This window comes from Haloterrigena alkaliphila, from assembly GCF_017352155.2.
Lineage (GTDB): Archaea > Halobacteriota > Halobacteria > Halobacteriales > Natrialbaceae > Haloterrigena > Haloterrigena alkaliphila.
In genome coordinates, this window is sequence record NZ_CP084320.1 from 1 (window position 1) to 110,773 (window position 110,773).

Here is a 110,773-nt window from a genome sequence, read left to right on the forward strand (position 1 = left end):
TATTCGGTGAAAATCTCGAAGACTGTTCACACGGTGTACCATCTCGTTCCCGGTGCACTGTCTGAACGGTGTGAAAAGTGTAGACGGTTTCCGCTACTGTTAAGTCATTTTGGCTGGATGATAGCTGTGTCTCGCCGCGTCCGACACCACGGCGGACATTGCACAATGTCTCCACTGCTCACACCGTGTCGACGGTCGAAACCTCGAGAACGGTGTTCACCGTCGATCGCGTGCCTCACGTTTCGACCGTTGAAACGGTTCACACGGCACCAACCGTCTGCACATTGTAGGATGTCCGGAACGTGCAGACGTCCTCGAGTGGGCGATCGAGCCACCAACGGCCGCCATCAGGCCACAGCGCCGTCGATCGAGCCAGTTTTCACACAGTGTAAGAAGCCCAGACGTTTTACACCGTGTAGAAGGTGTACACATTCTATACCGTGTAAGCAGTGCACACGTCTTCGACCTCGGAGACGGTCGACGAGGTCCGCACTGTCTCCACGGTCCCGGGCGCGGCGGAGGTGTTCCCACGAATGACGACAACCCCACGTGCCGTCAGCGTCGCCCTCCAGAAGGGCGGCGTCGGCAAGACTACGATCGCGATCAACCTCGCGGAACGACTCGCGAACCGCTCGAACGACGTCCTGCTCGTCGATCTGGACCAGCAGGGAAACGCCACCGAAGGCGTCGGACTGCACGACGCCTACACGAGCGACGTCCACATCGGGGACGTCCTCGAGGACGGCTCCGAGACGACCCTCGCGGACGTGATCCGCACGGTGGACGCGTTCGACGTGCTGCCCGCCCACGAGGACCTGGACAGCGTCGAGAACAGCATCCGGAGCGCGACCTTCGGCGAACTCTGGATCAGAAACGAGATCGTCGATCCCGTGCTGGGCGATACCTACGACTACGTGGTCGTCGACTCGCCGCCGAACCTCGGCCCGCTGGCCGACGCGTCGCTGATCTCGACGCAGAACGTCATCGTCCCCCTGCGGATGAGCGAACCCAGCGTCAGCGGCTTCGAGCGCATGTACACCCAGCAGATCGATCCGATCCGCAAGGAGATCGACCTGGACATCCTCGCGATCGTCCCGAACTCGCTGGCCGGCGACAACGAGGAAAAGCGCATCATCAGCGATCTCGAGGAGTCCCAGTTCGGCGAGTATCTCCCGCAGTTCGCCCGCTCGACGCACTTCGACGATCCCGACTCGCCCGGTCCGGGCCTGCGCGAACGCATCGCGTTCCGCCGCGCGTGGCGCGAGGGCGTCCCGCTCGCCGAGTACGATCCGGAGAGCGACATGCTCGATCGACTGGACGAACTTGCCGCAGTCGTCGAGCGCGGAGGTGTCGCCGATGCCTGAGGACAACCGCTTCGCCGGGCTGAGCGAGGCGGTCGACGAGGACGAACCCGACGAGTCCGCCGACGGAACCGGAACGGCCGCTACGGCCGATGAGAACTCGAGCAGGGGAGCGGCTTCGGGGGATAGCGAACCTCTGGCTTCCGATTCCGCCGGATACACTACCGCATCCGGTTCCGAATCGGGACCAGCCGGTTCGAGCGATTCGGACGAGTCAGACGATCCGGCCGCGTTCCCGTTCGACGCGACGGAGAAGAAAACCGTCTACGTTCGCCCCGAGACGCTCGACGAACTGGAGGACGCGCGGGCGCTGGTCGACGCGCAGTTGCGAACGGACCACGACGTCCGCGATCTGACCGGGCGGGAGTTCTACGACGCCGTCTTCCGGTTCGCGGCGTCGGACACGGCGGGCCTGATCGACGAGATCCTCGAGGCCCGAGAAGAGTAGCGGCGGGCCGACTCGAGGCGACTATTCGGCGTTCTCGACCGAATCAGCGTTGTTGTTTCCCTCTCCGTTAGCGTCACCCTCCTCGCCGTCTTCGCTATCGCTATCAGCACCGGCTCGCTCGATGGTCTGCTCGCGGATCGTCATCCCCTTTCGGCCAAGGTGCTGGAGCTGTTTCCGGGCGAAGTCTTCCTCGCGCGTGCCCCGCGTCGCGAGCACGTACACCAGCGCGCCGCCAGCGGGGCGCATCGTCCGACCCGCTCGCTGGGTTCCCTGTCGCCGCGAGCCGCCGAGTCCGGACGCGACGATCGCCAGATCGGCCGTCGGGAGGTCGATACCCTCGTCGCCGACCCGCGAGACGATCAACAGGTCGCGTTCGTTCCGCCGGAACTCGTCGAGCAGCCGCCGGCGCTCGTGGTGGGGCGTCTCGCCGCTGAGGAAGGGAGTGTCGAGGGCGGCCGAGAGGTCCCGCCCCTGCTCGAGGTAGTCGACGAAGACCAGCGCTCTCGAGTCGGGGTGGGCCGACAGCAGGTAGCGGACCTCGTCGACCTTTCCGCGATTCTTCGCGGCGATCCGGTACTTCTCCTGGCCCTCGGCGGACGCGTAGGCGTTCGGCTGCTCGTCGTCGCCCCACGGGACGTACCGGATCTCGAGTTCCGGCTCGGCGACGAAGCCGGCCTCGAACAGCGCCTCCCAGTCGGTGCCGATCGGCGGGCCGACGAGGGTGAAGATCTCCGTCTGGCGGTCGTCCTCCCGGATGGGGCTGGCCGACAGTCCCAGTCGGTGGCGCGATTGCAGGTGCGTACTCCGGCGGTAGACGTCCGAGGGAACGTGCTGGCACTCGTCGAAGACCACCAGTCCCCACTCGCGGTCGTCGAACAGCGAGCGGTGGCGGTCCATTCCCGCGATCTGGTAGGTCGCGATCGTCACCGGGCGGACTTCCTTGCGGCCGCCGTGGTACTGCCCGATCTGGTCGGCCTCGAGCGAGGTGTACTCGAGGATGGCGTCGGCCCACTGGCGAGCCAGATCGCGACTCGGAACCAGTATCAGGGTCTCGCCGCCGACGTGGGCCATCGCCCCCATCGCGGCGACGGTCTTTCCGCTGCCCGGCGGGCCGACGAAGACGCCCTCCCCGGCCTCCGCGAAGCGATCGACCCACGTTCGCTGGTAGTCGCGCAGGCGAACCGCGAGGTCGATGGGCAGGTCCTCGCCGGACTCGAGGTCGCGGTGGTCCTGGACCGGGTACCCCGCCTCGTAGAGGATGCGCTTGATCGCCGCCTCTGACCCCTCGCGAACCCAGTCTTCGGTGTCCGATATCGGCGCGTGGACGTGTTCCTCGTCGAGTTTCTGGCGCGCGACGTTGCCCATGACTTCCGGACTCTTCGCCTCGAGGACGGTGTACCCCTCCTCGTGGGTGGTCAGCCGGAACTGGTGAGCACGGTCCCACTGGCTGTGGACCCACTCCTCGAGCCCCTCGGAGCGCTGCCCGAGCGCCTGTCGCATCGTCCGGGCGAGTTTCTCGAAGGAGTCGTGGGGGGCCTGCCAGACGTCCTCGGGTCTGACGACGTACCGGTATCCCTGCTCGCCGTTGGCGTCCGCGAGGTGAGCGAACTGGGCGAGTTGGGCGCGCGTGAACTGATCCGGTCGGTCGACGACGATTTCGCGGCGCTTCGGGAAGACGACGACTCGCTCGCGGTCGGTGAGGTCCTCGAGTTCGCTGGGATACCAGACGACGGGATCCGTTTCGACGGCGAGTCGCTCGACGTCACCCCGTTCTGCGAGGCCCTCGAGTGCCTCGCGGGCCGTCTCGTGCGCGGTCTCGAGGGCGCGGGCGACGGCCGCCGCGGTGAGCACGGGTCGGCCGGCCTCCTGGCACGCGTCGTGGAACTCCGAGAGCGTCATCCGGTCGCCCCGGTGCTCGTCGTCGGGTCCGCCGGCCGATTCGTCGGTCGACCGCTCGCGCTGATCGGAATCGGACGAGGAACGTTCGTCGGTCACTGACCCCTCGTAGCGGCGGTGGGGGTAAACCGATTTCGCTCGTCACGATCCGGAATCGATGGGCAGCGTGCCGTCGGCTCCGGGTCACTGTAATACGTCGCCACTGGCGACCCGTGAGTCACCGGAGCGGTCGACTCCAGCGGCGACGTTCAGCGTCGGCCGCCCTCGATCGGGGTCGGCGACGCGGTCGGCGTTCCCGTTGGGCGAGTGCCTCGGTGAGACCGATCGCGGTTATCGTCTTCCTACGGGGGCTTTCGCACCGGTGATAGCGATCATCGCGACACTGACGACTTCCGTGTACCCACAGTATAACTCGAGAATTCGATCGAGGAGAGTCCACTCGGGGTGGCGAACTCAGCGAGACGAGCACGACGGCCTCGTGCAGCGTGGTACCGTCCGATTCGACACCGAAACACCACTCGGCTGATCGGCGTCGAACGGCGGATCCGTTCTTCGTGGGCCGAAGCGGAAATGGGGGCGGGCGCTGCTTCGACGGCCGCAAACTGGGGGTCACAGTCGTCCGTCGGAGCAGGGGGACGTTCAGGGGGAGAGGGTGGGAGATGACCGGATCAGTGGGAGCCCCGTCGTCGTCCAGGGGTATTGTCCCCGATCGCTCCTTTCGGCCGTCACCTAATAGTGATACGACCGTGTTTTCTGGGTCGGAAAATCCCACCCTACACCGCTCGAACCGGTCCGGCCGAACGACGGATGGCTACGACCGTTCGCGGTCGCTCCCACAGGTTCTTTGTCGCTTCGCTCGAGGTGCCGATATGCAGTATCTCGCCGGGACCCGATCCGTCCACACGACGGCATCGATCTGTGACTATCTCGACGAGCGGACGACGCCCGACGACACCGTCACTGTCGTCGCAACCGCGTCGGCCGACGATCCCACGGCGCGACGGGATGCCAGGGAAGCGCTCAACGTCGCTTCCGTTCGGTTGACGACCGTCGGCGAGGTCACCACGACGCTCCGCGAGGACACCGAGTTGGCCGCGGCGCTCCTCGAGGCGGCGCCGGCGGTCGAGGCCGACGAGATCGTGATCACGACCTCGAGCGGTGACGCGGAGCCGTCGTCGACGTCCGAATCGGCCGTACACGCCCTTCTCGAGTCGACCTCGATCCCGGTCGTCGTCGTTCCGGTCGCGGAATCGTGAGCGGTCTCCCCTCGCGGGTCCGTTCTCCCCCACCGGGACGAAACTACCGCATTCCGCGGGGTAGATGACGGCTACTTAATTCGTTGTCACGTGAAATTCCCCTCGATGAGTGACGAGATTCCGTTGTTCGAAATCCCGTGGGACGAAACCGACGTCTCGAACGCCGTCGAATCGATCACGCGGGGATCCTATTGGGCAAACGGGCCGTACGTCGAGGAGTTCGAGCGCGGACTCGAGGCGTACCTCGGCGTCGAGCACGCCGTTACCGTCAATTCGGGAACGTCGGCGCTGGTAGCCGCGCTGACGGCCCACGGTATCGGCGAGGGGGACGAGGTAATCGTTCCCTCGTTTACGTTCATCGCGACGGCCAACGCCGTCCGGCTCGTCGGTGCGCGCCCGGTGTTCGCGGACATCGAACGCGAGACGTACGGATTGGATCCCGAGAGCGTCAGCGAAACGGTCAGCGACGAGACGGGGGCCATTCTGCCCATTCACCCGTACGGGGCGCCGTGCGAGATCGACGCACTGGCCGAGATCGCCGACGACGCGGACGTCCCGCTGATCGAAGACGCCGCGGAAGCGTTCGGTGCCGATTACCGCGGTCAAACGCTCGGAACGATCGGTGATTCGGCGGCCCTGAGCTTCTGTCAGAACAAGATCCTGCCGACCGGCGAGGGCGGCGCCGTCGTCACCGACGACGACGAGGTCGCACGACGCCTCGAGGAGTTCCGCTCGCACGGCCGCTCCTCGTCGGCGTACTTCGATTCGACGGGCAGCGGAGAGTACGCCAGCGTCGGGACGAACGTCCGGATGTCGGATCTCGTTGCGGCCGTCGGCTGTGCCCAACTGGAGAAGGTCGAAGATCACATCGAGAATCGACGCCGCGTGGCGGCGCGGCTGTCCGAGGGACTCGGCGACGTCTCCGGCGTCGAACCGCACACTGCCGCCGGTCGCGGTCGCCACGTCTACCAGTTGTATACGGTTACCTTCGACGCAACTATCGACCGAAGCGCCGTTATCGACACCCTAGCCGAGCGGAATATCGCGTCGAAAGTCTACTGGGAGCCGGGAGCGCATCTGACGCAGAGCTACCGCGACGAATACGGTTACGAGCCGGGACTGCTTCCCGTTACGGAGGAGATTACGGGGCGTGTGCTCTCCCTACCGATTCATCCGGATCTTCGAAGCGACGAAATCGACCGTATTACGGCCGGAGTCGAGGCAGGCATCGAACGGGGACGATCGATGGAACCCTCGGCGTCGACCGAACCGACGGACTGATTCTACGTCGATTGCCGACCGGGCGGGATCGGTACGGCCGTCTCAGGAAGGCACTGACTGTCATACAAACCGACCCATAACAAAGGGAGGCCATCCAGACTGAGCGAACAGGCCGCACTACCATCGGTGCGACGCCGGCGGTGCTGCGGCAGTTGGGGTCAAGACTTACCTATGAGATGGCCAGTCACAGCCGACGCGAGGATGTCGATCCGCGACGCGATCATGCGGATCGAACGATCTGAATCCGGAGGCATCGTTGTCGTCGACGACGAGCGTCGACTCGTCGGAACCGCGACGACCGGACGACTCAGGCGCAAGCTCCGCGACGGAGTCACGCCGGACACTCCGGTATCGACCGTCGTCGACGAGGATCCGATCGTCGTCGACGCGAGCGGTTCCGTCCGAACGATCGACGGAACTCCGGACGACCAGAGGGATGCGGGACGCGACGCAGTCGTCGCACCCGTCGTCGACGAGGACGAAACCGTCGTCGACGTCACGACCGTCGAGTTGACCGACGGGGTCCCACGCGAAATCGATTCGGAATCCAACGGTGTCGAGACGGAATCAAACGGCGTCGAAACGGTACTCGTCGTCGGCGGGGCGGGCTATCTCGGCTCGGTACTGTGCCGGCAACTCCTCTCGGAGGGCTTCGCCGTCCGCGTTCTCGATCCGCTGATGTACGGTAACGCCGGAGTATCAGATCTCACTGACGACGACCGGTTTACCCTGCTTCGAGGCGACGCGCGATCCGTCGAGAACGTCGTCGAAGCCATCGACGGCGTCGACGCCGTCGTCCACCTCGGTGGGATCGTCGGTGATCCCGCCTCCGAGATCGATCCCGAGAAGACGCTCGAGTACAACCTTCACTCGACGCAGCTGCTGGCGACGATCTGTAAGTACCACGGGATCAATCGATTCGTCTTCGCCTCGACCTGTAGCGTCTACGGGCGATCCGAGGACGGTAGCGGACGGCTTTCGGAAGAGGATGCGCGCAATCCCGTCTCGCTGTACGCTCGCCTGAAGATCCAGTCCGAACGGGTTCTTCGCGACCTCGCCGACGACTGTTTCGCGCCGACGATCCTCCGAATGGCGACGGTCTACGGGCAGTCGCCGCGGATGCGGTTCGATCTCGTCGGGAACATTCTCCCGGCCAAGGCCCACGTGGAGGGCGTCGTTCCCGTCTTCGGCGGCGACCAGTACCGGCCGAACGTCCACGTCGCTGACGCCGCTCGCGCTTACGTCGAGTGTCTGACCGCGCCCATCGAGGACGTCGGAGACACCGTCTTCAACGTCGGTTCGAACCGGCAGAACTACCGGATCGACGAACTCGCGACCATCGTCGAGGACTGTTTCCCCGACGCCTCGATCGAGTATCACGAAGAGAAGACGGACGAGCGGAGCTACCGCGTCGAGTTCGAGAAGATCCAGTCCGTGCTTGGCTTCGAACCCCAGCGAACGGTTCGAGACCACTGTCTCGAGCTGAAGGAGGCGTTCGAAGCGGGACGGTACAGCGACTACACCGCGACTCGCTACAACAACTACAAGACGCTCGATCGCGCCCCGAGCTACGAAGACACGACCGCCGTCCTCGAACCTCGCGATCAGGCGGTCGCCGTCCAGCCCCGCGAGAAACTCACCTCCAAAGAGGTCTAGCCGGAACGTTCGTGTGCGCTCGTCGATCCGACGGAGACCGTCGTATTCGTGACAGTACGTTCACCGTCGGCGCGTGATCTCCGATTCTTCGTCGCGACGTAGAGCAGCGTCGCTCGCGCAACTCGTAGTCGCGGTAATCGACACCGATCACTTTCTCAGTTACTTGCTCTGGTGGAACCGTCCTCCAGCGACGAGCCCCGTTTTGGGGTAGCGGACGCCGTATCTCCAGGTATCGTGGAAATAGCATTCAACTGTATCGAGACACAAGCGGTAGTCGAATGCCTGGTACCCTGATGCAGGCGCTTTCCTACACGATGTTGGCGGTCGTCGCCGCGCTCGTCGGGGGGCTCGTGGCCGTCTACCGTACGCCGGGACCGCAAATGGAGAGTAACGTCCAGCACTTCGCGGCTGGCGTCGTGTTCGCCGCCGTCGCCGCCGAACTTCTCCCGGACGTCCACACGCGGGCTCCGGCCGTGGTCGTCGTCGGATTCGCGATCGGCGTCGTCACCATGCTCGGTATCCACCGACTCAGCAAGTACGTCGAAAAGCGGGGTATCGGCGGAAAGATGGCGGGTGCTGCTGGCCTGCTTATCACCGTGAGTATCGACATGGTGATCGACGGCATCCTGATCGGCGTGGCGTTCCTGGCGGAGGCGGCCACGGGAGTTCTCATCGCAGTAGCGCTCGCGATCGAGGTCCTCTTTCTCGGCGTGACCGGCGTCATCGCGCTCCCCACGGAGACGAGCACGCCCAAAAAGCTGGCAGTCCCCGCTGGATTCGGGATTCTACTGCTGATCGGAGTGATCACTGGTGTCCTCGTGTTCGACGGCGTTACGGGCCCTCCGATCGCGCTCGTGCTCGCGTTCGGCTCTGCCGCCCTCCTCTATCTGGTGACCGAGGAACTCCTCGTCAAAGCGCAGAGCGTCCCGGAAACGCCGACGTCGACGACGCTGTTCTTCGTCGGATTTCTCCTCATCTTCCTCCTGGACATGCTCCACTGATGACTGCTGAGAGCTGAAAGACATGATCCCCGGTATCTAGGGCGCGAATCCCCGGTCTTCACCGAGACTCTCGCTGTTCGACCTTGTCACCGCTACAACTCACGTTACGCCGTTCTGTGTACGTCGTCGCTTTTTCGGTCCGCTGTTCATCGTCCGCGATGAACGCAGCGTGAGCGATATTATTTTTACGTGTGCATGTAGTACTGTGTACTACGATGGCGACGAAAACGATTTCACTCGACGAAGAAGCCTATGAGCGGCTAAAGGCCCGAAAAAAAGAGGGAGAAAGCTTCAGTGAAACCGTCAAGCGCCTTGCTGGAGAACGCTCGTGGAACGAGGTTGTAGGACTCCTCTCCGAGGACGAGGCGGCAGACCTCGAGGCCGCTATCGAGGAGGGACGAACGACGTCCAGAGAGCGGAGTGATCGACTCACAGCGGCGTTAGACGAAGCCGTAGACGACGAGACGTCGGAATGATTCAGGACACGTCGTTCATTATCGACTTATTACGTGGCGATGAAAATGCAAAGCGACTTCTCGATATCGTCGAAAAAGAAGCACGACCACAAAAAGTGTCCTCCGTGACGGTTTTGGAACTTTACGAGGGCGTTGCTCGGTCTCAAACACCGGAGACGAAGCGAGAGCGAATTCTCGAGATACTAGAAACGAAGCACGTCGTGAGTGCCGACCACACCGTAATGCGAAAAGCCGGAAAGCTCTCCGGTGAGCTACTCAATGGCAGCGAACGGATTGAGCGAGAAGATTGTATTATCGCCGCAACTGCGCTTCTCAACGACGAACCGGTTATCACGAGAAATACCAAGCACTTCGGGCGTATCGACGGCCTCGAAGTACGGTCTTACTAAGGCTTGATTGCGTGAGAGACTACCTACTTTCACGCTGCTCGACCTTGTTCAGATAGATAATATCCAATATGCGAACTACTGAAACACTGATGGTAGTACCATCAGTCTCCTGCTGGTGGTAAGATTCTTTGCCTATGGCACTATAGTCATATCTATGTCAGCAGAAACGGACGGACAGGGGAGGCTGTACATCCCCAAAGACGTACGAGAAAAGTACGGCGAAAAGTACCACATCGTCACGTACGAGGACAGAATTGAACTCGTTCCGGTTGCAGACGACCCGCTCGCTGCAGTCCGCGAAGCGGCAGGCGAGTTACGTGACGCGTCCGTCGATGATATTCGCGCGGACATCGAAGCAGAAGCGAAAACTGAGGCCCGCGAGAACGGGGACGATAGATGACGGTCTACGTCGAAACCGACTTTCTACTCGCACTCGCCAAAGACTCGGACTGGTTGCAGCAATCAGCAGAGGAGGCACTCGACGAGTACGACGTAGAAACGTCGGCCTTCTCCTATCTCGAACTCCTTCTCGCCCGAGAACGGTACGAGTTCGATTACGTCCCACTCGTGGCAAACTTGCTCGAACTCGTCCCTGTCCGAGACGAGGAAGAACGACAAATCGTTCTGAAGGCCGTCAACTACTACGACGAGGGAATGACGGCGTTCGATGCGTTCCACGCAGCGACTGCGGAAACACGTACGCTGAACGTGCTCTCATCGGAGAAAGACTATGAGAACATCGAGGTGGAACGAGTCCCGCTAGAACCGGCTGATGAATGACGTAGCAATATCTCCGTCGCGTGCTACCGATTCTCGCGCTGCTCGACCTTGTTCAAATAGATGAAATCCACCATACACACTATTGAAACGTTTTGTTGGGTACCATCAGCCACACGCTAGTGGTAAGACTCTTTGTCCATGGTAACCTAGTCGAATCTATGTCAGCAGAGACGGATGGACAGGGACGGCTGTACATCCCAAAGGAGGTGCGCGAGAAGTACGGCCAGAAGTATCACATCGTCATGTACGAGGACAGAATCGAGTTGATTCCGGTCGCCGACGACCCACTCGCCGCTGTCCGCGAAGCGGCAGGCGAACTTCACGATGCATCAGTCGAGGAAATTCGAGAGGACATCGAGGCGGAGGCGAAAGACGAGGCTGAGGAAGCCGGCGGCGATAGATGACGGTGTACGTCGAGACGGATTTCCTGCTCGCACTCGCCAAAGACACTGATTGGTTGCAGGGCTCCGCTGAGGACGCCCTCGGCGAGTACGACGTCGAAACGTCACCGTTCTCGTATCTCGAACTCCTCCTCGCCCGAGAACGCTACGAGTTCGACTACGTTCCGCTGGTGGCGAACCTGCTCGAACTCGTCCCTGTGCGGAACGAGGAAGAGAAACAAGTAGTTCTGAAAGCCGTCAACTACTACGACGAGGGAATGACGCCGTTCGACGCCTTCCACGCGGCGACTGCGGAAACGCGGGGAATGGACGTACTCTCCTCTGAGAAGGACTACGAAAATATCGAGGTAGAACGAGTCCCACTCGAACCGACCGACGAGGAATGACTCCGGACGGAGGATATAGTCCCAGCAGAACGAAGCGTGGTACTCGTAGTGGTTGTCGTGGCGCGTGTGCAACAGACTTGCGTCGAATCTTCCGGCTGCTCATCAAGTCTGAGATCTCGTATGGTGGCGTCGAGAATCGACCTCGCCTCACTAATACGTAGTTAGAAGATCTGTAACAGCCGTCCGTACGCCTACCGACTCTCCCGCTGCTCGACCTTGTTCAGTTCGATGAAATCCACCATGGATTCTCGCGAAAACAACGTCTGATCACAAAATCATCCTGTCGAATATAGGGTTTAGCGTCCTTCACTAGGCGACATATATAAACGAAACTGCCGAGGCCTATAATTGTTAGTATCGGTCGGTTAGCGCGTGTCGAACGAGTCGATCACGTCGGTCGTCGAATGGGTCTCGACGATATCTTGCTCATCGAAGTCGGTGTCGTCGCTCCAGATGTCCGCGTCACTGGCGAGGGCACACGCGACGTACAGCACATCGTCGGGATCAGTCTCACCGATCGCCGCGTTGGCCTCCTTGATATAGGGATAGAACTTGCTGGCGGGGACGACCTCAATATACTGAAACAGGAGGTCAATGAACTGCGCGACTCGATCCGGGTGCATCCCAGATTTATCGACGATCAACTCCGTGTAGTTCTCGATTTCGTCGTGGACGAACTCGGGTGTCACGAGATCTGGTTCGAGCGTAACGATGAGTTCGCGGGTTTTCGAGTCGGCGATGAGCGCTGAGATGACGACATTGGCGTCGATAACCAACTTCATTCGTCGGGACTACTCCAAATCCTCTTCGACGCGGTCGCGTGCGCTCTCGTTGACCTTGTTGGCTATTTCTGCGACGTCGCTCTCGGTGAGTTCGCTTCCGGATGTGAGCTCGTCCATCACTTCGAGTGTCTCGATTTTCTCTTGGATCGCCTGGCGGGTGACCTCGCTCCAGTTGATTTCCGGATGTCTCTCCATCCGATCTTTGAGATCGTCGTCGACATTGACGGTGATACTGGGCATACAGAAAACTATGTAGACACAGAATCTTGTGTCTTTGGATGGAGACACAGCAGCAAGAACTGACCGCTAGCTTCACGGTATTCCTCTCATCGAGACTGAGCAGGGTACCCGAGCGGTGTTGTTGGAACGTGTTCGACCGGACGAGTATCCAGTCTTCCGGGTGCTCATCGACTCCGAGTAAACGCGAAGAATCCCGCAGAACCGAATTTTATATTCCTATTTGGAGGATAGAACGCCGATAACGTATGTTTTGAACCTTACCGGTTCTCTCGCTGCTCGACCTTGTTCAGTTCGATCAACAGCCTGAAAATCGCCTTCACGAGGTTCGCGTCGACGTCGAACTGCTCCGCGTTGGCGCCGGCCCGATCCATCACCTGCTGTTCCTGCTTCTCGTCGGTCGTCGGGAGCCCCCGCTCTGCTTTGACCTGCGCGATCGTGTCGGCGACGTAGGTCCGCTGGGCGATCAGTTCGACGATCTCCTGGTCGATCGTCTCGATCTCCTCGCGCAGTTCGTCGAGGCTCATGTCGTCCGGCGTGCGGTCCCCTCCGTCCGTGGCTGTGTCGGATGTGCGAGTCATGTCACTTGTGTCCCGTCCGTTCGCGTCTGCAGTAATCGTGTCGTTCCGTCGCGTTCGTCCCAGCGCTCGCGGACCGCCTCGAGCGTCGATCGCTCGCCGACCGCGACGTAGCTCGGCCCCGTTCCCGACAGCGAGACGCCGGTGACGTCGGGCAGGACGTCGATCATCGGCCCCGTCGGAAACTCGAGGGCGCCGCAGAAGGCGAAGCCGTTGACGGTCATGGCTTCGCCGTAGCGGCCGTCGAGAGCCAGTTCCGCGACGAGATCCGCCATCGGCGCGATCCGCTCGCAGGCCGAGACGTCGGCGTCGGCGCTGAAGGACTGGTCGGGCGGCGTATAAACCAGCGCGTCCCAGTCGATCTCCTCGCGGGCGAGCAGGTCGTCGGTCGCGTTGTCGGTGACCGTCACGCCGCCGAGCATGCTCGCGCTCGCGTCGTCGAAGGCGCCGGTGACGGTGACGCCGGCGTCACGAGCCGCGCGAACCCCCAGCCGACAGGCGTCGATCCGGTCGACCGCGTCGGCGATCTCGAGCGCGTCGAGCGTCGCGAGCACGGTCGCGTTCGCCGCGGCGCTGGAACTCTTCAGGCCCGAGGCCATCGGGACCTCGCTGTCGGTCCGGACGCGGGCGCCCACGGCCGACCGGTCCAGTCCGGCGTCCGCGGCGTGTTCGGCGATCGTCAGCGCGGTACAGCGCTCGACCAGCGTCGTATCGGCGTCGGGCCGGTCGGCGATCTCGGCTCCGATTTCGCCGTCGCTGGTGAGTTCGACGGTGGCTGTCGTCTCGAGGTCGATCGCGAACGCCGATCCGGTTCCGGTCGCGAGCGCGTTGAGAACCGTTCCGGCGGCGGGTGCGACGGCGCGGCCGTCCATGGTCACACTCTCTCAGACCGCGTACTTACGGCTGACGATCCGCGCAACGTGAGGGGGATAGCGGCGGGTTCAGACGCCGAGAACGCACTCTTTTTCCACGATCCGCACGAACCGACGCCCAATGAGCGCGCGCAACAACGTCGCACCCAGCACGATCGGCGTCGACTTCGTCGAGGGCGGCGTCGTCGTCGAGTACCTCGACGGACGGGACGTCTTCTACCACGGCCCGCCGAAACCCGTCGAGGGGAGGATCACGACCCCACCGGGCAAGGAGGTCCACGTCCTCGTCACCGACCCCGACGGCGTCGAGGGCGTCATGACCTACGTCAACGACCGCAACACCCACGACGACATCCTCGAGTCGACCGGCGTCGGTCGCGTGATGCTCGAGCGCGACGACGAGGAGGAACTCTTTCCGGGCGTGACGGTGTCGACGGAGGCCTACTCGATCCGCGTCGAGGCCGACCTCGCGCTGGTCGACGGCCGCGTGTTCGTCTTCGCCGAAGACGAGATGAGCGAACACGCCTACGAACTCGTCGAGCGCGTCGACTCGAGCGACGGATCCGACCCCGCTACCGACGACGAGACGGCCGACACGGACGACGATAGCGGAACGGACTGGGGATAACGCGATGCCGCTACAGAAACCCTGGCGGGACCTCGACCGAGAGGCGGTCGCGAGCGCGCCCGATCGGCCCGGCGTCTACGAGTTCGGCGACGGTTCGGGGTCGGTCCGGGCGGTCGACCACGGCGTTCTCCGCGACGAACTCAAGACCGCGCTGGCCTACGGCGACGCCGACCGCGTGCGGTGGACGGAGACCCACACGCTCGAGCAGGCCCGCGAACTCGCCGCAGAGCACCGCGAGCGACTCGAGTGAGATAGTACGCGACTTGCGGCCTCGACGCCGACCGTCGACGGAGCCGATTTCGATCGGCGACGCGGTTTCTATCACTGAATGTAGGACGGGTCGGAGTCGTCGCAGTGCTTCTCGTGCTCGCTCGCGTCCGACTTCTCGTCGAACAGGAGCCCGCACGTCTCGCACTCCCACCAGGTCGCGTCGTCGCGCTCGGTCTGGAGTACCATACGGAATAATTCTCCGCGAACGGCAAAATGCGTTTCTCCGGTTTCCACCGTTTGATCCGCACTGCGTCCCTGATCGACGGAACGTCGGAGTCAGTCCTCGAGGTCGATGTTCGTGCGAGTCCGCGACCGTGTATCTGCGGAGTCATGTGCGTCCGCAGTGTCGTCGTCCAGAAGCCGCTGCATCTCGCGTTCGAACTCCGCCTCGCTGATGTCGCCCGCGACGTACTGCTCCTTGAGTCGCTGTTTGCGGTCTTCGGCCGTCGGCTCGACTTTCTCCGAGGCGTCGAACTGCCGCAGGATCGGGTACTCGCGCTCGAGGCGCTCGACGATCGAGGCGAGTCGATCGCTACGGGGGAGCGATTTGGTCCGGAGGACGGAGACGACCGTCGCGAGCAAAAACACCACTGCGAGCACGCCGAGGGCGATACCGGCCACGATCCACTCGGCGGCCGCGCCGAGCATCGCCAGCAGGACGAACTCCTCCCCGTAGTAGACGCCACCGGAGAGCACGGAGAGGGCGTCCAGTACCCCCAGTAGTCCGACGCCGACCAGCAGAATTCCGGTGACAACGAAGCCGCCGAAGTACCACCAGTGACGCGACGCCATAGGTGATAGTTAGCGCTGAACCGAATTAAGCGTAGGGATCGACCCCGTCGAAACGGCCCACGGGACGGCCGCCACTCCCGACAGTCCTACGCGTCGAGTTCGGTCAGTTCCTCGACGTCCGGGATCTTCTCGCTGGCGGTCGTGATCTGTTGCATGCGCTGTTCGTGCTTGGTGTAGGCGTACTCCGCGAGATCCGACGGGCTCGGGCCGGGCCCGTCTTCGGTGCTGGCCCCGCCGTCGCCGGCCAGACTGTTCTGGACGAGCGGCACCAGTTCGTCGACGGTGTCCCGGAGGACGTCGGGATCGACCTCGCCGTCGATCACGAGCGACTTGAGCTGGGCCATCCCGAAGCCGACGTGGCGCCCTTCGTCGCTGCGGACCAGCTTGAGCCCCTCGACCAGCCCCGGCAGGTCGGGAAGGTCGGGCTCCTGTTCGCCGTACGCGAGGGTCAGCCCGTAGTAGCCCGTCTGGGCCAGAATCCCCTCGATCGTCAGGTGGTAGTGACAGTGGGCCCGCGCTCGGTTCTCGGGCGTGTCGTCCTCGAGCAGTCGCGCCATCGCTTCCTCGTTGCGCTCGAACAGTTCGTCGTAGGCGTCGTTGAACCACTTCTCGTCGGTCGGCGAGGAGAGTTCCTGCCCGCGGCGTTCCTCCTCAGCGTGGATCACTTCCCGCCAGTAGCGGTCGAAGAAGTCGGTGTGCTTGGACTCCTCGTAGAGCTGGGTCGTGATGAACATCTGATCGCCGATATCCTCGAGAACGACCGCCAGCGGCGCGAGGTCTTCCGTCACCGACTCCTCGCCGGCGCCGAACAGCGCCAGCGACTGCTTGAGCCCCTCGAACGCCGGATCGGAGAGTTCGGCGGCGCCCTCGCGGTCGGCCTCGAGGTCGATCTCGTGGGGGTCCCAGTGTTTCTCGACGGCGTTTCGGTAGTAGTTGTGCGAGCGAGTCGTCGTCTCGAGTTGCATCTCGGGCTGTGGTTGACTGTCAGTTGCCATCGTTGGACGAACGTACCGGAAGAATCCCCCTGAACTTGTATCTCATACAGTAGGGTGTTTAAGTAGTAGAATCGAAATGCTCCGGTATGGGACTCATCGCGGAGTTTCGCCTCGGCTCCCTCGACCTCCCGCTGACGGACGCGGTCGCGGCGGTCCCCGCAGTCACGGTCTACATCGAGCGGATCCTCGTCGTCGATCCCGATCGGCCCGTCGTACTCTGTCGGGTCGTCGACGATCCCGACGACGAGTTTCGCGACGCGCTGACGGACGATCCTACGGTCGCGGGCGCCGTAGCGCTGGACGACGCCGGCGGGAGCGTGCTGTACCGGATCAAACTGCGCGACCCGCCGGTGCCGATCTATCGGAAGTACGTCGAACTGGGAACCACGCCGCTGGGCGGCATCGTGACCGTCGACGGCTGGTGGGCCCGCGCCCGATTTCCCGACCGCGAGGCGCTCGCGGAGTACCGGGCGTTCTGCACGGACCGCGACGCGACCTTCCACCTCGAGCGGCTCACCCGGGAATCGACGGCCGACGATCCGCCGTTCGGACTCACGCGGGAGCAGTACGAGGCGCTCGTCGCGGCCCGCGAGGCGGGCTACTTCGCGGTCCCGCGGGAAGCGTCGACGGAGGAAGTCGGCGACCGCCTGGGGATTTCGGGCCCGTCGGCCTCCGAACGCATTCGCCGAGGGATCGACCGATTGCTCGAGAACGCCCTCTGAACCGTCGAGTTCGACGTCAGCTGACAGGAAAATTCTCAAGGCGACGCGGCCGAAAGGTCGGGGCATGAGCGAGTCGGATTCCGACGGGGTTTCGCTGACGGTCCGGGCCGCCGAAAAGCGCGACGCCGGACGCGGCGTCGCACGCATTCCGGAACTGGCGCGGCGCCAGCTCGGCGTCCTGAGCGGCGACACCGTCGTCATCGAGGGTGAGACGGCGACCGTCGCGAAGATGTGGCCGGCCGATCCGTCGGTTCCGGAGAACGCTATCCAGATCGACGCGGACACGCGCGCCAACGCGGGCGCACACGTCGGCGATATGGTCGCCGTCCGGACGAAGGACACGTCGACGATCGCCGAGGCCGAGCGCGTGACGCTGTCGCCGCCGCCGACGCTCACCGACGACCAGTTGGCGGCCGCCGAACGCGAGGCGACCAAGACGCTCCGCAACCGACCCGTGCGAGCCGGCGAACAGATCCGGCTCGAAGGGGTCGATCAGGAGCCGTTCCGGGTCACCGACACCGACCCCGCCGGCGACGTCCGCATCACGAGCACCACGACGGTCCGGATCGTCGGCAACGGGGCGGGAACGGCGGGGAGCAGCGGCAGTACTCCCTCGAGCGCGGGCCGATCCGGCGGGCAGAGCGCGGACGACGGAGGTGGCGGGTCGGCCGAGGGCGGAGGAGCCGCCACCGCGCCCGCGGAACCCACCTCCGGCGTCACCTACGAGGACATCGGCGGCCTCGACGAGGAACTCGAGCTCGTCCGGGAGATGATCGAACTCCCGCTCTCCGAACCCGAACTGTTCCGGCGACTCGGCGTCGATCCGCCCTCGGGCGTCCTGCTGTACGGCCCGCCGGGCACCGGGAAGACGCTGATCGCCCGCGCGGTCGCCAACGAGGTCGACGCCAACTTCGAGACGGTCTCCGGGCCGGAGATCATGTCGAAGTACAAGGGGGAAAGCGAGGAACGGCTCCGCGAGGTGTTCGAGCGCGCCGAAGAGAACGCACCGACCATCATCTTCTTCGACGAGATCGACTCCATCGCCGGCCAGCGCGACGACGAGGGCGACGCCGAGAACCGGATCGTCGGCCAGCTGCTGACCCTGATGGACGGCCTCGACGCCCGAGGCGAAGTGATCGTCATCGGCGCCACGAATCGAGTCGATACGATCGACCCCGCGCTCCGCCGGGGCGGCCGCTTCGACCGCGAGATCCAGATCGGCGTCCCCGACGCGGAGGGCCGAAAGGAGATCCTCGAGGTCCACACCCGCGGGATGCCCCTGGCCGACGACGTTAGCGTCGACGCCATCGCGCGTCGAACCCACGGCTTCGTCGGCGCCGACCTCGACTCCGTGGTGAGCGAGGCCGCGATGGCCGCGATCCGCGGCCGGCCGACCGAACGCGACGAGCGCGAGGCGTGGAACCGCGAGCCCACCGTCACGAAGGCCCACTTCGACAGCGCGCTCGCCGCGGTCGAACCCTCCGCGATGCGCGAGTACGTCGCCGAATCGCCCAACACGGACTTCTCGGATGTCGGCGGTCTCGAGGAGGCCAAACAGCTGCTCCGGGAATCCGTCGAGTGGCCGCTGACCTACGATCGGCTCTTCGAGGCGACCAACACCCAGCCGCCCTCGGGCGTTCTGCTGTACGGCCCGCCGGGCACCGGGAAGACCCTGCTCGCCCGCGCGCTCGCGGGCGAAACCGACGTCAACTTCGTCCGCGTCGACGGCCCCGAGATCGTCGACCGCTACGTCGGCGAGAGCGAGAAGGCGATCCGCGAGGTGTTCGAACGCGCCCGTCAGTCGGCCCCGTCGATCGTCTTCTTCGACGAGATCGACGCGATCACGACCGCTCGCGGCGACGGGAACGAGGTCACCGAACGCGTCGTCTCGCAGCTACTGACCGAACTCGACGGGATGCGGGAGAACCCCAATCTCGTCGTGCTGGCTGCGACGAACCGGAAGGACCAGATCGATCCCGCGCTGCTCCGCCCCGGACGACTCGACACCCACGTCCTCGTCGGCGAACCCGATCGCGAGGCCCGCGAGAAGATCCTCGAGGTCCACACCCGGGGCAAGCCGCTGGCCGACGACGTCGATATTTCGGCACTCGCCGCCGAACTCGAGGGCCACACCGGCGCGGACCTCGAAGCGCACGTCCGGACCGCCTCGATGCAGGCGATCAGGGAAGTCGCCGACGAATACGGTCCCGACGGGGCGAACGACCGGGCCGACGAGGTACTCATCGAGCGTCGGCACTTCGAGGCGGCTCGAGCGAACGGGACGCCGGCACAGTGAGCGTCCCGGCGAGTCGTTGCTGGGGACACTGCTATCGGCGGATCGGAATCAGAAGTCCGAGGCGACCCGGATCTCGGGATTCGGCTGTTCGTCGATGTAGTTGCTGTCCGACGGCGGGATCACCTCGAGTTCGAGCGTTCCGATGTCCTGATCGGCGCGGAGGCTCTGGTCACCGTCGAACTCGAGGAGCGCCTCGTGGTCTTCGAGACCCGATCCGTCGCCGGTCTTCGCTTCGACGACGCCGTCGAGTTGCGCCGAGCCAGCCGTCGCGATGACCCGCGCGTTCTCGACGTTGTTGCCGTTTTCGTCGATAACCGAGACTTTGACCTCGCCGTCGGACCCGGTCGCGTCCGCCTCGACGAGTTCGTCCTCGATCTCGACGGAGACCTCCGTATCACCGACGTCGCCGATACCGCCGAGCATGTTCAACATCAGCGCGAGCGCCGCGACGCCGACGACCAGCGCGATCACCAGTCGAATCGGTAATCCTTCGATCGCCCGGTCGTCGCGACCGAGCGAGCGTCGTGAGTGAAACGTCCTGTCCGCGGGGTTCGGCGTCGAGGGTTTCGAAGGCATGCTCCTTCTGGGCCGGGCTTCCGACTTAAACTCCAGACCGACAATTCATATGCGAAGCCGCTGCCGGCCGGCTGGGACCGCGTCGACCCACGCTCGTAATCGGGAGCGTCAACGTACTCGAGAGCGTCAGTGTCGTCCGTACAGCGAGTACATAATCGCGACCAGTCCGGCTAACCGACTGACATTCTCGAGAAATACCGTGAGGATCTGTCTCGCGCCGAACGCCGTCGTCACCGTCACGTTGATCAGGAACGGACAGAGCGTGAGCAAGAGCAATCCGGCGGCGAGATAGAGCATCGACGGGGCGTCGTTGCGGCGATAGCCGCGATACGCCTGGTAGGCGATGACGGTCCCGAACAGCGCGACCAGAAAGAGACTCGCGACCGTCAGCAGTTCGAACAGCGGCGCCTCGTCGAGACGGACGGGGCTCTGACTCATCGCATCCCCTCCCAGAGGCGGGTGAACTTGTCGGCGACGTCTTCGTCCTGATACGTGAGTTCGAGTTCGAGCGATCCGTCCTCGAGGGAGAGCTCGAGTCGATCGAGGTTCGCGCTGTAGATGCTGTAGTGGTTACCGTCCGGCGCGAGTTCGGTTTCCTCGGTGACGAGCCGACACTCCTCGAGACGATCGAGACGTCGATAGATCGTGGGCAAGGACGCATCACAGCGGTCACTCAGGGTGCTAGCAGACATGGGTTCGACGCTCGTATGGGTGAGGATTTCACGCGCGTACTCGTCGTCGAGTACCGCGAGCACTGTCGAGAGGTCGGTATCCTCACTCACTGGTACCTGATCGTTCAGCTATCGATATGAAAAACCATCCGTTTTTTCTAACAGAGAAAATCCGCTCCCGATGATATATCGTAATGAGGTTTACGACTGGGGCCGCCCCAGCCAGTGAAACGTCCGCTCGAGCAGTCGCTCCTCGGCGGCCGACGAAAACCGGTGTCCTTCCCCGGCGAACCGCTCGAGGAGAACGTCCGTCTCGAGCGCGGCCGCGGCCTCGAAACTGTCCGCGAGCGGGACGGACTCGTCGTCGGCGCCGTGGAAGATGGCGGCCGGAACCGAGAGCGACGACGCGACCGCGTCGAAGTCGTACGCGTCGAAATCGTCGAAGAACCGGTCGTCGATCCGAACGCCGGTGTCGAACTGACACGCGCCCTCGCGCTCGACGATCGAGCGATACGCCTCGAACGCGCGGTTGTACGTCACGGGCGCCCGCGTGACGACCCGCTCGACGCGGTCGTCCGTCGCGGCGGCATGGAACGCCACCTTGCCGCCGAAACTCGAGCCGAAGAGAGCGACCGACTGCGGATCGAAGTACTCGAGGACGGCCCGCAGATCCGTGAGTTTCGCGCTGAGCGTCCCCTCGACGAACCGTCCGTCGGAGTCGCCACAGCCCCGAAAGTCGAACCGGACGGCGTCGTAGCCGCGCTCGACCGCGCGCCGGCAACGGTGTTCGTAGCTGCCGGTCTTGTCGCTCAGAAAGCCGTGACAGAACACGAGCCACTCGTCGCCGGTCGCCTCGTGGTGAACGGCGGCGACCCGTTCCCCGTCGGCGACCGGGATTCGGTGTTTCGTTTCGGTCATAGCGGGACCGACGGCGTTCGGACCCGTAGGCGTTGCCGTCCGGCAACGATCCGCGCTCGTCGGCCCGGTATCAGCGCCGGCGTATCGTTTAACCGCCTCCGCTTCGACCTGTCGGGTATGACCCGCACGACCTACACGTGCACCTGTGGCGCCCGCCTCGAGTACAGACAGGACCTCGAGAAGGAGTCGGGGCTCGCGGCGCCGACCTGGAAGTGCACGGACTGCGGGACGCCGGTGCCGGGCCAGATCGCCGAGAAGGTCAGCCACCAGCATCCGTCCTGACTCGCCCCGGCGGCCGAAATTGCAAGCCGGACCGATATTCCGCCGAACGAATAACTGAGCGCACACCGATGGAACGCACCCGAAGACGGACGCTCGAACTGACCGGACTCGCAGCAGTCGGCTCGATGACTCTTCTCGCCGGCTGTGGCGACAGCGGCCCCGGTGGCGGAGACGGCGACAACGAGAGCGAGAACGAGAGCGGCGACGAGCAGGCCGAGCACCCCGACGACGTCGAGAGCGACGGGCCCGGCGGCGCCGAGGACGAGCAGGATCCGACGGCGAGCACGGCCGACGACGAGAACGAGAGCGAGAACGAAAGCGACAACGAGAGCGAGGACGGCGCGGGAAGCGACGATGCAGCGACCGACGGCTGACTCGGACGTCGAACGGGTCGCTCGGCGCTCACTGGGTCCGACCGCGTTCGAACGTTCGCTCGAGCGCCCGGCGACGGCGGCGCGCATATCGCCACTGCGTGTACCCATAGTAAGCGAGCGAGAGCATGGCGATCAGCCAGAGCACGATCGTCGACCCGGCCAGCGCGACCAGCGGTTCGATACCCGTCTCGGGGGCTCGGGCGAACCGTTCGGCTACGAGGCGGTGGTCTGACGAGGCCCCCACGACGAACGCGTAATAGGAGAAATACATGACGCTGACGCCCCAGAGCGCGAAACACGAGATCGAGACGAGCCGGGAGCGCCGAACCGTCGCGTCGGTCATCGCGCCACCTCGTCAGTCGAATCGGCGCACTCGCCGAGACGGCGGACTCCGTTCGCCGGGAGTAACGAGTTCGGAGCGGTCGTAGGTATCGTCACGAGCGTACTATCCACCGAATGCGACCCGAATCGGTTAGTTCCGGACCTGCATCTGGCCGTCGGTTATCAGGGGCCGACGCCGTCAGAACTTCTGTCGGGCTGCCTCAAGAGCTGGCGTTATTGAATGGGAGTACGCCGTCTAACCTCATGCTCGAGGCACCCTAGAGTAGCATCTCGAAGGGTTCACTCCGAGATACAATCTTCGATTCGTACTTAAAATAGGCGTGCTAATCAGTGTCACTTATCCCGTTCTGGTGTCCAGGGGTTGTATGATCGCTATCGAAATCACCGTTTCAAGTGCCCTCAAGGAGGTTCTTGAAGCGGTCCCGAAGACACTGTTTTCAGAAGGACTGGCAGATGTGTTAAGCTACGACGTCTATGAATTCTCCGGGTTCGGTATCTGTGCAATCAGTCTCTTGTGTTACCTTTGGAACAGGGATTGGGATCGAGTTTCCGTTACCGAGTACCGACGATTCGGATCACCTCGAGAAACGAGTGTTGTTGTAAACGGTGATGGGCTCCCAGTTGGCGGCGGGGTTGATACTCGTGGAGTCGGGGTTCGGATACAGCGGAGGTAGAGCCAGCTTTGACTGTCCTCGATTGGGTCTAATCCAACCGGAAACGTAGCGTGTGAAGTTTAGGCCAGATATAGCAACCTATACCAGCTAGAGGGTCGAAAATATTCTTCAAGGTATAGACTCCGCGATGAGAGATCTCTCGGTTTCAGGCGGTGGTGACAGTGATAAGGAGGAGATCGATCAAGAAACACTCTACAATGATCAAGAGCCTCCACTGTCCTAACTGGAACTCTTACTGTTCGAAAGCGTCAGCCAGCCGCTCGCGCATGAACTCGCGTCGGTACTTCCGTCGTTCGGCTTCCGAGAGATAGTTTTTCAGTACCACAGACGGGTCAGAACTCCCCTGGTCGCCGGCTATCACGTCGAGATTATCCAGTAGGTCGTTCATCGCCTGATTGTACGTCGTATACCAGAACCGTCGACCCATTTTCGAGGTCGGCTGCTTGTCCCGCACACGGATGTCCGCCCGGTCGGCCAGCCGCTTGAACCAGCGCTGGATAGTCTCGCCGGTGACGTGGCCGCTCTCGGACTGGCGCGACGGGAAGAGGTAGCCATTCCACTGGCGATCGCGACCGCCGAGGGCATCAATCCGATCGGCGAGTTCGGGAACACCGTAGATCAGCGCGACCGTTCCCGGGCCGTTCTTTCGTTCTTCGAAGGCGATGTGTGGGTCATCGTCCTCGAGTACGAACTGGGAAACGTGCAACGACGCGACCTCATTCCGCCGGAGACCCCACGCGCACAACGCGAGGACGAGAATCTGTTCGTCGGGGCTCCCGACGGCGTCGTACAGCGTGCTGACCTGCTCGCTCGAGAGCGCAGGATTGTCCTTTTCCGTGTCGCGGTGGTTTCGCCAAATTTCGCGGTGATCGACGTTCTCGGCCGGGTTGAACGCCGCTCCATGCCGGTTCTTGAGGTGGCGGTAGAACTCCCGAATGTCGCTCAGATACCGGAGTTTCGAGGCTGGACTCTCGAGTTCGTCGTCGAGTTCGTCGAGGACAGTTTCGACGCGCCGGAGTTCATCGTACTCGTTGGTCGCCTCGAGTACGCGGTCGACCAGCGCCGCCGTTCCGTGGACGGAGTCGTACAGCCGGACGTAGGTTGCGAGTCGATATCGCTTCGAGTCGACGGTGGTCGGGGCACGTTTGCGTTCGGCGCGTCGGAGGAGTGACTCGAGAGCCTCGATCGTGGTCTCGTCGTCGATCCCCCACTGGTAGGACTCCTCGGAACTGGGTTCTACGTAGCCGACCGTCTCGAGAAACTCGGTCAGCGTCATGCCGTGATGCTCGCGTAACGCGTAGGCAATTCCCGAGTAGCCCGCCTCGGCGACCTCGTCGTAGGTCGGTCGGTCGTCGAGATCGAGACCGTCCCGTCGGAGGTCAGGTTCGATCCGTGTGTTCCAGAACGTCTGGAGTTCCTCGAGTGACTTGCGCGACCAGTTGATCGTTTCCTGTTGGGTCATCGTCTCACCCGCTCGAGAAACCCGTTTCCTTCGGGTTGCGGTGATTCTAAGACCGTCATTTTCGTACGTCTCGCCACAACTGACAATCACATAAAACTACCGCTAACGAGTGTGTCGTAGGGAGGACACACGAATTTAGCAATATAGCTGCGAGCAGATCCGAAAACTCGATAAATTGCATATTGCTATATAAAATTTTGACAATATCTCAACACTCGATTCGGGAGTACAGGTAACCGATCGGTCGTCGCGCCGACGTTGGTTGTACGAGCGACCACTTCACCGAACGACGGGCCCATACGACATCGTTCCCAGGCGTCCACTGAGAGCTATTCGCACGGATATCTCCGCAGTCGAATACAAAGTGAAATTATAACGAGCTTTCCCTGACCGTCCAGTTCGCCGACGTACAGATGTCCGAGACGAACGACGAGACGAGACGTACCGGCCACCCAGACACGTCAGGCTCCGCGCTCCGCCGACGGGCGTTCATCGGCACGGCGGGCACGGTGGCGACCGGTGTGGTCGGCGCTGCGAGCGCCGATACCGGTCGCGGAACAGGCGGCGGTTCGGGCGACGAGTCCGAACGAGATCCCGCTCAGTCGGCCGAACGCGGATCGGCCGATCGTAACGGCGATCCGGAACTGATCGCGCACCGGGGGTTCGCCGGACTGTACCCCGAAAACACCGTCGGCGCCGTCGAAGCGTCGGCCCGCGGCGGCCGGTCGTCGTATGCGCCGTCACGGGGCGCCGACATGATCGAAATCGACGTCGTCCCCACGGCCGAGGGCGACGTCGTCGTCTTCCACGACGACCGACTTGCCGAGCGCGACGACGGCGAGCGCGGACTCACCGACACCGAGGGCGTCGTCTGGGAGACGGACACCGCGACCGTCACGAGCGCCGAGGTCCTCGAGAGCGGCGAGACCGTTCCCCGATTGCGGGAGACGCTCGAGGCGATTCCCCCGAGCGTCGGCGTCAACGTCGAACTGAAGAACCCGGGTTCGTTCGACGTCCGGTTCGCCGAATCGCTGCCCAGCGATGAGCTCGAGGGACAGAAAGAGCTCTGGCGACCGTTCGTCACGGCGGTGCTCGACGTCGTCGACGACTTCGGCCACGAGTTCCTCTTCTCGTCGTTCTACGAGGCGGCGCTGGCGACGACCCGCGAAGCCGCCGAGTATCCGATCGCACCGTTGCTGTGGAACGCCGTGGCGGACGGCGTCGAAATCGCCCGCCGCTACGAAGCCGAGGCGGTCCACCCGCCCTACCACATGATCCGCGGGACGCCGTTCTACGCCGACCAGCACTACGAGGCGGACGCCGGCTGGGAGGAGCTCGATCTCCTCGCGGTCGCCCACGAGGAAGGCCGGGACGTGAACGTCTTCACCCTCGAGACGTGGTACCAGGCCGAACGGCTCGCGGCCGCCGGCGTGGACGGACTCATCAGCGATCACGCCGACGTGCTCCGGTTCGGCGCGATGCGCTGACCGCGCCGCGTCGACCCGATCCCTCGAGCCGACCGAGCGAATCGGAGCGATTTTTTCGCAACTGTGGGACCGAAACACAGATTTAGGATGGGAGAGCAGTATTGGACGAGTAGATGATCCGCGGCGTCGATTCCACTGCGCGTTCTCGTCTCGGCAGCCGCGACCGACCAGCAGGTGACGATAGCCGGCCCGCCGGGCCCGCTCGTGACGCCGGTTCCGGGGTCGACGGCCACGGCCGGGTGATCGAGCCGTGAGCGACGCCGACGTCGCCGTCGTCGACGCGGTCGACGCCTACCTCCACCGGAAAGCCGTCGGCGACCCCGACGGGCCGGGCGCGGGCACGTACGCCTCGAACGCCGAATCGATCCTGCGACGGTGGGCCGACTGGCTCGAGGCCGAACACGGCATCCGATCGCTGTTCGCACTCGAGGTCGCCCACATGCGAGCCTACGCCGACGAGTTGCGCGCCCGGGCCGACCGCGGCGAGTACACCGCCTCGACCGCGGGGACCTACTACGCGGTCGTACGGGCCTTTCTCTCGTGGTGCGTCCACGGCGGCATCCTGGAGTCGAACCCGGCCGCGACCGACGAGGCCGAGGGCGCGCTTCCGAGCGCGGAGGACCGTCCGGACAGCGAGTACTGGACGGCCGACCAGCGGTGCCGTCTCGAGACGTACGTCCGCGAGAACGCCGTCGACGCCGCGACGGGGACGGCTAGCCGCGACGAGCGACGCAACCGGTTGCGCGAGTACGCGATGGTCGCGCTGCTGGCCCACTCCGGCGTCCGGGGGGCCGAACTGTTCAGCGTGCCCGACGACGAGCGCCGGACGGGCGCGACGTGGGAGGACGTCGACTTCTACACGGGGACGATCCGGGTGCTGGGGAAGTCCCAGCGCCTGGAGGACGTGCCGCTGCCGGCGCCGGCCCGGACGCCGCTGCGCCGCTACCGGGTCGCCCTCGATCCCCCCTCGAACGACTGGCCGCTGTTCCCGACCCGCCACGCCCCCTCGATCGCTCGCCGGGTCAGGGAGGTGCTGGCCGAACGCGGCCACGACGAGGCCCGAATCGAGTCGCTCCTCGAGGACCACACGGCGAGCGAACTCGCCCGCGAGCGGGCGATCGCCCCGCCGGCGATCACGACCGAAGGCGCTCGTTCGGTGCTCAAACGGCTCTGCAGGGAGGCCGACGTCGACGTCGACGGCGACTACCTGACGCCCAGAGGCGTCCGCGGCGACGGCGACGAGAGAGACGGCTACCGCCGCGAGGCGACGGACGCCAAGCCCGCGCTGCGCGCGTCCGTGCTCGAGCAGGCCATCGCCGTGCCGGAAGACCGGCCGGTCGTGATCGACGTCGACTCGAGCGGCCCCGACGAGCGGTCGGAGGACGACTGACGAGCGGGCCCCGGCGTCAGCCGAGGAGTAACCAGAGGATCACCGTGAGCACGATCGTGAGCAACAGGACGGTGGTGCCGATGCCCGTCCGGAGGTGGATCGTCGACGGGCGACCGCCGTCCGCGGGGCGTCGGTCCTCGACGTCGACCATGGGAAGCCGGCGAGCGGCCGCGTCGACGGCCAGCACGGGATTGTTGCCGATCCAGTAGCAGCGCGTGACCAGACCGACCGCGGCCGCGTCGACGAGCCGGTAGAGTTCGGTCGTCGCGAGCATCGACCACCGACCCAGGTAGTAGCCCGCCGGGAAGACGACCCGCGCCGGATCGCCCAGATCGAGCTTCGAGAGCGGTTTGCGGACGACGGCGAAGGTGACGACGCCGACCGCCGTCAGGATCCCCGCCGTCTCGAGGTGGCTCCGGCTGTAGGGGTGGAGTTCGCTCTCCCCGCCGCCGGGGTAGGCGAACTCGAAGTGGCCGCCGTTGTTGGCGACCGTCGGCGCGAGGTCGGCCAGCCCCTGCCACCAGACCCCGAAGAGGAGACAGGCTCCGCCCAGTCCGAGCATCGCGACCGTCTGACCGGGTCTGGCGTCAGGGACCGAAATGTCGCTCTCGCCGTGGAGGAAGACGTAGTAGCCGAGTTTGATAAAGGAGAGCAGGGTGCCGATCGCACCGAGCCAGAGCAGGTAGTACAGCGCCTGGTACTCCGGCTGGCCGTAGTAGTGGGGGTTAGCCGCGTCGAAGACCATCCCCTTGCTGATGTAGCCGTTGAAGGGCGGGATCGCGGTGATCGAGAGCGCGCCGAGCGCGAATCCGATCGCCGTCAGGGGCATCTCGCGCCAGAGCCCGCCCAGCTTGTAGAGGTCCTCCTCGCCCGTCCGGAAGATGACGACGCCGACGGCCATGAACAGCAGGCTCTTGAACAGGATGTTGTTGAACAGGTGCCCCATCGCGCCGGCGGTCGCGATCTCGGAGGTCGCCGCGCTCGCGCCGATTCCGATTCCGGCGACGATGTACCCCAGCTGGGCCTGGATGTGGTAGGAGAGCAGCGCCCGCATGTCGTGTTGCAACAGGGCGAACGTCGCGCCGTAGACGGCCATCACGCCGCCCATGTAGGCGATGTAGATCGCGAGGTCGCTCTGCGCGTCGATGGGGAACGCCCGGTAGAGGACGAACGCGCTCGTCTTCGTCGTGTAGACCGAGAGGAACACCGACGCCGCGAAGTGCGGGCGGGGGTAGGTGTCGGGCAGCCACGTGTGGAGTCCGACGAAACCGACGTTGACACCCATCCCCAGCACCGCGAGCATCGCGGGGAGTCCGGCGGCGATCCCGCTCCCGTCGTAGACGAACGTCCCGGCCTCGACGTAGTGGGCGGCGACGGCCAGCAGCACGATCACGCCGCCGGTGCCGTGGAAGAGCGCGTAGCGGAAGCCGGCCCGGACGGCGTCGCCGCCGTAGTGCCAGACGACCAGGGTGCTCGTGATCGCCATCAGCTCCCACATGAAGACGAGGACGAGCCAGTCGCCCGCGAAGGCCGCCCCCAGCGAGGAGGCGACGTAGGTCAGCGCGATGGCGACCAGTTCGCGGCTCGCCCCGCTCGAGTAGGCGTAAATCACGGAACAGATCCCGAGGAAGCCGAGGCCGACGCCGATCATCTGCGAGAAGCCGTCGACGTAGAAGGGGACGACCTCGAACCCGAGGAAGGTGCCGGCGAGGTACTGCCCCTCCGGCGCGACCAGCGAGAGCGCCAGCACGGCCGCTAGGCTCAGCGCGCCGACAGTGAAGCCGACGATCCGCGGGAGCACGAGCACGAGCAGCCCCGCCGCGAAGACCAGAAGCGGCGGGTAGGCCCCCGTCAAGAGGTCGGACGAGATCATTCGCCGACCACCTCCAGGGCCTCCTCGAGGGAGAGTCCCCGCAGTTGCTCGAACGACTCGACGCCGAAGACGCCCTCGACGATGCGGGTCGCGAGCTCGAGGAAGACGGCGTAGTCGGGGCCGACGCCGAGGACGACGGCGCCGGTCGCGATGACGGCGATCGGCGCCAGCATGAGCCACGTGCTCTCGCCGAACGGCGAGTGACGCTCCCAGCCGTCGGCCGGCGGCCCGCCGGTGAGGTGGTCGTCGTGGTCGCCGTGGTGGTCGACGGCGCTGACGTGGTCGTCCTGCGGGACATCGGCGTCGCTCGGGTACTGGTCGACGGCGTACTCGTAGTCCTCGTTGGCTTCGTCGCCGCCGTCCGCGTCCACGTCACTCGTCTCCGCCGGAGCCGAGTTCGATTCCGCGGGGTCCGATTCCGACTCGGATTCCGATCCAGAGCGATCGGCCGAAGAGGAGCCGCCGTCCGTGGCCGCGCGTTCCCGCTGGCTCTGGGCGGTCGTGCCGTAGGACTCGAAGATCCCGCCGCGGGGGAACTCGAGGACCGGTTTCGCGCCGTGACGGTTCTCGCTCTCGAAGAAGGCGGTGTAGACGACCGGCCAGAAGTAGGCGATGTTGAGCACGCCCGAAAGGAGCAGCGCCCCGGCGAAGATCCAGTACTCGCCGCCCATGTAGCCGGAGCCGATCAGCATGTAGAACTTGCTGACGAAGCCGGCGATCGGCGGCAGCCCGGCCATCCCGGCCGCGCCGATCGTGAACGCGGACAGCGTCAGCGGCATCCGCTTCCCGATGCCGGCCATGTCGCTGATGTAGTCGGTGTGGGTCTCGACGTGGATCGCCCCCGCGCAGAAGAACAGGGTGAGCTTCGCGAACGCGTGGGCGGGGATGTGAAAGAGCGCGCCGAGCATCGCGTAGGGGTGGAGCATCGAGAGCCCGAGCACGATGTACGACAGCTGTGCCGTCGTCGAGTACGCGAGGCGGCGCTTGAGGTGGTCCTTGCGCATCGCGATGATGCTCGCCGCGGTCAGCGTGAACGCCGCGACGATGGCGACGGGAATGTTGAGGCCGACCTCGCCGATTCCGGGCACCTCGAGAGGGAGGTCGCGGATCAGGCCGGGGCCGTAGACGTCGAGGATGACCCGCGCGACGCCGAACGCGCCGGACTTGACGACCGCGACGGCGTGGAGCAGTCCGGAGACGGGCGTCGGCGCGACCATCGCGTCCGCGAGCCACGAGTGCAGGGGCATCAGCGCGGCCTTGACGCCGAAGCCGGCGATCAGCAGGAAGAAGGCCGCCTGCGCGAAGCCGGGTTCGGCCTGCGCGGCCGTCGCGAGCGCCTCCATCCCGCCCGTCTCGAAGGCCACCGTCGCGCCGCCCTCGACGGACGCGGTGAGCCAGTAGACCATGACGGTGCCCGCGAGCAGGAAGACCCCGCCGCCGAAGAACGTGTAGGTGAGGTACTTCCGGCCCGCGATACGCGCCTCGCTGTCCTCGTTGTGCGCGACCAGCGGGTAGGTGACCAGCGACAGCAACTCGTAGAAGATGAAGATCGTCACCAGGTTCGCGGCGAAGGCGATTCCCACGGCGGCCGAGAGGCTCGCCGCGAACGAGGCGAAGAATCGCGTCTGGGCGTGCTCGTCGAGGCCGCGCATGTAGCCGGCCGCGTAGAAGGACGTGAAGATCCAGAGGAAACTCGCCAGCAGCGCGAAGAAGATCCCCAGCGGATCGGCCCGCAGGGCGAAGTCGACGCCCGGGAGGAACTGAACGCCGAGGGCTTCCTCTAAGCTCCACGTGTAGACGGTGCCCGACAGCACCGCGGGGAGCATGCTGGCGACGATGCCGAACTTCCCGAGGGCGGCCAGCACGGACCATCCCTCGCGGACGTTCGGCCGGCGATGCGACGCGATAATCAGGACGATCGCGACCGCCGAGACCAACACGGCGGCGAGCGGTCGTACGTCTGCAACCATCAGTTGAACACCTCCGTGAGGAACGGCTCGAGAACGTCGGCGAACGCGCCGCCCGCGAAGCCGAGCGCGACGGCGATCACGGCCGCGAGAACGACCGTCGCGACCATGCCGAACGAGACCGGATCGGACGACCGCCCCCCGGTGCCGTCGCGACCGGGACCGCCGGAGGGGTCGTACGAGACGCCGGCTGCGAGCGGGGTCTCGATCGCGCCGTCGTCGGGTTCGTCGTCGGCCGCCGCGTCGACGGAATCGTCCCCGTCTGCGTCTGCGTCACCGTTACCGTCACCGCCGTCGGTCGCGACCGCTCCCGGCCCGTGTCCGTGACCCGTCTCGAGTTCCGGGGCGGGCGTGAAGTACATCTTCTCGAGCAGGCGGGCGGTGTAGGCGAGGGTGAGCATCGTACTGAGGAAGATCACTGCTGCGACGGGCCACAGTTGCGCTTCGACGGCGCCGAGGGCGATGTACCACTTGCCGACGAAGCCGACGCCCGGCGGGACGCCGACCAGCACGAGGAGCAGGACGGCCATCGACGCGGCGAGGACAGGGCGGCGCTTCGCGAGGCCGGCGTACTCGTCGACCGTGCGAGCCCCGTAGCCGACGGCGATGGCGCCGACCGCGAGGAAGAGTCCGGCCTTGAGCAGGCCGTGGCCGACGAGGTGGACGGCGGCGCCGACCAGCGCCGTCTCCGTGGCGTCGTGAATGACGACGCCGTAGGCGGCGACGATCAGCCCGAACTGGGAGACCGACGAGTACGCGAGCATCCGCTTGACGTCGCGCTGGACGACCGCGAGCGTGGTTCCGGCGAGCACGCTCACGCAGCCGACGGCGACGACGATTTCCGAGGCGTAGGGCATCGAGACGAGGTAGTCGACGCCGAAGACGGTGACCAGGATCCGGCCGAACGCGTAGGCCGAGGCGGACGAGACCAGCGCCGCGATCAGCGGCGTGGCGCCGTCGGGCGCCTGCTGGTAGGCGTCGGGCTGCCAGGTGTGGAGGGGCCACTGGGCAACCTTGAGCGCGAAGCCGACGAAGACGAAGGCGAACGCAGCCCGGATCAGGGGCTGGGCCTCGGCCTCCGGAATCGCCGCGGCGAGTTCGATCATGTTGAGCGTCCCCGTCGCCATGAAGAGGAAGCCGACGCCGATCAGGTACATCGAGGCGGCGACGGTCCCAAGAATGAGGTACTTCAGGCCGGCGACCGCCGACTCGGGGCCGTCGCCGCTCGAGACCAGCGCGTAGGTGGCGAGACTCGAGATCTCGAGGAAGACGAACAGGTTGAAGACGTCGCCGGTCAGCGAGATGCCGATCAGGCCGCCGGTCAGCAGCAGGTAGGCGCTGTAGAACGTGTTCCCGCGCGGGCCCGCGAGGCGCGTGTACGCGAGGACGCCCGCGGCGACGGCGGTCACGAGGACGACGATCGGCACCGAGAACCCGTCGGCGACGAGTTCGATCCCGTACTCGCGGGGGTAGTTCCCGAGCCGGTGAATTACCGGTCCGCCCTCGGTGAAGACGGCGCTCGCGAGGGAGACGGCCCCGGCGAAGATGCCGGTGGTCGTGATCGCGGCGACGGGCCAGCCCGCGCGCTCGTAGCGCAGGCCGAGCGCGACCGGGAGCACCGAGGCGAGGATGGGCGCGACGATCAACAGGGGGAGGAGCAGGTCGACGCTACTCATCGGCACGCACCTCCCGCAGGGTGTCCTCGCGGAGCGTCCCGTACTCCGAGTAGATGCGAATGATCAGCGAGAGGCCGACCGCCGTCATGGCGATCCCGACGACGATGGCGGTCAGCACGATGACCTGGGGCAGCGGACTCGCGACCTCGCTCCCCTCGTTGGGGACGATCGGCGCGGCCCCGCCCTCGACGTAGGCCATCGCGATGAAGAACAGGAAGATCGCGGTCTGAAAGAGGTTGACGCCGATCAGCTTCTTCACGAGGTTCTCGTTGGCGATGATCATGTAGATCCCGATCCCCAGCAGCACGAACAGCAGCAGGTAGGCGTAGCGGTTCGCGAGGAGTTCAATCATCGTCGCTCACCTCCGCGTCGGTACCGTCGAGCGCGCCCGCTCGCGTCCGCGTCGCCTCGAGCGACTCGCCGCCGCTCCGGCGCTCGGGCGTGAAGCCGGCGGCCATCGCGAAGAAGAGGGTGATGACGACCCCCGAGACGATCAGCGCGATGCCGCCGATCTCGATGGCCTCCATCCCCCACTTGCCCTTGATCCCGAGCACGTCGTAGAACCGGTCGTACTCGAGGAAGTTGCCGCCCATCAGCATCGTCGCCAGCCCGATGCTCGCGAAGATGGCGACCCCGCCGGTGACGAGACCGACGAGGAACGAGTTGCGGAGCCACTCGCGGGTCGGATCGATCCCGAACGCGAAGGCGAGCATGAGGACGGTGACGCCGACGATGGCGCCGCCCTGGAAGCTCCCGCCGGGGGTATCGGCTCCGTGGAGCACCATGAACATGCCGTAGGTGAGCGTGAACGGGGCGATGACCTTCACGGTCGTCATGATGACCTGACTCTCGGTGTAGGTGTCGTCGAAGGAGTCGGACATTCAGGCGAACACCTCGCGTTTCAGGACGAGCAGCGTGGAGACGCCGGCGGCGAAGACGACGACCGCCTCGCCGAAGGTGTCGAAGCCGCGGTAGGCGGCGAGGACGGCGGTGACGGCGTTGTGGACGCCGGTCTGTTCGTACGCCTCCTCGATGTAGTGCTGGGTGACCGCCTCGTTCGACCAGACGGGCGCCGTCGGGTCGCCGACGGCGTACATCTCCGGCAACACGAGCGTCGCGAGAACGATCACGAACGCGCCCACGACGGCGACCGCCGGGACGTCGATTTGCTCGACCAGACGGTCGGTCGTCGGCCGACTCGTCCGCGCGATCGTGAGCAACAGCAGGATCGTCGTCACGCCGGCGCCGATGGCGGCCTCGGTCATGGCCACGTCGGGCGCCAGCAGGAACGTGTAGAGGATGGCCATCCCGAGGCTGTAGGCCCCGAAAACGATGATCGCCGACAGCACGTCCCGGAACAGCGCCGTCGTCACCGCCGTCGCGAGAATGAAGACGGCCAGCACGTAGGCGAAGGCGCTCATCGGCGCTCACCCCCGTCGGCCGCCGCGTCCGCGTCTCCGTCGGGCATCGTGTCCGCGTCCCCGTCGGCCACCGTGTCCGCGGCGGCCGTTTCGTCGCCGGGTTCCTCCCCGAGGATCGGCTCGACGCCCGTCTCGGCGGCCGAGCGGGCGATCGCGTGGGCCGCGGTCGGGTTCGTGACGAACACGAAGAACAGCAAGAGGACGGTGTAGACCGTCGCGTGCTGCCAGCCCAGCGCGAGCGCGACGCCCGCGAGGGCGAACCCGGCCCCGAGCGTGTCGGTCTGGGAGGCCGTGTGAGCCCGCGCGTAGATGTCCGGCAGGCGGACGATCCCCACGGCGGAGACCAACGTGAAGAGCACGCCGAGTCCGAGGAGGACGACGACCCCCCAGAAGCGGGCCGTCTCGAGCGTCGACTGGAGCGCGACCGGTTCGATCACAGCACACCACCCCGATCGACGGTGAACTTCGAGATGGCGATCGACATCAGGAAGTTCAGCAGGGCGTAGATCAGCGCCACGTCGAGGAACCACGGCTCGTCGAGCGCCGCCGCCAGCAGGGCCAGAACGACGACCGTGTTCGTCCCGAGGACGTTGACCGCCAGCAGGCGGTCCTGGGTCGTCGGCCCGACGACCGCGCGGTAGAACATCACGATCGCGAGGACGACGAACAGCGCCGCCGTCGCGAGGAAGACGTCCTCGAGGCCGAACCCGAGCGACTCGGGCGTCACAGCTCGTCACCCCCGACGATCTCGGCGTCGTCGCGCTCGCGCGGCGAGGGGATCGCGGCCGACTCGCGGCCGTAGAAGACGAACCGAATGGCGCGCTCCAAGCCGCCGTCGAAGAGGTCCTCGCGCGCGGCGGGAATCAGCGTGTGGACGAGCAACTGCTGGTCGTTGGCCCGGACCGTCAGCGTCCCCGGCGTGAGCGTGATGCTGTTGGCCAGCGCGAGCAGCGGAATACCGCTGCGGACCCGCGTGTTGACTCTGGTCAACGACGGCTCGATCGGCATCGACGGCCGGAGGATCACGGCCGAGACGGCGAGGTTCGCCTTGATGATCTCCCAGATGAGATACGGGATGTAGAAAACGAATCTGATCGCTCGCAGCGGAGACTGGACGCGATCCAGCGGCACCGAGAACGTGACGTGGGCGAGCGAGACGGCGACGATGCCGGCGACGGCCGCCCCGGTGACGAGATCGAACCAGTAGGTCGGATCCCCGAGCAGGAGGAAGAAGCCGTACGAGATGCAGAACGTCGCGAACAGCCGGTCGAAGCTCTCGGTCCGGGAGCGCAGGCGGCCGTGTCTGGCCGCCCGTTCGACCGGCGCCTCGTCGTAGGCGACGCCGACCGACTCGAGTTCGCGCTCGAGGGGCTGGAGCATCGGCGCGGTGACGCCGGGGCTGTACTCCGGATCGAGCACGAGGCGATCGATCCCGTGGTCGTCGACGTACGTCCGAAAGATCTCGGCGTAATCCCGAGGGCCGAAGAGGTACTCGTCGGTCCCGAGGACGGCCGTCTCGACCGTCACGTCGGCCCCGCTGGCGTCCTCCTCGACCCAGTTTTCCGCCCGCGCGAGCAGATCCTCGGCCTCGTCGTTCAGCCGCTGCCCTTCGGGCAGGTCGACGTCGTAGGGGAGTGCGATCACCAGATGACACTCGAGGGAGTCGGCGCGCTCGAGCCCCGACCGGACCGCGTAGCTCACCGTCTGCCGGACGGTCACCGTGTCCGACAGCGGTACGAGCACTCGTTCACCCGCCACGGCGAACCCCTCCGGGTGACCGTCGGTAGATACTCATGACACTCGTCGTTAGTCGAGTCAAGCGGAACCCGGAGGAAAACGATTTCGTTATCCGGCGGAAGCGGCGCCCGAATCGGCAACCGGTTCCGCGATATCCGTGACGATCCGAGTCGTTTTCCGCCGCGCCGGGAACGCGAGTCAACCGCCGGCGCGGACGGCGGATCGATACTTTTACAACCGCATTTGGTCTATCACAAATAGAGTTTCATGACGGCACCGAACGAGACCGTTCACGATCGCATCGCCACAGTGGGGACCGAACTGACGCCGACCCAGCTCGCGGCCGGCGTCCTGTTCCTCGCGGCCGTCGGCTTCACGCTGCTGTTCCTGCAGGATCCGATCGCGCACGATTCGATGCACAACTTCCGGCACGCGGCCGGTATCACCTGTCACTGATGCTTCGAGCCTACCTCGAGCGAGGGATCCTCGCCGGTGCGATCGCCGGGATCGCCTACGGGCTCTACGTGGCGCTGGTCGCGAACCCGCTGGTCGCGTACGTAGAGGGGGTCGGCCACGACGGCGGTGGACACGGCCACGAAGCCGGACACGCGCACGAACACGCCCACGAGGCCGGCGAACACGCACACGCCGTCACCGAGACGACGACCGCCCTCGTCAGCGTCGGGAGCGGCGTCCTCTGGGGGATCCTCCTCGGAGGACTGTTCGCCGTCGCCTTCTACCTGCTCGAACCGGCGCTGCCCGGCCCTCGAGCGATACAGGCAGCCGTCCTCGCCGGTGCGGGCTACCTCACGGTCTCGGTCGCGCCGTGGCTCGTCCTCCCGCCGGCGGCGCCGGGCGCCGAGCAGAGCCTCGATCCCGAACCCCGCCTCGCGATCTACGCGGGGATGATGGTCGTCGGCGCGCTCGTCGCCGCCGCGTCCGTCTTCGGGTACGACAGGACGGCGACCCGGAACCGACTCGTCGCCGTCGCCGTCGGAGCCGCACCGATCGTCGCGCTCGTAATCGTCGTCCCGGCCGCGGCGCCGACGATCACCAGCCACGCCGGCCTGCCCGCCGACCTCGTGCTGGCGTACCAGGGACTGGCCGTCCTGAGTCAGGCCGCGCTCTGGCTGCTCGTGGCGGGCAGTTTCAGCTGGCTGCTCGGCTACGTCGAGGCGGGCACCGACGCCACGCGCCTCGAGGACGAACTGGTCGCCGACTCATGAAGCGCCGTACCGACGAACAGCGCGACCGCCTCGCCGCGCAGGTGTTCGTCTGCACGAACGAGCGCGATTCCGACTACGCCTGCTGTGCCGACGTCGGCGGACGGGAAACGCTCGAGGCGGTCAAATCGTGGCTGCGCGAGCGCAACGCCTTCTGGCAGCCCATTTCGGTGACGGAGACGAACTGTCTCGGCCTCTGCAGCGAGGACGGCACCGCGATCGCGATTCAGCCGCGCGACGAGTGGTACTCCGACGTGCGACCCGCGGACGTCCCCGAACTGCTCGAGTCGGAGTTCGGCCCCGACGCCGAACGGGTCGGCGACGCGTACGACGGGCGGCCCGTCGAGGGCGACCCTCCTGCCGACGATTGAGGGACGGGCATCGTCGTGGGGGTGAGAGACGGTCACGCGTCACAACGATTTTATCGACGGCTTCCGACTGAGAGCGTACGATCGATGCTCACGTGGCCCGACGAGACCATCTACGAGGGAGTCGCGACGGTAGCGGCGGCACAGCCGGATCGGCCGGCCGTCGTCTTCGAGGACCGAACGTGGCGCTACGAGGAACTGCTCGCCGAGAGCCGGGCGCTCGCCCGCGGACTGGCCGATCTCGGCGTCGCCGAGGGCGACGTCGTCGCCGTCTGGCTCGGCAACCGCCCCGAGTGGATCGCCTGCCAGCTCGCGACGTCGTTCCTCGGCGCCGCGGCGGTCGCCGTCAACACCCGCTACCGGCGCCACGAACTCGAGTACATGCTCCGCGATTCCGGCGCGAGCGTCCTCGTCACCGAGGCGGCGCTGCTCGGCCGGGACTACCACGGGATGCTCGCCGAGACCGTTCCCGAGGTCGAGATGCAGTCGGCGGCCGATTTCGATCCCGACTCGATCCCGTCGCTCGAGGCGGTCGTGAGCCTCGAGCCCGGTGACGGCGACGACCTGCCGGCGCTGCGAGGGTACGACGCGGTGCTCGAGACGGGACGGCGGTTGCGAGGTCGCGACGATGGCGACGGGGACCGCCTCGAGCCCGCGAGCGACCCCGCGGCGCCGGCGGCGATCTTCTACACGAGCGGGACGACGAGCGATCCGAAGGGCTGTCTCCAGTCGAGTCGGTCGCTGCTGAACCACTCGGCCCACGTCGCGGACCACCTCGGCGTCACCGAGGCGGACGTCGGCGTCGCGACGCTGCCCTTCTGTGGCATCTGGGGCTATAACACGCTGTTCAGCCACCTCGCGACGGGGGCGACGCTCGTGACCCAGACCCACTTCGATCCCGCCGAGACGATTCGACTCGTCGACGAGCACGACGCGACGTACCTGACGGGGCTGGGCGTGATGTTCGAACGGATGCTCGAGCGCGACACCTCCGCGCGCCCGCGCGTAGAAACTATCGAACGTGGCGTCGTCGGCTTCATCAGCAAGGGGTTCGACGAGGGCCTGTTCGAGCGCGTCGAGGAGACGTTCGGTTTTCCGGTGGTCCAGCCCTACGGCCTCTCGGAGGCCAACAGCCAGATCTTCGTCGGCGATCCCGACGATCCGATGACCCGGCGCAAACGCGTCGGCGGCCCGCCGATCCACCCCGAAATCGACGCGAAGATCGTCGATCCCGACAGCCGCGAGGAACTGCCGACCGGCGAGGAGGGCGAACTCGCGCTGCGGGGATACCTGCTGGCCGACGGCTACCTCGGCAAGCCCGAGGCGACTGCGGACGCCTTCGATGAAGAGGTCCCCGAGAGCGAAGCGATCGGGGAGTCGGAAGACTCGTCTTCCGAAAGATGGTTCTACACCGGCGACCTCTGCGTGAAAGACGGGGACGGCTACGTCTACTACCGCTCGAGGCTCGACGACGCCCTGCGGACGCGGGGCTTTCTCGTCGCGCCCCGCGAGATCGGAGCGACCGTCGAGGACCACCCCGATGTGGCGGCCTGCGAGGTCGTCGGCGCCCCGCACCCGCGTCACGGCGAGGTGCCGGTCGCGTTCGTCGTCCCGAACGAGGCTGGCGACGCCGGCGAACCGGCCGCCGTCGAACCGTCCGTCGGGGACCTCGAGGCGTTCCTCGAGGATCGCGTGGCCGACTACAAGGTGCCCGCGGCGTTCGAGTTCGTCGACGCGTTCCCGATGACCGAGGGACCGAACGGCGAGAAGGTCCAGAAGACGGCGTTGCGCGATCGGGTGCGAGACCGGTTTCGCGAGTGACTCGTCCCGACCAGGCGTGCCGAACTACCGGCGACGGGGCCGCCGGGCCGATGCTCACCCGTCCTCGGAGAAGGCGAGCGCTTCGTCGGTCCGATCGCCGTCGCTCTCGTCGCGGCCGCGGGCCGGACCGCCTGCCGACCGCCGGCTGAGCTGTCGTTGCGGGTACGGGATCACGATCCCCTCGCGGTCGTACGCGGTCTTGATCGCGTGGATGACCGCCCGCTTGGCCTGCCACTTCGCGCGGACGTTCGGCGGCTTGATCCAGAACCGACACTCGAGGGTGACCGCCGAGTCGCCGAACGCCGTCGGGACGACCTCCGGTTTCGGCGCCGGCGCCACGTGCTCGACGGCCTCGATCGCCTCGAGCGCGATCGACTCCGCTCGCTCGAGGTCGGTCTCGTAGTCGACGCCGACCTCCTGGCGGAGCCGCAGCCGGTTGCGCTTCGTGCGGTTGATCACCGTGTGACTCGAGACGCGGTCGTTGGGCAGCACCACGGTCTCGCCGTCGAAGCTCCGCAGCCGCGTGTTGATGACCGTGATGTCGACGACGATTCCGTCGTGGCCGTCGATGTGGACCCAGTCGCCGATCTCGAACGGCTGCGAGAACATCAACACGAAGCCGGCGATCAGCGATCCCAGCGTCTGGCGCGCCGCCAGACCGATGACGATACCCAGAAAGCCCGCCCCCACGAGCAGCCCGCCGAGATCGACGTTCCACAGCGAGAGCGCGGCCAGCCCGGCGGCGATGAAGAGACAGAGCTGCAGGATCCGGAAGACTACCCCCTCCTGATGAGCCGTGACGTAGTTGGCGTCGGCGAGCCACGAGTCGAGTCGCTGCTCGAGATATCTGGTTCCGGCGACGGCACCGAGGAGGAGCCCCACGGTGACGAGGAGACGGACGAACGTGGGGATCGCGGCGACGAGCACCGAAACCGCCGTCGACGAGAGCCACGCGTACCCCCAGACGACGAGCAGGATCAGCGCCGTCCCTCCGAAGACCAGCAGTTGAAGCGTTCGGATGACCGCGTGGGCCGGGAACGGCACGTCGACCAGTTCGTCGACCGCCTTGAGTTTGCCCTCGACGTCGCGCTCGCGAAGCGCTCGGCGGACGACCCCGGCGCTCCGGCGAACGACGGTCGGTGCGAGCACGAAGCCGAACGCGAACGCGAGAAGCAGAACGCCGACGCTGACCGCCATACGCCCTTCCGTAGTCGCGATCGCCTCGAGGGAAGATCGCAGCGCTTCGGTACGCCGGAACACGGTTCGTACTCGACTCTCCCGGTCTCGACAAAGAAGCTGCCGGCCGATCGGGGCCGACTCCGCCGTTCATCCGGGGTCGCGATGTAAGGGGACTGATGTCAGCTGCTGAATCGAGCGGCGACGTCGTCCTCATCGGCGGCGGTGGCGCGATCATAGGGCTACTCGAGGCGTACTGATCGGGCCGCCCTCGCACTCGAGCCAGTCCCTGCACCCGTCTTCGAGACGTTTACTTACCGTCCGTTCGGACTAGCAGCAAATGACGCTGTACTCGCGGGTCCGGCCCCTCGCGTTCAAGTTGCCGGCCGAGACGGCCCACGATCTCGGCAAGCGAACGCTCCGGGCGGCCCAGTCGACGCGGCCGACGCGGGCGGCCCTCGCCGCCGCCTACCGGTACGACCACCCCGCCCTCGAGGTCGACCTGTTCGGCTCGACGTTCCCGAACCCGGTCGGGATCGCGGCCGGCTTCGACAAGAACGCCGAGGTGACCCACGCCCTCGAGGCGCTGGGCTTCGGCTTCGTCGAGATCGGCACCGTCACGCCCTACCCGCAAGCGGGTAACGACCGCCCCCGGCTGTTCCGCCTGCGGGAGGACGAGGGGATGATCAACCGGATGGGCTTCAACGGGCAGGGAATGGAGCGCGTGAAGTCGCGACTCGAGGCCGACGGCACGCCAGAGTTCCCGCTGGGCGTCAACGTCGGGAAGATGAACTCCTCGACCGAGGAAGAAGCGATCGAAGACTACCGCCGCGTCTTCGATCGGCTCTCGCCGTTCGCCGACTACGTCGTCGTCAACGTCTCCTGCCCCAACACGCCCGACGAGTTCGACGAGGCCTCGCCCGACCACCTCCGGGCGATCTTCGAGACCCTCGAGGCCGAAAACGAGGGGGACGTCCCCCTGCTCGTGAAGATCGGTCCCGACGAACCCGAGGAGTCGGTCCTCGAGCTGGTCGATATCGTCCGGGAGTTCGACCTCGACGGCATCGTGGCGACGAACACGTCGACGACCCGCGAGAGACTCGAGTCGCCGAACCGCGAGGAGTGGGGCGGCCTCAGCGGGACGCCCATCGAAGACCGATCGACCGACGTGATCCGAACGATCGCCGACTACACCGACTGCGACCTCCCGATCGTCGGCGTCGGCGGCGTCGACTCGGCCGAAAGCGCCTACGAGAAGATCCGCGCCGGCGCCTCGCTCGTGCAACTCTACACCGGGTTCGTCTACGAGGGGCCGTCGACGGCAAAGCGAATCAACGAGGGGCTGGTCGCGTTGCTCGAGCGCGACGGCTTCGCGTCGGTCGAAGACGCTGTCGGGGCGGACCTCGCGTAGGACGCGCCGCCCTCGAGTAGCGGGGACCGGGACCGACGTTCAGTCGGCGGGCTCGGCGTCGTCGATCGCGTCGTCGAGCCCGTGCAGTTCCGCGGGGCCGACGGCCTCGTCGGCGCGTTCCGCCCGGATCTCCCGGCTCGTCGAGTCCTCCTCTTGAGACTCGACGACGGGGTCGGTGTCACCGTCGGTCACGGAGAGGTACACCGACCGAAGCTCCGCGGTCTTGTCCGCTCGGTCCGTCTCGCGATCCTCGTCCGCATCGGATTCGGATTCCGTCATGGATGGCGACCGTCATCGAATCCGATCGAACGGACGAGGAATATAAACCGACTGCCGCTTTCACGGAGTGAGAATTACCAAGTGTAACGACACCCGTTTTCGCGGGGACGTTACGACCCGTCGACGTCGACTCGAGTCCCGTACCCCGACTCGCCGACGACCGCGCCGTCTTCGTAAACGACCTCGCCGCGGACGACGGTCGCCACTGCCTTCCCGGTGAACGACTCCCCGACGAACGGCGTCACGCAGTTCTTCGAGTGGAGTTCGTCGCTCTCCTCGAGCGTCCACTCGCGGTCCGGGTCGACGATCGTGAAGTCGGCGTCGGTGCCGACCTGCAGCGATCCCTTCCGGGGATACATCCCCCAGACCTGGGCTGGACGGGCCGAATGGCGGCGGACCCACTCCTCGAGCGTGAGTCGACCCTCGTTCACGAACGTCAGCATGACCGGAATCTCGGTCTCGAGGCCGACGAAGCCCGAGATGGCGTCCCACGTGTTGCCGAAGGGATCGTCCACCTTCTTCTCCTCGGGGGTGTGGGGCGCGTGATCGGTCGCGATGCAGTCGATCGCGCCGTCGTCGATGCCGACGCGCCAGAGTCGCTCTCGCTCCTCGGCGTTCCGAATCGGCGGCTGGATGCGGGCCGGGTTCCCTTTCTCACGCATGACCTCCTCGGTGAACCAGAGGTAGTGGGGCGTCGTCTCGGCGGTGACGTCGACTCCCCGCTCTTTACCGCGGGTGACGGCCTCGGCGGCCGATCCCGAGGAGACGTGAAACATGTGAACCTTGGCGCCGGTCTCCTCGGCGAAGGTGACCATTCGCTCGACCGCTTCCCGCTCGGCGATCACGGGCCGGGAGTGGGAGTGATCGATGGGCTCGTTCCGCCCTTCGGCCCTGAACTTCTCCGTGTAGTGGTCGATGATTTCGCCGTTCTCCTCGTGGAATCCCAGCCGTTTGCCCGTCTCGCGGATTTGCTCCATCGCCTCGAGGATCTCGCCGTCGTTCGGCGGGAGAACGTCACCCACCGTCGAGCCGAGGAAGATCTTGAATCCGAGCGCGCCCGCCTCGTCGATGTCGGGGATCAGGTCGAGATTTTCGGAGGTGACGACGGCGTAGCTCTGGAAATCGACGTGGGCCGACGCCTCGCCGCGCTCGAATTTGAGTTCGAGGTGGTCGGGCCGGTCGATAACCGGGTCCGTGTTGGGCATCCCGACGACGGTCGTCACGCCGCCGGCCGCGGCGGCCCGCGTCGCGGACTCCCAGTCTTCCTTGTACTCGAGGCCGGGCTCTCGGTTGTGAATGTGGCAGTCGACGATACCCGGCACCAGCACGTTCCCCTCGCCGTCGACGACGCGGACCGCGTCGGGAAGCCGGTCGCTGCGGCCGACGGCGACGATCTCACCGTCCTCGACGGCGACGCCCGAATCGGGCGAGCGGCCGGCGGGCGTGACGACGGTGCAGTTTCGCACGACCAGATCGACGGTCATTGCCGTGAGGTTGCCGAGGGCGGCGCATATAGCTTCCCCAACCGAGTCACGTCGCTTCGCCCGGACGGTCGTCCCAGTTCTGGGTGGAGAACGCCGATCCGGTGCCGTAATCAGTGGTTTACGGGATTCGTCCCGCGGAAACGCGGGGGTACGAATCGGATACTAAACAGCGGGCGACTGGTGGGAGGACACAATGGATTCAGCCGCGATTCGCGACAGGACGGTGCTCGTCACCGGTGGGGCGGGCTTTATCGGGAGTCATCTCGTCGAGGCACTGACGCCGCACAACGACGTGCGGGTCCTCGACAACTTCTCGTCGGGCGACCGAGCGTACCTGCCCGAGGACGTGACGGTCGTCGAGGGGGATATCGGCGATCCGATCGCCCTCCAGCAGGCGGCCCGCGGCGTCGATATCATCTTCCACCACGCCGCGATGGTCAGCGTCTCTCGCAGCGTCGACGCCCCCCGGCAGAGCAACGAGACGAACCTCGACGCGAGCCTGCTCGTCCTCGAGCAGGCACGCCAGGAGGACGCCCGGGTCGTCGCCGCCTCGAGCGCCGCGGTCTACGGCCACCCCGACGAGCTGCCGGTCTCCGAGTCGGCGGCGACCGAACCGACGTCGCCGTACGGCATCCAGAAACTCGCGCTCGACCAGTACGCCCGGCGCTACGCGGAGCTGTACGATCTGGAGACGGTCGCGCTGCGGTACTTCAACGCCTACGGCCCGCGTCAGCAGGGCCCCTACAGCGGCGTCATCTCGACGTTTCTCGAGCAGGCGCGCGCGGGCGAGCCGATCACCATCGAGGGCGACGGCCAGCAGACCCGGGACTTCGTCCACGTCAGCGACATCGTCCAGGCGAACCTCCAGGCGGCGACGACGGACGCGGTCGGCGAGGCGTACAACATCGGCACGGGCACCCGGACGTCGATCGAAGAACTGGCGGAGACGATCAAGGCCGCCACCGACTCCTCGTCGCCGATCGTCCACCACGATCCCCGACCCGGCGACATCAGACATAGCGGTGCGGACATCTCCAAGGCGAAACGGACGCTCGGATTCGAGCCGCGCGTTGGCCTCGAAAACGGGATTCAATCGCTCGTCGAGGGGACGCGGCTGCCGCCGGCTGATACCGACGCCACCGTCGAATCGATCGGAGAGGGGAGTACGTTCAGCTGATTCGGCGGTCCCGGCAGCGTCGTCGCCGAACCCGGACGGAGAGCAACTGTTCGAGTGAGTGTAGGTGAGAGATAACTAACGGTATCCGTAGCTTCACGACGGGTATGATCGACACACCGATCGTCGCCGCCGTGAGCCCCGGCCAGAGCCTCATCGTATTCGTCGTGAGCCTGCTGATCGGCGCCGTCGGCATCTACCTCGGCGCGAAGGTCATCGTCGACACCGAGGACTACACGTACGCGATCATCACTGCCTTGCTCGGGGCGATCGTCTGGGGCCTCGTCGGGTTCTTCCTCGGCTGGATTCCGCTGCTCGGGCCGCTACTGGTGTTCGTCGCCTATCTGGCCGTGGTCAACGCGCGGTATCCCGGCGGCTGGGTCGACGCCGCTGCGATCACGATCATCGCCTGGCTGTCGGTCCTGGTGGTCCTCTACGTCCTCGCGCTCATCGGCGTCACCGGGTTCGATGCCGTCGGCGTCCCGGGCGTCTAACGGCACCGAGCAGTTTCTCACGCGGCAGTTGGGTCTCTCACTCACACACCAATCACCTGCTGACGACCCACGCGATCCGACTGGTGAGTACTGCTCCCTAGTCGAGCTCGACGGCGCGCTCCGAGCGACGGGAGGTGTGGTCGTCGCTCGAGAGGTTACCTCGTTTCGTCCCCGCTGTCAGTCGCCAGTCGAGCGGGATTGCCGGCCGTGGTGTCCCCGCCACGCGGACTCTCGAGCGCCGCTCGTCGCGCCGCCACCGAGCCGACCATACGACCGGGCACCCACGGACTGGAACGCCGCGACAGCCGATCGCCAGTTCGGTGGACTGTCGACGAATCGTCCGCGCCCGAGAAGGTCCGTATCGACTCGATACCACGGCGGAGCACCGCCCAACGTCGGCGTCCGAGATGGTATCAGGCCCGCGACTATCGGGAGACGGACTGTTTCGACTTCCGGGACACTCACCGAAGTGATTAATTACCGACTGAATCTGGGGGAATCCGCGCTAGTCGTTGCGAACGTCCGACCGAGTTTATTCGAGCACTCGGTCTACGGTTCTCCGAAGCGGTACCGTGCGCTCGCTCGGTGGCGATCGGTCAGTGAGAAGGGCGAACGTACCACCCCCCGAGACCGTTCGCAAGGCCAAGAGTATCGGTCGGCGGGAGTGAGACGATACTGTAGGGATCGGCTGATCGTCACGAAAACCCGTCTCCGAACGACCGAACGAACGGAACGAAGTGTCACAAATGGTGAAATAAGATTCGGCAACAATAAATGATCGATAAAAAACATTTTGAGAAGCGGTCACGACGGTACAGCACAACGTGAGCGAACCCACTCCCAGCCAGTCCACATGAGCATCCACTTTCGAGCCTGCACAACGATGGTCGTTGCTCCCGATTCGATCGGCGTCATCCCGCGGCTTCCGACCGAGCGCATCGAGCCATTCATCGCGGTCATTTCGCCTCGCCACGTCCGACCGATCCAGATGGAATGGAGTCCGCATCTCGCAGCCCTGGTCGGTATTTTGGCACTCGTGCTCCTCGGTAGCGTCCTCGTCGCTCGCAACCGACTCGACGAACAGAACGCGTTCGTCGCCGATCCGGAACCGCGACACCAGGAGTTTCTGACCGATCGGGAGCGAGTCGAACAGCTCATCCGCGAGAACGGCGGGCGGATGAAACAGTCGGAGATCGTCGACGCGGTCGATTGGTCGAAAGCGAAGGTCAGCCGACTGCTCGCCGAACTCGAGGACGACGACCAGGTGACGAAACTCCGACTCGGTCGAGAGAACCTGGTCTGTCTACCGGGCAACGAACCGACGGCGTCACAATCGCCCGAACACCCGCGAAACGAGTGAGCCGTCGGACGCGAAGCTATCAACAATCGTTGTTTTCCAGCACCGAACGGTCACGGGCGTAGCGGCGCACTCGACGTAGTATCCAGTTTCGGGATGTAATGGTTGTGGCCGTTTATGCGGCGAACCCGCGATTAGCCGGTGCCTTCACGGCACAGACATGAATGCACGCAATCAGCTATTCGTAGTACTCATGGCGTTGATGATGGTGTGCTCGAGCGGGGCGATGGTCGCCAGCGCAGCGGTCGCTGGGTCCGTCGACGAGCACGACCAGACCGACGGTGAGTACGCTATTCAGGACAACGAGACAGCTCCAGCGGAGGAGCCTGTAGACACGGGTGAGAACGTATCGGATAACGAGACGGGAGCCGAAGAACCCGTCGACGAACCGAACGACACGATCGAGGAAGACGGCGGGGCTGCCAGTCAGGGCGCCTACGTGAACTTCTCCGCTCAGACGACCGCGGGCGAGACGGTCGTCGTCAACAACGTCACGACGGCGAGCGGCGGCTTCGTCACGATCCACGACAGTAGCCTGCTCGTCGGAAACGTCTTCGAGAGCGTCATCGGCACCTCCGAGTATCTCGAGCCGGGCACCCACGACAACGTCACGGTGACCCTCGACGAACCGCTCGAGGAAGACGAGACGCTCATCGCGATGCCACATCGCGACACGAACGACAACGAGACGTACGACTTCGTCGATAGCGAGGGTGCGGACGATCCGCCGTACCTGACGGCTGACGACGAACCGGTGACTGACGACGCCGTCGTCAGTATCAGTGGGGCCGACGAAGCGCCGGTCGAGGAAGAACCGGTCAACGAGACGCCGACTGAAGAGGAGCCGGTCGAGGAAGAACCGGTCAACGAGACGCCGACTGAGGAAGAACCGGTCGAGGAAGAGCCGGTCAACGAGACGCCGACTGAAGAAGAGCCGGTCGAGGAAGAACCGGTCGAGGAAGAGCCGGCTGAGGAAGAACCAGTCAACGAGACGCCGACCGAAGAAGAGCCAGTCGAGGAAGAGCCGGCTGAGGAAGAACCGGCTGAAGAAGAGCCAGTCGAGGAAGAACCGCCAGCTGATGAAGAGCCACCGGCTGAGGAAGCACCGACCGAGGATGGAGACGGAGAAATCAACGTCGTCATCGAACAGGCGACGATCTTCGTGTTCATCAGCGAACTTCCTGACAACGTCTCGGCCAGCGAGAACATGTCCGGCGTCGAAATGGACGGTATTACGGTCGATGCCGGCAACCATACCGCAGTCGACTCGAACGACACCGCTGCCCACGCTAACGTGACCAGCGACCTCGAGATCACGCTCGACGAGGTGTCAGTCGCTTCGTCCAACGGGGATCACACTGCGATGGGCCAAGCAAGCGATCAGACTGACCAACGGTCAGCAGCGAGTTTCCAAGGGTCAGTCGAGGTAGTCATTGAACAGGCGACGATCTACGTGTTCGTCGGAGATATCGGAGCCGAACAGCCTGTCAATGAAACGCCGACCGAAGAACCGCCGGCTGCGGAAGAGCCGCCGGTTGAGGAACCACCGGCTGAAGAAGAACCGGTCAATGAGACGCCGGTCGATGAAGAGCCTGCCGAGGAAGAACCGGTCAACGAGACGCCAACTGAAGAAGAGCCGGTTAACGAGACGCCGGTCAATGAAGAGCCTGCCGAGGAAGAACCGACCAACGAGACACCGACTGAAGAAGAACCGGTTAACGAGACGCCGGTCGACGAAGAACCGGCCAACGAGACACCGACTGAAGAAGAACCGGTCAATGACACGCCAGTCGAAGAGGAACCGGTCAACGAGACACCGACTGAAGAAGAACCGGTCAATGACACGCCAGTCGAAGAGGAACCGGTCAACGACACACCGGCTGAAGAAGAGCCGGTCAACGACACACCGGCTGAAGAAGAGCCGGTCAACGACACGCCGGTCGAAGAACCGCCGGCTGAAGAAGAACCCGCAGATTCGTTCACGGTCGAGAACTTGGACGCACCTGCAACCGCCGAAGCGGGTGAGACGTTCACCGTCTCGGCGACGATTTCGAACCCGACCGAGGAGGAACGAACCGAATCCGTTCAGTTCCGTCTCGACGGCGACCTGATCACCACCGAAGAGGTCACGCTCGCACCGGGTGAAACGGCCCAGGTCGAGTTCGAAGTCAACACCGCCGACCTCGGTCTCGAGGCCGGCCAGTACGTCCACATGGTCCTCTCGGACTTCTCCGGTGAGGTCGCGACTCTCGAGCTGACCACCGCGACGGACGACGGCGGTCTCGAGGGCGATCTCGAGAACGACACCGAGACCAACGCAACCAACGGAACCGGCGCGGACAACGCGACTGCCGCCAGCTAAGCGTCGGCGCCGTCGCGGTCGACTCGCGTTCGCACGACCCGCTGGCGCATCTTTTTCTGGCCGCGGTCGATCACGTCCGGAGTGGAGTGAGCAGCCGTCAGGCGAGCAACCGGTAAAGGCTGCTCGCGGCGACGAGCAGTAGCACGACGACGCTCGTGAGAACGAGATTGAAACTCGAGAGCAACGGAATGCCGAGGCCCGCGAGGGCGATGATTCCGAGACCGACGACGCACAGCCCCAGGTGAAGTTGCAGGATCCACGATCGGGCGCCGCCGTGGCCGTCGATGTACTGTAACACCTCGTCGAAGTGTGCCCCCGGCTGGATCGTTTTCGCCTCGGAATCGTACTCGATCACGGCGTCTTCCTGCAACTGCGGCAGATGCGTCTGCTGTAACGAGACGTAGACGCTCTTGTAGAGGTTGTTCGGAACGGGCGTCGTATCGGTCTCGGTGGCCGCGATCTCGGAGGCGATATCCGAGACGTCGACCTGCCCGGATTCCTCGGCGAGCAACTGCACGATCGCTCGCCGACGATCGTTACCGAGGATGTGAAACACCTCGCTTTCCTCGAGCGACTCGGTGCGGTTTGTCTGGACAGACATCGATCAAGAAGAAACGGGATTATCGACGAGCAGTCCACCACCAGCTACCATGCACGAGGGCCTTCGCAGACCACTGACTTTAACTTTTGCAGGCTAGATCGTCGCTCTGGAACGTCGAACGCGAGCAGCAAACGGCGGTCTTGAGTAGGGCTCGGATAAAGCTGACGGCGAGGGACGGCACTCAGGGCGACCGCGCGTCCCAGGACCGCTCACGGGGAAGATCCGCAGTCCTCGGAGAACACCGGCCCGTGACTGGAGCGATGGCGTCGTCGCTGGCCGCTGGTCTCGACGCTGGCTGCCGGTCTCGATAGCGCGGCCGCTCTTACCGTTCGACCGCCGGACGAGCCACAGCGTCGCTCGAGACGTGTGATAGCCGGAAAACGAAGCGATCAGTGCCGATCGGCGACTCGAAACGGTCCGCGAACGTGTCGGTTATTCACCGGGCAGATGACCGCCGGACTGCATTTCACGGTAGGTCGTACAGGCCGGACAGCCGTGGACGATGTCACCGTTGTCGCCGAAAACGCGCGCAAACTGTTGGGTTACGTGCGTGCCGCAGTTTCGACAGCGGGCGCCTGCTGTCGACGATTCCATGGGCTTCCAGTCTTGTTGCGTGGATTTCATGGTTGTGTTGGGGGTGAAACACGAACGAGCGATGGGAGTCGAGCGATCGACCGCGACCGGCTCGGCCAGCACGTCTCGGCGCCACCCCCGCGATCGGGCAGCGACGCCGAATCCGGCTGTAACACCTCCACACTCGTCCGGGCGTCATCGTATCGAGGGGAGTAGATGCGAATAAAGGACGGAGACCGTTCACCGAGGAACACGATACGAGAACCGCGAAATACGCAGTTTCCGGCCTGTAGTGTCCGATATGCCCAGTGAGACGAGGGGAACGGCGAACCGCGACCTGTGAACACGGCGACGAATTCAGGTGGCTTTGCTTGCATTCGACTGCCAAACGTGTCATTGACCGGCTCGAACGCGAATCTAAACTGCGTATTTCCGGGCCGAAACACGCCGTTTCTCCGCCGAATTGTCGTGTTTCCGATCCGTAAGGTACATCGTTATAAAATACCACTATCGCTTACCGATCGTCGTGCTGGAATGTACTGGTGGTGTTCGTGATACGGGTGGTCCGGCCGCCCGGTCGATCCGTATCGGCCCCTCTCTCGAGAGAGCGAACGGAGACAACCTGCCCAAATTCGGGTGACTACGACGATGTCAATGCAAGCGAGTAACAAACGATCGGAATCGACGACTGACCCGGCCGCCCAGCTCGACGTCCTCGGCGACGAATGCGCTCGAATGATCCTGGTCGCGACGAGCGACGGACCGAAGACGGCGAAAGAATTGACGAAGCGAACGGACAGTTCGTCGGCGACGGTGTATCGCCGAATCAACAACCTCCTCGAAAGCGGCCTCCTCTCGGAGTGCGTCCGGTTCGACGACGACGGCTCGCACACGACGGCCTACGAGGCGACGATCGAGACGCTCCAGGTGCAGATTCAGTCCGACGGGATCGACGTCTCGATGTCGACGGCCGACGACTGAGACCGGCCAGCAGCGCGTTCGCCGAGGAAGCACCGGGGTCGCTCCACCGTCACGCCGCCGCGTAATCTCCGGCTGACGTTACGACCGTCGATCTTCTGCTAGCAGAGAGAATCGGCTGAATGTGCACTTTAGTTCCGCGAACATGTGTTGAAAGGAGTTCTAACGCCGCTGTATGATACGGATAACAAATATCTACTCAGGGGAATGGTCACTGTGATTGAGCAATGCACGATCTGACCGGCTTTCAACGAGACCTGCTGTACGTGATCGCAGGTGCCGATCAACCGTCGGGGCAGACCGTCAAGGACGAAGTCGAGAAGTACTATAGCTCCGAGATCAATCACGGTCGTCTGTATCCGAATCTCGACACCCTCGTCAACAAGGAGCTGGTCGAGAAAGGACAGCTTGATAGACGGACGAACTACTACGCGATCACCGAGACCGGTCGGGAACGAATCGACGAGCGTCGCAGGTGGGAAGAGCAGTACGTCGATTTCTGATCCGGTGTATACGACGTCGACGCACCGATCAACCGGGTAGTCCGGCGACAGGGGTGGGATAGCGACGTCGCCGGACGCGTAGCCTACGGGACGGTAACCCGGGCATAACAAAGCGATAGAGGGTACACCCAGCCAACGAGTCGAGAATGTCATATGTGTCGTCTTCAGCCATGTCGGGCCCTGACTACCAACGTCCGGTGTCAAAGCGATGAGTCACGGAACGAGTACCCAGACGAGACTCGGCGTCGTTCGGCAGTATCCGTTCGACCTCGCCGTCGTCTCGGCCGCCGCAATACTGGCCTACGCGATCACGACGTCCTTGCAGGCGGGGAGCGTTCTGCGGCTCCTCGCGACCTTCCCGGTGGTGCTGTTCCTTCCGGGGTACGCGCTCGTCTCCGTCCTGTTTCCGGCGAGCGAACGGACGCCGCAGAAACCGGCCGCGTGGATCGATGCACACTCCCGCGGAATCGACGTCGTCGAACGGCTCGGACTCTCCGTCGCGCTCTCGCTGACGCTCGTCCCGATAGTCGGGATCGCGCTGCCGTTTACGCAGTGGGGGTTGACGACCGGGTCGATTGCAGCGACGCTCTGCGTCGTCACCGTCGTACTCGCGCAGTTCGGCGCCGTTAGACGCCTCCGGACGCCGATATCCGAGCGATTCATCGTCTCGCCGCTCGAGTCGGTGACGCAACTGCGGCAGGGGACCGACGACGTTGCGACGGCCTCCTCGATCGTCCTCGTCCTCGCGATCGGACTGGCTGCCAGCGCGCTCCTCCTCGGATTTCTCGTCCCGCCCTCGACCGGCGGCTACTCCGAGCTGGCGCTGTACAGCGAGACCGACGGCGGCGAACTCGTCACCGGCAACATCACTGACGAAGTCGCACCGGGCGAGTCCGTCCCGGTCACCGTCTCGATCAAAAACGAAGAGGGGACGGAAACCGACTACACGGTCGTCGTCCAGGAGCAAGTCGTCGAGGACGGAACCATCGTCGAGCGGACCCGACTCGACACGCTCGAGACGACCCTCGCCGACGACACGACCGGAACCGGCGAACTCGAGATAACCCCGACGGCCGGGGACGACGAGACCGTCCGGATCGCCGTGCTCCTGTTCAAGGGCGACGTGCCGGACGAACCGACGACCGAGGCCGCCGAAGAAGACACGTACTTCTGGGTGACCATCGAGGACTGACGGTCGTCCGCAGCGTCGGTCGGGGCCGTCGACGCTTCGTCTCGACACCAGTTTCGATCGTCGCCTCGAATTCCCGGTGACGACGACGACTCCCGTTTTCCAGGCGGTCGACCAGCGGGTTCGGTGCCGACCGATCACGGGCGAGTGATCGAGCGCCGTCTCGCTGAATCCGATCGGCCCCGCGGACCGCGTCTCTCGGCGCGACCGCCGGCTCGAGAACCGACAGCGACGGCGTCGCGTCGATCGCGACGGTGGGAGTAGGAGACCGAACAACCGGAAGAAGACCGCTGGCCGACCGCTCGGCGGGCTACGCGGCGGTCGGGACGACGAACGGATCGGGAACGGGAGGACTCGTTCGAGTTGTGAGGACCCGGGACGGCGGATTACCCCGTAATACCGAAGGGAAGCTCGAGATCGGGGCGCCGCGAGACGTGCTGGACGACCGAGACGGCCAGGACGAGGAGACAGAGGACCAGGGCGACGACCGGGGCGACGGTCGTCGTCAGGGGACCGACCGACAGCCACGAGACGCCGAGTGCGAGGACCCCCAGCGCCGTCACCGCCATGTAGAGGTGGTGCCACGAGCGCTGATTCTCGAGTCGGTGATCGAGGTACGGCTCGAAGACCTCCTCGTGGGGGATGAGTTCGATGGTGTGGTCGTCCGGGTCCCAGTCGACGATCTCGTGCTCTTCGAGCATCGGCAGGTGGGTCTGGTACAGGGAGATGTACACCCGCCGGCGCTGCGTGCGCGTTACCTCGTCGGGGTCGATGTCGTTCTCCCAGGCGGCGACCTGCTCGACGAGGGGTGCGAGATCGCAGGCGCCGCCCTGGTGGGTGAGATACTGGACGGTTCGTCTTCTACGGGCGTTACTGAAAACGTCGAACAGTTTGGCCTGGGTCAGATTGTGTTCAGACATGGGCGTCCTCGGGGTCCCGAATCAACTCCCGTGTGGTCGGTGTGTTCGGATACCTCACGGCAATGAATGCCAGAGATCGGAACTTTACTATCACTCGGCTACCCGATCGAAAGGGATTTATACCAGTTTGGCCCGATGACTGACTTCTAATCCGATATTTCTCCCCGAATGACTGACGAAAACCCCGGAGCACGGGAGCGAGCGGCTGTGACGCGACAATTCTCCGTGGAGCACGACTGTCCATCCTCTAGTTCCCCACTACAGGGCCGACAGGCCGGGGATAACAAAGCCGTGTTACCGGCTGTATCAGCACGATTGCCCACGCGGGTATCGAGTTACCTATGATGTATCAACGATCACGACGCTCTCGGTTCCAGGATACGGACGCGAGTAGCTACGGAGGTGGGACGCGGTGAGCGAGTTCGTCTCCGGCGCCGACTGCACGGTCGACGAGGGAGCCACCGTCGGCTACGGCGAGTTCGACGAGCCGACACGAGTCGGCGACGGCGCGACGATCAGAGCCGGATCGATCGTCTACGGCGACGTGACGATCGGCGACGAGCTGACGACGGGCCACGACGTCCTGATCCGGGAAGGGACGACGATGGGTGACGACGTCCTCGTCGGAACCAAGACCGTCATCGACGGCCAGACGACGATCGGTTCGCACGTCAGTCTCCAGACGAACGTCTACATTCCGACCGAGACGACGATCGGGGATAACGTCTTCATCGGGCCGAGCGCGGCGTTGACCAACGACGAGTACCCGATCAGGACGGACACCGGCCTCGAGGGGCCGACGATCGAGGACGGCGCCTCCGTCGGCGCGAACGCGACGCTGCTGCCCGGCGTCACCGTCGGCGAGAACGCCTTCGTCGCGGCCGGTGCGGTCGTGACGGAGGACGTCCCGCCGGACACGCTCGCCGTCGGCACGCCGGCGACGGTCCAGACGCTTCCGAAACCGCTCGAGGGTGCAAATCAGATCGCATGACGGACCCGAATCCCGATACCGAGCGGAGTAGCGACGCCGAACCGGTCGCCGAACCCGACGGCGGGGTCGCCGAGGCCGATCAGTCGGGCGACGGGGCCACCGACGAACCGGCGAGTGGCGGCGTCTCGATCGCCGATCCCGAACTCAGCGACGACGCGACGGATCGCGTTCAGTCGGTCCTCGAGAGCGGGATGCTCGCCGACGGTCCCGAGGTACGGGAATTCGAGGCGGCGTTCGCCGCCTACTGCGGGACCGAGCGGGCCGTCGCGACGTCCAACGGGACGACCGCCCTCCACGCCGCACTCGAGGCGCTGGGTCTCGAGGAGGGCGACGCGGTCGTGACGTCGCCGTTCTCGTTCGTCGCGAGCGCCAACGCCATCAGGCTCGCCGGCGGCAAACCCGTCTTCGCCGACGTCGATCCGGAGACGTACACGATCGATCCGGACGCGGTCGAACGCGTCCTCGAGGAACGCGACGACGTCGTCGGCCTGCTCCCGGTCCACCTCTACGGACTGCCGGCGGAGATGGACCGCCTCTCGACGATCGCCGACGAGCACGACCTGTTCGTCCTCGAGGACGCCTGTCAGGCCCACGGCGCGGCGATCGACGGCGATCGGGTCGGCGGCTTCGGCGACGCCGCCTGCTTCTCGTTCTACCCGACGAAGAACATGACGACCGGCGAGGGCGGGATCGTCACCACCGACCGCGACGACGTCGCCGATCGGGTTGCGAGTTTCATCAACCACGGTCGGGACGTCGGCGAGGGCGGCACGTACGAGCACGTCGCGCTCGGGCACAACTACCGGATGACGAGCATGGCCGCCGCCATCGGCCGGGCCCAACTCGAGCGCCTGCCCGATTTCAACCGGGCGCGCCGGGAGAACGCGGCCTACTACGACGAGGAACTCGCGGACCTGCCGGTGGAGACGCCGACGGAACCCGAGGGCTACCGCCACGTCTACCACCAGTACACGATCCGGACCGACGACCGGGAGGCGCTGGCGGCGACGCTCGAGGACCGCGGCGTCGACACCGGCGTCTACTACGAGACGCCGATTCACCGCCAGCCGGCATACGAGACGGTGAGTACGGCGGCGGCGTCGCTGCCGAACGCGGAACGGGCGGCCGAGACGGTCCTCTCGCTGCCCGTCCACCCGAACCTCACGGAGCGGGACCGACGAACCGTCGTCGAAGCAGTGCAGGACCACTTCAACTCCACATGACCCAGACACAACGGATCCGGGCCGGCGTCATCGGCGTCGGTTCCATGGGCGAGAACCACGCGCGCGTGTACAGTGAATTACGAGATGTCGAACTCGCGGGCATCAGCGACCGCGACGAGACGGTCGCACGGCGAGTCGCCGACGAGTACGAAACCGAACCCGTCGAGTTCGATCGGCTCCTCGATCGGTGCGACGTCGTCACCGTCGCCGTGCCGACGCCGGTACACGAGGACGTGGTAACGGACTGCCTCGATGCGGGCGTCCACGTCCTCGTCGAGAAGCCGATCGCCGAGACGGTCGAGCAGGGACGGGCGATGGCCGAGCGAGCGCGGGCGAACGATCTCGTCTTGCAGGTCGGCCACATCGAGCGGTTCAACCCGGCCGTGCGAACGGTCACCGACCTGATCGACGACCTGGACGTCATCAGCGTCGAGGCCGAACGGCTGGGCCCGCCGATCGACCGATCGACTGGCGACGTCGTCTCGGACCTGATGGTCCACGACATCGACATCGTCGGCTCGATGCTCGACGCCCAGCCCGACACCGTGACCGCGATGGGCACCGAGAACGGCCAGTACGCGACGGCGACGATGAAGTACGGCGACGTCGTCGCGTCGTTGACCGCGAGCCGGGTCACCCAGAAGAAGGTCCGGAAGCTGACCGTCACGGCCCGGGAGTGTCTCGTCGAGGTCGACTACCTCGAGCAGTCCGTGCTGATCCACCGCGACTCCTACCCGGAGTACCTCACGGACGACGGCCAGAACCGGTACCGCCACGAGAGCGTCGTCGAACGGCCCCGCGTCGACAACGGGGAGCCGCTGCGCCACGAACTCGAGGCGTTCGTCGAGGCCGCCCGTACCGGGTCGGAGCCGGTCGTCACCGCCGAGGACGGCATCGAGGCCCTCGAGACGGTGCAGACGATCGGTGCGCTGATCGACGACGAAAATCGAAAACGGGAGGTGGAGGCCCGATGAGCGGCGATTCTACATCTAGCGGCGGCCTCTACGGCTCGAGCGAGTCGCCGGCGCGCCAGCGCGAACGGCTCACCGGCGGCGAGATTCCGGTCGCCGTCTACGGCCTCGGGAAGATGGGGCTGCCGCTGGCGAGCGTCTACGCGGAGACGACCGGCAACGTCACCGGCGTCGACATCGATCCCGACGTGGTCGACGGGATCAACGCCGGCGAGAACCACGTCGTCGGCGAACCGGGACTCGACGACCTCGTCGCCGAGCAGGTCGATCAGGGTCGCCTCGAGGCGACGACCGACGGCGCCGAGGCGGCCGGGAACGCCCGCGTCCACGTCGTCATCGTACCGACGCTGCTGGACGAGGAGAACCAGCCGGATCTGACGACGGTCGAGTCGGTGATCGACGATATCGCGGCCGGGCTCGAGCCCGGCGATCTGGTCATCGCCGAGTCGACGCTCCCGCCGACGAGCTGTCGGGACGTCATCCAGCCCCATCTGGAGCAGGAGAGCGGACTCGAGGCCGACGAGTTCGGCCTCGCCTTCTGTCCGGAACGGACGTCCAGCGGCCGCGCGCTGCAGGACATCCGCGGCGCGTATCCGAAGGTCGTCGGCGGCGTCGACGACGAGAGCACGCGGGCCGCGTCGATCGTCTACGACGAGATTTCCGACAACGATGTCCACCCGGTCTCGGACGCCACGACCGCAGAGGCGGTCAAGGTGTTCGAGGGCGTCTACCGGGACGTCAACATCGGGCTGGCGAACGAACTGGGGCGACTCGCGGACGAACTCGACATCTCGGTCCGCGAGGCGATGGACACGGCCAACGACCTGCCGATGTGTCAGCTCCACGACCCCGGTCCGGGCGTCGGCGGCCACTGCATCCCCTACTACCCGCACTTCCTGCTCTCGCAGAACGAGGAGCCGATGGACCTGACCCGGACCGCCCGGCGGGTCAACGACGAGATGCCGACGGTCGTCGTCGAGCGCCTCGAGCGGGAGCTGGCGGCGACCGAGGACGACCCCACGATCGACGCCGCCACCGACCTCGCCGACGCCTCGGTGGTCGTCCTCGGGATCACCTACCGGCCCGGCGTCGAGGAGACGCGGGCCTCGCCCGCGCTCGGCGTCATCGACGAGTTGAACGACCGCGGTGCCGACGTCGCGGGCGTCGACCCGCTCGTCGACCCGGCCGAGTACGGCGCTCGAGCGGTCGAGATGGGCGAGCTCACCGACGAGTCGTTCGACGCCGCGGTGATCGTCACGCCCCACGAGCAGTTCGACGAGATTCCGTGGACCGACCTCGAGCCGATGGTCGTCGTCGACGGCCGGGACGCGGTCGATCTCTCGGCGACCGCCCACCGGCAGTACACGCTCGCGGGGTCGGCGAGCGGTCGACCGCCGACCGGCGAGAGCGCAGGTGACGCGGTCACGGCGGACGAACAGTCGCTGACCGCAGATGGCGGGGTCGACGACGGCCCGCCGACGGCCGGAGCCGACCCCACGACCGGCGGGGGTGACGATGTATAAGGGCCACCGGATCGGCGTCGTCGTCACCGCCTACGACGAGGCGGACTTCGTCGGCACCGTCATCGAGACCGTACCGGACTTCGTCGACCGGATCTACGCCGTCGACGACAGGTCGCCCGACGATAGCTGGGCGGTCATCCAGGACGTCGCCGCCCGGATCAACGCGGACGCCGACTCCGAACCCGCACTCGCGCTGGCCGACGGCGGCGATAGCCGTCGCGTCGTCCCGATCCGCCACGAGGAAAACCGCGGGTACGGTGCGGCGGTCAAGACGGGCTACAGACGCGCCGCGGCCGACGGGATGGACGTCGTCGCCGTGATGAACGGCGACGGACAGATGGATCCCGACATCCTCGATCGGATCATCGATCCGGTCGTCGAGGGCGAGGCCGACTACGCGAAGGGGAACCGACTCCTCCACCCCGAGGACCGGGAGGGGATGTCGACGTTCCGGTTCGTCGGGAACGCCATGCTGACCGGCCTCTCGAAGTTCGCCTCGGGGTACTGGACGATCGGCGACCCCCAGAACGGTTACACCGCGATCTCGCGGGAGACGATCGAGCAACTCGAACTCGACGAGATCACCGACCGGTACGGCTTCCTCAACCACATCCTCACCCACCTCAACGTCTACGAGCGCCGCGTCGCGGACGTCTCGATGCCGGCCGTCTACGGCGACGAGGAGAGCAGCATTCGCTACGTCCCGTTCGTGCGGTTCGTGTCGCTGCTGTTGCTCCGGAGTTTTCTCTGGCGGGTGAAGACGCGGTACGTGGTCCAGCGGTTCCACCCCGCGACCGTCTTCTACGGCGCCGGTACCGCCGGACTGGCCGGCGGGACCGCCGGTTTCGGCGGCTCGCTGGTCCGCTCGCTGCGCGGAAAAGACGGGTTCACCGGCGTGATCGCGTCGTTCGTGGCCATCGTTCTCGGGCTGATCGCGCTCGGGACGGCGATCTGGCTCGACGCCGACGAGAACGAAGACCTCGAGGTGACCAGATACGACTACCGCAGACGCGAGGGCGACGTCGACGAGGCGCCGACGCCGGATCAGTCGATGGAGTAACGAACGATATCCTCGCCGTCACACGCCGGACAGCGGGTCGTATCGGCCGAGACGTTCGTCCCACAGTTTCGACACTCGTGGATGACCGTCGGGGAGCGAGCGCTCTCGCCGCAGTCCTGTGTCGTCGCTGGTGACTCGGTATCCGGCTCCGATCCCGGAAGGAGATCGGAAAGTAGACTAGAGAGTGTCATAGAATCCAGTTACTGGGCCTTCTTGAGAGGGAGCTATAAGTGTTTCGTGATCGGGGATTCGCGATTCGGATCCGGCCGACTCCCCGCTCGTATCCCCGATTCTCCGTCTTCAGAGACGGATCCAAATCGTTCGAGAAACAGGCGATAACGGCATCGGAAGGATATATTTCATCAAATCTTACTGTTGGTTCAGTAGCAACGTTTATATTTGTATACTTAGCACAGGTCAGTATATGGAACGCAAGCGCGTGACTACTAGGTCCGAATCGACTGGTCCCGACGAGCAATCGGCCACGGTCGAGTCGACCAAACGGACGGAGCTGGACGCGACCACGACGCCGCCGCCGGTGACGATCGCGGCGACGCGGAACGACGTCGACGATCCGGCCGCGAACACCCTGACGATCATCGGCCGGGGTACGCCCTCGAGTTTCGAGATCACCGTCGACGGCGACGTCGAACTGCTCGAGGAAGAGCGGGCCACCGAGACGTCGATCGTCTCGGGATCGACCGTCGAAGGGACGATCGAAACCGGAACGCTCCGATACCGGTTCACCGGCGACCTCGCCGACGTCACGTTCGTCGACCGCCGCATCACGGGCGTATCGCCGGGGGCCGCACCCAACGTCCACGTGGACTACGCCGCCCCCGAACAGTAGCGGTCGACCGCCCGACGGATTCCGGCAGCGCGGCGGCGACTGGCGATGCAACAGTATCATGTAGCCTGACGGCCACCGTCCGGACGAGCGACCGTCCGAACGGAGGAGACAGTATGGAAGACCCAAATCCGACCGACGGCACCGACGAACCCGACGGCGACGGCTGGATGGCCCCCCCGGACGACGACATTCTCGAGGCGATGTGCGACGACGACGTGTTCGCGCCCGACGACATCGACGAGCGCGGCATCTGCCGCGGGCCGCACGCGGCTACCCGCTGTCGGGAACTCGCCGCGTACGGACTCCTCGAGAGACGGATGCCCGGCGTCTACGACATCACGGACCTCGGCGAGCGGTACCTCGCGGGGGAGGTCGACCCGAGCGACCTCGAGCCAGCGGAGTAGCCTCAGTCGGCGTCCACGGCGCCCGGAACGTGGTTCTCGAGGAAGTCGACGACCTCGTCGGCACCGACGAACCCCTCGGCGCGCCGCGCGATTTCTTCGCCGTCCTCGAAGACGATCAGCGTCGGCACCGACGAGATGTCGAAGCGCTCGACGAGTCCGATGTCGTCGCCGGGGTTGATCGTACCGACGGGGACGCCGGTCGCCCGAGCGACGTTCCCCAGCACCGGTTCCATCGCCTGACACATCGAGCAGCCGGCGGTGTAGAACTCCACGAGCGCGACGTCGTGGCGCTCGAGGAAGTCGTCGAGCGCCCGACCGTCCGCGAGTTGCGTCGGTCTGGCTGTCCGTTCCATACCGCGGCTAGTGGATCCAGGCTGAAACAGGTAGTGCACGCTCGAGCGACCGGCGGCAAGGGAACGAGACGGCACCGTTGACGGCAACGGAGCGAGACGGCACCGTCGGCGACGAGCGGTCCCCCGCGTCGGCACCGAACGGGATCGATCCCCGTCGATAAACGGAATCACCGCAGAACCACTCGCGTGAACTCACCTGAATCGTGCCGGCGATCGATCCCAGTTACCGGTCGTCGGTCGGATCCATCGAACCCGACAGCGACCCCTCACGCCGGCCGATTCCGATCCGAAGGGGAGCGCCGTTTCGATCGAAATCGTTCGTATACTCGAGCGGACGAGCGACAACCGTAGCCGGTGGCTTTGTACCCGTGCGCCGTAGTCGGGAGCGATGACTCGTCCCGCAACCGCCACCGACGAACGGACGCCAGCGCGCCGAAAGTCGACCCTGTTCTGCTGGGAGTGCGATCACACCAGCCCCATCGACGGCGACTGGGTGCGTCAACTGCGGGATCGACACGTCGAATACACCTGTCCGGACTGCGAGACGACGCTCGCGAAACGGCCACTGCCCGACGCCCCGACGGGTGACCGGGCGGCGGATCGCGTTTCGGTCTCGTGGCAGCGAACGCTCCGGACGACCGTTCAGATCTGGCGCGTGAGCGTCGACGTCGGCCTCGCCGGACTGGCGGCGATGACCCGCTCGCGACCGACCGCCGGCCGACGTCGATAACCGTCCACGCGACGCCGTACGCGGTCGCGGATCCGAGCGATCGAACCGGTTACTCCCGACTGGTCACACGCGTATTCAATTTCGCTCGCGATTTTTTGGCTCTTGTTCTCCGTACTCCCTCATACGACCTATGTTAATTTACATTCGTCCATCTTTTTCTCGATCTAGAGATATTCGCACACAACAGCAGAATTTTAGTAGTAGAATCCAATGGCCTAAGCGAGCAATAAATGACAAGTAGAAATCTCACGTCCGCAGAAGAGGACGTATTGGACGAAATCGAAGACGGAGAGATCGACTTCCTCCGGCTCCAGTTTACGGACATTCTGGGAACGGTGAAGAACGTCTCCGTTCCGGCCCGGCAGGCCGAGAAGGCGTTCACCGAGGGAATCTATTTCGACGGGTCTTCGATCGAGGGGTTCGTCCGCATTCAGGAATCGGACATGCGTCTGGTTCCCGATCCGGACACGTTCGCCGTCCTCCCCTGGAGACAGCGCGAGGACGGGGCGTCCGCCCGGATGATCTGTGACGTCTACAACACCTCGACGGGCGAACCCTTCGAGGGCGACCCGCGCAACGTCCTCAAAGGGGCCATCGAGCGCGCCAACGAGATGGGCTACGAGGTCAACTTCGCGCCCGAACCGGAGTTCTTCATGTTCGAGGAGGACGAGGAGGGTCGCGCGACGACCGACACCGCCGACCACGGCGGCTACTTCGACCTCGCGCCGAAAGACCTCGCGAGCGACGTCCGACGGGACATCATCTACGGCCTCGAGGACATGGGCTTCGAGATCGAGGCCAGCCATCACGAGGTCGCCCGCGGCCAGTACGAGATCAACTTCGAGTACGACGACGCGCTGTCGACGGCCGACAACGTCGCGACCTTCCGGACCGTCGTCCGCGCCATCGCCGCCGAACACGACCTCCACGCGACGTTCATGCCCAAACCGATCCCGAAGATCAACGGCTCGGGTATGCACACGCACATGTCGCTGCTGACCGAGGACGGCGAGAACGCGTTCCACGACGAGGACGACGAGTTCAACCTCTCCGAGACGGCCCACTCCTACCTCGCGGGGATCCTCGAGCACGCGCCGGCGATCACGGCGGTCGCCAACCCCACCGTGAACAGCTACAAGCGGCTGGTGCCCGGCTACGAGGCGCCGGTCTACGTCGCCTGGTCGGACCGCAACCGCTCGGCGCTGGTGCGCAAGCCGGCCGCTCGCGTCCCGGCGGCCTCGCGCATCGAACTGCGCTCGCCGGACCCCTCGTGTAACCCCTACCTCGCGTTCGCCGTCATGATCCACGCCGGTCTCGACGGGATCGAACGGGACCTCGAGTGTCCCGACCCGGTTCGGGAAAACATCTACGAGTTCGACGAGCAGAAACGCGACGAGTACGGTATCGAGACGCTCCCGTCGAACCTCGGCGAGGCCGTCGACGCCCTCGAGGAAGACGAGGTCATCTACGAGGCGCTGGGCGAACACGTCGCGCCGAAGTTCGTCGAAGCGAAGAGCCAGGAGTTCGAGGAGTACCTCGTCGACGTCTCCGAGTGGGAGATCGACCGCTACCTCGAGCACTACTGACGACCGAGTCCACCTGACTACCCGCGGTGTTCGTTCCGCTTGTTTTTCGCACACGTCCTCCAGACGAGCCGGAGTCGGAGAACAAAGAGACAAACGAGTACAGTACGAGCGGACGGGCGTCGCAACTGCTGGATAGCCACCGGTCGCTCGAAAAATAGTCACAGCCCCACCCCCGCAATCGGACCGATCAGTTCGCGACGGCGTACTCTTCGCCGCGCTGCTCGACCATATCGTCACTCGAGAGCGTGTTCAGGAGACTCAGAACCGAGAGTTGCTTCATCGCCAGCAGGTCGCCCAGTTCGTCGGCCGTCGCACCACCCGTCGCCTCGAGGCAGAGGTAGACGAGTTTCGCCTGTGTGGAGTCGAGTTGGTTGGGAACCGGTTCGATCCGGGGGTCGGACCGGTATTTCTGTGAACTCATTGTCACCAGAACCGTCCCGATTCGTATATATAAATCCACACGTGTATTGTATATATATCCCGTAAAGGGCTCTAGTACAGTATTCGTCGGAATTTCGTCGTCGAGAGAGCGTGTCGGCTGTCAGAACAATACGGGCGACCGCCCTCGAGTCAGATCGCTCGTCGTCGAACCCGGGACGGGATCGACGGGAGTTTTACGACCGTCGGACAAGTCGAGAGACGACCCGATGACGAACGATCGCGACCGACCCGAGCCGCCGGCCGACCTCGACGACGACGCCCGCGAGGCGCTGGCAACGCTCGAGGACCTGAACGCCGATCAGCTCCGGGCGATCGGCCGCTACCTCGAGACCCTCGCCGCGTGGTCGGACTCGAGTACAGACGGTGACGCCGGTGACGATTCGGACACCGGTGACGGTCCCGACGCCGACCCCGACTTCCCTGAAGGCGTCCCGGAAGCGGCGGACGTCACGGTCAAGGAAATCGCCGGGACGACGTACTACTACTACCAGTGGCGCGAGGGGGATCGCATCGAGTCGAAGACGGTCCAGCGAGAGTGACGACGTCGAGCGGGCATCGCAAAACGGCGTCTGATATCGACGAACCCACGTGTTCGTCGAGAAACAATTATATGGACTCGAAGAAAACTGTCAGCTATGCTCAGCGTATTCTTCGGCTTCCTCTCGCTCGTCCTCGTCGTGGGCAGCGTCTTCTGTATTCAGGAGGCGCGGTCGTACACCGACGAGCAACGGGCTCGAGCGCCGCGGCTCTGGCGAGCGTACGCCGCCAGCGGCGTCGTCCTCGGTCTCGTCGCCGTGGGAAACGTCGCGTGGCTCCTGAACGGAGGCACGGTCTGGGCGATGAGCGGGCTCGCGAGCGTCGCCGCCGCGCTCCCGTGTCTCGTCCAGGCGCTGCTCCACCGGAAACTGGACGTCGACCGCAGTCCGCTGGGCGATCGGCTCGCCGAAACCGTCGCGCGGAAGCTCAATTTTCCCGAGCCGAACCGACAGGCCTGATCGACTGCTACACCGACTCGTACGGTCCGAGCCGCGTCCCGTCCAGCAGGTAGGCCTCGCCGCCAGCCAGTCCCGCCGGCAGAAATGGTGAAAGAAACGACTGGTTCGCCAGGTTGACCCACGTCCCGCCGACGAGGTCGTTGAACGCCGGCACGACGACGACTCGAGGAGCCGCCTCGTCGTCGCGCTCGAGCCACGGAATCCCCTCGTACTCGGGACGCTCGCGAAACGGATCGGGAGCGAGGCGGCCGCGCAGCCACGCCCGTTCGACGCGGCTGCCGCCGACCTCGTCCTCGAGGCGGACGCAGGGGTGTTCGTGGCCCAGACAGACGACGTCGCACTCGAGGACCGCCGGCGCGGGCCAGGTGTGGCCGTGGCAGACGCCCACGGCGCCGTCCCCGAGCGCGACGCCGGCGCCGGGCGTGACCGTCACGGCCGACGGATCGAAGTCGAGCGCGGCGACCTCGCGGTCGTTCTCGGGGGTGAGCCACTCCTCGATGCCGCCGTCGTGGTTCCCCTTCACAACCGTCACCGACAGCGCGGGCGAAAACGACTCGAAGAGCACCTCGAGTTCTCCCCGCTCGGCGCCGCCCGGATCGCCGATCGAGTGCATCAGGTCGCCGAGCACGACGAGGCGGTCGGGGTTCGTGCGCTCGAGCAGCGAGCGCAGCCGCTCTCGGCGCTCGGGGGCTTGGCTCGGGACGTCGACGCCGCGTTCGTACCGCAGTCCGGCCTCGTAGCCGGCGTGGTAGTCGGCGACCAGCAGCGCGCGCTCGGCGCCGAGGGTGGCAGTCGCGGCCGGTTCGCCGGGAACGGGTTCGACGCGAGGCGGCGTCGAACCGCGAGCGGCGTCGGAGCGGGAGCGAGGCGCGTCGGACATCGCTCGCCGCTCAGATCGCCTTCAGGGTCTCGTCGTCGGGTTCGTAACACTGCCCGCCCATCAGCGCGTCCTGGATCGCGTCCTCGACCTCGTCCGCGGACGCGCCGGTGTCGTCGGCGACCCGCTCGACGAGGGTCGTCCGATCGGCGCCGTCGCCGTCGTCGAGTTCCTCCATCGTCTCGACGACGTACGCCTCGAGGTCGACGTCCGCGGCGGGCGCGTCGTCCGACTCAGTCTCGTCGGGCTCCGATGCGGTCGCGGCGGCGGCCTCGTCCTCGCTGTCGGCGGGTTCGGCAGCCGTCTCGTCTTCGTCCGGTTCCGCTTCCGGCTCGGATTCGGTTTTCAGTTCCGTTTCGTCGGCCTCGGTCTCCGGTTCCGATTCGGCCTCGAGTCCAGACTCCGGCGGCGCACCGAGGTCGTCGTCGACCTCGTCGGATTCCTCGGGTTCGGCGGATTCGTCGGTCGCAGCGGCGTCCGCGGCCGCCTCGCTCTCGGTCTCGGACTCGTCGGCGGGTTCGTCCTCGGGCTCCGGAACGTCGATGTCGGCCTCGCCGGGTTCGTCGACCTCGGACCCGGTCGTGAACTCGGCGCCGAACTCCTCCTCGAGCTGTTCGCGCTCCTCCTCGTCCATCTCGTACATCCCGCCGTCGCCGGCGTCGAAGTCGCCGAGTTCCTCGTCGGCCGACTCCTCGGCCGTCTCGAGGTCCGCGTCGGCGTCGGACTCGTCGACGCTCGACTCGTCGAACTCGGCGGTCGGCTCGTCGGATTCGGGCTCGGACTCCGCGACGTCGCCGGTCGCGTCGGCTTCGGCACTCTCGGACGTCGACTCTATTTCAGTCTCGCCCGCCTCGGCTGCGACGTCGACGTCGCCCTCCGACGCGGTGTCACGGTCCGTTCCGGTCGCGGTGCCGGCGGCGGAGCCGGTTCCGGCCGTCGCCGCGGCGGGTTCCGGCTCCGGTTCGGGTTCCGCCTCCGCGTCGGCCGCGGACGCCGACTCGAGCGCAGAGAGATCGATCCCCGCGAGCCCGGCCAGCGACGCGAACGTCGCGTCGGCGTCGGGACCCGCGTCGCCGGGCGCGAGCGAGAGCGCCTCGACCTGATCGCGGTCGCCCGCGACGACCTCGACGGCCTCGAGAGCGGTATCGCGCAGCGCGGCGAGGTAGCCCGGGGTCGTTCCGTAGTGGTCCTGCGCGAGGGGGATCCCCGCCGCGAGACCCTTGTCGACGCCGGCCTCGAGGAGTGCCTCGGTCAGCGCGTCGCCGCTGGAGCCGCTTTCCGCGGCCGCGGCGTACGTGCCGACCCGTTCGACGGTCTGTTCGGCCGCGCTGACGACCCAGCGGTCCCGGGTGTCGGCGTCGACCGTCGCGATGCTCTCGGGGCGAAGCGAGGTGTAGACCTGGTCCGAGTCGTCGGGCTGGAAGGTGCGGGCCTTGCCGGTCACCGCGACGAACTCCGGCGGCTCGAGTTGCTCGAGCGTGGCGAGTTCGTCGGGCTGGTACTGGCCGGCGTAGACGACGAACGCGCCGGTCGGGTCGACGATGCGGGCCCGGACCATCTCGTCGTTGACCGACGTCACTTCGGTGAGCGTGCCGACCGCGAAGACGCGGTTGAGTCGGGCGCCCGTCGGCGAGACGACGTAATTGGGCGCGCGCTCCTCGTCGCTCTCGGCGTAGGAGAGCGAGGCGTCGTCGTACTCTGCGGCGAACAGCCGGTAGGCGACCTCGCGGCCCGGAATCTCCTCGCCGTCGTCGCCGTCGCCGTTCGCGCTCATGCGTCCACCTCCTCGAGGAAGGCCGTCGCACGCGACGCGGGATCGTCGTCGCTCTCCTCGAAGGTCTCGGCGTCGAGGTTGGCGCCGTACTCGTCGACCGAGAGGTGACCGCGCACGCGGTACTCGCGGCCGACGATGCGCTCGCGGATCGCGTCGGCGACGACCTCCTGGTCCATGGCCTCACGGGCCTGCTCGAGGGCGTCCTCTAAGGTCCCGCCGTAGACCTCCTCGGTGAGTTCGTCGTCGAGGACGACGGTGACGGCGCCGGTGCCGTCGTCGAGGATCGCCTTCACGCGCATGTCGTCGATCCCGTCGACGTCGCCGTGGGTTCGACACTGTCCCTTCTGGATGACCCGGTAACACTCCGGGCAGCGCTGGATGAGTCCGGAGCCGTCTCGCACCGCGATGGCGTTGCCGACGACTTCGACGTCGTAGATGCCGCCGGTACCGACGGCCTCGCCGACGTCCATCGTCGTCGTCTGCGCGCCGACCTCGATCTCGCGGTCGAGCACCGAGACCGTCGAGAACTCCGAGACGTTGACCTCGGGGACGCCGCGGAACTCCTGCACGTAGGCGTTCTCGATGCGAACCGGGCCGCCCTCCTCGATCTCGGGGGCAGGGTCCCAGTTCGTGAAGGGGAGGCGACCGCTCTCGTCGCCGAAGACGCCGCTCAGGATCTCGGTCTCGCCGTCGCGGCCGTCGATCGTCCGTCGCTCGCACTCGACGACGGCGACCTCGACGTTCACCGCGCGGTCGCCGGTCTGGACGTCGGCCAGTTGCGCGTCGCCGCCGATCTCGTCGGCGTACGCCGCGGGGATCTCGAGCGACTCGTCGTCGAACGACAGCGAGGTGCTCTCGCCGAGGTTGAGTTCGGGTTCGCCGTCCCACTCGCGCACGCCCGCGTTGCCCGCGGTGATCGTGTCGCCCGGCGAGAGCCCGAAGTCCTCCCAGGCGGTGTAATCGATCGCGCCGCTCTCGTCGGCCAGTCGCCCCTCGACGATGACGTGCTCGTCGCCCTGATACCGGATCGAGCGCTTGCCGGCGGTTAGCACGACTGCGGTCACGGTGACGTTGCCGTCCTCGGGCGTGATCTCGGCGATCTCCTTGCTCGAGGGGGCGCCGCCACCGCCGCTCGAGCCGTCGCCGTACTTGCGGCGCAGGCTCTGTTTGGCTTCGTCGATGGGGACGCTGTACTCCACCAGATTCTGCAGGTCGGATTTGACCTCCTCTTTGTCGACGCCGAGGTCGGAGGCGAGATCCTCGGCATGATCATCGAGTTCCATCAGTGGCCATTCGAGTGGCGGATTTAAAAGCGTTCCCGCAGCGAGGTGAAACTGGAGGGCGACGCGGCCGTTCGCAGCGGCCTCGGGCGGTCGGCAGTGGCTTCATTTCGCTCCTCGCCGAAGTGAGCGTATGGAACGCGTCGGTGCGGCGCTCGGCGGCCTCGCGTTCGTCGTCGCGATCGTCGGCGGAATCGTCGTCATCAGAATCCTGACGCGGGCGCTCTACGCGGCCGTCCTGTTCGCCGAGACCGTCGCCACGTTCGCGTTCGCCCTGCTGATCGGCTACCTCGTCTACCGGATCCTGCGCGGCTCGAGCGACGATCCCCGGCGCCTCGAGTGAGCCGAGGCTCGAGCGGGCCAGCGACGGATTTCACCGATCGTGAACGTTTTCCCCCAGTAACCGCGATATCGGAGTACTCGTGAGTACGCTCGGGGAAGTCGTGATGATCGCAACGCTGGCCGGTGCGGCGACCGGGCTCGGTGCGCTGCCGGTGTACGTGACCGAGCGGATCAGCCACCGATTCTACGACGCCGCGCTGGGCCTCGCCGCCGGGATCATGTTCGGCGCGGCCGTCTTCGCGCTGGTCGTCCCCGGCCTCGAGTTCGGCTCGCTGTGGGAGGTCGTCGCGGGCGTCCTCATCGGGAGCGTCTTCCTGCTGGCCGCGAACCGACTCATTCCGCACGTCCACCTGCTCATCAGGGGCGAAGCCGACGGCACCTATCCGCCCGTCGCGGGGTCGGAGAAGGAGGTCGAGGCCACGCCGGACCTCGTCTCCGGGAGCCGCACCGCCGTCGACGGCGACGGTCGCGGCGAGGACGATGCGACGGACGCCGACGAGGACGGGGCGCCGGATCCGGACGAGGACCTCCGGCAGGCGATCCTGGTCGGCAGCGCGATCACCATCCACAACGTCCCGGAGGGGCTGGCGATCGGCATCGCCTTCGCGGGCGGCCTCGAGGGCGTCGGGCTCGCGCTCGCCGTCGCGATCGCGGTCCAGAACGTCCCCGACGGCTTCGCGATGGCGATTCCCGCGAGTCGTACCGGGCTCTCGAAACCGAAGACGATCCTCTATACGACCATCTCCGGGGCGGTACCCGAACCGATCGCGGCGGCGCTGGGCTTCGCCCTCGTCTCGGTCGTCACCGGCCTCTTTCCGCTGGCTGCCGGCTTCGCCGCCGGGACGATGCTCGCGGTCATCTTCCGGGAGATGATCCCCGCCAGTCACGGTCACGGCTACGCCGACGAGGCCACGCTGACGTTCGTCCTCGGCTTCGTCGTGATGGTGATCGTCGACGTCGGACTCGCCGTCTGAGAACGAGGGATCGGGATCGGATCCCGACGGTACCGACGACGGCAGCCGAACGCGGTCGGGCGCCGAGACGGCGGGACGCGGAGCCATGCACCTCCCGGGCAGTTACTTATAGAAATTGCCGCCATATCCTCATGAGATACGATGACACGGGACGATCCGCAGTCACGACGAACCGTTCTCAAACTCGGCGGCGGTGCAGTCCTGACGACCGTCCTCGCCGGCTGCGGCGGCCCCGGCGGAAACGGCGGGGGCGAGAACGACACCAGCGGGGAAGAAAACGAAACGGGCGGCGCCGGATCGGAGAACGAAACCGGAATTGGGAACGAGTCGAACGAAACCGAAGCGGGCAACGAATCGAACGAGACGGAGCTCGGAAACGAAACCGAAGCGGGCAACGAGTCGAACGAGACGGAAGCCGGAAACGAAACGGAAGGCGGCGGGGCCAGCGGGGCGCTCGAGCCCGGCGAGATCGTGCTCGGCGGCGAGACGCAGGCGTGGCTGGGCGGCGCACCCGACCCCATCGCCGAGGAGGAGAATCCGACGCTCACCCTCCAGGAGGGCGAATCATACGAAATCACGTGGGAGAACTTGGACGGCGTCGGCCACAACCTCCAGATCCTCGACGACAACGACGAGGTCGTCGACGACTACGAGACCGAAATCATGCAGGAGGAAGGCGAGACCCAGACGCTCGAGGTCGACGAGGTCACCAGCGAGATGGCCCAGTACGTCTGCGAGCCCCACTCGGGGACGATGAACGGCGACATCGAGGTTCAGTAACCGATCGACGACCGCTGCCGCCATCGATGGCGGCGTCACCGTTCGACTCCATCGATCTCGACGCACGCCGGGACACGGGTCTTCTTTAGGATTCGCGACGCAGGGAGCGTATGCACGTCGTCGTCAACGCCGCCACCAGCGCGGACGGCAAGCTCTCCTCCCGCCGTCGCGAGCAGATCGCCATCAGCGGCGAGGCGGATTTCGCGCGCGTCGATCGCCTCCGGGCCGATAGCGACGCCGTCGTCGTCGGCGTCGGCACCGTCCTCGCGGACGACCCGCACCTGACCGTCAAGGACGAGTCGCTGTGCGACGAGCGCCTCGAGCGCGGCGAGCCGGAACAGCCGGCCCGCGTCGTCGTCGACTCGAGAGGACGAACCCCGACCGACGCCGCGATGCTAGACGACGCGGCGGCGACCTACGTCTGTCTGAGCGAGGCCGCTCCCGTCGGCGCGCGGATGGATCTGGCCGACCACGCCGAGCTCGTGACGGCGGGCGACGACCGGGTCGACCTCCTGCGGGCGTTCGCGGCCCTCGAGACGCAGGGCCTCGAGCGGATCATGGTCGAGGGCGGCGGCGAACTCATCTTCTCGCTGTTCGAGGCCGGACTGGTCGACGAGTTGCGCGTGTTCGTCGGTCCGAAGGTAATCGGTGGCCGCGACGCCCCCACGCTGGCCGACGGCGAGGGGTTCGTCGAAGAGTTTCCGCTGTTGAACCTCGAGAGTCTCGAGCGACTGGACGACGGGGCGTTGTTGTGCTGGACGGTCAGCGACTGAGCTACTCGAACTCCGGCTCTCGGTCCTCGACGAACGCCGTCATCCCTTCGCGCTGATCCGGCGTCCCGAAGAGACTCGCGAACGCCCGCTTCTCGTACTCGAGTCCGCTCGTCTGCGACCCTTCGTGGCGCTGGTTGAGCGCCTGCTTCGCGGCGCGCATCGCGACGGCCGGCTTTTCGGCGATGCGGGACGCCAACTCGTCGACGGTCGCCTCGAGGTCCTCGTCGGCCACCACCTCGCCGAAAATCCCGGCCTCGGCGGCGGACTGGGCATCTAGCCGCTCACCGAGGAAGATCATCCGGCGGGCGGTCTCGTCGCCGACCAGTTCCGGCAGGCGCTGGGTCGCACCCCACCCCGGAATGATCCCCAGATCGATCTCCGTGTTGCCGATAACGGCCGATTCGCTCGCGACCCGCAGGTCGCAGGCGATGGCCATCTCGCAGCCCCCGCCGAACGCGTATCCGTTGACCGCGGCGATCGTCGGCGCCGGAAACGCCGCCAGCGCGTTTGCGACGTCGTGGCCGAGTTCGCCCCAGTCCTGGGCCTCGGCGGTCGAGAGGTCCTGCATGTAGCCGATGTCGGCGCCGGCGATGAACGCGTCGTCGCCGGCGCCCGTGACGACGAGCGCGCGGGCGTCCTCGTCCGCGGCGTCGGTGATCGCCTCGCCCATCGCCTCGAGCGTCTCGACGTTCAGAGCGTTCAGCGCCTCGGGTCGATCCACGGTCAGCGTCGCGACGTCGTCGTCCCACTCGAGTTCGACGGTATCCCAGGACATACGCCGGGGTTCATCGGCCGTCGGGAAATCCCTTGCCACCGAGGCAGTCTCGGTCGCGAGCGATCCCGCCCGAACGCGGTCTCGTCTCGACTCGTCGAACCGGACCTCCGGCGGGCGCGAGTCGCGGGACCCGTCACACCTTTCCTCGAGCGTCCCGTCTCTGTGAGTATGAAACGAGCCACAGTCGGCGGCGGTTGCTTCTGGTGCGTCGAGGCTGCCTTCAAAGCGCTCGAGGGAGTCGAATCGGTCACCTCCGGCTACGCCGGGGGCCACGCCGAGGACCCCACGTATCAGGAGGTCTGCGCCGGGAAGACCGGCCACGCCGAAGTGGTCCAGATCGAGTACGATCCCGACGCGATCGCCTACGCGGACCTGCTGGAGGTCTTCTTTACGATCCACGACCCGACCACGAAGGACCGCGAGGGGCCGGATATCGGCAGCCAATATCGGTCGGCGATCTACGCCCACGACGACGACCAGCTCGAGACCGCCCGGGCGTTCGCCGAGGAACTCGAGAACGAGGGGCTCTACGACGGCATCGTTACCGAAATCGAGCCGCTGGAGACGTTCTACGAGGCCGAGGAGTACCACCAGGACTACTTCGAGAAGAACCCCAACGACGCCTACTGTGCGATGCACGCGGCGCCGAAAGTCGAGAAGGTCCGGAAGAAGTTCGGCGAGACCGCCCCGGCCGACGACTGACGCGCGTCGTCCCCCGGCTGAGACGTGATCATGACGTAACGGCGGGAGAGCGGGAGTGAGAGCGGGTGGAGGGCCGAAAACGTCGCAGGACGTCCGATCGAGCGGCGGAACTACCGCCGTCCCGACGGCGAGGTAGAGAAGCGAGTAGAGGACGCGTTCAGCATCGATCCGGCGGCGCTCTCGTCGTCGACGCGCCTCAGGTAGTCGACGAGGGTAGTCCCGCTCAGGCGTAGCGAGACGGTACGCGCGTCGCGATCGTACGACACGACCCCGTGGTCCTCGAGTCGCGGGAGGTGATTGTGCGCGAGGGTGAGACGGATGGTACGCGGATCGTCGCCCGTCGGGCCCTCGTACTCGCGGTCGGCGATTCGCTCGGCGAGTTCGTCGATCGACAGCGCGGTGCCGACGTCGTCTAGCGTTCGCACGAGGATTCGCCGTCGTCGGTCTGCGAGCAGCGCAAAGCACTCGGATTCTGTGAGTTCTGTGGTCATTGTCTGATCTCTGCTACGATTTCACCCGACGAGCAGCCGAGTAATATATCGGCCCGACAGTGTGTCCCAGTTTACTGCATTTCACGGGAATAAAGTAAACTATATTAACATAACTATTTATGATTATGGTTATCGCCGTAGCGTAACCCACTACTGGCTGGTTCACGCTACATGCTACAGAATACGGAACTAATATAGGGTTCGAAGACAGTCACACCGAGCGAGGTGAGCGCCAATTACTACCCTCCAGCAGACGCTTGACGACCTCGATCCGAAGAGTATCGACATGCTCCGGGCGGTTTCCGACTGCGGCGGCGAGGCGACGACCTCGGAAATCCGCGATATGACGGGGCTGAGCAACAGTCAGGTCGCGTACCGCCGCGATAAACTGACCGAGTACGGATTACTCGAGGTTCGGACCGGCGAACCGACGGGGTCGCGGACTCCGCCGAAGGTGCACTCGCTCACGGAAGCGGCCCGGTCGCAGATCGATTCCGGGCTCTTCGAACTGTACAACGCGCCGGTGACGAGCGACGTCGAACAGCTCAGCACCCAGTACAACCACCTCCGCGACCGCGTCGACGACCTCGCACGGACGGTCGCCAGTCTCGAGGGGAGCCTCACGAAGGTCAATACCGAACTGAGTCGGCTCGAGGGGACCATCGCGAAGACGAACGCGGAGCTAAACGAGCGCGTCGGCGACGCCGACGAGATCGAATCGGCGACCGACGAGGAGACGGTGGCAGGCGCCATCCACTCGTTGTCGGCGGAGCTCGCGGAGCTCCGCGAGGAAGTGGCGGAGCTGGACGAACGGAAGAAGAACAAGTTCTTCGGGTGATCGATCGCCGCCTCGAGGCGGTCCCACGGCTCGTATTGGAGACTTCGACGCTCGAGGCGCGACGGACGACAGCCGCTCGAGACCATCGACGGGGACAAGAAGTCCCACCGAGGCCGCGTCGAGCGAGATCGGCGGCGACCTCGGAACGTCCGTTACGGCCACACTGACCCCGCAAGCGGCGTAACAGCGGCTACATCGGATCTCCGGACGCGCTCAGCAGGTGTTGAATCCCGTACTGGTGCTGTAGAATCCGTAATACGGCTCGAGGACGCTACGCGGATGCACGAGGACGAGAACGTCGCTGACGCGCGAGCCCAGTCCCCCGACTACAGCCCCTGATGGTCCGCGTTTTTTCGCTGTCCCGTCCGACCCGAGCGGACGGGTCCCCGATCGACGCCGGCGCGGTGAAAGGTACCTCCGTCTCGAGTCCGTCCGTTCGGTATGAGCAGCCGAGCGGAACGATCGGATCGGTCGGACGTCCTCGTCGTCGGCGGCGGCGCGACCGGAACGGGTATCGCCAGGGATCTCGCACTGCGGGGCGTTGACGTGACGCTAGCCGAACGCAACGGGCTCTCGGCGGGCGCCTCCGGGCGCTCTCACGGACTGTTGCACAGCGGCGCCCGCTACGCCGAGAGCGACCCGGAGGGCGCTCGCGAGTGTCTCGAGGAGAACCGCATCCTCCGCGATATCGCCGGCGCCGCCGTCCGCGAGACGCGGGGGCTGTTCGTCCAGCTGGCCGGCGACGATCAGGCCTACTTCGAGGCGAAGCGCGCGGCCTGCGAGGACGTCGGCATTCCGGTCGACGTGATCGACGGCGAGACGGCTCGAGCCGCGGTTCCCGGTCTCGCCGAGCGCGTCGAGCGCGCCATGTGGGTCCCCGACGCGGTCGTCGTCCCGTCGCGACTGGTCGCGGCCAACGCGGCGGACGCACGCGATCACGGCGCCCGCATTCGCACTCACGCGCCAGTCGCGTCGATGACCGTCGACGACGGGCGGATCGAGTCGGTCTCGCTCGGCGGCGACGTCGGGGAGACCGTCGAACCGCGGTTCGTCGTGAACGCGACCGGCGCCCACGCCGGCCGGGTCGCCGCGATGGCCGGTGTCACCCTCGACATGCGCCCGACGCGGGGCGTCATGGTCTCCGTCGAACACGAGGGGCTCGAGCCGGTGCTCAACCGCTGTCGCGATCCCGCCGACGGCGACATCGTCGTCCCCCACGACGACGAGGTCGTGCTGGGGACGACCAGCGTCCCGATCGACGATCCGGACGACTACGAGCGGGCCGACTGGGAGGTCGAGGCGACCGTCGAGGAGTGCGCGACGATCCTCCCGGCTCTCGCCGAGGCCGAGCGCGTCCGGACGTGGTGGGGCGTTCGACCCCTGTACGAGCCCGAGGAGGCCGCTCGAGGCGGCCGCGGGATCTCGCGGGGCTTCCACCTGCTCGATCACGCCACTGATAGTCACTCGTCGGTAGACCGCTCCAACGGCGTCGAGAACTTCGTCAGTATCGTCGGCGGGAAGCTGACGACCTATCGGCGCATGGCCGAGGCGACGGCCGACCTGGTCTGCGATCGACTGGGCGTCGACGCCGCGTCGGTCACGGCGACGACCGCGCTCCCGGGCGCGTCGGATCCGGCGGCGCTCGACGAGTTCGTCCGCGAGTTCGACGGGCAGGGGCCGACGGATTCCGACCTCGTGGGCGGTGAGCGAGCCGAGTAGCGACGTCGGCAGCACCAGCGGGGCGGCGGCGTCAGCGTGGTCGGCGGCGTCAGCGCCCGCCGCCGAGACCGCGCGTGACCCGCCGAAGCGACTGCGTCACCGCCGCAGGGTGAGGGAGGCCCAGTCGGTAGCGGATTCGGTCCTGCCGTTTGAACGGGTCGAACACGGCGGGTTCCTCGAGGTCCCAGAGCTGCGCCCGCGACCCGCGAACGCCGCGGCGGTCGAGGACGGCGTTGGCCGCGCGGCGGCCAGCCTCGTTCGCCGACTCCATCGAGGCCAGATCGGAGTTGGTTCGGACGTAATCGCTCGCCAGCGTGAGGTTCGGGACGCCGACGTCTGCTGGCGGCCGGTTTCGCAGCGAGCCGACGGTGTTGATCAACAGCGGCGAGCGGTTCGCGACGCCCGCGTCGGTTTCGACGATCGCCGGATCGAGGAACCAGTCGACCAGCAGCTCGTCGCGCAGCCGTTCGTCGGGACCGTTCAGGTGGGTCTTCAACTGGGACCAGATCTCCGCGGCGATCTCCTCGCGCGTGCAGTTCCTGGCCGGCTTTCCGTACAGGACGCCCGGCGCGTCCCAGTCCGAGGCGATCACCGAGAGGACGCCCGCGACGTCGTCGGCGCGGTCCTCGAGGTCGTACCCCGTCCAGAACTGCTGCTGGGAGATCGACGTCAGCGCCCACGGGGCGTCGGCGTAGACCTGATGGCCCCGGGTCAGTTCGACGTCCTCGCGGAGGTAGAACTGGATGCCGTTCATCCACGCGGTGTCGAGACGCTCGATCCGGCCGAGTTCGGGCGCGATCCGGCGCAGTTCGGGGGAGACCAGCTCGGAAGCGACCTCGATCGGAACCGCGAGGACGTACTCGTCAGCCTCAATCCGCTCCCCGGCGCCGCCGCTCCCGTCGGCCACGACGGCGCCGGTGACCCGTCGCCTGTCGGTCTCGAGCCGCCGAACCGGCGTGTTCGGGCGGAGATCGACGCCCAGCGACTCGAGGTGGCGAACCCAGGGGTCGATCCACGCCTCGCTGGTCGGCGCGTTCAGCACGCGCTCGGTCGGTCGGGTCGGATCGAGCTGGCCGAACAGGAGCTGCAGATAGACGGTGCCGATCGTTCTGGCGCTGCCGACCTGCGGGCGGAGCGCGACGAGCGCCTGCGTCGCGTACGCGAGCCGGTTCCGAAACTCCGGCGAGCGGTTGTCGGCGTCGATGAACGTCCACCACGAGACGTTCTCCAGTTCGTCCTCGCGGCGGTCCTCGCAGGCGGTCAGGACGTACAGCAGGCGCTCGAGCAGAAACCGGACGTCGTCGGCGGGCAGGTCCTCGGCGAACGCCGGGCGCAGCGCCTCGAGCCAGCCCCGGACGGTGTCGGGCGTGCGGGTTTCGGCGATCCGGCCTGTCCCGTTTTCGCTCGCGATCAGCGTCGCCTCGGTCTCGACGAGGTTGTCCGCGACGGTGCCGTCGCCGTCGGGAATGCGGGCCATCGTGTCGACGACGTGGCGGTAAAAGGCCGGGAAGAACCGGAAGCCGTGTTCGCCGTGTAGCGGCGCCGGCCCGTCGTCGATCGGGATCGAACGAGCCTTCCCGCCGAAGCGGTCGTTCGCCTCGACGACGGTCACCTCGAGCCCGCGCTCGGCGAGTTCGTGGGCCGCGGTGAGGCCGCCGATTCCGCCGCCGACGACGGCAACGTGTGTCATCTGCCGTCACTGGGTCCCCCAGCGGAGTAAGCAGTACCCCTAACGAATACGGGTCGGCGATAGCGGCGCTCGAACGTCGGTTTGAGCCGATTCGTCACCGTATTCGGAATCGAGACGAGCGTCGGCTGTTCCGCGTTCAGAACTCCCGGCTGGCGTTCGACCAGATGTTCAGCGACTGGTCGTTCGAGGAGTCGATATCGACGCGAAACTCGCGCTCGTCGTCGAGGCTGATACCGATCCGATCGAAGTCCGCCACGTAGCGCGACGTGTGGTGGCTTCCCCGTCGAACGCCGACGGTCTCACTGGCGAGTCCGGCCTCCGTTAGCCGATCGAGTTTTCGGTAGGTCGTCGACAGCGGGAGATCGGTCTCCTCCGCGATCTCGAGGACGGTCTTGGGCGCCTCGAGAATCGCGATGATCTCCCGGCAGTCGGCATCGTCCAGCACCGCGATGACGCGCTCGAGATCGGGCGTCTCGCCGGACGATGAGAACTCGAGTGGCATAGACTGCGAACACGTTAGGAGCGGAGCCTAAAGACACGTTTGGTCGTCATCACCCGCTGTCGCGCGGACGGCTACTGCCGATGTAACCAACCTAATGTAGGACCCCGCCGATCCACGTCGTATGAGCGACGATCAGCGGCCCGATTCGACGGTCGAGAACACGCCCGGGCAGGGACGAACGCCCGAACCCGAACGGATCGAGCCGGCGGCGCCCGAGGAGTTCGGCCTCGTGCAGGTCTGGTGGGGCGACGGAAAGGGAAAGACGACGGCCGCGCTCGGGATGGGGATGCGCGCGGCGGGCCACGGCTACCGCGTCCACCTGCTCCAGTTCATGAAGGGCGGCGCCTCGAGCGTCGACGCCGTTCGCGGCGAGTACAACGCCATCGCGGCGCTGCCGGGGATCAGCTACGAGAACCTCGGCCACTACGGCTGGCACGGGATGGCCGACGGCAGCGACGAAGCGGACCACGAGGCCCAGGCCCAGGCGGGCCTCGAGCGCGCCCGCGAGTTGCTCGAGGCGGCCGGAGACGCGGACCTCGCGGAGTCGATCGACCTCGACGCGCCGCCGGAGGAGGGCGTGCACATGCTCGTCCTCGACGAAATCCTCTACGCCGCCGATCGGGACCTGATCGGCGAGGACGACGTCCGCGACCTGGTCGACGCGAAGCCCGATAGTCTCGAACTCGTCCTCTCGGGCAGTCACGCCGAACCGGCGTACCTCGAGGACCGCGCGGACCTGATCACGAACGTTCGAAACGTGAAACATCCGATCGACGACGGGCAGCGGGCGCGACGGGGCACCGAATTCTGAGGAATCGGGCGGTCGATCGGTCGAACGTCCGGTCCGGCGGGGCTGTCACTACTCCCCTACCAACACAATTATTATCAGTTCCCGAGAACGGTTGGGCGTTCAATGGGTGCGATTCACGTAGACGGACTGCGGAAGTCCTACGGTGCCGTCGACGCGGTAGCCGGGATGAGTTTTACCGTCGACCGCGGCGAGCTGTACGGGTTTCTCGGTCCGAACGGGGCGGGGAAGACGACCACGATCCGGACCCTGACCGGCCAGATCCGGCCGGACGCGGGGACGGTCGAGGTCCTCGAGACCGATCCGGCGGCGGAGCCGATCGAGACGCGACGCCGGGTCGGGATCCTGCCCGAGCAGGGGTCGCCGCCGAGCTTTCTGACGCCCCGCGAGTACCTCGCGTTCGTCGGCGACGTTCGGGACCTCGAGTCGGATAGGGTCGCCGAGCGGACGGCCGACTGGGCGGATCGCCTCGGCTTCGAGAGCAAACTCGACACGCTCCACACGGGCCTCTCGCGGGGCCAACAGCAGAAGGTGATGATCGCGCAGGCGTTCCTCCACGAACCGGACGTGGTCTTCATCGACGAGCCGCTGGCGAACCTCGACCCGCTCGTCCAGGAGCAGGTCAAGCGCTTCCTCGTCTCCTACGCGGCCGGCGACAACGCCGTCTTCGTCTCGACGCACAACATCGACGTCGCCGAGGAGATCTGTACGCGGGTCGGCATCGTCGCCGACGGGCGGATCGTGACCGAGCGATCGCTCACCGGCGACGGCGGCGGTGAGGGCGGCGAGAACGGGAGCGACGAATCGCTGCTGGAGGTGTTCCTCGAGCGCGTCGAGCGGGAGGACGCGCGAGATCTGCCGTCGCTCGAACGGGTCGACGTATGAGCGGGGTCGACGTATGAGCGGGGTCGACGTATGAGCGCGCAGCCGTCGTCCGGTCGGTCGGGGCTGTCGATCCGGCGACTGCTCGGCGTCCTCTTTCGCGAGGAGTGGCGGCTCCACACCCATCTGTTCGGCGGCTGGCGGTTCGCACTCTTCCCGGTCGTGATCGCCGCCCTCGCCGTGAGCGCGGCGTTCGCGCTCGTCGAGACCGGGACCGCGCCCGGAACGATCGTTACCGGGCTCCACGTCCTCGTGTTCGGCTTCGGCCTCTACAGCGGGACGGCCGGCTTCGCGGGCTCGGACATGCTCGAGAACGTGTTCGGGGAGCTCTCGCTGGTCCTCTCGACGTCGACGACGCTGCCGCTGTCGCGGCGCAAACTGCTCGGGGTCTTCCTCCTGAAGGACGCGCTGTTCTACGCGGTCGCGTTCGTCCTTCCGATGGCGATTTCGAACGCGGCGCTGGTCGACAACGTCGCGGCGGTCCCGGTCGCGGTCGGGACGCTGTGGCTCTCGCTGTCGCTGGCGTTCGTCGCCGGGATGGCCCTGACCGTCGCGGTGATCGCGGTCCGGACCCGCGGCGTGCCGACGTGGGCCATCGTCGGCGCCGCCGTCGCCGGCGCCGGTGCGGCGTGGCTGACGGGAACCGGTGGGGCCGTCCGGAGCGTCTTCGTTCCGATCGACGGCTCGCCGGCGAGCGCGCTCGGCCTGCTCGTCGGAACCGGCGTCGTCGGCGCGGCCTCGCTCGCGCTGTACGATCCCACCTACGGGCGACCGGCCCGGACCGCGAGCGACAGGTTCGCCCGTCTTAGCGACGTGCTCCCGGTCGAGGCCGTCGGCGCCGACAGCGCGCTCGTCTCGAAAACGCTGCTCGATCTGGCGCGGTCCTCGGGCGGCGTCGCGAAACCGTTCGTCTCGGCGGCCATCCTGCTCGCGCTCGTGGCCGCGCTGGTCGACGTCGTCGACTCGATCACCGGGATCGCCCCCGCGCCGGGGATCTTCTTCGGCGGCGTGCTGGGGCTGACCGCCTTCACCACCTACAACTGGTTGACCCAGTTCGACTCGCTCGAGGAGTACCTCGCCTACCCCGTCTCGATCGCGGACGTCTTCCGGGCGAAGCGGGTCGCCTTCGTCCTCGTCGGCGCGCCGACGGTCGCGGTGCCGTACCTCGCGGCCGTGCTCTGGTTCGAGGCAACGCTCCTCGATGCGGTCGTCGGCGCAGTCCTGCTCGCGGGCTACGCGCTGTACTACTACGGCCTGACCGTCTACATCGCCGGCTTCGATCCCAACGAGTTCCTCTTCGATTCGGTTCGGTTCTCGCTGTTCACGCTCGGTGTGGCCGTCGCGCTCGTGCCGACGCTGGTGGCCGGGTTCGTCGTGGTTCCGCCCACCGGGACCGTTGCGGTGGTGCTCGGTGTTGCTGGTATCGGATTCGGTGGTGTTGGAATGGTGCTCTCGAGTCGGGCCGGGCCGCGGTGGGAGACGCGGGCTCGAGACGGCGAGTGAGAGCGAGGTGGCTAACGAGAGCGGGGTTCGGGTACACCATCACTGCAAGTGAACAGCCGAGACTCGAGACACCCCACCGTTGCACGTGAAGCCGTCGGGTTCAGGCTGCAGTTATCTGAAAAACGAGACTACGAGCGAAAAACTGCCGTGGGAACGATTCGGATAGCGGAACCGCCCGTCTCGATGTCGCCTGCCACTTCGTGAGAATGTTTTCCTGACGGGACTGCGACGCAGAGATCCCTTCCCTCCCTCCACCATTTCCGGAGCTTTCGGTTCTCGAGAGGGGACGAAAAGCTACCACTTACACACCACTGTTTCCGAAGCTTTCTCTGTAGAAGAGGTCGGTCCTGCGGAAGAGCGAAGATATCTGGGTAACAAGTATCAGTTTGATCGGTTCGAAAGGATACCTCCAGCGTTTTCGGAGCGTCGTTCCTTGAGAAATCTGGTTAAACCGTCACTCACACACACCACTGTTTCCGGAGCTATCCCGACGAGACGATCACATCCCAGGAAAATCTCTGGTCGAGGAAGGAAGGTAATCAAGGGAGTCCCCTCCACCATTTCCGGAGCTATCGATTTACAGATAGTCGTTCTTATCCGCTGTTGTTTGTATAGAGTTAGCTACTTCTTTGAAGCGAGTTGTTGATGTGAGGATATCGAGAACAGATTTTAACGGAACGTCGAGTTCATATTCGTGATATCGGCCAGCAGAAAGTCCTTCGTTTCGTTCATAGACCGTGATGAGACCGAGCATATTCATATCGGACAGGTGATCACGGATTCGGCGTTCGCTGACACTATCCGCATCGAGTCGATCACAGAGCGACACATAGCGGTTGTAGAGTTGGCGAGAACGAACTGGTACCTCGTTGTCGGCTTGATGCGATGCCAGCGCACAGAGGACAGCATGTCCCTGCGTCGTCAGCTCCTGCATTCCCTCGTAGAGTTGATTTTTCTCTAGTTCGTTCTGTGCATCACGGACATGATCTCCAGTCACTGCTTCAGCGTTCGCTGCTTGTGCAAGCTCGCCCGCTTCTCGAAGCAGTCGGATAGCTTGCCGGGCCGATCCCGTATCTTGTGCCGCGAATGCAGCGGATAGCGGAACAACATCGTCCTCGAGTACGCCCTCGTAAAACGCTTTCTCAGCACGTGGTTTCAGGATCGATCGAAGCTGGTTCGCATCGTACGGTGGGAAGAGAATCTCTTTTTCCGCTAGTGTATCTTTCACTTTTGGTGAAAGGGAATCTCGGAACTGAAAGTCATTACTGATACCGATAACGACTGGCCGGACATCTTCTACATAGCCATTCGACTGGGCGCGAGGTAATCCATACAAAATATCATCAGAACGGCCGATATTATCGATTTCGTCGAGAACGATTACGACGGTACCGCCTAATGCGTCTAACTCCTCGTAAAGAAGTTCGAAAACTCGTTGCTGAGAGTAACCAGTTGTACTGATACGTTCTTCCTCCTGTTGCTGACGGAGTTCATTGACGAGTGCAACGGCAACTTGATACGAGGTGGAAAGGTTTTCACAGCCGACCCAGACGGTAGAGAGGTTGACATCGTCGTACTCAGCGACATCGACTTCTAAGTGAGAAAGCAAAAACTTCGTTGCGACGGTCTTACCCGTTCCTGTCTTTCCGTAGAGAAAAATATTCGATGTGGGTCGATTATCGATAATCGGTTGCAGTGCTCGTTTGTATTTTTCGAGCACCTCGTCTCGTTCACGGATATCGTCAGGTTCGTATGAGTCATCGAGCGGATCAGCATTAGCGAATACTTGCTGATCCCGCTGGAATATGCCCATGATAAACAACCAACATTATGATTTATAAAACCATTGGTTCCTTAGCTTCTGAAGCTTCCTAAGCTGTGTACATTATATATGATGACTAACCGTGGCTTCCGTAGCTACGGTTGATTTATAATAGACACCCTCCACTGTTTCCGAAGCTATTGAACGACCCAGTATTCGATCGCTCTCAAGAAGTTCAAACTAGAAGATCAGAAAACGAGATACCGCTTGCTTACTTTACGCTGGCGAACTGCCTTCGAGATAGCTCCGGAAATAGTGGTGTGTGGGTAGTGTCTTTTACAGTGGAAGACCCCCTCCCCACCCCCTGCTTTAGAGACGAGTTTCACTTGCAACGGTGGTGTGTAACTTTTGCACCATTGACTGTCGGGATCTACAACAACGTCTCGGTTCCGAAAACGACCGTCACATGCAAGGCACACCGAAACCAGCCAATTCGTTGATTCGTCGGACATGAAGGTCGTCTACAAACCGGGAAACGCCTACGAGGAGATCGACTGCTTCGACTTCCGCGAGTACGAACACGGTGTCGTCCTCCGCGACGAGGACGGGTACAACATCGGCTACGTCCCCCACGAGATCCTGAGTCACATCGAACCCCACCCCGGCGAGAAGGTCGACTTCGAAGACGGCCAACCACCGGAGCCGTACGACGACGAGTAGTAAGCCAGATCGATAGGACCGAACCGAGAGGACGATACTCAAGACCGCTCGAGAATCCGCCCTGACGACCGATTATCGGAGGTCGCGACCGGACAGGAACGACTACGTACTGAATCGATAGGACGATAGGCTGCGGCGAGCGAATAGGGACCGACGCGAATGACCAGAACGCTGCTCGTCGCCGGCACCGCCAGCCACGTCGGCAAGTCGACAGTCGCCGCCGGCCTCTGTCGCCTGCTCGCCGATCGAGGCGTCGCCGTCGCCCCCTTCAAGGGACAGAACATGAGCAACAACGCTCGAGTGGTCGTCCGACCCGAGGCCGCCGCGACCGGCGACGTGAGCGACGAGGACGAGACGGACGCGGACCGGTGGGGCGAGATCGGCGTCTCGCAGTTCGTGCAGGCTCGAGCCGCCAGGATCACCCCCACGACGGACTGCAACCCGGTCCTGCTGAAACCCCGCGGCGACGGCGAGAGCCAGCTCGTCCTGCAGGGGCGGGCTCACGAGCACGTCCCGGCGGCCGAGTACTACGACGAATACTGGGACGAGGCCCGCGCCGCGGCCGAGGCGTCCTACCGCAGGCTCGCGGCCGACCACGACGTGATAATCGCGGAGGGCGCCGGCAGCATCGGCGAGATCAATCTCCACGACCGGGACCTCGCGAACGTCGAGACCGCCCGCTTCACCGACGCCGACATCCTCCTGCTGGTCGACATCGAGCGCGGCGGCGCCTTCGCCAGCCTCTACGGCACGATCGAACTCCTGCCCGAGGGGCTGCGCGAGCGGGTCGTCGGCGCCGTCATCACCAAGTTCCGGGGCGACCCGTCGCTGCTCGAGCCCGGAATCGAGGAGATCGAGTCCAGGACGGGCGTGCCGATTCTGGGCGTGGTGCCCTACGACGACCCCGGCCTGCCCGAAGAGGATAGCGTCGGATTGCCGGCGCGGGGCGAACGCGGCGTGCTGGGCGACGACGACGGCGTTCCCGACGACCGGCGGATCACGATCGCCGTTCCCCGCCTACCCAGAATCTCGAACGCGACGGATCTCGAGGCGCTGGCGGCCGAGCCGGGCGTCTCGGTCGCGTTCGTCCCGGTCGAGGCCGCCGATGACACCGCTGGCGAGGCGGACCCCGCCGACCACCTCGCGGCCGTCGGCGCGGACGCGGTCGTCCTACCGGGGACGAAAAATACCGTCGACGACCTGCTGGCGCTCCGCGAGGCCGGCTTCGCCCCGGCGCTGGCGGCCTTCGACGGTCCGATCGTCGGCGTCTGCGGTGGCTACCAGCTGCTGGGCGAACGGATCACGAACGCCGACCTCGAGGGCACCGGCGCGGACGACGTCGTCGAGGGGCTGGGACTGCTCCCGGTCGAAACGCAGTTCGCGGGGACGAAACGCCTCGAGCGGACGACGGTGCCCGTCGACGGCTCGGCGACGCCGCTGCTCGCCGGCGCCGAAGGAGTCGCGTCGGGCTACGAGATCCACGCCGGCCGGACGCGGGCGCTCGAGGACGTGGAGCGGCCGCTGGGGGACTCGAGTGCGGCCCGCGGCCGGGTGCTCGGGACCTATCTCCACGGCCTGTTCGACAACGACGCGGTCCGGCGGGCGTTTCTCGCACACGTCGCCGCCGAAGCGGGCGTCGACCGGCCCGATAGCGACCCCGGGTCGGACGGAGCGACCGCGACGCCGTCCGACCGCGCCGCGGCGCTCGTCCGCGAGCACGTCGACCTCGCGGCGCTGGGCGAACCGTTCGCTCGCGAGTCGTACTCGACCGGCAAATCGTAATCGAGCGGCGAGTCGAAATCGAGCAGCAGTCCGTAATCGCGGCGACCGAAGACCTCGTCGCGACAGGTTACGCGGGCCGCTCGCGGTAGGTTCCGAGCAGTTCCTCGAGGATGATACACTCCTGGTCGGTCGAGTCGTAGTGGGTGTCGATGAACCGTTCCGCGGCCTCGTACTCGCCCCGGAGGCCGTGTTTCCGGATCGTAATCACGGCGTCGAGGAAGAAGGTCCCGCCGTCGGTACCCAGCGCCTTGGCGTGGTCCGCCTCGGAGATATCGAGTTCGCTCTTGATCTCGTCGAAGTTGAACGTGTTCACCTCGTGCTCGTCGTTGATCAGGGTGAGAACGTACTCCGCGGAGAACCGATAGAACTCGGACTTGCTCTCGAACATACCGTCGTCGACGAGTTCGTCGATCGCCTCGACGACCTCGTCCGGGTACCTGACGGTATCTTTGGCCATACCAATACGATGCTCACTGCGGGCTCATTACTGTTTCGAAGAGTTGTTGGAATAGTTGTAGATCGGTCGTGACGACGTGACGGCTGGCAGCAGACACGCCGAGACGGAACAGGTTAGGACGGGACGAGATGAGACGGACCGGGACGGGACGAGATGGAACGGGATGAGACAGGCTAGGCCGAGACAGCGCGGAACGACGGCATCGCCGCCCCCCTCGAGGTTCGTATCGAATCTCGAAACGGAACGAACGTTAAAGCGGTCGGGACGGATGTCCCCACACGAGCAGGTGTGATCGACGAGTCTCTCGGCTTCATCGTGAGTTCCCTCCCGTGGTGGTTGGCGGCACCCATCCTCCAGCTAACGGTGCTCACCGTCGGGATGGCCCTCGACGAGACGTACGTCAATCGCACGACGGTGCTGACGGGTGCCATCGCCACGCACGTTCACATCTTCGTCGCCGGCGACGCCGGGATCCTGGTCTCCGTCTACGCCGACCTCGGACTCATCATCGGCGCCTACGGGCTCTACGCCTACGTCATCGACGGTTACGTCAGCGGCTGGTTTCGAATTCTCGCGTTCTTCGTCTACTCCCCGCTGTCGGTCTTTCTCGTCATTCTGACCGCCGGGCCGACGCTGTTCGGCATCGAACCGCTGTTCGTGCCCGCGCTGGCGCTCGCCGGCTACGGAAACGTCCAGCTTCGAGAGTACCTCCGACCGGACGACCCCTACTACTTCGGTCCCGAGTCCCAGGCGGAGTTCGAGGCAGTGATCGAAGCCGAAACCACCGCAGGTGCGTCCGCCGAGACGGCGGCGTCCGGCGGAGCGACTGCGACGGCGGGCGCGGCCACAGCCGAAACCGGTAGCGAAACGCCCGCCGACACACACGCGACCGGCGAGGCACCGTCTGCCGGGGCCGCGACCCCGAACGGGGCCGGTCCCGCCGGCGACCCCGCTAGCCAGCCCGCCGCCGAAACGGCCAACGGGTCACAGGCCACGACTACCGATTCGGTCGACGACTCCGCCGACTTCGATCGTCCGGACGCCGAGCCGGCCGCCGCTGCCGACTCGAGCGAGCGGGGGATCCTGCCGAAGTTCATGCGTCGGCTCTGACGCGGCTCGACTGCCACACCGGTAGCAGATTATACGTTGTACACGGTGTGGACAGTTTACACATCGTACATTGTTTGAATGGTTCGAACGTCGTTATTCGGACGACGTTGTTCGGACGACGATGTTCGAGCGGTGGAGACGGGGGGACGTTCGAACGGGGGAGACGGAGAAACGTTCGACAGTGGAGACGGAGCGTACATCGCGAACAACGTCGCTCGTGGAGGGATGCTCGAAATAGCGATGGTAATAGCGACGGTACCAGTATGCTTTTATTCCAACGAGTTGTTGGCTTATAGAGACGGTTTCGGGCAGTTGCGACCGGACCCCGTTGCTATCGTATGTCCCACGAGAATCGTTCCGGATCGATCCTTCACGTCGCGACGGCCCACCCGACGGCCCTCCAGACGCAGTTGAGCGCGGTGACGTCGGTCGACGTTCGATCGGTCACAGCCACGTCGTTCGCGGAGTCCCTCGAGTCGGTCGCCGAATCTGACCCGCGAGGTGACCCCGACGCGGCCGACGACGATCCTGCCGCCATCGTTCTCGAACTCGACCGGCCGGAACGGGTGCGGGACCTCCTCGAGCGCGTGCGAGCGGTCCACCCGAGCGTTCCGACGGTCGTCGCCCCGTCCGCGGGGAACGAGGCGCTCGCGACCGCCGCGCTGCGGGGGAACGCCGACGAGTACGTCCCGAGCGACGCGGACGAGGATCCCGTCGACCGAATCCTGTCGACGATCCGCGCGTGTCGCGAACCCGACGACTCGCGAGACTCGCGACGCGCGCGGGTGGTGACCGACGAATCGACGGCCGACGCCGTCACCGCGACGACGCAGCCGTCGGTCGCGTCCGGGGACGGAACCCACCGCATCCTCGCGAACGAACTCCCCGACGAGGCCTTCGTTATCGGCGCCGACGGCACGTACCTCGAGGCGAAGGTCCGCCCGGAGGCCGCCGAGCTCTACTCGTCGCCACCGGACGAACTGCCCGGTTCGCGACTCGAGGACGTGTTTCCCGACGACGTCGCCCCGAAGCTGCACGACTGTCTCGATCGGACCCTCCGGACCGGCGAGGTCCAGTCGATCGAGTACGAGGCCGAGACGACCGGCGGAGTACGACGGTTCGAGGGACGGGTCGTCCCGATCGACGAGCGCATCGACGGCCAGCGGGCCGTCGTCTGGTTCGCGCGGGACATCACCGAACGGGTCCGACGAGAGCGCGAACTGCGGTCGCGACGCGACCACCTCGAGACGCTCAACCGGATCGGGACGGTCGTCGGCCGGGTCATCGACACGCTGGTCGAGGCGCCGTCGCGGGACGCCATCGAACGGGAGGTCTGCGAACAGTTGGTCGACTCGGGGCTGTACTGCGGCGCCTGGATCGCCGAACGGACCGGCGACGGGCGGCTGACCTACCGGACCAGCGCCGGCGAGGCGGAGACCTACCTCACCTGCGCCGACGAACTCGAGACGGGCCACCGATGTCTGATCGAGCGGGCCGTCGAGACCGGCGCGGTCCAGACGGAGACGAACATCCCCTCGAGCGAGACGATGCCCGAGCCCCTGCGGGCGGCCGCTCGCGAGGACGGCGTCAGATCCGCGATCGCGGTGCCGATCAGCCACAACGAGTCGGTCTACGGCGTCCTGACCGTCCTCGCGGGACGCAAAGACGCCTTCAGTGACGGCGAACGGGCCGGATTCGGCCTGCTCGGGGAGACGATCGGGTTCACGATCATGGCCGTCAAGAACCGACAGCTACTGTTTTCCGATACGGTCGTCGAACTCGAGTTCCGCATCGACGGCGGGGACACGTTCTCGTTCGATCTCTCCGAGCGGTACGACTGCACCGTCTCGCTGGAGTGGGCCGGCACGACGTCTAACGGCCGCACCGTCCAGTACGTCACCGTCGACGGACTCGACAGGAAGACCGTCCTCGAGGAAGCCGACGCCCACCCCTCGGTCGAGGAGTGTCGGGGCATTCACGGCAGCGAGGACGGCTGTACCATCGAGATCCGTCTCTCGGAGTCGGGCGTCCGGACCCTCGCGAACCACGGGGCGACCATCCGCGACGTCACCGTCGCGGACGGCGTCGGGACCTGCCTGATCGAGGTCTCTCAGAACGCGAACGTCCGGGAGATCGCGGAGGCGCTGACCGTCGTCTACGAGAACACCGAACTCGTCGCCCGGCGCGAGGTCGACCGACCGGTCCGCACCGCGGCGGAGCGGCGGGATCGCATCATCGACGAGTTGACCGATCGCCAGCTCACGACGTTGCGACTCGCCTACTACAGCGGCTTCTTCGACTGGCCCCGCGAGAGTACCGGCGAGGAGATCGCCGACGCGATGGACGTCTCACCGCCGACGATGCACCAGCACCTCCGGAAGGGACTGAAAGCGATACTCGCCGAGTTCTTCGAGGCCGGCGGCGGAACGGAAGCGGACTGAGGAGCGTGCGGTCCAGTACGTCGTCTGGTCCAGCGCGCCATACGGTCCAACAGGTGATGACGATCAGCGAGTCGAAAAGCGTCCGCGTGCGAGCGAGCGGTAGGTGGTGGTGGTGTTTCGAATGGTGTCTGCTCGCACGGAGCCTTCGTCCGCCGAAGGCAACCGTCGGTTCCCACTCGAGCCAGATAACAGTACGCAATCGATCCGAACGTCAGTTCATCGGAAACACGGTGTGTCCGTAGAACGGGCGCCGACGGCGGCGGGATGCGCCGTATCCATCACGTTCCACGATAGTCACGAGATTTTAAAAGTGTGCTATGTAAACCCGAGCGTCGATGCGGTGCGGTCGGCGTCGTTCAGGCGGGATGGTCCCGACGAGTACCCGACTGGCGGTTCCCTCCGATCGATCGCCGGAGGACGCACGAACGTGATACCGGACGCGCCGATCGACGGCCTCTACGCGGGGTCGAACGGCCGCTACTACACCAACTCCCAGGTCACGAGAAAGCTCCGTACCGGCCGCTGGAAGCCATGCATCCGACAGCGCGACCCGGATCGGCGACTGGTCGAAACGACCGACGAGACGCTGCTCCTGTTGCGAGCGGCCGACGATCTCCCCGCCTGGGCGGAGGTCCGTATCGACGACGGCCGCGCTCGAGTCGTCGACACGCGCCGACCGCTTCCGGGCGACTCGGCTTCGGAGTAGGGTCCTGCACGGCCACCGTTCCACGTGAAACCGAGTGGTTCGAACGCGATCGTCTCCGTCGATTGGTCCTTCTATTTCGGGTTCATCCCCAGGGACGCCGAAACCGACAGGCGTACGAAATCCGACGATCCGGAACCGGCCATAATGGACGGATATGTAAACCGGTACGAACTGGCGTTGTGCCTGACAATCCGCACTCGTGAAGCGACGCGTGTTTCTCGGGTCCGTCGGTTCGCTCGCGTCCGTCGGGACGCTGGCGTACACGACCCGGGAAGACGCCGATGCCCTCGCCGTCCGGATCTGGCTCTCCGAGGGGGCCGCGCGGTACGACGGCGTGGGCGACCGACTCCGCGAGTACCTCGAGCGAATTCTCGACCTCGAGTTCTGGTCGCTCGACCTCTCGATCGGCGGGACCGTTTCGGTCTCGACCGAAGACGGAGCGCGCGTCACCACCGGCGGAGAGTGGCCGCTGACGCTCGCCGCGGGGACACTCAGGCGAGGCGACGTCACCCCGGTCGAGGACGTCAATCTGCTCGTCACCGACGGACAGATGCGTCGGACGCCGACGGGGTACGGCTTTCCTCACGTCGCGTCGGTCGGGGGGGCCCGCCACATCGCCGCGCTCGAGTCGTTCGACGAGGTCTTCTCGGCGCCGGAGGCGGACGCCGACCGGTGGATCGTTCCGAACGAACCGGCGACGCGGACGATACAGGTGCTGGTCCACGAAATCGGCCACGCGCTCGGGTTGGGCCACGAACACGGCGTCGCGTTCCAGTACGGCGACGCGGTCGTCGCCACGCCGATGCTGAGCAGTTACGCCTGGAACGGGGAGCACGACGCCGAACAGTCGCAGTGTGGCACGTCGTATCCGGAGACGGACGGTCGAACGAAAAAGCTCGGGCTGGCGTTTTCGAACTGCGCCCGCCGCGAACTCGCCGGGTACAGCAGTGGCGAACGAGGATAGTCGCCGGCTCGACGGTTGCGATGTCGGAAATTGCGGTGTCGGCGATTGCGCCGTCGGCGGTTATGGTGTCGGCGGTTGCGGTATCGACGATCGTGGAGTGGACGGTTGCGGTGTCGATAATCGTCGTATCGACGGTCGTGGTGTCGAAACGGTCGCCCGTCAGCCGCCGCTCGGTTACTCGTCCTCGTCGCTCTCGTCCTCACCGCGAACGAACCTAGCCTGCGCATCGCCGTCGCCGGCCCCGTCGGGACTGGGCCCTTCGATGAGCGATTCGAAGTCGTCGACCTCGTCGTACTGGTCGCGATAGACGATCGCCGCCTTCCCCTTGGAACTGATCTCGTACAGCCCGGATCGTTCGGCCGGCCCGATCTTGTGAACGAGCCCGTAATCTTCCAGTACCGGTAGCCGCGTGTTGATGTTTTTGCGGCTCTTACCGGTGTGTTCGGCCAGGTTCGTTGCGACGTTTCGACCCTTCTCCTCGAGCGACTCGAGGATCAGGAAATCAGTGGGTTGACGTAACTTCACGCTCGTTCACTCTCAGTAGGTACTATATTTCCAGTGGTAACTAATACTTTCGGCTTGGACCGTTGAGTTTTAGCATCTGATAGGTATTTGAAACGGAATATATAATCAGTAGACGGCACCCGTCAGGCGAATAATCATCCCATAGCCGTTAGAATACGAACCGTTTATATAACTATTATGACTATTTTCGGGTCGAGCAGTCGTTCACTACTCGAGCGAGATGGACGCTGGTCGATACGTCGCGTTCGACCGACGAATCGCCCCGGGACTGCGCCGGGGACCGCGTCACGTCCTGCGCGAGGAGTTCGACGCCGGTCGTCCCGAACCACTCGAGGACGTCCGCGACGTCCGACGGCGACGAGAGCCGGCAGGAGGCGGCCGAGGGGTCGTCCCCGCCGACTCGAATCCCGATTCCCTCGGGTTCGACCGCCCGAAACGCCGATTCGTCGGTCACGTCGTCGCCCACGTAGACCGGGACGGCCCCCGGGGGCGTGTCCGCCGCGATCAACTCGACCGCGTTCCCCTTCCCCCACTCGATCGACGGCCCGATTTCGAGGATCCGTTTCCCCGAGGAGATCTCGAGGTCGTCGCCGCCGAACCGATCGACCGCCGCGCGCGTGTGCCGACGAACGATCGGCCGCGCGGCGGGCGGGACGGACCGGACGTGGACCGTCCCCGTCAGCCGCTTGTTCTCGATCCGACAGCCCGGCACGGGCGCGAGGACCGACTCGAGGGTCGAACAGACCGCGTCGATCCGCGCGGCGCGTTTCCGGGCAACCGGATGGACGGCGACCGTGCCGTTGCGAGCGAGCTCGAGGCCGTGGTTCCCCGCGTAGGTCCCCGGCCCGTCGATGCGCTCGCGAACGTCGGCCAGCGCCCGCCCGCTGACGATCGCCGTCGTCACGGCCGGGTCGGCCGCCAGCGCCGCCACCGCCGCCTCGTTGGCCGCCGTCGGCGTCGCCGCGTCCGGATCGTCGACGATCGGGGCGAGCGTCCCGTCGAAATCCAGACAGCAGCAGAGCCGCGAGGCGCCCGCGAGCGTCGAACGGATTCGCGGCCACGCGTCTTCGATCGGCTGCGGAACCGTCTCGTCGCTCTGCTGGGGAGACGTCTCGGAAGCCATCGGCTACACGGTCGACCGGCGTTCCCACCGGTCGGCGTCCGAATCCGACCGCGAGTCCGGGTCGGAACCGGTGTCGGACCCTCGGTTCGCGTGCGATTCCGGCTCTCGACCAGACCTCTCGGCTGACGTTCGTCCGTCTGTCTCCCGGTCCTCGCGACGGTGAACGCGACGGATCCAGTCGAACTGAGTCTCCATCCACCACTCGAGGTCGCCGTCGAAGATCCGGGTTCGGAGCGTGTTCATCCGGCGCTGGCGCTCGCGGCGGGGCATCGAGACCGCCGCCTCGAGTTGCGCGGCGAAGCCGTCGACGTCGGTCGGATCGATCGTGAGGGCGTGCGACCCCAACAGTTCGTGGGCGCCGGTCCCCTCGCTCAGCACCAGCGTCCCGTCGCCGTCGACGTTCGCCGCGACGTACTCCTGGGCGACCAGGTTCATCCCGTCGACCAGCGGGCTCACGACCATCAGCTCCGCGCGGCGGTACAGCGCGCTCAACTCGTCGTTCGAGAGGTAATCCTCGGTGTAAACGATCGGTTTCCACCCGTTCGTCGCGAACCGGCGGTTGATCCGGGTGGCCTCGCTCCGGACGAGATCGCCGTGGCGCGCGTAAGCCTCGATATCCGTCCGGGACGGCGTGGCCGTCTGGACGAACGTGAACTCCCCGTGCCACTGCGGGTTCCGCTCGAGGAACCGCTCGATGGCGGCTAACCGCTCGGGGATCCCCTTGGAGTAGTCGAGTCGATCGACGCCGAGACCGACGACGTTCTCGGGGTCGACGTCGTATCGCTCGAGCAGCGACGTGACGTCGGTCTCCGAGACCGACCGCGCCCGTTCGTCGTGCGTCTTGGCGTCGATACCCATCGGCGTCGCGACGACGCGGGTCGTTTCCCCGTCGTAGGTAACCGTCCCCCGGGACCGGTCGACGTTCGCGGCCGGCAGGTATCGTCCCACGCAGTCGAGGAACCGGTCGACGTACCGCTCGACGTGAAAGCCCAGCAGGTCGTTTCCGAGCAGTCCCTCGAGGATCGCGCCGCCCGCCGGACACCGCTGGAACGTCGCCGCCGTCGGCCACGGGATGTGCCAGAACTGGGCGATCGTCGGCGACTCCGACGCCGACTCGCGGATCATCCGCGGCGCCAGCGCGAAGTGGTAGTCCTGCAGCCAGACGACCGAGTCGGCCGTCGCGTTATCGACAACCGCCTCCGCGAAGCGTTCGTTGACCGTCCGGTACCAGTCGAAATCGTTCGATCGGTTCTCGACGAGATCGGTGAACCCGTGGCAGAGCGGCCAGAGCACGCGGTTACTGAACCCGTAATAGTAGGAGTCGACCGCCTCCTCGGAAAGGTCGATCCGCCGGAGGGTGTAGGACGGATCGTCAGGCGGGACCGCCACCCGATTGCGGTCGTCGGTGACCTCGAAGTCCGCCTCGCCGTCACCCCAGGCGATCCAGGTCCCTTCGGTCGCCTGGAGCACGGGGTCCAGACCGGCGGTCAATCCGCCGGTCGGTTCGTCGACCGCGATTGACCGGCTCTCGCTCGCGTCGCCGGACGACCGGTCGTCGTCGCCCGACCCGTCGTCACCGTCGGATCCACCGCTACCACCGCCGTTCGGCGATTCCGCCGCGTACTCGTGGCGATACGGTTGACGGTTCGAGACGACGATCAGCGAGCCGGGGCAGACGGAGTCGGCGGACTGCGAGTCCTCGGTCGTCCGGCCGTAGCCGTCGGCCCGTAACCGTCGATTGCTCGGATGCGTCGACGGCAACCGCGATTCGGTAAATCGCATTCGCTGCTATCGACAGCCTCGGCGCGGGTTGCTTCCCGGCCTGCATCCGCTGGGGAGTCATATAGCCGCGGCTACCTGTCGGTACCCGTTGACTGCCTCTGTCGGGCGGTATCGACCGGCTAACTCCCGGAACGCCCGGCGCTGTACACCGCGATCGAAGACCGGACGGCACCGCCCGAACGTTCTTTCCCCGGGCGTCCGAATCCACCGACCATGTCATCCCCGTTCGAGCGCCGGATCGAGGCCTGTCAGAACCGCCTCGAGCGCGCCGACGCCGCGCTGGCCGTCTGCTTCCCGAGCCCGAATCTCACGTATCTGACCGGGTTCGCGGAGTCCCCCTCCGAACGTCACCTGTTGCTGTTCGTCCCGCAGAGTGACGATCCAGTGCTCGTCGCGCCGGCGATGTACGAAACCCAGCTCGCGGCGCTGCCGATCGACGATCCCTCGCCGGAACTGCGGCTGTGGGACGACGATGACGACCCCCTCGAGGAAATCGAGTCGGTCCTGGCGGCGCTGCTGCCGGCGGTCGATGACGGTCGCGGCTCAGTACGGTCACAGCGCGAGGGATCACCGACGATCCTCGTCGACGACCGCATGTGGGCGACGTTCACGCAGGATTTGCGGGCGTGCGCGCCCGGCGCGACGTTCGACCTCGCGAGTCGAGTCCTCGAGGACCTCCGGCTCCGAAAGGACGACGTCGAACTCGAGGCGCTCCGGCGGGCCGGCGCGATCGCGGATCGGGTCTCTCGCGAGATTCGCTCGCGCGCGGACGACCTCGTTGGGACGACTGAGGCGGAACTGGCGGGAGAGATCGAACGGCTACTCGCAGAGTACGGCGGCGTCGAGCCGGCGTTCGAGACGATCGTCGCGTCGGGCCCGAACGGCGCGCGGCCCCACCACCACAGCGGCGATCGGGAGATCGAACGCGGCGATCCGATCGTGCTGGACTTCGGCGCGTTCGTCGACGCCGATCTCGAGGGCGGAACTGGACGGTATCCCGGCGATCAGACGCGGACGATCGTCGTCGGGGAGCCCGCGGCGAAGTACGACCGATACGAACGGGTGCACGAGGTCGTCCGCGAGGCCCAGCAGGCCGCGGTCGACGCCGTCGAACCCGGAGTGACGGCCGGTGAAGTCGATCGAGCGGCGCGGACCGTGATCGAGGACGCGGGGTACGGAGACGCGTTCGTCCACCGGACCGGCCACGGCGTCGGCCTCGAGGTCCACGAACCGCCCTACATCGTGGCGGGGAACGAGCGCGAACTCGAGCGCGGAATGGTCTTCTCCGTCGAACCGGGGGTATACCTCGAGGGAGGGTTCGGGGTCCGGATCGAGGATCTGGTCGTCGTTACCGAGGACGGCGCCGAACGGCTGAACGACTCGCCGCGCGGCTGGGAGACCGGCGAACATAGCCACTCCTAACGCCAGACACCGGGTTTCCGGTGAATCGGGTCCGAAATCGATCGGAAGCGGTCGCTAGGGTCAGAAACGGGAACCGGATCGGGCGAAATGGGCACCGGATCAGTCGAAATGACCGCTGGATCGGACGAAATAAGCACCGAATCGGGCGAAATAACCGCTGGATCGGGCGAAACGGACACCGGGCTTCCGGTGAACGAACTGGCGCGGTCCGCGGCCCGCGATGGCGAGGTCGCGGCTCGCGGTCGCCGACGCTCAGCCGTCGTCCGTCTCGACCAGCACCTTGCGAACGACGTCGGGATCCTCGAGCAACTGGTGATCGGTGTAACTCCCCTCGGCGCTGCCGCCGCTCTGGCGGGATTGCTCGATGATGTCGAGGAACGCGTGTTCCTTCAGGAGGTCCCGAACCCGGCGCAGGGAGAGGGTATCGGAGCCCTCCTGGCGGCAGATCTCCTCGTAGACGTCGAAGATTTTGGTCGTGCGGAACCCGTCCTCGTCGGGGGTGTTGAGCGAGAGGACCGCGAGGGCCTGCAGGACGTACCGGGAGTGGGGCGTCGAACCGCGAATGAGTTCCCGGAACCGATCGGTCTCGGCCCGTTCGCGGGCCTGGACGACGAACTCCTCGCGAACCGTCTCGCTCCCGTTGGACTGGGCGATCTCGCCCGCGTACCGGAGGATGTCGATCGCCTTTCGGGCGTCGCCGTGTTCCCGGGCCGCGAGGGCTGCAGCGCGGGGGATGACGGAGGGCTCGAGGACGCCGTCCTTGAACGCGTCGCTGCGGGCCTGCATGATGTCCCGCAGCTGGTTGGCGTCGTACGGCGGGAAGACGAACTCCCGCTCGCAGAGGCTGGACTTGACCCGCTCGTCCATCCGATCCTTGTACTTGATCTTGTTGCTGATCCCGATGACGCCGATCTTGCACGACTCGAGTTTGCCGGCCTCGCCCGCGCGCGAGAGTTGCATGAGGATGTCGTCGTCGTCGAGTTTGTCGACCTCGTCTAAGATGATGAGGACGACCTCGTACTGCGAATCCAGCACCGTCCAGAGGCGCTTGTAGTACGTCGACGTGCTGAGCCCCTTGTCGGGGATCTTGATGTCGGTGCGGTCGGAGTCGTTCAGCGAGTGGGCGATCGTCTGAACCGCCTGCGTCTCCGTGCTGTCCTGTGCGCAGTCGACGTAGGCGAACTCCGCGGTGACGCCTTCCTCCGTCGCGACGCGAACCAGGCGTTCGGAGATGTGTTTCGCACAGAGGGATTTGCCCGTTCCCGTCTTCCCGTAGATGAGCAGATTGCTCGGGCTCTGCCCGAAAATAGCCGGATTGACGGCGTTAGCGAGGTCCGCGATCTCGTCGTCCCGGCCGACGATGCGTCCCTCCTCGGGGAGATGATTGATCTCGAGGAGTTCCTTGTTCTCGAAGATCGGATCGTCACGGGTGAAGAGGTCGTCGCCGGAACTCGACATGATCGTAGACACCACGTTTCCGGTGAATCGTCTTTACTGTTTGGACTCGTCGACGAGGAGTTCGTCACAGCGGACAATTTCGGGAGAACGAGCGGCTATGGAGGTAATATATAGTTCTAGGGGAAGCGGTGACTGGGTCGGAGCGCGCACACACCGGGTTTCCGGTGAAATGGGGTGAGCGGGGGAGGGGGTCCAGTTGAAGTGGTGGTTTTGGTTCATCGGAAATTCGGTGTGCCCGAGCGGCGCGTGCGGGAAAAGAGAGAAACGGTCAGTTCAGTAGACCGGGAGAGCGGACACTCTACACGCATTTCCCGCGGGTTTCGCGGTCTCGAGACATAGTAGATCGCGACGATGGCAGCAGATGATTTGGAGAGAAGGCTCGAGTTCGATACTCGAAGGAGACTGGGCTGAGAGACTACGACCTCGAAATAGTCGATTCCGGAACGAGATGCCTCGATAGTCCTGTTAGTTTGAATATCGGCGACGGAGAATACCGCTAATTTCCAGTGAAAGAGTCGGCGTCGACTCACGTCGACTAACTATCTTCGTTTTCCACTCAATGGACTTTTTACTCTCTAGCTTAATATATTTATTGTTGCTGGCTGGTGGAGTACCCATTGATCTAGTATCGTAGAGCACTGGCACAGGGTGAAGCCAACCAGAAATCGGTTTGGGCTTCCTTTTGTCCTCTACGCCTTTCACCTCCTTCTACTACTATCTCGATCCCTCGCTTCGTCGTTCTCTCCTCCCCTTTGGCCCCTCTTCTCTTGATCACCGTTTCACCGGAAACCTGGTGTGTGCGTCTTGTCGTGTTGCTCTCGTCACGACACGTTGATACTACACCGTACCCCCGACGAGGCCGTCCCCCCTCTCGGTCACCGTTTCACCGGAAACCCGGTGTGTGCGCGCGGGTGATAGCGACACCGGTTGCCGACGACAGAACTGATTCACCGGAAACGTGGTGTGTCCGTCCGTTCACCGTGGTATCAGTGATTCCTCCCGGTAATCGGCAACACCTAGCGCGGATCTTCTCAGTGCCCGCCCCTTGCGACTGATTGCGTCTCGAGAACCGGCGCGACTAATTGCGTCTCGAGACCCAGCGGCTGACTCGGCGGATTGCGGGTCAGTTTGTGGAATGCGCACGGGCTGGTTTGTGGAAGCTGCCAACGATGGTGTAATATATTCGATCCGTCCTCGGACACCGGTGATCCTGTTCACCGGAAACATGGTGTGCGAGACGTATCCGTTTCGACGGCTTTTACCGGAAACGTGGTGTGTGCGCGTCCTGTTATTCATTCGCTCGCGACTATTTCTCGAGTACCGTGCTTTCGGAGTTCCGTCGTCGACTCCCGTCACGGATCGTGCGACTCTGCTCGGACTCGATAGGAGAGGAACACTCTAGCGAGACCGAGACAGACGCCGGCTCAGTAGTGTCGCACGGACTCAGTAATAGTAGAGCTCGAGTTCGTGACCGCAGTTTCGGCAGGTCGTTTCCGTTCCCCGCAGCCGATTCGAGGACCGCTCCGCGTGAATACCTGGGCCCGGCGGAACGGCGGCGCTGATCGTCGCCTCGCATTCCGGGCATCCGATCCGCATAGCTGCATTATCTGACTGGGACATACCTCAGCCGTAGTCGAGAGTTCCGGATAGTTATACCAGGCGTACGGGATTTCAGCGCGATATTTTCCCTGTTTCACGTGAGTAGGGTGATATTTCCACGACGTGACACCGCGATACCCATTTCTCCATTTCTTGGAGTCGATACCGTGGCAACTGGGTCGAGACCGCGGTAACTGCCGAACCACGTGTGGACTCGTGAGCGTCTCAGCACCGTATGGCATGAGAGTCTCGGTACCAGATGATATATCGGTACCGTATAGCATATCGGTACCGTATGGGTATCGATCGGTACCACGATCAGTACCGCGTGGGATTCGAACCCGCCTAGACCGTGAACGAGACGTCCTCGAAGTCGAAAAACGCCGTCTCGTAGCCATCGTGTCGCGCCACTTGCGGGGGTAAGTCGACGGCGATCGTTATCTCGGCCCCGGACTCGAGGCCGTCGATGCCGGTCCCGTAGTGGTGGCCGAAGGCGTGATCGAGGGATTCCGTCAGCGGTTCGTCCTCGAGAACGGTCGCGTCGTCGCGTTCGACCGTGACGCTCAGCGACGCGAAGGGGAGGCTCACGTCGTTGTAGGGAGTTCGCGGACAGACGACGAGATAGGCGCCGTCCCCGGCCAATCGATCGGCGTCCGTCGCGATCGCCGAAATCTTCGCGTCGCCGCTCCGCTCGGTTCCGATTCGATCGCCGGGGAGGTCTTCGATCGGCGGCCCGTCGGACGTGGGCGGGTGACCGGGTCCGTGATCGCCGCCGCTCGCATCCTCGTGATCGTCCCCAGCACCGTGTTCCATCAACGAGAGCGCCTCGGGATCGCCGCGTCGGTTCTCGTCGATCAGGTCGAACTCGAGGTCGTGGATGTCCGATCGCTCGAACTCGAAGTCGACCTCGAGGGTGGACGCACCCGTCCAGTTGGCGAACGCGCCGGTTCCACGAACCTCGAGCGCGCCGACCCGGACGCGGGCCGTGTACGCGCCTTCCTCGGGCAGGCTGACGTTGTCGCCGTAGTGGAACCCCATCCGCTGGGAGAGCATCGGCCACGGCGACAGCTGGCCGCCGACCGACTCGCCGTCCCGGAGCAACTCGAGTCCCACGTTCACCGGAAGGACGGTGTCCGTCTCCGCGTCCCAGACGGTGGCCATGAGGTGCATGCTGTCGTCCGTCTCGACGTCGACGCGTTCCGTTTCGCCGGCGACGGTCCAGAACCGGTGGGGGATCGTGTAGGAGAGCGCGACGGCGAGCGAACCGTCGCTCGCGCCGCCGTAGCTGCCCATCTCCTCCATTCCGGCGGGGAGGTAGACGGCGTCGGGGCGGTCCTCGACCAGCGGCGGGTTCGACCAGGCGGACTCCTCCTCGAAGCCGAGGCGCTCGAGACAGCCGGCGACGGCCAGCGCTCCGGTTCCGGCCGTTCCACCGAGAAAGGCCCGACGATTCATTGGTTTCGTCTTGGGTTGCCAGCAGCAAAACGGCTGTTGGTTTGCCGGTCGAAAGCGCGGCGGCGCGATCCAAATCGGATCGAGCGCCGCTCATCGCCTGACGGCCGCTGTCGGTCCATCGGCTGAGGGCCGCTGTCGATTACCCGCCGACGTACACCGGGCCCGGCGCCGGCAGCGTCAGGAGCCACAGACTGACGACCGTGTAGCAGACCATCACGACGACGAACGGGTACTGGCTCCGGATCGCCTGCAGCCGTCCCGGGAAACAGTCGAAGGCCGTCGCGTGAGCCGTCCAGATCGCGAGGACGTGACCCGCGAGCACGGCTCCGATCTCGACGATCCCGACCCAGTCGGGGAGGGCGAGCGTGGTCGGATTGACCGGCGGCGCGAACGGACTCGAGAGGGCCGCGAGCGCGGCCGGGGAGACCGAGATCGCGAACGCGAGGTAGTGGGCGACGTGGTAGCCCGCGGCGATCGCCAGCAGCGGCGGGGCGAACCGCCGGGCGAGTTCCCGTTCGGCGAGGTACGTCGGTGCGGTGCGCCGCGCGAGGCGGGCGGCGAGCCAGTACAGTCCGAGGGACAGTCCGAACCCGCTCGAGAGCACCAGCAGGTACGCCAGCGCCGCCGGAACGCCGGTCGAAACCACCGCCTCGATCGTTCGCCGGCCCGGTGGGGTGACGACGAACCCGTTGAACGTCAACTCCCAGACCAGCAGGAGGACGAACGCGACTTCGCTGGCATCGGCGACGACGCCGCGATCACGGAGTCGAGCGCCCGGGAGGACGAGTCGAAATCCGCCGCCCTCCCGTTGACCACCGTCCTCTTGCTGACCACCATTCACCCGCTGGATCGGTGCGACGGATCCGTAGAGGCGGAAGAGCACGGCCAGCGGATCCGCGCGTCGAAACCACGTCTCGGGCGAGAACACCACCGCGCCGGTGACGGTCGCGACGGCGTAGCCGCCGGCGACGAGCGCGAGGGTACCGGGGTCAGCCGTTACGGGCAGGACGATCTCGAGCCAGACCAAGAGGCCGAGACCGACGACCGCCGGCCACGACCGCAGGCGCGACGGATACGCGAGCAAACCGCCGTCGCCGCTCCCTCTGACGACGCCGCCCACGCCGCGCGCGAGGGTTCGAAACGGATCGATGGCGGGCCAGGGATCGACGAGCAGGACGGCGACCATCGGGCCCAGCGCCCGCAGGCCCACGAACGCGAGGATGACCCCGAGGTTCGCGATTCCCGTCGCCGGCCCCTCGAGACCGACAGCGACGACGGCCGCGAGGGCGAGAAGTCCGAGGAGCGATCCAAGCGCGGAGCCGACGGCGAGCGTCCGACGCGAAGCGACGAGCGGTCGAGTCGCCGTCGCGGCTCGAGTTGACGGTCGTTCCGACCGTTCCGACGCACCGGCACGCGTGCGCGAGTAGTCGTTCGCCGTCTCGACTTTGTTCGCCGTCCCGACTTCCGTCGTCACGAGCGGAACCCTCCACTCGTGAATCGCGTCGACGAGCGATCGATCGGTCACGAGCGCGGCCAGTATCGCGGACGCGGCGACGGCCGTGGCGCCGGTGAGCAGGGTGAGCCACGTCGGCACCGTGAGGTCGCGGTCCTCGCCGAGTCCGGCGGCGACGTTCGACGCGCTCGCGGCGTCCGTCCAGATCACCGCGCCGATAGCGACCGCTACGAGACCCCACGCGATCACGCGCCGCCGCCGCCGAGTCGATGGAACCGCTGTCACCGCCCGGGTACACCACGCCGATTCACATGTATCCCGCTCTCGCTCACAGTGGCCGAAGACGGCTATCCCGCTCGTGCTCGCAGTCGTCGACGGAAGTCGCAGTCGTCGATGGAACTGATATTCGGCGCATGAACCAACGGACATTTGATTACCCGCTCCGACGATTCGGGTATGGAACGGCGGACGTATCTTCGCTCGCTCGGGGTCGCGGGTCTCGCTGGTGTCGCCGGCTGTCTCGAGAGTCTGGGGGGGCTGGGCGGCGATAGCCAGACGGTGTTGTCACAGCCCGACGATTACATTCCGGGTGCCTCGTATCCCGTCCACGGCGACGAGTTTCCGTCCTTCTCCGTCCCCGACCCGATCGCGGAGACGACCGTCTCGCTCGAGGATTTCGTCGGCGAACGCCCCTTCCTGATCACGTACTTCTTCACGACGTGTCCAGACGGAGTCTGCCCGGCCCTGCTGTTACGTCTGCGGTGGGTCCAGGAGGACGCCGCCGAGCGCGGCTACGAGGACGATATCGGACTGCTCGGCTTCACGTTCGATCCGGAACGGGATACGCCCGACGTGCTGTCGGAGTACGCCGCCGAGCGCGGGATCGACTACGAGGCGGACAACTGGCACTTCCTCCGACCCGAAACTTACGACGAGGCGGAGACAATGACGGTCGACACGTTCGGTATTCCACTCCTCCGGTGCGACGACGAGGAGGAGGACTGCAAGACCGGGGACGAGAGCGGCGAGACGGGAGCCGACGACGGAGAGACGGATACCGACGGTAACGCGACCGAACGTCACGACGAACAGAACGGAACCGACGATCACGAGGAGCAGAACGGAACCGAGAGCGGCGGCCACGATCACGGCGAGTACACCTTCACGCATCCCGCGATAATCACGCTCGTCAACGAGGACGGCATCGTCGAACGCGCGTACCCGAAAGCGGTCCAGACCAAACGGGCCGTCGGTCGGGACCGGATCCTCGAGGACACGCGCGCCGTCGTCGGGGTGGAGTGAGCATGCGGCGACGGGACGTCCTCGCCGGGCTCGGCGGCGCGGGCGTGGTCGCCGGCGGCGGTGCGGTCGCGGTGTACGGACTGCCGTCGCCGGGGCGCTTCCTCGACGAGGAGACGGACGAACCGCCCGAGCCGATCGAGATCGAGACGATCGAGGCCCCCGGGAGCGAGGCCGGGACGGTGGCGATCCCCGACCGCGGCCGGGCGACGTTCCTCGACCTCTTCGGGACGTGGTGCGGGCCGTGTATCGAACAGATGCCGGCCCTCGCCGAGGCCAACGAGCGGATCGGCGACGAGGTCCAGTTCTGCTCGGTCACGAACGAGTCGGTCGGCCCGAACGGGTCGATCACGAAAGCGGAACTCGTCGACTGGTGGGAGAAACACGGCGGCAACTGGACGGTCGGACACGACCCCGCGGCCGAACTCACGTCGCGATACCTCGAGGGCGGGTTTCCCACGGCCGTCGCCGTCGACGCCACTGGACGCGTTCAGTGGGCCGAATCGGGGATCAAGACCGCGGACGAACTGGTCGACGGAATCGAGCGGGCCCTCGAGGCCGGCGACTCCGGCTCGGGCGAATGATCGACGCGGCTCTGGTTCCGACGCTCGCGTTCGCGCTGACCGCCGGCGTCGCGACGTTCTTCTCGCCGTGTGCCTTTCCGCTCCTCCCGGGGTACGTCGGATTCTACGTGAGCCAGACTGAGGGCGAGGAGGCCTCGCTCTCCGGGTCTATCGGTCGCGGGATCGTCGCCGGTATCGGCGTCCTCGCCATCTTCAGCGCGTTGCTGGTGGCGGCCTACTGGATCGGGCACGCGACGCTGTCCAACATCGTCTACTTCGAGCCGATCGCCGGCGCGGTGCTGGTCGCATTCGGTGCGCTGATCGTGCTCGGCCGCGCGCCCTCGCTGTCGATCGCGCTGCCGAAACGCCGCTCGAGCGTCCTCGGGTTCGCGGTCTTCGGCGGCGGCTACGCCCTGGCTGCGGCGGGCTGTGTCGCACCGCTGTTCGTCGGCGTCGTCGCGCAGGCGCTCTCCCTGCCGCCGGTGTCCGCGGCGCTGGTCGTCGGTACCTACGTCGGCAGCATCGTGGTGCTGATGGTCTCGCTGACCGTCGCGACGGGCATGGGACTGCTCGCGGGGGCCGGCCGGCTGGCTGCCCACACCCAGACCCTCGAACGCCTCGCGGGCGCGGTAATGATCCTCGCCGGCGTCGGTCAGTTGTACCTCGCGATCGTCATTCTCGACGTGCTCTGACCGAGTCCTGTATCGTCGTCCTGCGACGGTTCGGCGTCCTCTCGTTTCGGCGTCCGCTGCCCGGCAGCAGCGCCGCGGCCGGCGGTTGCGAGTCCGCGTTCCTCACGAGAGTCGTGGCGCCGTTCGTATGCACGGAGAGCAATCGTTGCGATCCGGGTCCCTGCTCGAGCGACTCCGCCGTTTGCTGGGACGGTGAACTATTGGTCGTCGAGCAACCCGAGTTCGTCGGCGGCGAGGTCGGCGATGCGGTCGGCGATGTCGGGATCGACGCTCGCGACGTCGTCGCCGTCGTGGACCCCGTCGTTGTGTCGTTCGATCGTCTCGGCCACGTCCGAAAGGGGGACGCGGGAGGTCGTCTCGCACCCGGGGCAGACGATCGGCACCGTCGGCTCGTCCGAGTCGTTCGTCGCGGTCATCGTCGAACACTCTCGAGCGAACCGTCAAAATCGCACCGGTTAGCGGCGTTCGTCGGGATCGGTTTGAAGCGGCGATCGGCCGTTAGCCGCGCTGTCGGAGACCGACGAGCGTCACGGCCGCCAGCGCGACGATGACGGCGGGACCGCCGAACCCGGGCATCTCGTCGTTGTCGCTCGTCTCGTTTTCGGTGACCGAGTCGATCTCGTTCTCGTCGTTCGTGTCGTTCTCGGTGCTGTTCGTGTCGTTTTCGTCGTTGTTCGCTCCGCTATCGTCGATCGGCTCGCCGTCGGCGCCCGTCACGTCGCTATCGAGCTGGATGACGACGATGACCTGTCCGTGGGAGGCGTTCGGCCTGTAGGTCCAGCCGCCGCCGGCTTCCTCGTAGGGCTCGGCGGCTTCGACCGGGTCGATGTCGGTCTCCCACGTGTCGTGGGCCTTCTGGATGTAGCCGACGACCTCGAGCTTGTCGGCGTGCTCGCCCTCGATTCGGGCCTCGCCGTACTCGATGGTCGCGTCCTCGGGGTGGCCGTGCATCTCGATGGTGTGGGCGTCCATGTAGCCGTCGCCCTGGGGCAGGTCGTCGGTGGTGCCGAACTGATCGCCGTCGAGGGGTCGCTCGTAGTGTTCGGTCAGCGGGAGCTGAACGGTCAGCGGGTCGGCGTGGGAGTGCCACGAGGTCGTCTCGCCGGTCGGAATCGTGACGGTCGTGTTCGGGACCGTTTTCCCGACGATCGGCTCGCCCGCCTCGTTGAGCAGCGTCACGCCGATCTTCCCGGAGCCGTCGCCGAGGTACGGCGACCGGTACTCGTCGCGCGGGTTGATGTAACTGACCCACTCGCCGTTACTGGCCTCGTAGTACGGATCGCCCTCTTCGGGCGCCGGCTTGACGTACGCCTCCTCACTGACGTTCTTCTCCGTTCCGTCGTTCGGATCGGCGAGACTGGCCTGCGTGGTCCCGGAATCGGACGTCGCGGCGCCGAGTCCGACGACGCCGACCAGTCCGATCAGCGCCAGCACGAGCAGGCCCGCGGTGACGGAGCCGCGTTTACGCCCGCTGCTCATTTCGCTTCCTCCGTCGTTGCGTTCGGGCGGCGGGTCGCTCGGGATCGCCCGTCGCGTTCGACCCGTCGCGGTCTCGATCGGTATCCTGTCATCGAGCCGACCTTCGACATTCACCGTTCTTTATATGAGCAGCATTACTGGTCTATATCGACCGGCTACGCCAGGTAGACACCCGTTTCCACTCGATCAGCACCGAATGCCATCGTCGCCGCTGCGATGATTAGAACTCGAGAAATTCACCGATAGAATACAATCATCTACAGCTATCAGATTCGAACGTCCCGGTAATCGGTCGCTTACGCGGTTGACGGCGGCCGTCGGCGTCCCGAATCGAGACCGACGGGCCGCACTGACGGCCGTTCGGTGGCGGCCCGGGGTGAACCGCGCTTGCGCTGGCACGCCGAACCCACTTCCGGGGCGGGAATCTACGCACGTCGATGCGCCTTCGACTGCCCGACGATGCGGACGCCCTGTCGACGCGCGAGCCGCCAGCGGACGCGACGGACACCGCTCGGAATCCCACGCCGACGCAGACCTTCCTGCTGGTCGCGCTCGCGAGCGCTGCCCTCGCGTACGTCGTCTCGCGGCTCCGCTCCTCGAGTGACACCGATAGCGATTCGGATACCGACGTCGACGCGGCGATCGAGACGGTCCGCGACCGAACCGTGGCGGCGCTCCCGTCAGCGGTCGGCGACCGCGTCGCCGAGGCCGTGCCCGCCGAATCGCAGTCGATTCCGATCGGAGGCCGCGAGTCGACCGAGAGCGAGGCCGAGACCGGAACCGATAGTGAGAGCGACGGCTCGAGGTCCGCCGCGGATGCCGAGACCGGCGGCGCTGCACCCGACGCCGGCGATCCGATCGACGACGAGGAGATGAACGCGGACCTCGCCGACGAGCCTTCGCCCACGAAGGTTTCCTCGGGTTCGAGCGAGGAGATCCAGGACAAACCCGCCGAACCGGGCGAGATGGCGGTCGACGAGGGCGTCGAGGATCTGGTCGACGAATCGCTCGACGACGCCGGTGACGAGTCGGACGTCGACGAAGAGGAATAGTCGCGCTCGCGCGCGAAGGCGGGCGTTCGCCACATCATACTCGCAAAGCAGTCTCGATCCGTCCGAGTCATCTCGATCACCGTTCGAGTCGTCGCTATCGGGCACGCGATGATGACTCCGCCCCGCCGGGAGCGTGGTGCTTATCCGGTTCTCGCTCCTACCCTGAAGCGATGAGTGAGGGGGACGTCGCGGCGTTTACGCACCTCGGACCGACGATCCGCGGGGCGCTCTCCGAGCGGGGCTTCTCGACGCCGACCGCACCGCAGCAGGCGGCGATCCCGCCGCTGTCGGCCGGCCGGCACACGCTCGTGATCGCACCCACCGGGAGCGGCAAGACCGAGACGGCGATGTTGCCGGTTTTCGATCATCTCGTAGCTGATGAGGGCCCACCGGAGGGGTTCGGCGCCCTCTACGTCACCCCGCTGCGGGCGCTCAACCGGGATATGCGCGAGCGCCTCGAGTGGTGGGGCGACTACCTCGACCTCGCGGTCGACGTCCGCCACGGCGACACGACCCAGTACCAGCGCGGGAAGCAGGCCGAGGATCCGCCGGACGTGCTGGTCACGACCCCCGAAACCCTGCAGGCGATGCTCACCGGCGAGCGTCTGCGCGAGGCGCTACAGGACGTCTCCCACGTCGTGATCGACGAGGTCCACGAGCTCGCGGCCTCCAAGCGGGGGGCGCAGCTGGCGATCGGCCTCGAGCGCCTCCACGACCTCGCGGGCGACATGCAGCGGATCGGCCTCTCAGCCACCGTGGGGGATCCGGGGGAGGTCGGCCAGTTTTTGACCGGCGGGCGCCCCTGCACGATTCGGGAGATCGACGTCGGCGGCAACGTCGACGTGGCGGTTCGCCAGCCCGAGATCACGGACGACGACGAGCGACTCGCGGGCGAACTGATGACCGAACCGGACACGGCCAGTCACGTCCGGCTGATTCGGGATCTCGTCGCCGCAAACGAGTCGACGCTGATATTCGTCAACACGCGCCAGACTGCGGAGGCGCTGGGCTCCCGATTCAACGAACTGGACCTCCCGATCGGGGTCCACCACGGCTCGCTGTCGAAGGAGGCCCGGATCGAGGTCGAGGACCGATTCAAAACGGGGGAGCTGGACGGCCTGCTCTGTACCTCCTCGATGGAGCTGGGGATCGACGTCGGCCGGGTCGACCACGTCGTCCAGTACAAGAGCCCCCGGCAGGTGACGCGGCTGCTCCAGCGGATCGGGCGGGCCGGACACCGCCAGGACGAGGTTTCCAGTGGGACCATCGTCACGACCCGTCCGGACGACACCTTCGAGGCGCTGGCGATCGCCCGGCGGGCCCGCGACGGCGAGGTCGAACCGGCCGCGATCCACGAGGGCAGCCTCGACGTCGTCGCCAACCAAATTCCGGGAATCGTCCAGAGCCGCGGCGATACCCGGTTCCGCGAGGCCTACGAGACCATCACGCGCGCGTACCCCTTCCGGGACGTTCCGGAGGAGACGGTCCGCGAGATCGTCTCGGAACTGCACCGCAACCGGATCGTCTGGTTCGACGAGGGCGAGGACCGGATCGAGACGACCGGCGGCACCTGGCAGTACGTCTACTCGAACCTCTCGATGATCCCCGACGAGGAGACCTACGAGGTCCACGACATCGCCTCGGGGACCCGGATCGGGACCCTGGACGAGCGGTTCGTGGTCAACTTCGCCCAGCCCGGCGAGATCTTCATCCAGCGCGGCGAGATGTGGCGCATCGCCGAGATCGACGACGAGGAGGCCCGCGTGAAGGTCAGCCCGATCGAGGACCCCGCGGGCGAGGTTCCCTCTTGGATCGGCCAGGAGATCCCCGTCCCCGCGCCGGTCGCGGGCGAGGTCGGCGAGATCCGCGGGGTCGCGGAACCGCAGTTGTCCGCGGGCGCGGACGCCGCCGCGGTCGGCCGGGAACTGGCGCATCGGTATCCGGGCGACGAGTACACGCTGACCGAGGCCTGCGAGCAACTCGAGCGGCAGGTCGACGCGGGGGCGCCTATGCCCACCGCGGACCGACTCGTCCTCGAGCGACAGGGTCGGACCGTCGTCCTCAACGCGCCCTTCGGCCACACGATCAACGAGACGCTCGGCCGCATCCTGTCGTCGCTGCTCGGCCAGCAGGCCGGCTCCTCGGTCGGCCTCGAGACCGATCCCTACCGGATCGAACTCGAGGTGCCGAACTCGATCGCGACCAGCGACATCGTGGGGGTGCTCGAGGAGACCGACCCGGACCACGTCGAGGCCATCGTCGAACTCGGGCTGAAGAACTCCGACGCGCTCGCCTTCCGCCTCGCGCAGGTCTCGGCGAAGTTCGGCGCGCTCAAGCGCTGGCAGGGCGACGGCTCGGGACGGCTCTCGAACGACCGCCTGCTCGCGGCGCTCGAGGACACCCCGATGTACGCGGAGTCGATCCGCGAGGTGTTCCACGAGGATCTCGACGTCGAGGGCGCGAGCGCGGTCCTCGAGGGGATCCAGTCGGACGAGATCGACCTCGTAACGTATCGGGGCCGGACGCCGGTCGGACAGGGCGGCCGCTCGTCGGGCGGGAAGGAACTGCTGGCGCCCGAGAACGCGGACGCGAGCGTCATCAACACGGTCCGGGAGCGGATCCAGAACGACCGGATCATCCTGCTGTGTACCCACTGCAAGGAGTGGAAGGCGAAGACGAAGGTCGGGCGCGTGGCGGAGCAGCCGAAGTGTGGAAACTGCGGGTCGACGCGGATCGCGGCGCTGAACCCGTGGGCCGACGAGGTCGTGCAGGCGGTCCGCGCCGCGGAGAAAGACGAGGACCAGGAGAAGATGACCGAACGCGCCT

115 protein-coding genes (1 of these 115 cut by a window edge) are annotated in these 110,773 nt (G+C 65.7%); 66 read left to right on the top strand and 49 right to left on the bottom strand.

Going from position 1 to position 110,773, the window contains the following annotated elements; all coding sequences use genetic code 11:
* Positions 1 to 533: 533 nt before the first annotated feature.
* The gene (locus tag J0X25_RS38995) at positions 534 to 1,364 is read left to right on the top strand and encodes a ParA family protein (protein WP_226777388.1); all 831 of its coding nucleotides are present in this window, start codon (positions 534 to 536) and stop codon (positions 1,362 to 1,364) included.
* Positions 1,357 to 1,809 (top strand): DUF7970 domain-containing protein, encoded by a 453-nt coding sequence (locus J0X25_RS39000; RefSeq protein WP_226777389.1) that lies wholly within the window; start codon positions 1,357 to 1,359, stop codon positions 1,807 to 1,809. Before J0X25_RS38995 ends, J0X25_RS39000 begins: the two co-directional genes overlap by 8 nt.
* A gap of 21 nt (positions 1,810 to 1,830) precedes the next feature.
* On the opposite strand, the gene J0X25_RS39005 is transcribed toward J0X25_RS39000, so the two are convergent.
* A complete protein-coding gene (locus J0X25_RS39005) occupies positions 1,831 to 3,804 on the bottom strand; it encodes a DEAD/DEAH box helicase (RefSeq protein ID WP_425600943.1) in 1,974 nt (657 codons plus the stop codon).
* 770 nt (positions 3,805 to 4,574) lie between these two features.
* Between J0X25_RS39005 and J0X25_RS39010 the strand changes: the two genes are divergently transcribed.
* From J0X25_RS39010 to J0X25_RS39055, 10 genes are all read left to right on the top strand, one after another.
* Positions 4,575 to 4,961, top strand: coding sequence for a universal stress protein UspA (locus J0X25_RS39010; RefSeq protein WP_226777390.1), 387 nt, complete (start codon positions 4,575 to 4,577; stop codon positions 4,959 to 4,961).
* A gap of 105 nt (positions 4,962 to 5,066) precedes the next feature.
* The gene (locus tag J0X25_RS39015; protein ID WP_226777391.1) at positions 5,067 to 6,242 is read left to right on the top strand and encodes a DegT/DnrJ/EryC1/StrS family aminotransferase; all 1,176 of its coding nucleotides are present in this window, start codon (positions 5,067 to 5,069) and stop codon (positions 6,240 to 6,242) included.
* Positions 6,243 to 6,443: 201 nt separating this feature from the next.
* Positions 6,444 to 7,898: an NAD-dependent epimerase/dehydratase family protein gene (locus tag J0X25_RS39020; protein WP_226777392.1), complete on the top strand. Its 1,455-nt coding sequence runs from the start codon at positions 6,444 to 6,446 to the stop codon at positions 7,896 to 7,898.
* 278 nt (positions 7,899 to 8,176) lie between these two features.
* On the top strand, positions 8,177 to 8,899 hold the full coding sequence (locus J0X25_RS39025; protein WP_226777393.1) for a ZIP family metal transporter: 723 nt from the start codon (positions 8,177 to 8,179) through the stop codon (positions 8,897 to 8,899).
* Positions 8,900 to 9,114: 215 nt separating this feature from the next.
* Positions 9,115 to 9,375, top strand: coding sequence for an antitoxin VapB family protein (locus J0X25_RS39030; protein ID WP_226777394.1), 261 nt, complete (start codon positions 9,115 to 9,117; stop codon positions 9,373 to 9,375).
* Entirely contained in the window at positions 9,372 to 9,764 is a 393-nt protein-coding gene (locus J0X25_RS39035) for a type II toxin-antitoxin system VapC family toxin (RefSeq protein WP_226777395.1), read from the top strand. Before J0X25_RS39030 ends, J0X25_RS39035 begins: the two co-directional genes overlap by 4 nt.
* Positions 9,765 to 9,918: 154 nt before the next feature.
* Positions 9,919 to 10,164: an AbrB/MazE/SpoVT family DNA-binding domain-containing protein gene (locus tag J0X25_RS39040; RefSeq protein ID WP_226777396.1), complete on the top strand. Its 246-nt coding sequence runs from the start codon at positions 9,919 to 9,921 to the stop codon at positions 10,162 to 10,164.
* Entirely contained in the window at positions 10,161 to 10,544 is a 384-nt protein-coding gene (locus tag J0X25_RS39045; RefSeq protein WP_226777397.1) for a PIN domain-containing protein, read from the top strand. Before J0X25_RS39040 ends, J0X25_RS39045 begins: the two co-directional genes overlap by 4 nt.
* Positions 10,545 to 10,702: 158 nt before the next feature.
* Positions 10,703 to 10,948, top strand: a complete 246-nt coding sequence (locus J0X25_RS39050) for an AbrB/MazE/SpoVT family DNA-binding domain-containing protein (protein ID WP_226777398.1) — start codon at positions 10,703 to 10,705, stop codon at positions 10,946 to 10,948.
* Positions 10,945 to 11,331, top strand: a complete 387-nt coding sequence (locus tag J0X25_RS39055) for a PIN domain-containing protein (protein ID WP_226777399.1) — start codon at positions 10,945 to 10,947, stop codon at positions 11,329 to 11,331. Before J0X25_RS39050 ends, J0X25_RS39055 begins: the two co-directional genes overlap by 4 nt.
* A gap of 365 nt (positions 11,332 to 11,696) precedes the next feature.
* On the opposite strand, the gene J0X25_RS39060 is transcribed toward J0X25_RS39055, so the two are convergent.
* The 4 genes from J0X25_RS39060 to J0X25_RS39075 all read right to left on the bottom strand — a co-directional run bounded on the left by J0X25_RS39060 (position 11,697) and on the right by J0X25_RS39075 (position 13,800).
* On the bottom strand, positions 11,697 to 12,113 hold the full coding sequence (locus J0X25_RS39060; RefSeq protein WP_226777400.1) for a PIN domain-containing protein: 417 nt from the start codon (positions 12,111 to 12,113) through the stop codon (positions 11,697 to 11,699).
* Positions 12,114 to 12,122: 9 nt separating this feature from the next.
* Positions 12,123 to 12,353, bottom strand: a complete 231-nt coding sequence (locus tag J0X25_RS39065; RefSeq protein WP_226777401.1) for a hypothetical protein — start codon at positions 12,351 to 12,353, stop codon at positions 12,123 to 12,125.
* Positions 12,354 to 12,610: 257 nt separating this feature from the next.
* Positions 12,611 to 12,931, bottom strand: coding sequence for a chorismate mutase (locus J0X25_RS39070; protein ID WP_226777402.1), 321 nt, complete (start codon positions 12,929 to 12,931; stop codon positions 12,611 to 12,613).
* Positions 12,928 to 13,800: a shikimate kinase gene (locus tag J0X25_RS39075; protein WP_226777403.1), complete on the bottom strand. Its 873-nt coding sequence runs from the start codon at positions 13,798 to 13,800 to the stop codon at positions 12,928 to 12,930. Before J0X25_RS39075 ends, J0X25_RS39070 begins: the two co-directional genes overlap by 4 nt.
* A gap of 121 nt (positions 13,801 to 13,921) precedes the next feature.
* Between J0X25_RS39075 and J0X25_RS39080 the strand changes: the two genes are divergently transcribed.
* A complete protein-coding gene (locus J0X25_RS39080) occupies positions 13,922 to 14,428 on the top strand; it encodes a DUF5796 family protein (RefSeq protein ID WP_226777404.1) in 507 nt (168 codons plus the stop codon).
* Positions 14,429 to 14,432: 4 nt separating this feature from the next.
* Entirely contained in the window at positions 14,433 to 14,678 is a 246-nt protein-coding gene (locus tag J0X25_RS39085) for a DUF7508 domain-containing protein (RefSeq protein ID WP_226777405.1), read from the top strand.
* 71 nt (positions 14,679 to 14,749) lie between these two features.
* Here the strand turns inward: J0X25_RS39085 and J0X25_RS39885 are convergent, their stop codons facing one another.
* From J0X25_RS39885 to J0X25_RS39095, 3 genes are all read right to left on the bottom strand, one after another.
* Positions 14,750 to 14,884 carry a DUF7128 family protein gene (locus J0X25_RS39885; protein ID WP_284145213.1) on the bottom strand — a complete coding sequence of 45 codons (135 nt, stop codon included), beginning with the start codon at positions 14,882 to 14,884 and terminating at the stop codon, positions 14,750 to 14,752.
* A 90-nt stretch (positions 14,885 to 14,974) separates the two neighbouring features.
* Positions 14,975 to 15,490 carry an SHOCT domain-containing protein gene (locus tag J0X25_RS39090; protein WP_226777406.1) on the bottom strand — a complete coding sequence of 172 codons (516 nt, stop codon included), beginning with the start codon at positions 15,488 to 15,490 and terminating at the stop codon, positions 14,975 to 14,977.
* An 86-nt stretch (positions 15,491 to 15,576) separates the two neighbouring features.
* Positions 15,577 to 16,485, bottom strand: coding sequence for a ribonucleotide-diphosphate reductase subunit beta (locus J0X25_RS39095; RefSeq protein WP_226777407.1), 909 nt, complete (start codon positions 16,483 to 16,485; stop codon positions 15,577 to 15,579).
* 86 nt (positions 16,486 to 16,571) lie between these two features.
* On the opposite strand from J0X25_RS39095, the gene J0X25_RS39100 reads away from it, so the two are divergent.
* Together J0X25_RS39100 and J0X25_RS39105 are read left to right on the top strand one after the other, a co-directional pair.
* Positions 16,572 to 17,207: a helix-turn-helix domain-containing protein gene (locus J0X25_RS39100; protein ID WP_226777408.1), complete on the top strand. Its 636-nt coding sequence runs from the start codon at positions 16,572 to 16,574 to the stop codon at positions 17,205 to 17,207.
* 64 nt (positions 17,208 to 17,271) lie between these two features.
* Positions 17,272 to 19,503 (top strand): AAA family ATPase, encoded by a 2,232-nt coding sequence (locus J0X25_RS39105; protein WP_226777409.1) that lies wholly within the window; start codon positions 17,272 to 17,274, stop codon positions 19,501 to 19,503.
* Positions 19,504 to 19,551: 48 nt separating this feature from the next.
* Here J0X25_RS39105 and J0X25_RS39110 read toward each other — a convergent pair whose 3' ends face one another.
* From J0X25_RS39110 to J0X25_RS39125, 4 genes are all read right to left on the bottom strand, one after another.
* Complete coding sequence (locus tag J0X25_RS39110) at positions 19,552 to 20,079, bottom strand: DUF7382 domain-containing protein (protein ID WP_226777410.1); 528 nt, start codon at positions 20,077 to 20,079, stop codon at positions 19,552 to 19,554.
* Positions 20,080 to 20,205: 126 nt separating this feature from the next.
* Entirely contained in the window at positions 20,206 to 20,517 is a 312-nt protein-coding gene (locus tag J0X25_RS39115; protein ID WP_226777411.1) for a DUF7521 family protein, read from the bottom strand.
* Entirely contained in the window at positions 20,514 to 20,861 is a 348-nt protein-coding gene (locus J0X25_RS39120) for an ArsR/SmtB family transcription factor (protein ID WP_226777412.1), read from the bottom strand. Before J0X25_RS39120 ends, J0X25_RS39115 begins: the two co-directional genes overlap by 4 nt.
* 90 nt (positions 20,862 to 20,951) lie before the next feature.
* Positions 20,952 to 21,668 carry an alpha/beta hydrolase family protein gene (locus tag J0X25_RS39125; RefSeq protein WP_226777413.1) on the bottom strand — a complete coding sequence of 239 codons (717 nt, stop codon included), beginning with the start codon at positions 21,666 to 21,668 and terminating at the stop codon, positions 20,952 to 20,954.
* A gap of 117 nt (positions 21,669 to 21,785) precedes the next feature.
* On the opposite strand from J0X25_RS39125, the gene J0X25_RS39130 reads away from it, so the two are divergent.
* Both J0X25_RS39130 and J0X25_RS39135 read left to right on the top strand, forming a co-directional pair.
* Positions 21,786 to 21,950: a hypothetical protein gene (locus J0X25_RS39130; protein ID WP_226777414.1), complete on the top strand. Its 165-nt coding sequence runs from the start codon at positions 21,786 to 21,788 to the stop codon at positions 21,948 to 21,950.
* Positions 21,951 to 22,018: 68 nt separating this feature from the next.
* The gene (locus tag J0X25_RS39135) at positions 22,019 to 22,324 is read left to right on the top strand and encodes a hypothetical protein (protein ID WP_226777415.1); all 306 of its coding nucleotides are present in this window, start codon (positions 22,019 to 22,021) and stop codon (positions 22,322 to 22,324) included.
* Between the two features lie 28 nt (positions 22,325 to 22,352).
* Here the strand turns inward: J0X25_RS39135 and J0X25_RS39140 are convergent, their stop codons facing one another.
* Positions 22,353 to 22,667: a hypothetical protein gene (locus J0X25_RS39140; protein ID WP_226777416.1), complete on the bottom strand. Its 315-nt coding sequence runs from the start codon at positions 22,665 to 22,667 to the stop codon at positions 22,353 to 22,355.
* Between the two features lie 364 nt (positions 22,668 to 23,031).
* Here J0X25_RS39140 and J0X25_RS39145 point away from each other — a divergent pair, with 364 nt between their 5' ends.
* Positions 23,032 to 23,340, top strand: coding sequence for a hypothetical protein (locus J0X25_RS39145; RefSeq protein ID WP_226777417.1), 309 nt, complete (start codon positions 23,032 to 23,034; stop codon positions 23,338 to 23,340).
* A gap of 232 nt (positions 23,341 to 23,572) precedes the next feature.
* On the opposite strand, the gene J0X25_RS39150 is transcribed toward J0X25_RS39145, so the two are convergent.
* Complete coding sequence (locus J0X25_RS39150; protein WP_226777418.1) at positions 23,573 to 24,802, bottom strand: tyrosine-type recombinase/integrase; 1,230 nt, start codon at positions 24,800 to 24,802, stop codon at positions 23,573 to 23,575.
* 413 nt (positions 24,803 to 25,215) lie between these two features.
* On the opposite strand from J0X25_RS39150, the gene J0X25_RS39155 reads away from it, so the two are divergent.
* Positions 25,216 to 26,289 carry a glycerophosphodiester phosphodiesterase gene (locus J0X25_RS39155; protein ID WP_226777419.1) on the top strand — a complete coding sequence of 358 codons (1,074 nt, stop codon included), beginning with the start codon at positions 25,216 to 25,218 and terminating at the stop codon, positions 26,287 to 26,289.
* 250 nt (positions 26,290 to 26,539) lie between these two features.
* A complete protein-coding gene (locus J0X25_RS39160; protein ID WP_226777420.1) occupies positions 26,540 to 27,679 on the top strand; it encodes a tyrosine-type recombinase/integrase in 1,140 nt (379 codons plus the stop codon).
* Between the two features lie 16 nt (positions 27,680 to 27,695).
* Here the strand turns inward: J0X25_RS39160 and J0X25_RS39165 are convergent, their stop codons facing one another.
* The 9 genes from J0X25_RS39165 to J0X25_RS39205 are packed head-to-tail and all read right to left on the bottom strand — an operon-like array spanning position 27,696 to position 36,374.
* Complete coding sequence (locus J0X25_RS39165; protein WP_425600944.1) at positions 27,696 to 29,552, bottom strand: Na(+)/H(+) antiporter subunit D; 1,857 nt, start codon at positions 29,550 to 29,552, stop codon at positions 27,696 to 27,698.
* Complete coding sequence (locus tag J0X25_RS39170) at positions 29,549 to 31,522, bottom strand: proton-conducting transporter transmembrane domain-containing protein (RefSeq protein ID WP_226777421.1); 1,974 nt, start codon at positions 31,520 to 31,522, stop codon at positions 29,549 to 29,551. Before J0X25_RS39170 ends, J0X25_RS39165 begins: the two co-directional genes overlap by 4 nt.
* Entirely contained in the window at positions 31,522 to 33,195 is a 1,674-nt protein-coding gene (locus J0X25_RS39175) for a proton-conducting transporter transmembrane domain-containing protein (RefSeq protein WP_226777422.1), read from the bottom strand. The genes J0X25_RS39170 and J0X25_RS39175 overlap by 1 nt, the downstream gene beginning before the upstream one ends.
* Positions 33,188 to 33,547 carry a cation:proton antiporter subunit C gene (locus J0X25_RS39180; protein WP_226777423.1) on the bottom strand — a complete coding sequence of 120 codons (360 nt, stop codon included), beginning with the start codon at positions 33,545 to 33,547 and terminating at the stop codon, positions 33,188 to 33,190. The genes J0X25_RS39175 and J0X25_RS39180 overlap by 8 nt, the downstream gene beginning before the upstream one ends.
* Positions 33,540 to 34,076 (bottom strand): MnhB domain-containing protein, encoded by a 537-nt coding sequence (locus J0X25_RS39185; RefSeq protein ID WP_226777424.1) that lies wholly within the window; start codon positions 34,074 to 34,076, stop codon positions 33,540 to 33,542. The genes J0X25_RS39180 and J0X25_RS39185 overlap by 8 nt, the downstream gene beginning before the upstream one ends.
* On the bottom strand, positions 34,077 to 34,616 hold the full coding sequence (locus J0X25_RS39190; protein ID WP_226777425.1) for a DUF4040 domain-containing protein: 540 nt from the start codon (positions 34,614 to 34,616) through the stop codon (positions 34,077 to 34,079).
* Positions 34,613 to 35,053, bottom strand: coding sequence for a monovalent cation/H(+) antiporter subunit G (gene mnhG / locus J0X25_RS39195; RefSeq protein WP_226777426.1), 441 nt, complete (start codon positions 35,051 to 35,053; stop codon positions 34,613 to 34,615). Before mnhG ends, J0X25_RS39190 begins: the two co-directional genes overlap by 4 nt.
* On the bottom strand, positions 35,050 to 35,343 hold the full coding sequence (locus J0X25_RS39200; protein WP_226777427.1) for a cation:proton antiporter: 294 nt from the start codon (positions 35,341 to 35,343) through the stop codon (positions 35,050 to 35,052). The genes mnhG and J0X25_RS39200 overlap by 4 nt, the downstream gene beginning before the upstream one ends.
* Positions 35,340 to 36,374 (bottom strand): monovalent cation/H+ antiporter subunit E, encoded by a 1,035-nt coding sequence (locus J0X25_RS39205; RefSeq protein ID WP_226777428.1) that lies wholly within the window; start codon positions 36,372 to 36,374, stop codon positions 35,340 to 35,342. The genes J0X25_RS39200 and J0X25_RS39205 overlap by 4 nt, the downstream gene beginning before the upstream one ends.
* A 246-nt stretch (positions 36,375 to 36,620) precedes the next feature.
* Between J0X25_RS39205 and J0X25_RS39210 the strand changes: the two genes are divergently transcribed.
* The 4 genes from J0X25_RS39210 to J0X25_RS39225 all read left to right on the top strand — a co-directional run bounded on the left by J0X25_RS39210 (position 36,621) and on the right by J0X25_RS39225 (position 39,765).
* Positions 36,621 to 36,809, top strand: coding sequence for a CbtB domain-containing protein (locus J0X25_RS39210; RefSeq protein ID WP_226777429.1), 189 nt, complete (start codon positions 36,621 to 36,623; stop codon positions 36,807 to 36,809).
* Positions 36,809 to 37,579 carry a CbtA family protein gene (locus J0X25_RS39215; RefSeq protein ID WP_226777430.1) on the top strand — a complete coding sequence of 257 codons (771 nt, stop codon included), beginning with the start codon at positions 36,809 to 36,811 and terminating at the stop codon, positions 37,577 to 37,579. Before J0X25_RS39210 ends, J0X25_RS39215 begins: the two co-directional genes overlap by 1 nt.
* Positions 37,576 to 37,947 carry a (2Fe-2S) ferredoxin domain-containing protein gene (locus J0X25_RS39220; protein ID WP_226777431.1) on the top strand — a complete coding sequence of 124 codons (372 nt, stop codon included), beginning with the start codon at positions 37,576 to 37,578 and terminating at the stop codon, positions 37,945 to 37,947. Before J0X25_RS39215 ends, J0X25_RS39220 begins: the two co-directional genes overlap by 4 nt.
* An 84-nt stretch (positions 37,948 to 38,031) precedes the next feature.
* Positions 38,032 to 39,765: a class I adenylate-forming enzyme family protein gene (locus J0X25_RS39225; protein ID WP_226777432.1), complete on the top strand. Its 1,734-nt coding sequence runs from the start codon at positions 38,032 to 38,034 to the stop codon at positions 39,763 to 39,765.
* Positions 39,766 to 39,819: 54 nt separating this feature from the next.
* Here J0X25_RS39225 and J0X25_RS39230 read toward each other — a convergent pair whose 3' ends face one another.
* Entirely contained in the window at positions 39,820 to 40,962 is a 1,143-nt protein-coding gene (locus J0X25_RS39230) for a mechanosensitive ion channel family protein (protein WP_226777433.1), read from the bottom strand.
* 319 nt (positions 40,963 to 41,281) lie between these two features.
* On the opposite strand from J0X25_RS39230, the gene J0X25_RS39235 reads away from it, so the two are divergent.
* Positions 41,282 to 42,352, top strand: coding sequence for a quinone-dependent dihydroorotate dehydrogenase (locus tag J0X25_RS39235; protein WP_226777434.1), 1,071 nt, complete (start codon positions 41,282 to 41,284; stop codon positions 42,350 to 42,352).
* A 39-nt stretch (positions 42,353 to 42,391) separates the two neighbouring features.
* On the opposite strand, the gene J0X25_RS39240 is transcribed toward J0X25_RS39235, so the two are convergent.
* On the bottom strand, positions 42,392 to 42,631 hold the full coding sequence (locus J0X25_RS39240) for a hypothetical protein (protein WP_226777435.1): 240 nt from the start codon (positions 42,629 to 42,631) through the stop codon (positions 42,392 to 42,394).
* A 110-nt stretch (positions 42,632 to 42,741) separates the two neighbouring features.
* Positions 42,742 to 44,115: an allantoinase AllB gene (gene allB / locus J0X25_RS39245; protein ID WP_226777436.1), complete on the bottom strand. Its 1,374-nt coding sequence runs from the start codon at positions 44,113 to 44,115 to the stop codon at positions 42,742 to 42,744.
* Positions 44,116 to 44,308: 193 nt separating this feature from the next.
* Between allB and J0X25_RS39250 the strand changes: the two genes are divergently transcribed.
* The 4 genes from J0X25_RS39250 to J0X25_RS39265 all read left to right on the top strand — a co-directional run bounded on the left by J0X25_RS39250 (position 44,309) and on the right by J0X25_RS39265 (position 49,502).
* On the top strand, positions 44,309 to 45,292 hold the full coding sequence (locus J0X25_RS39250) for an NAD-dependent epimerase/dehydratase family protein (RefSeq protein ID WP_226777437.1): 984 nt from the start codon (positions 44,309 to 44,311) through the stop codon (positions 45,290 to 45,292).
* A 104-nt stretch (positions 45,293 to 45,396) separates the two neighbouring features.
* On the top strand, positions 45,397 to 45,783 hold the full coding sequence (locus J0X25_RS39255) for a hypothetical protein (RefSeq protein ID WP_226777438.1): 387 nt from the start codon (positions 45,397 to 45,399) through the stop codon (positions 45,781 to 45,783).
* Positions 45,784 to 46,666: 883 nt separating this feature from the next.
* Positions 46,667 to 47,143: a helix-turn-helix transcriptional regulator gene (locus tag J0X25_RS39260; protein WP_226777439.1), complete on the top strand. Its 477-nt coding sequence runs from the start codon at positions 46,667 to 46,669 to the stop codon at positions 47,141 to 47,143.
* Positions 47,144 to 47,366: 223 nt separating this feature from the next.
* Positions 47,367 to 49,502: a DUF7282 domain-containing protein gene (locus J0X25_RS39265; RefSeq protein WP_226777440.1), complete on the top strand. Its 2,136-nt coding sequence runs from the start codon at positions 47,367 to 47,369 to the stop codon at positions 49,500 to 49,502.
* Positions 49,503 to 49,599: 97 nt separating this feature from the next.
* Here J0X25_RS39265 and J0X25_RS39270 read toward each other — a convergent pair whose 3' ends face one another.
* Entirely contained in the window at positions 49,600 to 50,103 is a 504-nt protein-coding gene (locus J0X25_RS39270) for a DUF7344 domain-containing protein (RefSeq protein WP_226777441.1), read from the bottom strand.
* A gap of 432 nt (positions 50,104 to 50,535) precedes the next feature.
* Positions 50,536 to 50,697, bottom strand: a complete 162-nt coding sequence (locus J0X25_RS39275) for a DUF7563 family protein (RefSeq protein ID WP_008895653.1) — start codon at positions 50,695 to 50,697, stop codon at positions 50,536 to 50,538.
* A gap of 627 nt (positions 50,698 to 51,324) precedes the next feature.
* Between J0X25_RS39275 and J0X25_RS39280 the strand changes: the two genes are divergently transcribed.
* The 3 genes from J0X25_RS39280 (at position 51,325) to J0X25_RS39290 (ending at position 53,349) form a co-directional block, all read left to right on the top strand.
* A complete protein-coding gene (locus J0X25_RS39280; protein WP_226777442.1) occupies positions 51,325 to 51,657 on the top strand; it encodes a winged helix-turn-helix domain-containing protein in 333 nt (110 codons plus the stop codon).
* Between the two features lie 224 nt (positions 51,658 to 51,881).
* On the top strand, positions 51,882 to 52,157 hold the full coding sequence (locus J0X25_RS39285) for a PadR family transcriptional regulator (protein WP_226777443.1): 276 nt from the start codon (positions 51,882 to 51,884) through the stop codon (positions 52,155 to 52,157).
* 208 nt (positions 52,158 to 52,365) lie between these two features.
* A complete protein-coding gene (locus tag J0X25_RS39290; protein ID WP_226777444.1) occupies positions 52,366 to 53,349 on the top strand; it encodes a DUF1616 domain-containing protein in 984 nt (327 codons plus the stop codon).
* A gap of 383 nt (positions 53,350 to 53,732) precedes the next feature.
* Here J0X25_RS39290 and J0X25_RS39295 read toward each other — a convergent pair whose 3' ends face one another.
* Positions 53,733 to 54,266, bottom strand: a complete 534-nt coding sequence (locus tag J0X25_RS39295; protein WP_226777445.1) for a DUF7344 domain-containing protein — start codon at positions 54,264 to 54,266, stop codon at positions 53,733 to 53,735.
* Positions 54,267 to 54,678: 412 nt separating this feature from the next.
* On the opposite strand from J0X25_RS39295, the gene J0X25_RS39300 reads away from it, so the two are divergent.
* The 5 genes from J0X25_RS39300 to J0X25_RS39320 are packed head-to-tail and all read left to right on the top strand — an operon-like array spanning position 54,679 to position 60,034.
* Positions 54,679 to 55,257 carry an acyltransferase gene (locus J0X25_RS39300; protein ID WP_226777446.1) on the top strand — a complete coding sequence of 193 codons (579 nt, stop codon included), beginning with the start codon at positions 54,679 to 54,681 and terminating at the stop codon, positions 55,255 to 55,257.
* Positions 55,254 to 56,480, top strand: coding sequence for a DegT/DnrJ/EryC1/StrS family aminotransferase (locus J0X25_RS39305; RefSeq protein ID WP_226777447.1), 1,227 nt, complete (start codon positions 55,254 to 55,256; stop codon positions 56,478 to 56,480). Before J0X25_RS39300 ends, J0X25_RS39305 begins: the two co-directional genes overlap by 4 nt.
* On the top strand, positions 56,477 to 57,454 hold the full coding sequence (locus tag J0X25_RS39310; RefSeq protein ID WP_226777448.1) for a Gfo/Idh/MocA family protein: 978 nt from the start codon (positions 56,477 to 56,479) through the stop codon (positions 57,452 to 57,454). The genes J0X25_RS39305 and J0X25_RS39310 overlap by 4 nt, the downstream gene beginning before the upstream one ends.
* Positions 57,451 to 58,974: a nucleotide sugar dehydrogenase gene (locus J0X25_RS39315; RefSeq protein WP_226777449.1), complete on the top strand. Its 1,524-nt coding sequence runs from the start codon at positions 57,451 to 57,453 to the stop codon at positions 58,972 to 58,974. Before J0X25_RS39310 ends, J0X25_RS39315 begins: the two co-directional genes overlap by 4 nt.
* Positions 58,967 to 60,034 (top strand): glycosyltransferase family 2 protein, encoded by a 1,068-nt coding sequence (locus J0X25_RS39320; RefSeq protein ID WP_226777450.1) that lies wholly within the window; start codon positions 58,967 to 58,969, stop codon positions 60,032 to 60,034. Before J0X25_RS39315 ends, J0X25_RS39320 begins: the two co-directional genes overlap by 8 nt.
* Here J0X25_RS39320 and J0X25_RS39325 read toward each other — a convergent pair.
* A complete protein-coding gene (locus J0X25_RS39325) occupies positions 60,019 to 60,225 on the bottom strand; it encodes a hypothetical protein (RefSeq protein ID WP_226777451.1) in 207 nt (68 codons plus the stop codon). The two genes, J0X25_RS39320 and J0X25_RS39325, sit on opposite strands and share 16 nt — an antisense overlap.
* Positions 60,226 to 60,458: 233 nt before the next feature.
* On the opposite strand from J0X25_RS39325, the gene J0X25_RS39330 reads away from it, so the two are divergent.
* Both J0X25_RS39330 and J0X25_RS39335 read left to right on the top strand, forming a co-directional pair.
* Positions 60,459 to 60,884, top strand: a complete 426-nt coding sequence (locus J0X25_RS39330) for a hypothetical protein (protein ID WP_226777452.1) — start codon at positions 60,459 to 60,461, stop codon at positions 60,882 to 60,884.
* A gap of 113 nt (positions 60,885 to 60,997) precedes the next feature.
* A complete protein-coding gene (locus tag J0X25_RS39335; RefSeq protein ID WP_226777453.1) occupies positions 60,998 to 61,288 on the top strand; it encodes a hypothetical protein in 291 nt (96 codons plus the stop codon).
* Between the two features lie 2 nt (positions 61,289 to 61,290).
* Here J0X25_RS39335 and J0X25_RS39340 read toward each other — a convergent pair whose 3' ends face one another.
* Positions 61,291 to 61,641, bottom strand: coding sequence for a thioredoxin family protein (locus J0X25_RS39340; protein WP_226777454.1), 351 nt, complete (start codon positions 61,639 to 61,641; stop codon positions 61,291 to 61,293).
* 388 nt (positions 61,642 to 62,029) lie between these two features.
* On the opposite strand from J0X25_RS39340, the gene J0X25_RS39345 reads away from it, so the two are divergent.
* Positions 62,030 to 62,371: a DUF8106 domain-containing protein gene (locus tag J0X25_RS39345; protein WP_226777455.1), complete on the top strand. Its 342-nt coding sequence runs from the start codon at positions 62,030 to 62,032 to the stop codon at positions 62,369 to 62,371.
* Between the two features lie 230 nt (positions 62,372 to 62,601).
* Positions 62,602 to 63,957 (top strand): type I glutamate--ammonia ligase, encoded by a 1,356-nt coding sequence (gene glnA, locus J0X25_RS39350; RefSeq protein WP_226777456.1) that lies wholly within the window; start codon positions 62,602 to 62,604, stop codon positions 63,955 to 63,957.
* 187 nt (positions 63,958 to 64,144) lie between these two features.
* Here the strand turns inward: glnA and J0X25_RS39355 are convergent, their stop codons facing one another.
* On the bottom strand, positions 64,145 to 64,378 hold the full coding sequence (locus J0X25_RS39355; protein WP_226777457.1) for a MarR family transcriptional regulator: 234 nt from the start codon (positions 64,376 to 64,378) through the stop codon (positions 64,145 to 64,147).
* A gap of 226 nt (positions 64,379 to 64,604) precedes the next feature.
* Here J0X25_RS39355 and J0X25_RS39360 point away from each other — a divergent pair, with 226 nt between their 5' ends.
* A complete protein-coding gene (locus J0X25_RS39360) occupies positions 64,605 to 64,937 on the top strand; it encodes a hypothetical protein (protein WP_226777458.1) in 333 nt (110 codons plus the stop codon).
* A gap of 96 nt (positions 64,938 to 65,033) precedes the next feature.
* Positions 65,034 to 65,393 carry a hypothetical protein gene (locus tag J0X25_RS39365; RefSeq protein WP_226777459.1) on the top strand — a complete coding sequence of 120 codons (360 nt, stop codon included), beginning with the start codon at positions 65,034 to 65,036 and terminating at the stop codon, positions 65,391 to 65,393.
* 7 nt (positions 65,394 to 65,400) lie between these two features.
* On the opposite strand, the gene J0X25_RS39370 is transcribed toward J0X25_RS39365, so the two are convergent.
* From J0X25_RS39370 to J0X25_RS39380, 3 genes are read right to left on the bottom strand one after another with little or no spacing between them, the layout of a single operon-like run.
* Entirely contained in the window at positions 65,401 to 66,273 is an 873-nt protein-coding gene (locus J0X25_RS39370; protein WP_226777460.1) for a metallophosphoesterase, read from the bottom strand.
* Positions 66,274 to 66,283: 10 nt separating this feature from the next.
* Positions 66,284 to 68,044 (bottom strand): RPA family protein, encoded by a 1,761-nt coding sequence (locus J0X25_RS39375; RefSeq protein ID WP_226777461.1) that lies wholly within the window; start codon positions 68,042 to 68,044, stop codon positions 66,284 to 66,286.
* Positions 68,041 to 69,327: a Single-stranded DNA binding protein gene (locus J0X25_RS39380; RefSeq protein WP_226777462.1), complete on the bottom strand. Its 1,287-nt coding sequence runs from the start codon at positions 69,325 to 69,327 to the stop codon at positions 68,041 to 68,043. Before J0X25_RS39380 ends, J0X25_RS39375 begins: the two co-directional genes overlap by 4 nt.
* A gap of 130 nt (positions 69,328 to 69,457) precedes the next feature.
* Between J0X25_RS39380 and J0X25_RS39385 the strand changes: the two genes are divergently transcribed.
* The 4 genes from J0X25_RS39385 to J0X25_RS39400 all read left to right on the top strand — a co-directional run bounded on the left by J0X25_RS39385 (position 69,458) and on the right by J0X25_RS39400 (position 72,193).
* The gene (locus J0X25_RS39385) at positions 69,458 to 69,667 is read left to right on the top strand and encodes a hypothetical protein (RefSeq protein ID WP_226777463.1); all 210 of its coding nucleotides are present in this window, start codon (positions 69,458 to 69,460) and stop codon (positions 69,665 to 69,667) included.
* 79 nt (positions 69,668 to 69,746) lie between these two features.
* Entirely contained in the window at positions 69,747 to 70,640 is an 894-nt protein-coding gene (locus tag J0X25_RS39390; protein WP_226777464.1) for a ZIP family metal transporter, read from the top strand.
* 141 nt (positions 70,641 to 70,781) lie between these two features.
* Positions 70,782 to 71,420 carry a cupredoxin domain-containing protein gene (locus tag J0X25_RS39395; RefSeq protein WP_226777465.1) on the top strand — a complete coding sequence of 213 codons (639 nt, stop codon included), beginning with the start codon at positions 70,782 to 70,784 and terminating at the stop codon, positions 71,418 to 71,420.
* Positions 71,421 to 71,530: 110 nt separating this feature from the next.
* Complete coding sequence (locus J0X25_RS39400; protein WP_226777466.1) at positions 71,531 to 72,193, top strand: 2,5-diamino-6-(ribosylamino)-4(3H)-pyrimidinone 5'-phosphate reductase; 663 nt, start codon at positions 71,531 to 71,533, stop codon at positions 72,191 to 72,193.
* Between the two features lies 1 nt (position 72,194).
* On the opposite strand, the gene J0X25_RS39405 is transcribed toward J0X25_RS39400, so the two are convergent.
* Entirely contained in the window at positions 72,195 to 72,968 is a 774-nt protein-coding gene (locus tag J0X25_RS39405) for an enoyl-CoA hydratase/isomerase family protein (protein WP_226777467.1), read from the bottom strand.
* Between the two features lie 168 nt (positions 72,969 to 73,136).
* Between J0X25_RS39405 and msrA the strand changes: the two genes are divergently transcribed.
* Positions 73,137 to 73,670 carry a peptide-methionine (S)-S-oxide reductase MsrA gene (msrA, locus tag J0X25_RS39410; RefSeq protein ID WP_226777468.1) on the top strand — a complete coding sequence of 178 codons (534 nt, stop codon included), beginning with the start codon at positions 73,137 to 73,139 and terminating at the stop codon, positions 73,668 to 73,670.
* 110 nt (positions 73,671 to 73,780) lie between these two features.
* Here the strand turns inward: msrA and J0X25_RS39415 are convergent, their stop codons facing one another.
* Positions 73,781 to 74,161: a DUF7344 domain-containing protein gene (locus J0X25_RS39415; protein ID WP_226777469.1), complete on the bottom strand. Its 381-nt coding sequence runs from the start codon at positions 74,159 to 74,161 to the stop codon at positions 73,781 to 73,783.
* Between the two features lie 286 nt (positions 74,162 to 74,447).
* Here J0X25_RS39415 and J0X25_RS39420 point away from each other — a divergent pair, with 286 nt between their 5' ends.
* Positions 74,448 to 74,999, top strand: coding sequence for a winged helix DNA-binding protein (locus J0X25_RS39420; protein WP_226777470.1), 552 nt, complete (start codon positions 74,448 to 74,450; stop codon positions 74,997 to 74,999).
* Positions 75,000 to 75,440: 441 nt separating this feature from the next.
* On the top strand, positions 75,441 to 76,718 hold the full coding sequence (locus tag J0X25_RS39425) for an FAD-dependent oxidoreductase (RefSeq protein WP_226777471.1): 1,278 nt from the start codon (positions 75,441 to 75,443) through the stop codon (positions 76,716 to 76,718).
* Between the two features lie 49 nt (positions 76,719 to 76,767).
* On the opposite strand, the gene J0X25_RS39430 is transcribed toward J0X25_RS39425, so the two are convergent.
* Positions 76,768 to 78,408: a hydroxysqualene dehydroxylase gene (locus J0X25_RS39430; protein ID WP_226777472.1), complete on the bottom strand. Its 1,641-nt coding sequence runs from the start codon at positions 78,406 to 78,408 to the stop codon at positions 76,768 to 76,770.
* 136 nt (positions 78,409 to 78,544) lie between these two features.
* Positions 78,545 to 78,910: a helix-turn-helix domain-containing protein gene (locus J0X25_RS39435; RefSeq protein WP_226777473.1), complete on the bottom strand. Its 366-nt coding sequence runs from the start codon at positions 78,908 to 78,910 to the stop codon at positions 78,545 to 78,547.
* 121 nt (positions 78,911 to 79,031) lie between these two features.
* Here J0X25_RS39435 and J0X25_RS39440 point away from each other — a divergent pair, with 121 nt between their 5' ends.
* The 3 genes from J0X25_RS39440 to J0X25_RS39450 all read left to right on the top strand — a co-directional run bounded on the left by J0X25_RS39440 (position 79,032) and on the right by J0X25_RS39450 (position 82,103).
* Positions 79,032 to 79,721 carry a cob(I)yrinic acid a,c-diamide adenosyltransferase gene (locus J0X25_RS39440; RefSeq protein ID WP_226777474.1) on the top strand — a complete coding sequence of 230 codons (690 nt, stop codon included), beginning with the start codon at positions 79,032 to 79,034 and terminating at the stop codon, positions 79,719 to 79,721.
* A 102-nt stretch (positions 79,722 to 79,823) separates the two neighbouring features.
* A complete protein-coding gene (locus tag J0X25_RS39445) occupies positions 79,824 to 80,603 on the top strand; it encodes an ABC transporter ATP-binding protein (protein WP_226777475.1) in 780 nt (259 codons plus the stop codon).
* 30 nt (positions 80,604 to 80,633) lie between these two features.
* Positions 80,634 to 82,103 carry a hypothetical protein gene (locus J0X25_RS39450; protein WP_226777476.1) on the top strand — a complete coding sequence of 490 codons (1,470 nt, stop codon included), beginning with the start codon at positions 80,634 to 80,636 and terminating at the stop codon, positions 82,101 to 82,103.
* Between the two features lie 577 nt (positions 82,104 to 82,680).
* Here the strand turns inward: J0X25_RS39450 and J0X25_RS39455 are convergent.
* A complete protein-coding gene (locus J0X25_RS39455) occupies positions 82,681 to 83,916 on the bottom strand; it encodes an orc1/cdc6 family replication initiation protein (RefSeq protein ID WP_226777316.1) in 1,236 nt (411 codons plus the stop codon).
* Between the two features lie 459 nt (positions 83,917 to 84,375).
* Here J0X25_RS39455 and J0X25_RS39460 point away from each other — a divergent pair, with 459 nt between their 5' ends.
* Positions 84,376 to 84,585, top strand: coding sequence for a hypothetical protein (locus tag J0X25_RS39460; RefSeq protein ID WP_226777317.1), 210 nt, complete (start codon positions 84,376 to 84,378; stop codon positions 84,583 to 84,585).
* Between the two features lie 159 nt (positions 84,586 to 84,744).
* The gene (locus tag J0X25_RS39465; protein ID WP_226777319.1) at positions 84,745 to 86,367 is read left to right on the top strand and encodes a cobyric acid synthase; all 1,623 of its coding nucleotides are present in this window, start codon (positions 84,745 to 84,747) and stop codon (positions 86,365 to 86,367) included.
* Positions 86,368 to 86,434: 67 nt separating this feature from the next.
* On the opposite strand, the gene J0X25_RS39470 is transcribed toward J0X25_RS39465, so the two are convergent.
* Positions 86,435 to 86,824, bottom strand: a complete 390-nt coding sequence (locus tag J0X25_RS39470) for a CopG family transcriptional regulator (protein WP_226777320.1) — start codon at positions 86,822 to 86,824, stop codon at positions 86,435 to 86,437.
* 288 nt (positions 86,825 to 87,112) lie between these two features.
* Here J0X25_RS39470 and J0X25_RS39475 point away from each other — a divergent pair, with 288 nt between their 5' ends.
* The 4 genes from J0X25_RS39475 (at position 87,113) to J0X25_RS39490 (ending at position 92,045) form a co-directional block, all read left to right on the top strand.
* Complete coding sequence (locus J0X25_RS39475) at positions 87,113 to 87,934, top strand: hypothetical protein (protein WP_226777321.1); 822 nt, start codon at positions 87,113 to 87,115, stop codon at positions 87,932 to 87,934.
* Between the two features lie 338 nt (positions 87,935 to 88,272).
* Positions 88,273 to 90,375 carry a bacterio-opsin activator domain-containing protein gene (locus J0X25_RS39480; protein WP_226777322.1) on the top strand — a complete coding sequence of 701 codons (2,103 nt, stop codon included), beginning with the start codon at positions 88,273 to 88,275 and terminating at the stop codon, positions 90,373 to 90,375.
* Positions 90,376 to 90,607: 232 nt separating this feature from the next.
* Complete coding sequence (locus J0X25_RS39485; RefSeq protein WP_226777324.1) at positions 90,608 to 91,081, top strand: hypothetical protein; 474 nt, start codon at positions 90,608 to 90,610, stop codon at positions 91,079 to 91,081.
* A 211-nt stretch (positions 91,082 to 91,292) separates the two neighbouring features.
* Positions 91,293 to 92,045: a zinc metalloprotease gene (locus tag J0X25_RS39490; RefSeq protein ID WP_226777325.1), complete on the top strand. Its 753-nt coding sequence runs from the start codon at positions 91,293 to 91,295 to the stop codon at positions 92,043 to 92,045.
* Positions 92,046 to 92,219: 174 nt separating this feature from the next.
* On the opposite strand, the gene J0X25_RS39495 is transcribed toward J0X25_RS39490, so the two are convergent.
* The 3 genes from J0X25_RS39495 to J0X25_RS39505 form a co-directional block, all read right to left on the bottom strand.
* The gene (locus J0X25_RS39495) at positions 92,220 to 92,570 is read right to left on the bottom strand and encodes a winged helix-turn-helix domain-containing protein (RefSeq protein WP_226777327.1); all 351 of its coding nucleotides are present in this window, start codon (positions 92,568 to 92,570) and stop codon (positions 92,220 to 92,222) included.
* Between the two features lie 181 nt (positions 92,571 to 92,751).
* Positions 92,752 to 93,693 carry a trehalose-phosphatase gene (gene otsB / locus J0X25_RS39500; protein ID WP_226777329.1) on the bottom strand — a complete coding sequence of 314 codons (942 nt, stop codon included), beginning with the start codon at positions 93,691 to 93,693 and terminating at the stop codon, positions 92,752 to 92,754.
* Between the two features lie 3 nt (positions 93,694 to 93,696).
* A complete protein-coding gene (locus J0X25_RS39505; RefSeq protein WP_226777331.1) occupies positions 93,697 to 95,475 on the bottom strand; it encodes an alpha,alpha-trehalose-phosphate synthase (UDP-forming) in 1,779 nt (592 codons plus the stop codon).
* A gap of 213 nt (positions 95,476 to 95,688) precedes the next feature.
* On the opposite strand from J0X25_RS39505, the gene J0X25_RS39510 reads away from it, so the two are divergent.
* Positions 95,689 to 96,897 (top strand): M24 family metallopeptidase, encoded by a 1,209-nt coding sequence (locus J0X25_RS39510; protein ID WP_226777333.1) that lies wholly within the window; start codon positions 95,689 to 95,691, stop codon positions 96,895 to 96,897.
* Positions 96,898 to 97,149: 252 nt separating this feature from the next.
* Here J0X25_RS39510 and J0X25_RS39515 read toward each other — a convergent pair whose 3' ends face one another.
* From J0X25_RS39515 to J0X25_RS39525, 3 genes are all read right to left on the bottom strand, one after another.
* A complete protein-coding gene (locus tag J0X25_RS39515) occupies positions 97,150 to 98,355 on the bottom strand; it encodes a Cdc6/Cdc18 family protein (protein ID WP_226777334.1) in 1,206 nt (401 codons plus the stop codon).
* Positions 98,356 to 100,299: 1,944 nt separating this feature from the next.
* A complete protein-coding gene (locus J0X25_RS39520; RefSeq protein ID WP_226777336.1) occupies positions 100,300 to 101,409 on the bottom strand; it encodes a DUF7350 domain-containing protein in 1,110 nt (369 codons plus the stop codon).
* A 139-nt stretch (positions 101,410 to 101,548) separates the two neighbouring features.
* Complete coding sequence (locus tag J0X25_RS39525; RefSeq protein ID WP_226777337.1) at positions 101,549 to 103,111, bottom strand: hypothetical protein; 1,563 nt, start codon at positions 103,109 to 103,111, stop codon at positions 101,549 to 101,551.
* 207 nt (positions 103,112 to 103,318) lie between these two features.
* Between J0X25_RS39525 and J0X25_RS39530 the strand changes: the two genes are divergently transcribed.
* The 3 genes from J0X25_RS39530 to J0X25_RS39540 are packed head-to-tail and all read left to right on the top strand — an operon-like array spanning position 103,319 to position 105,416.
* A complete protein-coding gene (locus tag J0X25_RS39530; protein ID WP_226777338.1) occupies positions 103,319 to 104,164 on the top strand; it encodes an SCO family protein in 846 nt (281 codons plus the stop codon).
* Between the two features lie 2 nt (positions 104,165 to 104,166).
* The gene (locus tag J0X25_RS39535) at positions 104,167 to 104,745 is read left to right on the top strand and encodes a TlpA family protein disulfide reductase (RefSeq protein ID WP_226777339.1); all 579 of its coding nucleotides are present in this window, start codon (positions 104,167 to 104,169) and stop codon (positions 104,743 to 104,745) included.
* Entirely contained in the window at positions 104,742 to 105,416 is a 675-nt protein-coding gene (locus J0X25_RS39540) for a cytochrome c biogenesis CcdA family protein (protein ID WP_226777341.1), read from the top strand. The genes J0X25_RS39535 and J0X25_RS39540 overlap by 4 nt, the downstream gene beginning before the upstream one ends.
* Before the next feature lie 197 nt (positions 105,417 to 105,613).
* Here the strand turns inward: J0X25_RS39540 and J0X25_RS39545 are convergent, their stop codons facing one another.
* Positions 105,614 to 105,832, bottom strand: a complete 219-nt coding sequence (locus J0X25_RS39545) for a DUF8149 family protein (protein ID WP_226777342.1) — start codon at positions 105,830 to 105,832, stop codon at positions 105,614 to 105,616.
* An 82-nt stretch (positions 105,833 to 105,914) separates the two neighbouring features.
* The gene (locus J0X25_RS39550; protein WP_226777343.1) at positions 105,915 to 106,895 is read right to left on the bottom strand and encodes a PGF-CTERM sorting domain-containing protein; all 981 of its coding nucleotides are present in this window, start codon (positions 106,893 to 106,895) and stop codon (positions 105,915 to 105,917) included.
* Positions 106,896 to 107,332: 437 nt separating this feature from the next.
* Here J0X25_RS39550 and J0X25_RS39555 point away from each other — a divergent pair, with 437 nt between their 5' ends.
* Both J0X25_RS39555 and J0X25_RS39560 read left to right on the top strand, forming a co-directional pair.
* Positions 107,333 to 107,947: a hypothetical protein gene (locus J0X25_RS39555; RefSeq protein ID WP_226777345.1), complete on the top strand. Its 615-nt coding sequence runs from the start codon at positions 107,333 to 107,335 to the stop codon at positions 107,945 to 107,947.
* 170 nt (positions 107,948 to 108,117) lie between these two features.
* Positions 108,118 to 110,773, top strand: the 5' portion of a protein-coding gene (locus J0X25_RS39560; RefSeq protein ID WP_226777347.1) for a DEAD/DEAH box helicase. Its footprint extends 185 nt past the window's final position; only the first 2,656 of its 2,841 coding nucleotides appear in the window; its start codon is at positions 108,118 to 108,120; the stop codon falls past the right edge of the window.

Coding starts and splice junctions, on each gene's coding strand:
- J0X25_RS38995 (WP_226777388.1), top strand. CDS start 534: ATGACGACAACCCCACGTGCCGTCAGCGTCGCCCTCCAGAAGGGCGGC.
- J0X25_RS39000 (WP_226777389.1), top strand. CDS start 1,357: ATGCCTGAGGACAACCGCTTCGCCGGGCTGAGCGAGGCGGTCGACGAG.
- J0X25_RS39010 (WP_226777390.1), top strand. CDS start 4,575: ATGCAGTATCTCGCCGGGACCCGATCCGTCCACACGACGGCATCGATC.
- J0X25_RS39015 (WP_226777391.1), top strand. CDS start 5,067: ATGAGTGACGAGATTCCGTTGTTCGAAATCCCGTGGGACGAAACCGAC.
- J0X25_RS39020 (WP_226777392.1), top strand. CDS start 6,444: ATGTCGATCCGCGACGCGATCATGCGGATCGAACGATCTGAATCCGGA.
- J0X25_RS39025 (WP_226777393.1), top strand. CDS start 8,177: ATGCCTGGTACCCTGATGCAGGCGCTTTCCTACACGATGTTGGCGGTC.
- J0X25_RS39030 (WP_226777394.1), top strand. CDS start 9,115: ATGGCGACGAAAACGATTTCACTCGACGAAGAAGCCTATGAGCGGCTA.
- J0X25_RS39035 (WP_226777395.1), top strand. CDS start 9,372: ATGATTCAGGACACGTCGTTCATTATCGACTTATTACGTGGCGATGAA.
- J0X25_RS39040 (WP_226777396.1), top strand. CDS start 9,919: ATGTCAGCAGAAACGGACGGACAGGGGAGGCTGTACATCCCCAAAGAC.
- J0X25_RS39045 (WP_226777397.1), top strand. CDS start 10,161: ATGACGGTCTACGTCGAAACCGACTTTCTACTCGCACTCGCCAAAGAC.
- J0X25_RS39050 (WP_226777398.1), top strand. CDS start 10,703: ATGTCAGCAGAGACGGATGGACAGGGACGGCTGTACATCCCAAAGGAG.
- J0X25_RS39055 (WP_226777399.1), top strand. CDS start 10,945: ATGACGGTGTACGTCGAGACGGATTTCCTGCTCGCACTCGCCAAAGAC.
- J0X25_RS39060 (WP_226777400.1), bottom strand. CDS start 12,113: ATGAAGTTGGTTATCGACGCCAATGTCGTCATCTCAGCGCTCATCGCC.
- J0X25_RS39065 (WP_226777401.1), bottom strand. CDS start 12,353: ATGCCCAGTATCACCGTCAATGTCGACGACGATCTCAAAGATCGGATG.
- J0X25_RS39070 (WP_226777402.1), bottom strand. CDS start 12,931: ATGACTCGCACATCCGACACAGCCACGGACGGAGGGGACCGCACGCCG.
- J0X25_RS39075 (WP_226777403.1), bottom strand. CDS start 13,800: ATGGACGGCCGCGCCGTCGCACCCGCCGCCGGAACGGTTCTCAACGCG.
- J0X25_RS39080 (WP_226777404.1), top strand. CDS start 13,922: ATGAGCGCGCGCAACAACGTCGCACCCAGCACGATCGGCGTCGACTTC.
- J0X25_RS39085 (WP_226777405.1), top strand. CDS start 14,433: ATGCCGCTACAGAAACCCTGGCGGGACCTCGACCGAGAGGCGGTCGCG.
- J0X25_RS39885 (WP_284145213.1), bottom strand. CDS start 14,884: ATGGTACTCCAGACCGAGCGCGACGACGCGACCTGGTGGGAGTGCGAG.
- J0X25_RS39090 (WP_226777406.1), bottom strand. CDS start 15,490: ATGGCGTCGCGTCACTGGTGGTACTTCGGCGGCTTCGTTGTCACCGGA.
- J0X25_RS39095 (WP_226777407.1), bottom strand. CDS start 16,485: ATGGCAACTGACAGTCAACCACAGCCCGAGATGCAACTCGAGACGACG.
- J0X25_RS39100 (WP_226777408.1), top strand. CDS start 16,572: ATGGGACTCATCGCGGAGTTTCGCCTCGGCTCCCTCGACCTCCCGCTG.
- J0X25_RS39105 (WP_226777409.1), top strand. CDS start 17,272: ATGAGCGAGTCGGATTCCGACGGGGTTTCGCTGACGGTCCGGGCCGCC.
- J0X25_RS39110 (WP_226777410.1), bottom strand. CDS start 20,079: ATGCCTTCGAAACCCTCGACGCCGAACCCCGCGGACAGGACGTTTCAC.
- J0X25_RS39115 (WP_226777411.1), bottom strand. CDS start 20,517: ATGAGTCAGAGCCCCGTCCGTCTCGACGAGGCGCCGCTGTTCGAACTG.
- J0X25_RS39125 (WP_226777413.1), bottom strand. CDS start 21,668: ATGACCGAAACGAAACACCGAATCCCGGTCGCCGACGGGGAACGGGTC.
- J0X25_RS39130 (WP_226777414.1), top strand. CDS start 21,786: ATGACCCGCACGACCTACACGTGCACCTGTGGCGCCCGCCTCGAGTAC.
- J0X25_RS39135 (WP_226777415.1), top strand. CDS start 22,019: ATGGAACGCACCCGAAGACGGACGCTCGAACTGACCGGACTCGCAGCA.
- J0X25_RS39140 (WP_226777416.1), bottom strand. CDS start 22,667: ATGACCGACGCGACGGTTCGGCGCTCCCGGCTCGTCTCGATCTCGTGT.
- J0X25_RS39145 (WP_226777417.1), top strand. CDS start 23,032: ATGATCGCTATCGAAATCACCGTTTCAAGTGCCCTCAAGGAGGTTCTT.
- J0X25_RS39150 (WP_226777418.1), bottom strand. CDS start 24,802: ATGACCCAACAGGAAACGATCAACTGGTCGCGCAAGTCACTCGAGGAA.
- J0X25_RS39155 (WP_226777419.1), top strand. CDS start 25,216: ATGTCCGAGACGAACGACGAGACGAGACGTACCGGCCACCCAGACACG.
- J0X25_RS39165 (WP_425600944.1), bottom strand. CDS start 29,552: ATGATCTCGTCCGACCTCTTGACGGGGGCCTACCCGCCGCTTCTGGTC.
- J0X25_RS39170 (WP_226777421.1), bottom strand. CDS start 31,522: ATGGTTGCAGACGTACGACCGCTCGCCGCCGTGTTGGTCTCGGCGGTC.
- J0X25_RS39175 (WP_226777422.1), bottom strand. CDS start 33,195: ATGAGTAGCGTCGACCTGCTCCTCCCCCTGTTGATCGTCGCGCCCATC.
- J0X25_RS39180 (WP_226777423.1), bottom strand. CDS start 33,547: ATGATTGAACTCCTCGCGAACCGCTACGCCTACCTGCTGCTGTTCGTG.
- J0X25_RS39185 (WP_226777424.1), bottom strand. CDS start 34,076: ATGTCCGACTCCTTCGACGACACCTACACCGAGAGTCAGGTCATCATG.
- J0X25_RS39190 (WP_226777425.1), bottom strand. CDS start 34,616: ATGAGCGCCTTCGCCTACGTGCTGGCCGTCTTCATTCTCGCGACGGCG.
- J0X25_RS39210 (WP_226777429.1), top strand. CDS start 36,621: ATGACGGCACCGAACGAGACCGTTCACGATCGCATCGCCACAGTGGGG.
- J0X25_RS39215 (WP_226777430.1), top strand. CDS start 36,809: ATGCTTCGAGCCTACCTCGAGCGAGGGATCCTCGCCGGTGCGATCGCC.
- J0X25_RS39220 (WP_226777431.1), top strand. CDS start 37,576: ATGAAGCGCCGTACCGACGAACAGCGCGACCGCCTCGCCGCGCAGGTG.
- J0X25_RS39225 (WP_226777432.1), top strand. CDS start 38,032: ATGCTCACGTGGCCCGACGAGACCATCTACGAGGGAGTCGCGACGGTA.
- J0X25_RS39230 (WP_226777433.1), bottom strand. CDS start 40,962: ATGGCGGTCAGCGTCGGCGTTCTGCTTCTCGCGTTCGCGTTCGGCTTC.
- J0X25_RS39235 (WP_226777434.1), top strand. CDS start 41,282: ATGACGCTGTACTCGCGGGTCCGGCCCCTCGCGTTCAAGTTGCCGGCC.
- J0X25_RS39240 (WP_226777435.1), bottom strand. CDS start 42,631: ATGACGGAATCCGAATCCGATGCGGACGAGGATCGCGAGACGGACCGA.
- allB (WP_226777436.1), bottom strand. CDS start 44,115: ATGACCGTCGATCTGGTCGTGCGAAACTGCACCGTCGTCACGCCCGCC.
- J0X25_RS39250 (WP_226777437.1), top strand. CDS start 44,309: ATGGATTCAGCCGCGATTCGCGACAGGACGGTGCTCGTCACCGGTGGG.
- J0X25_RS39255 (WP_226777438.1), top strand. CDS start 45,397: ATGATCGACACACCGATCGTCGCCGCCGTGAGCCCCGGCCAGAGCCTC.
- J0X25_RS39260 (WP_226777439.1), top strand. CDS start 46,667: ATGGTCGTTGCTCCCGATTCGATCGGCGTCATCCCGCGGCTTCCGACC.
- J0X25_RS39265 (WP_226777440.1), top strand. CDS start 47,367: ATGGTCGCCAGCGCAGCGGTCGCTGGGTCCGTCGACGAGCACGACCAG.
- J0X25_RS39270 (WP_226777441.1), bottom strand. CDS start 50,103: ATGTCTGTCCAGACAAACCGCACCGAGTCGCTCGAGGAAAGCGAGGTG.
- J0X25_RS39275 (WP_008895653.1), bottom strand. CDS start 50,697: ATGGAATCGTCGACAGCAGGCGCCCGCTGTCGAAACTGCGGCACGCAC.
- J0X25_RS39280 (WP_226777442.1), top strand. CDS start 51,325: ATGTCAATGCAAGCGAGTAACAAACGATCGGAATCGACGACTGACCCG.
- J0X25_RS39285 (WP_226777443.1), top strand. CDS start 51,882: ATGCACGATCTGACCGGCTTTCAACGAGACCTGCTGTACGTGATCGCA.
- J0X25_RS39290 (WP_226777444.1), top strand. CDS start 52,366: ATGAGTCACGGAACGAGTACCCAGACGAGACTCGGCGTCGTTCGGCAG.
- J0X25_RS39295 (WP_226777445.1), bottom strand. CDS start 54,266: ATGTCTGAACACAATCTGACCCAGGCCAAACTGTTCGACGTTTTCAGT.
- J0X25_RS39305 (WP_226777447.1), top strand. CDS start 55,254: ATGACGGACCCGAATCCCGATACCGAGCGGAGTAGCGACGCCGAACCG.
- J0X25_RS39310 (WP_226777448.1), top strand. CDS start 56,477: ATGACCCAGACACAACGGATCCGGGCCGGCGTCATCGGCGTCGGTTCC.
- J0X25_RS39315 (WP_226777449.1), top strand. CDS start 57,451: ATGAGCGGCGATTCTACATCTAGCGGCGGCCTCTACGGCTCGAGCGAG.
- J0X25_RS39320 (WP_226777450.1), top strand. CDS start 58,967: ATGTATAAGGGCCACCGGATCGGCGTCGTCGTCACCGCCTACGACGAG.
- J0X25_RS39325 (WP_226777451.1), bottom strand. CDS start 60,225: ATGACACTCTCTAGTCTACTTTCCGATCTCCTTCCGGGATCGGAGCCG.
- J0X25_RS39330 (WP_226777452.1), top strand. CDS start 60,459: ATGGAACGCAAGCGCGTGACTACTAGGTCCGAATCGACTGGTCCCGAC.
- J0X25_RS39335 (WP_226777453.1), top strand. CDS start 60,998: ATGGAAGACCCAAATCCGACCGACGGCACCGACGAACCCGACGGCGAC.
- J0X25_RS39340 (WP_226777454.1), bottom strand. CDS start 61,641: ATGGAACGGACAGCCAGACCGACGCAACTCGCGGACGGTCGGGCGCTC.
- J0X25_RS39345 (WP_226777455.1), top strand. CDS start 62,030: ATGACTCGTCCCGCAACCGCCACCGACGAACGGACGCCAGCGCGCCGA.
- glnA (WP_226777456.1), top strand. CDS start 62,602: ATGACAAGTAGAAATCTCACGTCCGCAGAAGAGGACGTATTGGACGAA.
- J0X25_RS39355 (WP_226777457.1), bottom strand. CDS start 64,378: ATGAGTTCACAGAAATACCGGTCCGACCCCCGGATCGAACCGGTTCCC.
- J0X25_RS39360 (WP_226777458.1), top strand. CDS start 64,605: ATGACGAACGATCGCGACCGACCCGAGCCGCCGGCCGACCTCGACGAC.
- J0X25_RS39365 (WP_226777459.1), top strand. CDS start 65,034: ATGCTCAGCGTATTCTTCGGCTTCCTCTCGCTCGTCCTCGTCGTGGGC.
- J0X25_RS39370 (WP_226777460.1), bottom strand. CDS start 66,273: ATGTCCGACGCGCCTCGCTCCCGCTCCGACGCCGCTCGCGGTTCGACG.
- J0X25_RS39375 (WP_226777461.1), bottom strand. CDS start 68,044: ATGAGCGCGAACGGCGACGGCGACGACGGCGAGGAGATTCCGGGCCGC.
- J0X25_RS39380 (WP_226777462.1), bottom strand. CDS start 69,327: ATGGAACTCGATGATCATGCCGAGGATCTCGCCTCCGACCTCGGCGTC.
- J0X25_RS39385 (WP_226777463.1), top strand. CDS start 69,458: ATGGAACGCGTCGGTGCGGCGCTCGGCGGCCTCGCGTTCGTCGTCGCG.
- J0X25_RS39395 (WP_226777465.1), top strand. CDS start 70,782: ATGACACGGGACGATCCGCAGTCACGACGAACCGTTCTCAAACTCGGC.
- J0X25_RS39400 (WP_226777466.1), top strand. CDS start 71,531: ATGCACGTCGTCGTCAACGCCGCCACCAGCGCGGACGGCAAGCTCTCC.
- J0X25_RS39405 (WP_226777467.1), bottom strand. CDS start 72,968: ATGTCCTGGGATACCGTCGAACTCGAGTGGGACGACGACGTCGCGACG.
- msrA (WP_226777468.1), top strand. CDS start 73,137: ATGAAACGAGCCACAGTCGGCGGCGGTTGCTTCTGGTGCGTCGAGGCT.
- J0X25_RS39415 (WP_226777469.1), bottom strand. CDS start 74,161: ATGACCACAGAACTCACAGAATCCGAGTGCTTTGCGCTGCTCGCAGAC.
- J0X25_RS39420 (WP_226777470.1), top strand. CDS start 74,448: ATGCTCCGGGCGGTTTCCGACTGCGGCGGCGAGGCGACGACCTCGGAA.
- J0X25_RS39425 (WP_226777471.1), top strand. CDS start 75,441: ATGAGCAGCCGAGCGGAACGATCGGATCGGTCGGACGTCCTCGTCGTC.
- J0X25_RS39430 (WP_226777472.1), bottom strand. CDS start 78,408: ATGACACACGTTGCCGTCGTCGGCGGCGGAATCGGCGGCCTCACCGCG.
- J0X25_RS39435 (WP_226777473.1), bottom strand. CDS start 78,910: ATGCCACTCGAGTTCTCATCGTCCGGCGAGACGCCCGATCTCGAGCGC.
- J0X25_RS39440 (WP_226777474.1), top strand. CDS start 79,032: ATGAGCGACGATCAGCGGCCCGATTCGACGGTCGAGAACACGCCCGGG.
- J0X25_RS39445 (WP_226777475.1), top strand. CDS start 79,824: ATGGGTGCGATTCACGTAGACGGACTGCGGAAGTCCTACGGTGCCGTC.
- J0X25_RS39450 (WP_226777476.1), top strand. CDS start 80,634: ATGAGCGCGCAGCCGTCGTCCGGTCGGTCGGGGCTGTCGATCCGGCGA.
- J0X25_RS39455 (WP_226777316.1), bottom strand. CDS start 83,916: ATGGGCATATTCCAGCGGGATCAGCAAGTATTCGCTAATGCTGATCCG.
- J0X25_RS39460 (WP_226777317.1), top strand. CDS start 84,376: ATGAAGGTCGTCTACAAACCGGGAAACGCCTACGAGGAGATCGACTGC.
- J0X25_RS39465 (WP_226777319.1), top strand. CDS start 84,745: ATGACCAGAACGCTGCTCGTCGCCGGCACCGCCAGCCACGTCGGCAAG.
- J0X25_RS39470 (WP_226777320.1), bottom strand. CDS start 86,824: ATGGCCAAAGATACCGTCAGGTACCCGGACGAGGTCGTCGAGGCGATC.
- J0X25_RS39480 (WP_226777322.1), top strand. CDS start 88,273: ATGTCCCACGAGAATCGTTCCGGATCGATCCTTCACGTCGCGACGGCC.
- otsB (WP_226777329.1), bottom strand. CDS start 93,693: ATGGCTTCCGAGACGTCTCCCCAGCAGAGCGACGAGACGGTTCCGCAG.
- J0X25_RS39505 (WP_226777331.1), bottom strand. CDS start 95,475: ATGCGATTTACCGAATCGCGGTTGCCGTCGACGCATCCGAGCAATCGA.
- J0X25_RS39510 (WP_226777333.1), top strand. CDS start 95,689: ATGTCATCCCCGTTCGAGCGCCGGATCGAGGCCTGTCAGAACCGCCTC.
- J0X25_RS39515 (WP_226777334.1), bottom strand. CDS start 98,355: ATGTCGAGTTCCGGCGACGACCTCTTCACCCGTGACGATCCGATCTTC.
- J0X25_RS39520 (WP_226777336.1), bottom strand. CDS start 101,409: ATGAATCGTCGGGCCTTTCTCGGTGGAACGGCCGGAACCGGAGCGCTG.
- J0X25_RS39530 (WP_226777338.1), top strand. CDS start 103,319: ATGGAACGGCGGACGTATCTTCGCTCGCTCGGGGTCGCGGGTCTCGCT.
- J0X25_RS39535 (WP_226777339.1), top strand. CDS start 104,167: ATGCGGCGACGGGACGTCCTCGCCGGGCTCGGCGGCGCGGGCGTGGTC.
- J0X25_RS39540 (WP_226777341.1), top strand. CDS start 104,742: ATGATCGACGCGGCTCTGGTTCCGACGCTCGCGTTCGCGCTGACCGCC.
- J0X25_RS39545 (WP_226777342.1), bottom strand. CDS start 105,832: ATGACCGCGACGAACGACTCGGACGAGCCGACGGTGCCGATCGTCTGC.
- J0X25_RS39550 (WP_226777343.1), bottom strand. CDS start 106,895: ATGAGCAGCGGGCGTAAACGCGGCTCCGTCACCGCGGGCCTGCTCGTG.
- J0X25_RS39555 (WP_226777345.1), top strand. CDS start 107,333: ATGCGCCTTCGACTGCCCGACGATGCGGACGCCCTGTCGACGCGCGAG.